The organism is Peribacillus sp. GL_122 (genome assembly GCF_057835005.1).
In genome coordinates this window covers 2,540,931-2,656,273 of record NZ_CM174415.1, presented here as the reverse complement: position 1 = coordinate 2,656,273, position 115,343 = coordinate 2,540,931, and the positions used below count along the sequence as shown (strand labels likewise).

Sequence of the window (115,343 nt, the reverse complement as noted above, 5' to 3'; positions counted from 1 at the left end):
TTACTGCCAATTGATTGACTCCGTACAATATAAGATGAATATGAGAATCAATAAACCCGGGAAGTAATGACTTCCCCTGCAAATCGATTACATTTGTTTCTTCTCCGATAAATACCTTGATTTCATGATTCGTACCGACTGCCGAAATACGATTACCTTTAATTGCCAGGGCTTCTGCGACTTCATTTTTTTGATTTACGGTTATTACCTCGCCGTTTATGAACACGATATCAGCTTTCAAACAACACACCCCTTCCTTATTTTTTCACCCCTATTAGCTCTTCCTTTTCCGTCTCCCTTTTTCACTTATCGGAATATTCTGTTTTCAACAGATTCATTATATCCACACCAGATTGTGAAATCATTAGACAAATAGTCAAAAATTTCATCGTTTTTTTATACCTTTTATATAATTATGTCTTATTCCCTATGATTTGCTGATCTCCCTTTTATCACGCAAAAGTGATCAATAATATTCCTAAGGGGTCTATAACCAATAAAAAAGGGATAGGTAAAGCTGCTGATATGCTTACCTATCCCGCTTTTCATTTTTTTACAATCCATTCAATCTTCCGATAATGCCAATGGTCAAATACTGTTTGTTAGCATTAAAATCCCATGTCCAGTAGCGAAGGCTTAATTCGCTTTTATCCACATTTTCAATAAACGTTTTTACCCCAATCAATGCTGCCCCATATCCTACGTTCGAGGCCAATGCAAAGATGGCATTCATCCCTTCATTAATTGTATCCATATAATCAGGTTCGATTTTTAAGATATCAGTCCATGTAATACAGAATCCATTTTGCTTGGTACATTTAGAAATAGAGTGATTCATTTTACGTACGATTTCATCCCTTAAATCTAAAATTCCATTCTTAATCTCTTCTGCGTCTTTTTTCTGATATTGGTGTTCATAATCAGAAAGCAGTTCCTTGGCCCAATTATAAAATAGTTGGGTATAAATGGCGGATGTTGCCACGATTTCAAAATCATTATAATAATTAGCAAAAACACTTTCAGAAAGCTGACCTAACCGATTCTCGGTTTCCTTTAAATATTGAATAATTCCCTTTGCCGTTTCACCACGATCCAGCATGGAAGATAGGTGGTGATTAAAATCCACTTTATCGAGGCCTGTTACATCGATTTCAACAAGTTGAATTTTCTTCCGGGTCCGTTCAGGCAAATTCGCCGTACCCTTTTCCATACTTTCCATATCAATATCAAATAAATATATGGAGTTGCATCTAGTCGCCAAATACTCTAAATCCAAATCATCGCAATTGCCTGCACCAACGATAGCCACTTTATCTGCGAACGAATTTTTCGAAAAAACGGCATCGAATAGCCCTGTAACTTGTATACGATGCGGTTGCCACCGCAACTTTCTGTATTCATCCCGATTATGATTCATTTTTCTTTGATAGATTTCCAAGTCAATCTCTCCCTTTAGGGTACTAACGATTTATTTATTGTAACAAAGTATCCCGATATTTTGGAGGACGGGCAATTTAGATTTCGCACCGGGAAAAGATCTGCTCAATTTCCATAGTAAATTGAGCGATAATAATGTTAGAGTAATATGGTAATTATTGATATATAGCAGAGTATACAGGAGGGTGTTCCTTGAGCAAAACAAAAAAGATTTTACTTACTTTACTAGGTATTTTTTCAATCATCGTTGCCGGAGTAGTGATTCTTGTGTTTTCATTCACACAGAGTATGAAAGCAGATCCCGCTGAAGAAAAGAAGATCCGGGATCAAGCTGAACGATATTTAGAGAAAACTTTTCTTGACGGAACCGAAATATATGATGTCCTATACGACAATATGGGAAACCGGGGCTATTTTAAATACGCAGCTAAAGTGAAACATGAAAAATATGATACTCAATTTCTAGTTTTCTATAATGATGAAACAGGGGAAATGGAGGATACATTCATATCTGATAAATGGCAAGATGATGCAGAAAAAGAAATCATGCCTTATGTTGAAAAAGAACTTGGTGACGTATTGATTTCCAAGGAAATGGGAGATATTGCAGAGAGTGATGAGTGGAAGGAGATTCAGGAAGAAATAGGCGATCATAATCAATTACTCTTGGTCTTTGATGAGGAGATAGGGAAAAAATTGAAGATTGATCCGAATAAACCAGCCAGCTATAAAGATTACGAAGTTTCCCCAACCATTCGGATTACCCTTTCACGTAAGAAACAGGACGCCGATGAAGACCGCTTTACCGAAATTATCAATGCCCTAAAAAAAGATGGCGTTCTAAAACATGGAAATATGATAGTAGAATATATTAGTACCAATGGTGTGCCTTTAGAAGATGAGGAATGGAGCAAATCTTTTTAAAGGGCTGAGATTTTTTTAAATAAAATACACAGCAAAAATTTTTATCAATTTTTTCTAGACCAGCGGTTCGATAAATACTGAATACTTTCAATCCTTTGACTCCAAGCCTTTTTCCCATTGTTTTCATCCATACTTTTTGTAAAAAGTACATTATATTTCAGATAATATATATATTTCGGGAAAATATATTATGCTAACAAATTGAAATGAAGTGTAAAATCATCTATTTTTAGTCTTCCTTATTATTCATTATGAAAATTATTAATCCTTTCATCTGAGTTACAGCCCTGTTTTATGAATAAATGTACCTAGTAAAATATATTCACCAGCTCTTTTATACCGTTAACGATAAACGTTAAATGGAAGAATCCTCCCACTCCCTATTGAAGTTTCAAATTCAACAGGAGTGGGAATTTTATTGTATTTAACGCACTTTTCAATCATCCAATATACCCTATCCGTGAAAATTTCGGCATTTTCACAAAATTAAAAATAGGGATATTAACCCAAGACTTTTACCCTTTTCTTAATCGTATAAATATTCAAAAAAATGTCGAGTTGAGTCATCTATCCTTTTACGCTTATACTAGGGAAGAAAAATTGAAGGAGGAATTACATATGAACAAGGAAATTTCAATTATTGGTGTGCCTATGGATCTTGGTCAAACTAGAAGAGGAGTGGATATGGGGCCTAGTGCCATTAGATATGCAGGGTTGAGTGAAAGACTTGAAAACATTGGCTATACTGTCCGTGATGAAGGTGATATTAAAGTAGAAATACAGGAAAGAGCACAAAGTGATAGTGACACAAATTTAAAGAATCTGCAGGACGTAGCAGAAGGTAATGAAAAATTGAGTCAAAAAGTGGATGAAGTCATCCAAGCAAATCGTTTTCCTTTAGTATTAGGGGGAGATCACAGCATTGCTATCGGGACATTAGCCGGTTTAGCGAAGCACTCTGAAAACTTAGGGGTAATATGGTATGATGCACATGGCGATTTAAACACTTCCGAGACTTCCCCATCAGGAAACATACACGGTATGTCCCTAGCTGTAAGTTTGGGTCTTGGCCACCCTGCACTGACTAACATCGGCGGATATTCTCCAAAAGTCAAACCAGAGAATATTGTCATCATTGGTGCCCGTTCTTTAGACCAAGGTGAGAAAGAGTTAATCAGGGAAAAAGGAATTAAAGTCTACACTATGCATGAGATTGATAGAATGGGTATGACAAAAGTGATGGAAGAATCGATTGCCTACCTGAAAGAACGTACGGATCTTGTACATTTATCACTTGATCTTGATGGTCTTGATCCAGATGATGCTCCAGGGGTCGGAACGCCTGTAATGGGAGGTATTAGTTACCGTGAAAGCCATCTTGCCATGGAAATGCTAGCTGAAGCTAATATCATTACATCAGCAGAATTTGTTGAGATAAACCCAATATTGGACGAGCATAATAAAACGGCTGAAGTTGCTGTCGCTTTAATGGGCTCATTGCTTGGGGAAAAATTACTTTATGGAACGGAAGCACATATCACTCCAGATTTATTGGCTCATGTTGTTAAATAATCAGACGCTATGTTTTTGATAGAAATATAGAGAGTTCGTTAAAATTGATATTCCATAGGAAAAAGCCTATACTTCATTATGTGCTTTTTCCCCCATTGGCGGATGATCGACATGAATCAATTTACATTCCTAGTTTCCTGACGCTTGGCTTCCTTTTCTTTATAAAGCGGCGCTTTCGAAATTAATTCTGCATAGGTACCTATGTACATTGACTCATGCTTCTTTAATGCAGAAGTAATCTCTTTTCGAAGGGGATTCGACATCATCTAAGAATCAGAATCAAAGCTATTAGACCTGTGAAAACACAAATTCCCTAATAACGTCCCAACATAAATGAAACCGTTTGCACCCATCAGGTAAAGGAGTTTTTCAATGAAAACAGCAGAAAATCAACCAAATGAATTAAAACGGAGCATGAAAGCAAGACATTTATTTATGATTTCAATAGGGGGATGTATTGGTACGGGCTTTTTCATTGGTTCAGGCTATACCATTCATGAAGCAGGAGCTTTCGGTGCTATCCTCTCTTACATAGTCGGCGGCTTCATCATGTATTTAACGATGCTTTGTCTAGGTGAACTATCCGTTGCCATGCCTGTTTCCGGTTCGTTTCAGACATATGCGACAAAGTTCATCGGTCCGGGAACCGGGTTTGCCATCGGATGGCTTTACTGGTTAGGTTGGGCCGTTACAGTTGCCTTAGAGTTTCTGGCAGCAGGCCAGCTTATGCAAAGATGGTTTCCTGAATCACCCGTTTGGATGTGGTGTGCAATCTTTGCTTTTCTCATCTTTTCACTAAACGCCTTATCAGCAAAGGCATTTGGCGAATCGGAGTTTGTTTTTTCTAGCATAAAAGTATTGGCCATCATACTGTTCATCATCGTTGGCGGTGCTGCTATGTTTGGTATGATTGATATGAAAGGTGGACAAGAAGCTCCATTTTTCTCAAACTTTTTCGCTGAGGGTCTTTTCCCCAATGGAATATCGGCCCTGCTAATCACAATGATTACAGTGAACTTTTCCTTCCAGGGCACAGAATTAATCGGAATTGCCGCGGGAGAAAGTGAAAACCCTGAAAAGGTTATACCAAAATCCATCAAACAAACGGTTTGGAGAACCCTTTTCTTCTTTGTTCTTTCGGTCACTGTACTTTCGGCGATGATTCCAAGGGAAAAAGCCGGTATCTCAGAAAGTCCATTCGTTGTTGTACTAGATAGTATCGGAGTTCCGTATGCAGCTGACATAATGAACTTCATCATTCTTACAGCTCTATTGTCAGTGGCGAACTCCGGTCTTTATGCTGCGACACGTATGCTCTACTCGCTTTCAAGGGAAGGGATGGCAAGTCCGAAGCTCGGTTTGGTGAATAAGAGAGGGATTCCGCTTAATGCCCTGCTCATCACCCTGGCGATTGCCGGTTTGTCTTTACTTTCAAGTGTAGTAGCTGCAGACACAATATTTGTCTTTCTTCTCTCCCTTGCAGGGTTAGGTGCACAAATTGGCTGGATTGCCATATCGGCTAGTCTTCTTGCTTTTAGAAAATCCTATACCCGCCAAGGCGGAAAGATAGAAGATTTGAAGTTTAAAGTTCCGCTATACCCATTCATCCCCATACTTGCTTTACTAACAAACTGCATCGTCATGATCAGTTTAGCATTTGTTCCTGAGCAGCGAATGGCCCTTTATTGCGGGGGAGCATTCTTCCTTGGATGTTATGCGGTTTATCACTTTAGAGTGAAGAAAATTAAGAAAATAGAATCTCCCAAGCAGGAAGTTGAATTAAATGCCGGTAAAAAAATGGTCATTTGATCCAGAATTCCGCGGGGTAGAGTAAGTGGTGAAAAGCGATCTTTACAATCATTTAGATTGCTTTTCAAAGAAGAAATACCCTGGATGTTTTCACACCCAGGGTATTTCTTTTATTTAATCACCATTTCCTGCATAGCTACCCAATTGTAAACCGCTGTAAGAATTCTTCCTTTTCCCTTCCAGCTTTTTTAGTTCCCCTAACTATACCCTGTCTATAATAATATGCATATAATAGGAAGTTAAATTTCCAGCTCCATCTAGGCAATAAAAACAAGCATCAAAACAAAAAAATCATCTTAATCGATGATATTATATTGTGCAAATTCCTTTAATCTAGGCAGGATTGGCTCTAAAATTTCCTTGGCTATGTAATCGGTATCCAATCCAATGAAGCGTTCACTTTCCATTTCGACCGATCTCGCATTTCCCGGATCATTACAAAAAATAAACGATATGGTCCCGTTATCTTCCGTCATATCTACATATTTAAATGAAATGTCATGTTTCGTAAGACAACTTTCAAACGCAATGCACAATTCATCTATATTTGATTGACTAATAGATGTGAATTTCATATTGATCATCCCCTCTGCTAAAGGATAGCAAAATAAAGCATGAATTTCAAAGCGAAATTCAAGTCCCATTCTTATGTTCATGATTCATCTGACTCTTTCGACAAAAGGGAACATGGCAACAAAACTTGCCCTTGTTTGGAATATCACCGTATGAAAGCCTTTTGATGAAGATGGCATGGGTAATGATTTCCCCATTAGAAATGAATGTAATCAATCGATTTTATTCAATTTCCCACCCTTACCCTGATTTAATTTTTTATCTTTCAACAGCGATTAATAAGGATTGCCCTGGGCATACCCGCATTTTGTATCGCCGGGATATGCAGTTCCTCATGAATATTCCATGGCATGTCTCATATCTTTATACAAACACCTTGTTAGGAGTGGACCAACATGAAATCTTTTTATAAAGGAACGCTCATTTTGATTGTCGCAGCGTTTTTTGGTGAATGTATCGAATTTTTAGTGAACATGCTCCTAGCCAGGGAATTACACGAAGAAGGCATGGGGCTTTATATGTCCATATTGCCAATTTTCTTTTTGATATATGTGATCGCCAGCCTTGAATTACATATTTCCATTTCAAAATTCGTTGCGGAAAATAAACAGGCAATGCATTATAATCTTATCATTCATGCACTTAAAATGGCTGCAGTCGTCGTATTGGTAATGTGTGTAGTCTTGCCTTTCATACTTTCCTTCTCATCCATAATGGACAATTACCATCCCTATATTAAATGGCTGCTCATTACATTGATCCCAATAGTTGCCTTTTCGTCGATTGCAAGAGGCTATTTCATGGGTGTCCAGCAAATGGGGAAGATCGCCTTTTCCAACTTTTTAAAAGATATCATTCAATTCGGCTTGCTTTTCCTCATCTTTAACTTATTTCATTTTAACCAGGAAAAGTCATTATTGATGGCCTTTTTTGTTTTGATTGGCAGTGAGTTCCTCGTTTTTCTATACTTGATCAACCTTTTGATTCTTCAAATGCGAATCATGAGGCGCGGTACGAACTCGCGGACAACTGGTAAACATGCACGGCAAAAGTTATTGGCGGTTTCGCTGCCTACCATGGGGTTAAGGATCTTTCATGCGATAACAAATGCCATCCAACCTTTTTTGATCCATACTGCTCTTCTCTCGGCAGGATTCGGTGCGGTAGTTGCTACAGAGCATTTTGGGATGCTCACTGGAGTTGCGATGACGATCGGCTTCTTCCCTGCCTTTATCGCACATTCCTTAATGATCATGCTCATTCCGAATGTTTCTAGTGCTTACAAGAGGCAGGATAAGGAAAAATTGAGGGTTTTATTGCAAAAATCGATGTCTTTCACCGTCTTGTATGGAGTTCCGGCTGTGATTTTCATTTATTTCTTTGCGGAACCTTTGACCTCCCTCTTTTTTTCTTCAACATCTGCCGCATACTATTTAAAATTATTATGTCCTTACTTCCTTTTTCATTTTTTTGTCATTCCCATGCAAGCCTATCTCATTGGCCTTGGTTTAGTGAAAGATGCTTTCATCCATACCGTATGGTCCCATATTGTTGCCTTTTTAATGATGTATATCCTAGGGTCTCAGGCTTCTCTTAATATGGGAGGAATCATTTTAGGAATGAATACTGGCGCTGTATTATTAACTTTCATGCACTACTTGACCATTTGCAAAAAAATCGGAATAAGCATCTTACTGACGAAATCAAGATCGATATCGATAAAGTGAGGCAAAAACCCTTGCTGTTATTGGTTTATAACGATTAAGATTAAAAATATTGAGCCTTTCCCTGTACATATCACCTTCGTTACTGTATATTTCAACATACTTGGGTAATAATCAAGTAAAATGGTTTAAACTAACCATACAATTGTAATGGAGTGATTTCATGAGTAAAGCTAAGGCAAAGAGTGGAACTGGTAAAGGTACGGGCACTGGAACGGGCAAGAAGGGCTGGAATCGTTGGAAAACAAGTGCCAACAAGAAAAAAAGCGCCAAACCATATGTAAGTAAAGGCATCAAACATTCCAATGACTCAAAAACATCCGGTCATGCTGCAGGTGACAAGACAGAAAAATAATTGCTTGTCCTATAATCCATACAATATTTATGTTTGTTCCATATTCTCATACAGAGTTTTAAGAGATCTGTATGAGAGAAATGGGTCTTATAGATATAAACCACGGGCGATATCCATATGAAGCATAAGACTACAGCTATTATACATACCATCAAAAAAGACACTCCAAATCCCGGTAGTGTCTTTCATTTTTTAATATTTTCTTTTTATCTAAATTGGTTTTTGGGTTTGATAGCATTGTTTTTTTTCGGGGTAAACTCTGTACGGAAACCGTTAGTGGCTTTTTTAACAGAGTCTGTAACTGAATGTATCGCTTCACCAACATCCTGAGCAGAATCCAATAATGGTTCAACCGTTTTCATTTTAGTTTTTACATCGTCGGTGATTTCATTTGCAGTTTGCAATAGTTGTTTCGATTCGCCGGACAAATCGTTGATGGCATTTCTCACCTCAACCAATGTTTGATTTGCTTCACCTATCGTGACCATTCCTTTTTGAAGAGTACTGATTAAAAATACGACCAACCAAATGAAGGCTAAAGCGATCGCAGCCACACTATATTGAATTATCAAGATAAAGCTCCCCCTCTAAATTAAATAGTAGAAACGATTACTTTAAATATGTTAGTGAATCCCGGGGTGCCTGCTTTTTAATGATAAATGATGATACTATTTAATTATTATTTGAACCCCCTCAGCTTCAGTTCGAGTTGAAGGAACTGTCGGAGTGGATAAATCCTTAGGGCGGCCTTCCAAACTGGCTTCTTTCATGGAATTGGTTACATTATGAATCATTTCCCCAACATCTTGAGCTGATTCCAGCAATGGATCGACATTTTCCATCTTCCCTTTTACATCCGCTGTAATTTGATTGGCAGAGTGGATCAATTTTTTGGACTCTTGCGTCAATCCATGTACCGCATTTCTTACCTCTTCCAGTGTCTTATTTGTTTCTTCGAGCGTTTCCATTCCTTTACGCAGCGTCTGGTTGACATTATATATCAAATACACGACGGCTCCGGAGACACTGGCCACACTTAATTTAATAAACATTTTCATATATCCACTCCTTTCATTTAAATTTATGCCCTGCCCCTTCCATTAATTCCCTAAAGTCCTTCACTTGTCCAGTCAGTTTTATAGAAGGACCATTCACCTTAACCTAAAAGAAGTTTAAAGGGTAGTTTAAAGGATAATAGTAAGGGAGAGACCATATTTAGGAGGAGATTTGTTCATGTCACATGAGAATTATTCATCTGTTATCCAAACTTTAAATGAATGTATGACCGCGTGTAATCATTGTTACGACGCATGCTTAAAAGAAGATCATGTAAACATGATGGTGGAGTGCATTCGCGTGGATCGGGAATGTGCGGATATTTGCTCTTATTTAGTACAGGCGATAGGAAGAGGTACACCGTTTATATCAGAGTTGGCTGAAGTTTGTGCCAAGATTTGTGAAAGCTGCGGAAACGAATGTAAAAAACACGATCATGAACATTGTCAAAAATGTGCTGAGGCATGCTTGAGATACGCAGAAGAATGCAGAAAATTAGCCGCTTAATGTAAGGAATAGCACTAAGCTATTCTTTACATATATTTCCCCCTTAACTACCCATTTCTTTGTTAAACCTATTTAAGGATGATGATATAATCTATATATTCTAGCGAGGTATATGTTGAAATTTTTTAATATAAATAAATATTTTAAAGATGATATTTGTAAAAATACAAAAACATATATTGAAAACTGCCATTTTTAGGCACACTAGCATTAAAAACAGGAGGATATTATGACACCTCGTAATGTTCCGGCTAAAGATGATTTAGAAGTGAAAGATACCCCCGCTTCACCTGATAAGGAAAGTGAAGTAGCCAAACTCAATCGATTATTAGGTGCGGTCATGCGATATTTATCAGATGATGAGCAAGAAGAAATTGATATAGAGTATCTTCTCGAAAACACCGAAGGGCTGCGAGATTGGTGGAGCGAATATAGGGAGCTTGATCGAAAACGGGTCGAAGAAGAAATAAAAAATTCCCTGACAGCTCTAACCCTTGAAGAACTTGAAAACATCCGTGAACAAATCCGCATAAAGGAATAATAAAAAAATCCCTGCACTGGGATTTAACCAGATCATGCAGGGATTTTTTTATTTTCTTCTATATACAAAGACATTATTTTGAAATTAAAAATCATGCCGTTCATGCGGCATCAGAAATCCTTTGATTCAAAGACCACTCAATGAACTTAGTTCTAATTGATTGATCATGGAATCAACTAATGCATCCAATGGGTTTAAAATTGTCTTTCCTGTCTGAAGTTCATATCTCTTTGCTGCTTCGACCATTGATAGTTGAGCCACCGACATAGGTCTATTTTCGTTATTAAACTGGTATAGGAAGTTCAAGATTTCCTGGTTATACCTCTCTCCCAATCCCTGCATAATGAATTCAAAGGCATTGTCGATGATGGTAACTTCAAAATCCACAGCCCCATATTTTTCAGCTTGGGCATTTAAACGTTTAACTGTTCCTTCAACAGTGGCAGGGTTCGTGAATAATATCATCTGCGGTTGCTGTAATTGGCAAATTTGCTCAAAATATGGTTCATCGATTTTAATGATAGGCATGGGTAAGGATAGCTGTTCTTCGTTTAAAAAGGCGATGTAGTTTGTACAGGTTATCAAAATGGCATCCACTCTACATTCGGCAATCCATTCGACTTGTTGTTTAACCCTTTTTTGAGCATCCGAATCCTTAAAATTTTCATCCGTTGACACCCGTTGCATCAATCCCGGATCTACAAAATGAAGCCATTCAATATCGAATTTTGAGAATGCGGTTTCTATGTATTCTATATTTGTATAGTGTGCATGCAAACAGCCTATCCTTTTTTTCATATAACTCCCGCTTTCAACAGTTAGTATTCTGATTATTCTAACACATAAAGCGACGTTACACTGGCCGTATCGGCAAAAACGACAATTATCCATAGCCCTCCTGACATCATCGGGAGTCAAAAGACTGCTTCTTAGTGCCAGAAGCTCAGTTGGTATGAATTCGGCTCTTGAGCATATATTTATCAAGGCGATAGCAAGAGATATCATCAGGAAAATTGAACTTCAGTAACCGAATTACTTTTCGATTCAAGTAAAGCATTTGTTTTAGAATAAAAAATTAGCAAAAAGAGAAAAACAAACCTTAATAGTCAGATAAAAATCATTATATTGGAGAGTGTTCACCATTCTTTATTTAATTGCGATTCTTTTCCCTCCATTAGCCGTATTATTAGCCGGTAAACCCATCCAGGCTGTGTTTAATCTGGTCCTCACACTATTTTTTTATGTCCCTGGTTTAATTCATGCAATCTTAGTGGTGCATGATAAGAAAGCTGATAAACGAATGAAGCTGCAAGCAGCACTTATTGCTAAATCGAAACAAACGACAAAGTGATTTATACAACCGCTAATAACCCGAATGCCGACACCATGGTGCACTTTATTCGGGTTATTACTATTAAAACAATTTGGTTAATTGAATCTGTGCGTCTTTTTAATCCCTCTATGATAACAAGCATCACATATATGAAAACGCGAGTCATCCGGAAGCCTTTTTCCACAGCGCTTGCATTTTTTTTGATAATTCAACATTTCGTCTTTTAACTGATCATGAACGCCATCACTGATTTCTTCACGGATACGCTCCCAATAAACAGCTTCCGTCCGCTTACCCATCCGATATAAAAATAGTAGATGAAGACCTATCGCTTTATAAGATAGCTCCAATTCCTCCAGATTTCTAGTCTTGATGATCGGTTCAGGAAGGTCACTGTTCTCGGCAATCGCTTCGACCGTTTCCAGCCACTGCCTGATCAAACTTGGTTCCTTTGCCGAAAAAGGAATATGCAGGAAACCATATAAATCCATTAAAGAAAATCGCGCTTCGATTTCAGTATCCCGTATCAGTTCGTAAAGCTCCCTTTCTTCCGATAGAGAAGCCTTTTTCGTGCCTTTAGGAGGCTCAAATCTCTCCCACATTTCGAAAAATGTCCCTAGGTTCCGGTAATATTTTTGAAAACGTTCAAACACAGCAGAGGTTGGGGCGATAGTGAAGGTTTGAACTGGTTCATCTACCTGTTCCAGCAACTTATTCATGATTTTGATCTCTGCTGTAAATGCTACCTTTCCAGTGTCATAAATTCCTTTTCTACCCGCTCGACCTGCGATTTGTTTGACTTCTTGAGAAGTCAATCTTCTTCTCCGTGTCCCGTCGAATTTTTCATTTTCAAGAAAGACGATGCGGCGTATTGGCAAGTTCAATCCCATACCAATCGCATCTGTGGCAACGACAACTGATGTTTCACCACGATTGAATAACTCTATTTGCCGTTTTCTATTTTCAGGAGGCATACTGCCGTATATCATGCTGACATTATGTCCACTCTCTTTTAACCGGGAAGCGGTTTCCAGTACCTGCCTTCTCGAAAAACAAATGAGGGCATCCCCTTTTTTTGTATACTTCAGTCCATACTCCCTTTGTTCTACCTCTAGCGGTATTTCCCGTCTGTATTCGTGGAGTTCTAAATCAGCTTCATTAAGAAGGTTCAGAAGCATCATTTTGATATTATTGCTTCCGATTATGTGTACTTCTTTCGCATTTGCTTGCGTGATTGCCCTGAACCATGAAAAGCCTCGATCTTTATCGGCAATCATTTGGGCTTCATCTATGACAATTACTTCATGGTAGTCTTTCTCATGAAACATTTCAACGGTGCTGGAGACATGTTTAGCCCCCTCAACAGCCTTTTCTTCTTCACCGGTTTTTAATGAACAAGGTACACCGTCAGCATTTAATTTATCAAATACCTCAAGGGCCAACAGTCTAAGGGGAGCTAGATACAAACCGCTTTCCGCTTCTTTCATTTTCTCCAAGGCCTTATGCGTCTTCCCGGTATTAGTTTCTCCGATATGCAAAACATATCTTACTTTTTTTCCTAATGATGGAGTATAGGCCTTACCGATGATGTCATCGATCATCCTTTGTTCTTCTGCGCGCTTCTTAGCTTGCTCTGCCAATACTTCAGCTTTTCTTCTCTCTCTGTTCTCAACGTCTTTTTCGTATATTTCTTCGTGCAATGTTTCATTAAAAGGAATTCCTTCAAGCTTCAGTAAATCAGAAAGGTATTCTTCCTGAAGTTCATCAAAACAGGACTGAGACAAATCAGCCAATTCATCGCTTAGTATACCTTGAAGGGCATCAACCGTCAGCCTTTCCCCATATGACTCAAAAAAATCATGATGCAGTGCAGCAGATAGATGTTGCATGTATTTGTCAGGGGCTAATTTCATTATGAAATCCGCAACTAATCTTTCATACCTGTAGAAGTAATTTTCATATTCATAACGGTTCCTTCCCCAACCGATTAATGAGTGAATATCGCCTGTCAGCTCTTCAAAAAAATCAGTGACCATTAGGTATTCGGCAGCTTGAAAGCCCCCCTCTTCAACCAATTGTTCTTCAAGCAAGTATGGATCGACATATTGGAATTTAGGCTTATTCTTAAGATCCTTTGTCAAAATTCCAGCAATATAATACCTGACATGTAAATATAAAAGAAGTGAGTTACTTTCGAAAAAGCTATTGGCCTCTTCTTGCAGTCTTGCGCGTATCTTCCATCGCTGCTTGGCAAGCCGCTGTTCTTCTTGTCGCCTAAAGAATTTTTCCCTTGCATTTTTATATCTCTTCTCCCAATCTTCTTGATTATCAGCAAAGGTTTTTTTAATCCACGTTAAGCCATCAAACGGGCGATACTTCTTTAATTCGTTCCGGAACATGCTATTGATCAGCTTATGATCTGATCCTTCCGTTACAAATCCCCTTTCGCTTAAAAATGCTTTTTTTTCCTTTCTGGGCACATCGTTTGATGCTTTATTTAACCAAACATTTATCCAAATTTGCTCAATAAAAGTCGTCCTGTCTGATATATAAGATGAATAAGAAGGCATCGTCTCTTGATTCTCTAGATAAAAATCCATATCCTGGATTATTTTTTCCTTTGTATTCTCTATAGCAATAGGATATATACTTTCTAATTTTCCCATAATGATCCCCTTTTGAATTATCCAATATGTACTTTATTGCTTCTTTTTATCCTCCCCAAATTTTTTTTATAAATGAGCGCGATACATTCGTTTTATCTATTTAAATTCATGCGCACCGTTATCATGAGATGGTGCAGGAATGCCAAGTTGCTTTACATTTGTACGCTCCAGGGTAAATAAGAAAAATATACCAAGTATGCACATCAAAAGTACTCTTCCCATTTCAATTACAGTATAATGCATGATGAATAGACTGATCATTGACTTAGATTTTATGGATCATGAAGTGATACCCATCCCTGAAATCCAGAAACGGATACAGAAATTTAGATAAATGATAATCCGGCGAATGAAAATTTAATGATATTAAAAAATTGCCGGAAATAAAGTAAAGGTCAATTTTTCAACTTTCTCGTTTACACTATTCATCGATAAAACGAATTCAACCCCTTAATTGAGTTTAGTGGAAATCCGGACAACTGTCACGGTATTCAGATTCCGCTTTTGTGTCTTTGTCGTTCAATATGAGAAATAACATCCGGAAATCTAAAAAGACTATAGATAAAAGAGGAGCCTGAGAATGATTCAGCAAGATTTCAACTATTACAAAAGTTTCGATTCCATCGCTAAAGAAGTATTAGCACTATTAGCTCAAACCATTGAGGTCAATACATTCTTTCTTTCTTTCTTGAATCCCATCCAGAGTTTTATCATCAAATCCTTCAATAGAAATGCAAAGTTAATTTGTGAAGGTGACATCCTTCCTTATAATATGGTTTATTGCAAATTAGTTGTTGAGAATGGCTTGCAACCACTCGTTATCCCGAATTTGAGGGAACATGAATTGACTAGTGGCCACCCCGCAACGAAGTTTATAGGGAATGGGTGTTTTATGGGGGCTCCCCTAATAATTGAGGGTGAAATCATTGGGACATTATGTGCATTCGACATTAAACCTCATGTTTTTAAAGAATATGATCTGATACTCATTAAGTCTTTGGCAGCTTTGATTAGTCATACCATACTACTTGAAAAAGGGATTATCAGGGATCCTTTGTCAGGTTTATATAATCGGCACTTCATTGATAATTATTTCGATTATCATAAAGATAAAACAAACGATGAAATGGCCCTTCTTTACATCGATCTTGATCATTTTAAATTTTTTAATGATTCTTTTGGTCATGATGCTGGTGACGACGTTATTAAAAAGGCAGCGGAATGTTTTTTGCAAACCGTACCCGAAGGCAGTCACGTGGCTCGAATCGGTGGTGATGAATTCATTGTATTATTACATCCATCGCATTGTGAAGATTTAATGAAAAACACTCAGCAAAACGCTGAATTATTACTGAACCATTTATCCACCATGCCCATTCACATTAATGGAAAGGATCATTTTGTATCAGCTAGCATAGGGATAAGTTTTTATCCTCATAATGGTACGGAAATGGAGTCACTTTTGAAAAAAGCGGACCGTTCCATGTATATGGCTAAAGAGTCTGGACGTAAGAAAATTCAATACTTCCGCCAGCAGTGATCATCTGAAAAATAAAAAAACCAGTTCTCCTTGGAGACTGGCTTTCTTTTACCTTAAAAAAATCCAACGTTTAGCTTTCAGCCTTTGTAAAAGCTTTAGCAGATCTGCATTTCCCTTATGTATCCGTTTCTCGGATGGTGAAGCGGAGGGGACCGGGATGTTAACTCTCTCGGGTTTTTTGTTCATATTCTGAAAGACCCTTCCTATTCTTTGATTTTGAATAGTATATGCGGGTTCTCCATTAAATATCATAAGGAAAGGAAAACCCCTTCCCTTCTTATAAAACATTTTTTAATCGGCTGAAGCGTGCAGCTTTTTCTTTTTGCTTCAGGATAATGCGTTCGTTCTGTTTCATCACTTTTTTAGTATGGGGACTTAAACCTACATCGGGTATTTTCACCTGTGGTTTGATTACGGCAACTGACACGTCATTGCCGGCTTTATCATAAATGCTCATTTATCCTTCACCACCTGGTTTTTGTTTTATGACCATATCGAACATCATGATTAATAATGCTATTAATAAACAATCGACTTCTGAAACGAAGCTCTCTGATTTAACGTCGAGGATATAAGGTTCCATCAAAATGCTTACAGGCTGCAAAGCCATTTTTTCTTCATCATTATAATACGTATCTTCTCTTTCCAATGTAGCACGAATGGTACTGCCATTCAAGTTCGGATGCCCATTAATCACCAATTGCTTGTCCTGTTCCGTCTTGAAAGGAAGTATTTTCACGTTCATCCCTTCCTTTGCTGCATACGCTTGCAGGAGAATGCTCAAATAAGCCAAATATTCCTTATTCGTTTGATAATACTCAGGTATTCCTTCTTTTTTTAGGAGATGAAACATATTCTTGACCTTTTCCCTATTATCCGTTAAAAGTTTGTCACTTTCCGCAACGGCTTTTGTTGCATAGGATAGCTCGTTATCGCCAATCTTGGATATATACATGCTCAAGAACACAAACATATCAATCAGGATGAATACGATAGCCATAATCAAGAAATTTTTCCACTCATTAAAAATGCTCATCGGATAGAAATTCCAATAAATCAATGCACCCAGTATAAAAATGATATACCAGGTTTTTCGAATCGCTTCAATCCTTTTACTTACCTTGTCTTTATATTTCCAAGAAAGAATGACATAGGCTAATAAAGCAATAAATACTACCCATACAAATACTCTGAAAAACATTAACAATCGATTTATCACCCTACCCTTCGGCTGCTACAATCCTTATACCGCTCTCTATATTATTCATTATATATACCTCTATTCCCTGCCTAAGCCGGGTGAAACTTAAACACTTGTCAGAAGTTTTTCACTTGAGAAAAAACACTCCTCCCAATGTGGGTTTACAGTTAATGAATCATATGTTTCACCATCCATTACCCTTTTTTAAAAGGGTTCATCTTTATCATTTTTCTAGTGGGACATCATAGTAAATAACCTTATTAATTCTGTGATATGATATGTTTTAATAAAAGGTCTGATTATTATGGGAGGAAGCTATCATGATGAAAATTATTAAGATCCTCATTTCTTCTTTTATAATATTGTTACTTTTCCTAAACCTCTATCCTCCGCTTGGAAGACGGACAAACAAAGAAAAAGTGAGAAGTTTCACTACAAAAGAGAATTTCGCCAAGGGAAAATTCCAAAATCAGATTCCTGCCAGTCAAGCGATGAGTCTTAAACATACTGGTTCCATTTTACGTGATTTCATAAAACCTAATCCAAAAAGGAGGCCCGACCGTCCCATCTTAATTGGAACAAAAGACCCTGCATCTTTGAATTCCAATAAAATCACCTGGTTTGGTCATTCTGCATTCATGTTGGAGTTAGATGGGAAAACCATTTTAGTCGATCCCATGTTTGGCAAAGCACCCACTCCCTTTCCTTGGTTTGGGAACAAGCGCTTTAGCGGGAAATTGCCTTTTGATTTGGATATGCTGCCTCCTATCGATGCCGTCCTGCTCTCACATGATCACTACGATCATTTGGATTATTTCTCAATAAAGAAATTAAAAGATAAGGTCAGTCAGTTCATTGTCCCACTCGGTGTCGGTGGACATCTAGAAAGATGGGGCGTTAAACATGAACTGATTCAGGAACATAATTGGTGGGATGAAGTTTCATTCAAGGACTTGCAATTTGTTTGCACGCCTGCAAGGCATTTTTCTGGTAGAAGTTTAGGCGATGGCAATACGACACTATGGTGTTCTTGGATAATTAAAGGAAATCAAGAAAAGGTATATTTCAGCGGCGACAGTGGATATGGTAGCCATTTTAAAGAAATCGGAGAAAAATACGGACCTTTTGATATAACTTTAATGGAATGCGGCCAATATGATGAACGTTGGTCAACCATCCATATGATTCCGGAAGAAACTGTTCAAGCACACATCGATGTACAAGGAAAACGGATGATCCCCATTCATTGGGCTGGTTTCACATTGTCTTTTCATGACTGGACAGATCCGATAGAACGGGTAACAAAAGCGGCCAATGACCTAGGCGTCCAGGTCTGCACACCTCAAATAGGCGAACCAGTAATGATTAATTCAACAGATTTCCCTCAAACAAGATGGTGGAAATGAAAATGGTCCATTCAGTTGTAGAAAAAAGGGTTTCGGAAAACATATCTTTCATCAAATGATATTCCCAAAGCAATACCTTCAAAACCTACTGTATCGTTTCTATTTAACTGTTAGACCTAAGTTGATCGGAGCGGGTGTGCGAGACTCCTGCTTAGAAAAGCGCGTCCAAGTGAGACCCCTGCAGGCGCAAGCCGAGGGCGGGCAGCCCGCGTAAGCGAGTGCCTGGAGCGGAAATCAACGACCGAAAATACCGTAGACAAACTGAATGGTCCATCCCTAATGGGACGGACCATTTTCATTCACATTTTCCCTTCATTATATTCCAGATTCACTTTTATTGAATGCTCTTTCTTCACACCAAAATAATTCGTGCCTATTACACCTAAAATGATTAATATCGACCCCAAAATATCGTAGATGGTAATCGTTTCATTTAGAATGAGAGCTCCTGCTGTTATCGTTACAACTGTGGAAAGATTAGCAAACACACTCATTTGGGACGCTTTGATTTTTGATAAAATCGTATTGGATAATAACGAAGTGACCAATGAAGCCAATATTCCCAAGTACAAAATGGAACTGATGAATTCCGTGCTCGACCATGGTGTAAAGAATTCCGCCATCGATCCTTGTTTTAAGTGGGTGAAGAGCGCAGCCACGTTAAATATGACAAAGCCTGTTCCCATCATGAAAAAGGACATTTCGCCTGGTGTATAGTCCTTGGCAAGTGAACGGGTCATCGTTGTGTAACAGGCAGTTGCAATACAGGATAGCAAGATCAACAGCATCCCAAGCATGTCGGAAAAATCGATGGTGCTCCCTTTCATCACAAAAATAAAAATGACCCCCACTACCGACAAAACAATCGAAAGCTTTTGATATAAAGATGTTTTCTCCTTCAGGAAATATCCAGCTATCATCAATGTTAGAATTGGGGTGACAGCAGACAGAATTCCAGCATCGGTGGATTGCGAATACTTAAGTCCGAAAGTTTGAAAGGCAAAGAAAAGAGTTGGGAACAACAAGGATAGCGGGATCAGATTTTTAACCGACTCCCAGGAATAGCTCACCTTAATGACTTTAACGGCGACCAGGAATAAAATGATGACGAAAGAAACCGTGAATCGGAACGCCAAAGTATCAAGCGGATTCGATTCTGCAATCGCCATTTTCGTAAATAAGAAAGATAGACCGACAATACTTGAATGAAATAGCGCTAACATGTATGCAAATGTTCGGGATTTCATGGCTGCAACTCCTCAACTAGATTACTATATTCCTATTTAGGTATAGTACCCTTTGCATCTGTTTTGCAATCCAAGTTAGAGTTAAAAAATCCTGGTCTTTTTTTGGATATTTTACGTATTTGAAATTTTAAAAAGACAACAATGTGGTGTTGACATGTTAATTTATTAGCCTTTTTTGTTGTTTTAATTTGTAAGAACATAGGAGAAAAATGGATGCCAGCTTATCATGAGGAACGATACTCCCATTTTTCATATAGCTTGAAATTATATTGAGGATTATGAATGCAGTTTGTGCTATGCAAATTAAAGCCTATTACAATAATGTATGGTTGAATTAAATCTGAATGCATCATATCGTAAGAAAGTAATAATTATTAATCGACAATGACAGTGTTTTTTTGATAGGTTTCTTCTACTTCAATGCTATTGTAGGCAATCGGTTCTTTAAAAGTGGTCTGAGCTTTCTGTTTTCTTTTCAAATACATACTAATTGTATAAGTAACACAACCTCATAACTATGTCTCTTTAATGAAGAATCAAGATGTTGCACTAGTAACTTTCAATTAGTTAGAACTTTGTTGAAGTATGATCATTTACAATTCATATATGATAAAATTTCAACGAGGAAGCGAGGTATATATATGTTAGTTACTACTTTAATTTTCATTATAGCTGGCCTAGCGGAAATTGGCGGCGGTTACCTTATTTGGCTCTGGTTAAGAGAAGGAAAATCCATTTACCTAGGTTTAGCCGGAGGTTTCGGATTGGTGCTATACGGGATCATTGCAACTTTCCAAACGTTCCCTACCTTTGGACGTGTCTATGCTGCATATGGCGGGGTTTTTATTGTTTTATCGGTTTTATGGGGATGGGGCATCGATAAGAAAACCCCTGATTTATATGATTGGATTGGTGCTGTAATCTGTTTGGTCGGGGTTTCAGTCATTATATGGGGTCCTAGACACTAAAAAAATTAAAGGGCATAAGGCCCTTTAATTTCTTTTACCAAATTCTCCATTATTGTTTGGCCGATCTTCATCTGATTTTAATACAGTGATTCAGCCTTGGTATACGTTATATCAATTTCTTTTCCTGCCTGATTGCAGTCAAGTTGCTGAAATTATCCTGAATCAACCAAATCGCCGCTGCTGCAATGATGCATGGTATGGCAAAAGCTAAAAAATTGACTTGTAATGACAACTTCATATCAAGCAGGATTCCTCAGAAAGTAGGGGCGAGTATTCCGCCAATTCTGCCGATGCCCAATGCCCAGCCGACACCTGTAGAACGGATTTCATTCGGATAATACTGGGATACATATGCATTCGTTACGATTTGTGTACCAGTTGTCGTACCTCCTGCAATGGCAATCAGTATATAAAGCATGATCATGCTTGGCTTGAAACTCAGCATTGTAAGGGTAATGAATCCAATGACCAAAAAAGTTACCAGAATCCTCTTGGAACCATATCTGTCTGCAAGCTTCCCTCCAACTATTGCCCCAAAAACTGCTCCAAGGTTCAATACGACTAAGAATGTCAGGCTTGAACCTAATTCATATCCTGCCCCTCCCATGATCTTTGGAAGCCATGTACTCAAGCCATACATTACGAACAAGCACATGAAAAATGCAATCCAGAACATGAGAGTGCTTAGAGTCCTCCCTTTTTTGAATAACTCTTTAACTGGAAACCCTTTCATTTCACTTTTAAGTTGCTCCCGAAGGACATAATTATCATTCATGGTGTATTGCCCGTCTACATTCACTTGATTCAGAACGTCCACCAATTTGCTTTTTTTGTTTTTTGTCATTAAATAATTAATCGACTCTGGCAACAATTTATATAATATGGGCATGAAGATTAATGGAAGTGCACCGAGCCAAACCACTGCCCGCCAATCAAAGTTCGGAATCAGATACATCGCTCCCATTGATGCGACAACTCCCCCTAAAGCGTGCCCGCTGAACATGATCGCGACCAAGGTACTTCTAAGTTTTTTAGGAGCATATTCAGTAATGATTGCAATTAGGTTCGGCATGACTCCTCCCAGTCCAAGTCCTGCAACAAAACGTTGTATTCCAAAAGAAGTTGGTTCATCAGCAAATCCTGATGTAAATGTAAATACGGAAAAAATGACCGTACAAATCATAATGACTTTCTTTCTGCCGAATTTATCAGCCAGTGGTCCAAAGACCAACGCTCCTATCATCATTCCAAACAATGCATAGCTGCTGAATAACCCTGCCTCTACAGCAGTTATCCTCCACTCCGCCATCAAAGATGTCAGGATCGTCCCAAGCATGAACATATCATACCCGTCACAGATGATGATAAAGATACAACATAATAAAATCTGTAAATGAAAGCGGTTAAATTTTTGTTCATCAATCATTTCAGGCACTTGGATCGTGCGCATTTCCTTCCCCTCTTTCTGCTTTTCCTTGTGTCATAGTATTAAGGATGTCCCTATTTTTTAGGTCGAACTAAAATTTAATCACAACTGATTATGTAGTTACAAAGACGAATTACACACATATAGAACTAAGTTCACTATATATTAACTTAGTTTTTAGAATATTGTCAATAATCAAAGTCGATTATCCATATATTAATCAACAAAAAAAAGCCCTCTTATCAAAGAGGGCTTTTAACGGAATATAAGGATTAAGCTTCCGAGGCTTCTTTACGCTTTCTTTTCCTTGATTCTGTTATAAGATCATAACCAAGATAAAGGATGATGGCTCCGCCTAACAATTTAATATATAACGGAATGTCCGCTACAAAGAAATAAATCATTGAGAATAATGTCCCTATAATGCTTAACCAAAAAATTATATGTTTTAAAATTTTCAAAGTAAGACTCCTCACAAAAGATGAGATTATTTTCTAGTTCGCTCCATTTTAAGGAGGAATTAATTATCCGTACCATCATTCTAACATTTATTCTTTATATTAAGAGTGACTCGTATTGCGAAATTATGAACATTTAAGCAACTTTTCTCAAGAATAGGTCAAGCCAAACAATTCCCGGAAAATCTTTCCGCGAATTCTTTTCAATTTCCCTTTTCATATAGATCCATTACTACATCAAAAAATGCAAATAAAAAACAAATATGCATGAAATGACTACGGAGGTATCCCTGCATTGCATTCCATGCATTTAATTTTACAAGACGTTCATTTTATTGGACTCTACCACCATTTCTTCAGTTGGTTCCGAATGATCATGTTTATAATAAGCCATTTTCGCTGGAACGAATGATAAAGCAACCGCGGCAATGAGACCCGGAATAGCGAAGGCGATGAAATTCAATTGGATGGGTAGCGAGATGGATAAAAGGAATCCGCCGAGTATGGGTCCTAACATACCACCGATCCTTCCGATTCCAGATGCGACCCCTAATGCCGTAGATCTAATATTTGGTGGATAGTACTGGGAAACATAGGCTTGTACAAGATTTTGGGCACCAATGGTACAGGCTCCTGCAACCGCTACCAAAGTGTAAATCACAAAAGAGCTTCCGCCCATTCCCAATAGGGTCAAACTGACTGCCCCAAGCGCATACATCGGCACAAGCATTTTCTTGGATCCATAACGATCACAAAGTTTAGCGATGATAAGTGTCCCTACGATAGCGCCCCCTTGAAGAACGATCAAGAAACCTAAGCTTGAATTCAGCGCATACCCTGCCTCGATCATTAACTTTGGTAGCCATGTATTCAATCCATATACCATCAATAGACACATGAAAAAGGCGATCCAGAACATCAGTGTGCTTAGTGCACGGGAATCCTTGAATAATCCAACGATCGGCATATTCGTATCTGTTTTTTTCACTTCCACAATTTCGTCATTGATGTCGAATTTACTCTCCGGACTGACCTTGGATAATATCCTGATCAATTCTTCTTTTCTGCCAATTCTGATCAGATGCGTCGAAGCCTCTGGTAAACGCTTCATCATGTAGGGTAAAAATAACAATGGTATTCCTGCAAACCAAAATATTGATTCCCAGCCTAGTGAAGGCATAAGCAAGATACCCAATATCGGGGCAAGCATCCCACCGAATGAGTAACCGCACAAAACGATGGAAACGACCATGCTCCGCATCGTTTTCGGTGCATAATCCGTCAATAAGGCTATGACGTTCGGCATGATTCCCCCTAGCCCTAATCCGGCTAGAAATCGGAAAGTCGAAAACATCGTAGGCGTGTTCGCAAATCCACATAATAGTGTAAATAAACTAAATAAAATCAATGAAATAGCGATTACATTTTTTCTGCCAATCCGATCTGCTAATGTACCAAAGAAAATGGCCCCGAACATCATTCCAAATAGTCCATAGCTCCCCATTGCCCCCGCTTCCACGGAAGTAAGGTTCCACTCCTCCGTCAATACCGGGACAACCGTACCGTAAACGACGAGGTCATAGCCATCAAAAAGGATAATGATAAAACACCATGCCAGCAATCCAAAATGAAAGCGATTGAACTTACTGTTGCTAATTACCTCGGTCGTATTAATTTTAGCCATAAAATTTTCTCCTCTCTAGGTGACTGCAGTACTTCCTTCCAAATGATAGCGCTTACGTAATCCTTTTAAAAAATAACGACTCACCATCATATTATACAAATAGTGAACCGAGTTATCTAATTGTTATTATAAATGCTAATTATCTGATATTTCAATAAAAATTTTCATATATTTTTCATAAATTTCTTAAAAGGTTTTCTGATGCTATCGATATATACAAAGTTCCGACCATGCGTAAAAACAACAAAAAACCAGTCCCTTATCGGAACTGGTTTCTAGTTATAAAAATAGTAAGCCGCAATTGCCGTATTCAAGTAAGAAAGTTTTAAACCACCACTCCTCAAAGTGGGTGTTTGCAGAAACAATCCTGTTGTCCAAGTCAGTGACGAGGCATAACATTCCTGTCTCGATATAAAACTCCCTATTACAGCTTAAAGGTTAAAACTTAATTATCATTACGAACAACGCAGCTTGTATAGTTATAATACCGAAATATCTTCTATCTTGCAAGTTTAATCATTCCCAGACAACAAAAAAATTACATGTTACACATTAAGCTGGTGGAGCCAATTTGTCATGCCGAACCGTTAAAATTAATGGCTGCACTCTGATTTCTCATACTGTCCCCCGACTTTCATTGATATCTTTTTAAGGAATAGTATTCTTAGCATTCTTGGGTAAGTAATATTTTCAGATAGAATGTGCAAGATAAAATTGGGACGGAATTGAAGGTGTTTGTCTTGCGAAGATCATCGGATGCTGAACTGTATAGTATATCCTAAATAACATTTGCAAATACACGGAAGGAGTCTATAATATTAACTAACAGACTTGATTGGAGTGACTAGTTATGCTTTCAAACATTGGTTTTCCCGGTTTGATTTTAATCCTTCTTTTAGCTTTAATTGTTTTTGGACCGAACAAGCTACCTCAAATCGGTCGGGCAGTCGGCACCTCACTAAGGGAGTTTAAGGATGCAACCAAAGGAATAACAGAAGAAATACAAGAGGAATTCAAGGATGACGTACAAGCTGCAAAAAAAGAATCGATAAAATGAAAAAGACGCCTGCACGCAGCAGGCGTCTTTGATGCGTTTGTGGCGCAGAACCGTCAGGCCACATCCCGACGTTTAGCTAAAAGCTTGTTCTTCGACTTACACAAATTAGCTCATCGCTTTATTAATATAACATTAAACTTGTTTTATATCAAGTGATTTATTGAGCAGCCTGTTAACTGCATCTTGGATTTGATTTTATTTCCTTCATGTTGTTGCTATTCTATAAACCGCTTTAGGGCTTTTTAGAAATATTCTATCGAGTTGTTTATTAAAATATGAAAGAGCCCCGATAAAGTATTCTATCAAGCAAACTCGTTAAACTTCATTACAAGTTTATCGTTAATTGAGTCAATTGATCTGAGGAAACGGCCACTTGATTGAACGCTTCATTAATATCATCGAATATATCATTCAGCTCTGTCATTTCCTTTGTGATTTTAATATTCTGCTCTTTAACAGAAAGCATGGAGTTTGCTATTTCAGTAAAAAATATGCCAGTTTCTTTCCCTTGTTTCGTGCCTTTAGTAATTTCACCGCTAACCATGGAAATTGATGTGTTCATGACATCGGTAAAATGAGCAATTCCATTAACCAGTTTCACTACTTCCGAAACTGATTCCTTGGTATTTTCTGAAAGCTTCCTTACCTCACCTGCCACAACTGCAAATCCTTTACCATTTTCACCAGCTCTTGCCGCTTCAATCGCTGCGTTCAACGCCAACAAATTCGTTTGCTCTGCAATTGAAGTGATGAATGTGACAATTCGTTCAATTTCCTTTGACGTATTGGATAGCTGTTCCATATCTTTGGAGATGATCGTCATTTGCTCTTGCGTTTTTACCAATCTTCTCTCTAATCCTTGTAACAGTTCGACTCCTTCATTTGATTTTCCCTCTGCATGTATTGCAACCTCTGACCCTTTTTGAGTGAAATCATGAATTTCGCCTACCTTATTTGCCATTAATTGAGTTGCTGAACTAGTCTCTTGACTGATTGCTGCCAATTCCTCTGCATTATGATTGACCTGTAGTTTAATCGTTTCTTTTTCTGCTAAGTTTTTTTGGCGGATTTTCTCATTTTCAAGTTCATATGCCTCTAAAACTATTTGCTGCTCTAAATTAAAAATTTTTGTGACAGCCAGAATGTTTTCTTGATATTGCTCAATATTTTTTATATCGGAAATCACATGAATGATTAATGATTGCAATAAATCCTGAAAAGCACTCATATACCATTTTGGCTGCAGTCCAATTCGCACATGTACTTGTGCGATAATATAACGCTGTTTAACATACGCATCATCAATGGTACCGCTAAACATTTCGAACATATGGCGCTGCAGAGTCTTTTTCAATCTTTCAACAGAACTATTGTCCGAAATGATTTTCATTAATGAGGGTTCATTTTCTAGATTTTTATAAAAATTCCCTACAATTTGGGTCAAGTGTTCTTTCACTTTTTCCTGTAAAGAACGAATTATGCACAAATCCCCGATCGTCAAATGAATCATGTCCACTTGATTCAATACGCTTGGACATTCCCTGATATTAATACCAACTTGTTCTTTATATTGCATATAGTCTATTGAATCTATCTTTTGCTTACTTCTCCAGATACTTTTCATGATTGAATTGCCTCCAATTTTTTCTGCCCATATATACTATTTCGACATAAGGTCTGTAAATCTTAATTCACTTTGATAAATTTCCCTCTTTCACACAAGACTTATGAACTATTTATGTCCAAACAAAAAAACACTCCATGGAGTGTCTAAAAAGAAGTGCCTGTTGATTTAAGAAATCTGCTCCCTTTCCACCGACTGTCTGCCAAGCGTCTATGGGGGTTGTACAATTTGAACGTAGATTTCCACTCCAGGCAACTCGCTTTCCGCGGGCGGTCCGGGGCCTCCTCGGCGCTATTTGCGCCTGTGGGGTCTCCCTTGGACGCGCTTTTCCCACAGGAGTCACGTACCTTTCGTTCCAATCAACTGGAATATTTTTTTAAGAAAAAACTTTAGTCCGGTCTCATCTCGAATAAGACTAGTTATTAATTTTGGTTATTTACATTTCTATGAAACCTTCACTAGATTGAAGAAATTTGCGACACTCCTGCCGAATAACTGGCAGGCCAATAAAAAGTAAAAAACATGCGGGATAATCAAGTTTTCTTTTAAAATCATAGTTCGGAGTGAGAGCATTCCGAAACCCTTATGTCTTCAAGCTGAAACACTCCAGAGAGTGTCTTTTTAAATGATTATTTTTCCTGCTGGTTAAGATTGGAATGCTTACGAGAATAAGTGAAGTAAATGACGACTCCGATAGCCATCCAGATCAAGAACCTTATCCATGTATGACTTCCTAGCTGAACCATCAAGAATACGGAAAATACGATTGCCAGGCCTGGAACGAGCGGCACAGCCGGACAATAAAAAGCACGTTTCATATCCGGTCTTGTTTTCCGTAAAACGATGACCGCGACGGAAATCATCGTAAACGCAGTCAATGTTCCAATGTTGACCAACTCAGCCAAATCACCAAGAGGTATGAATGCCCCCAATAAGGCCGCTATCAAACCAAATATCCACGAGGCTGCATAAGGTGTTTTATATTTTTTATGAAGTTTTGATAAGGATTTTGGCATCAGCCCATCACGTGACATCGCAAACATGATTCGGGTTTGTCCATACAACATAACCAAGATCACCGTTGTCATTCCGAGGAAGGCACCTAAATCGATGATCCCTGCAACCCAATTTTGTCCTGCGCTTTGCAAGACCAAAGAAATCGGGTGGTCAAGAGCCTTGCTGAATTGTGCATACGGTACCACACCTGTCATGATTAGACTTACGATCATATAAAGCACAACACAAATGACTAAGGAACCGAGGATTCCGCGTGGTAAATTCTTTCCTGGATTTCTTGTTTCTTCAGCGGCAGATGCAACTGCATCAAAGCCGAGAAAGGCAAAGAACATTAATGCGGCAGTTGAAAATACCCCATCTATTCCAAATGGCATGAATGGCTGCCAGTTTTCCGGTTTCACATAATAAATAGAAGAAACGATGAACAATAAGACCACCAACACTTTTATAACGACCATTATATTATTGATTCTAGTCGTTTGTTTCGTACCTATGGAAATCAAAAAGGTAATCGCCATGACTATCAAAAAGGCTGGCAAGTTCATATAAGTCGTGACACCTTCAACCGAACCCGGTGCTGCCGTCAATTTCTCCGGAAAGTTAATCCCGAGTCCACTTAAAAATGATTGGAAATATCCCGACCATCCGGCCGATACGGCACTAACAGCCAATAAGTATTCAAGGATTAAATCCCAGCCGATTATCCAAGCGGCGAATTCACCTAAAGTTGCATAAGCATACGTATAAGTCGAACCGGAGACCGGCACGGAAGCTGCAAATTCTGCATAAGAAAGTGCAGCGAATAAACAAGCAAGACCAGCAATAACGAACGATAATGAAAGTGCAGGACCAGCATTCACTGCACCAGTACCTGTTAATACAAAAATGCCAGTCCCAATAATCGCTCCAATTCCTAGCATCGTTAAATCCCAAGCACCTAGTTCCCGTTTCAATCCCTTATCGCCGGAACCTGCGTTTTTCAACAAGTCCTCAATGGACTTCTTTCTAAAAATACTCATATCCTCTCCTCCATAAATTTTATAAACTATTCTGAAAACTACTGACAAATAATTTCGCTTAATATTTATATCGGAGAAATTTCGACAAATTTCCGCAATTCCTGAATTATCTGACTTTCAAATTATACGTATTACCCTTTCCTTCGTCAATAATTTATTATTTTAAAATTCTGTTTTTTGGATTTTCTTTGGAATGTATGCTTTATTATTCAACAGAATTATCCATCATTAACAATGAATGATTAAAAAATCATTATTTTAATATTTATAAAAGTAAGATGTTGGAGTATTCCCTGTATTCCTATAAACTGTTCTTGTAAAAGTTCTTATATATTTAATTTTATAGAGAATCATTATTTATTTTTCCCTATGTATTATTATGAAATAATTCATCAATATTATTCTGATCTTTCGTGCACCAATCGTTTGACGGAATCAAAGTACATCACTATACTTATTAAGTCTTAAAAAAAGTACGGGAATTATGCTTAATAATTGAAGAAGGTGACATTCATGGATTTTACGATTACCTATCTGTCTTTTTATTTAATCCAAGTCGAAGGAAAAGGCGATCAGGCAGATAAGCGTTTTAAACATTTCCAAACTCTTGATACCCAAGAATACGAGGAAAGTCCTCTAAAGGATTTTTTGGATGGGGAATTGATGAAGATTTCCAAGCGAAAAGTGGACCGTCATCCAAAAACTGAACAAATACCGACGAAAATCGGTTCTTTCATTGTAGAAGAAGGCCATGCACTTGATTCCAACCCTAATTACAATGTATTTAACCGTGTTCGATATGCCAAAACGAAAGAAGAATTCCAAGAAGAAAATGAACAATTCACGCGGTCCTATATTGATACAAGTGCAGTCCGTGGCGGTGTCTTCATAATTGCATCGGCTAAATTATCGAAATATCTTGATGAACCATTCGTTTTCTTATTAAAATGTGATTTCGAGCCGAAAGTCGCTTCCATTTCGGATGAACGGACCTTGATTAGGCACGTTGAAATGGCAATCACCACTAAAAATATGAAATCCATTCAATACCCATACATGCCCGAAGAAGGTATGGTCGAAGAAGGCGAACTGAAAATCCACCAGGCTTCACATGCTCGCTACTTTGAGGACTTCCTGAAATTCGTTGAATATGGTGAATCGATGCCAGAAATCATGAAAAACCAGGTCATCCATATGGTCCATGAACATGTATCCGCTCAATTCGAAGAAAACAGTGACGAACTGCACAAATTCGAACAGGACCTGGAAATCTGGGAAACGAGTGAAAAGCGGGAAATCCAGGAACGTCTTGAAACCCATCAGGTCGTCGAAGCAACAGCCCAGATTGTCGAGCATACACCTGAAGCCGAACTTCGCATGAAACTAGGCAGTACATCAATCAAAGGACTTCTAGCCGATTTCGGCGACAGCATCCATTTAGGAAAGATTAATGGGAAGTATGTATTAATGATTGAATCCGATACAATAGAGTTCGATAAAGGTGTTTCGCCGATTGAATTTCATAGGCCGGATGATTTGATGGAGATTGTGGAGCGGATTAATAGGAAAAGTATTGGGGAGTAAACAGGGTTTTGGAGAGTTTTGAAGTGTTTTATATTGGCTTTTGTATGTTTTCTCCAATGCTATTGATATATCTACGATTGCAAGTGTTTATGTGACCACGAAATGAGCGTTAAAAAGAGTGTTTGTGACCAAAAATGTGACCACGGTTGTGACCATAAAAAATAAAAAATCAAGGTCTTAGTAGTTTTGTTTTAAGGCTTCCATTTAATGAAATTATTATTCTTGCCACTCAGCTTGCAAAAAAGCAGAGTGGTTTTTCCTATTAAAATTTATCTGTACAATAAAAAGACATCCATACTTCATCGGATGTTTTTCACCCTATTTCACCTGTGCTTGCTCCGCTTCCTTCTTAGTATTGAAACCCCTTTTCTTTTTTTGTGTTCGTTTCCCTGTTAAGGGGTCTGTACCCATATCTATTACATAGAAATACTTACCTGTTTGTCTGTCTTTCTTGATACTGCCTTTCACTGTTAAAAAACCTCCTTGATTTCCTAACAGCCAATAGAGTTTACCCTTAGTTCTATTTTACCTAATCTTATAAGAATTTAATAGAACTACAATCCATGCTTACAACCATTCTTATTAACATCCACCTTTCGATACCCCTTATGCCCGAAGAAGGAATAACCGAAAAAGGTGAACTGAAAACCCACCAGGCATCTCACGCCCGCTACTTCTAGGATTTCCTGAAATTCGTGGAATATGGTCGAAGAGAACCGTGACGAATTGCATCAATTCGAAAAGGACTTGGAAATCTGGGAAACGAGTGAAAAGCGGGAAATCCAGGAGCGTCTAGAAACCCACCAAGTTGTCGAGCATACACCTAAATCAGAACTGCGCATGAGGCTTGGGAATAAATCTATAAAAGGACCGCTTGCAGATTTTAGGGATATCATCCATGTAGGCAAGGTTAACGGGAAGTATGTTTTAAAAGCAAAAAATAGTAGGGATTAATTATTGATGAACCAGTCCTACATCATTTTAACGCTTGATAATATAAAGTAAACAAACCAACCTAGCTAGGTTGGTTTGTTTACTTTATGGCAGTAATTAACTGAACTATACCAATTAATATTGATACAAGTAATGCAAAAGTTGCAATGAATGCCCCATTTGCCTCAATAGTATCTCTAATATTTTTTAGTTTACCTTCATTTTGTCGTCCTTCAATACGTTTAGATTGTTTGTCATAAGGCCGTGATCCCGGGAGTATTTCATGAATAACTAAACTACAAAATTTTTGACCTCTCTTTAAATGAATTGTCCTCTGGCCCAAGTTAAATATTGTTATGTTTAAGTTTCCGTGGTAACCCGGATCTACTTTTGAGGTAGTGTTTGATATACCATCTTGTAAAAGTCCCACTTTAGGAAGTATCTGACCAAATCTATTTTTAGGAAAATGAACATGTTCCTCGGTTTGAATTACGACCGCTGAACGTGGGAGAAGTTTTATAGTGCCTCCCTCTCCTAACTCTGTCTTGTGAAGATCTCTGTGATCACGGTATTCAGCACCTACTCTAAGATCGTATGACGAGTTAGCTTCCTTCTCATTGCTTAATTGTGTATTATCAAGTTGATTAATATATATTACATCTCCATCGATTCCATTCTTTGACTGAAAGTCACTCTGGGATGTTACTATCGTCTGATCATCTCCGGATAAAATTAAAGGCACAACAGACATTTATTTTCCCCCTAGCGATTATTTTGATTGAAAGTCTTTATATAATAAACTAGCTTGAATACCCGAATTATCCTGATACTTCTCACTTGAATACTTTTCATACTCTCCTACAATACTATGGTAGTAAATTTGGCATATATTAATTCCTGTGTATATTCTTATTGGTTGGATACAATAAATCTCCAATGTCCAATATCCTTTGAAACCTACGTTCCCATAGGGGGAAGAGACATGTATAGATACACCTAGTCTTCCAATTGAAGATCTTCCCTCTAGAGTCGGAACATAGTTTAGGGTTTCTGTATATTCCATAGTCCTACCCAAGTATAGTTTTCCAGGTTGTATAATTAAGCCTTCTGGCGGGATATTGATCTTCTTAGTTTTATTCTCCTTCTTCATATCTAATTCATCTTCTATATATACAAGAAGTTCGTTATGTAATCTTAAATTATAACTATTTGGGTTCAGCTGATTCTCCTGAAAAGGATTAATAATAATATCTTTACCGATGTTCTTTTTTATTTCTTCCCCAGATAATATCAATAGTTAATATTCTCCTTTTCTACAATAATCGAGAATTTCATCAAGTTTTTCCTTTCTATTATATGTCACTTTTTTAGTAGATACTACACTTATATGAATATTTTGTATGTTTTGTAGATCCTTATACACAAAAATTAATCCTGCAAGTCCTATAAAACGGGCTATGCATGCAGAACATCTTGGGATCGATATACGCTGCTAAGACGTTTGACAGAGATCCATATATATCAGAGTATGTAAACGGCGGGAAGGTTATGCAATCTTGGAGGGAAGCCTGCACGGTTTGTTGATAAGAAAGAAACGCCATTTCCTGAAGTCAACAAGTTTATGGCTAGGTAAAGATGGAGAAGATACAATCTATACAATCTAAAATACTCTACCCTTAGATTCATCTTGTTCTTTTAGGTATTATTTCTATATCCACTAATACTCTTTTAATCTCAGTGATAAAAGTCTGAATCGAGTTAAGCTACGCTATACATACTGAAGTATCAGACTAGTCTCATCTTCAAAAACTTTGAAATTTTGTACGCTATGTCTCCCCCCTACCCCTGTGTTTGTCAAGTGTTTGTCTTGTTTCCATAGTTGCTTGTCGCCTGGTCTAATGACTTGTCTTCGGTCATGACATCATTGCTTTGAAATACAATTTGTAATCTTACTGGTCATTTAAGGTAATCTATGTAGTATTGCTAGCATTGTTCTATAATAGCCATATAAATTAGATAAGCCAAACAAAAAAACCACTCTATTAAGTGGTTTTAAACTAATTATCTAACTATGTATATCGACGTTTCTTTGTAATATTGCATATGGTAGTCCTCTTCATAACCTACCACTTCATTCTTACTAGTATAAGGGTTATTTTCATAAACCGGACGTTTTTTCCTTTGGTGCAATGAACATTTATTATATTCAGTTTCTACTGTGTATGTATGATTCTCAATTATCTTCCCTCCCCTTTCTAAAATAACAATTTCATCGGTATTGTTTAGAAAATTAATTAATTCTTTTCCAGTGTATTTATTACCAACAACTAATGGCATAATATCCCTCCTAATCCATTTTTACTAAGCTTACCATATTCATATACCTTTAACTATTATTATGTGCATACTTCATGTCGTATTCTCCGAATGTTTCAATACTGTCTAACATATAAGTTTTGTAACGGAAGCATCCAGTCTGCAGAACAAGTAAATACTCATCAAACTTATATAGATTTTTTATCGTAAACATACTGCTCGCTATATGTCTTTGTATATTATTGACAAGCGGTATATTTACCTTTCGTCTGAGGCAATCTTTCTGGACAAGTTGTTATAATGGTTAACGGAATTTAATACTGCTACTATCATCATATTTACAACGAAAGAATGACTTGCCACATACTACTTGTACATTTACATCTTCTATAACTGTTGCTAAACTTTTTCTTCATTTCTTTTGTGAAAGATTTTGAATTCATAAGTTTAGCTGTATCCGATTTGAGTTTTCTCTTCTTTTGCTTGAGGTGGTGAATCTTTACGCTCATCTCTAAACATTTAACAACAAGTCCATTCTTTAAGACTCCATTATTTTGTAAAAATTCACCCTTTAATACTACTATTTAGTATAATACTAGATAGTAAAAACCCCTAGGATTTTCCTGGTAGTATTAGGAGTTTAGTTAACTAGAAATCGAATCAAGAACAATGGGAGGAAGACTTATGGAAGTTCAGAATGAACAGAATACCAATCGACAGCAAACAAATAATATGCGAGGAATCATGAAACTCATAAAAAAAGTTCCAAATTGGTTTTGGATTGGAGTTTTAATTTTCGTTGGCTTTCCACTAATTTTAAACCTTGTTATCACCAACCTTTCAGTTCCTTGGAGTTATGTAGGAGATGGAAAAGATTGGATAGGTTTTTTTAGTAATTTTTCTGGAGGAATTATTGGTGCTTTTGTTGCTTTGTTTGTCGCCAAAACTCAAGGAAAAGAACAAAAGGAGTTATTTGACAGACAACTAGCAACAGCCGCCGAAAAGGAAGCTAAAAATAGAAAGCTTGCTCAACTTCAGCCACTGTTAATTATTCAATACGAGCTGACTGAATCAATAGAATCTTTAAAAAAAGTAAACATTCTAAGGAGAAAAACAATTGAGAACATTAAGGAACGCGAGAGCAATGTAAACCCAAAAGAAGAAGAACAATTAGAAATGAGAAAAGAAGCTGAACATAGAGTTTACAACCTACGCCCTATAAATGAAACTTTGTTCTCTTATATACACTTAATCGAAGATTTTGAACTTCAACGTAAATTATATTTGCGATTTAGCCAATATAAAGATTTTGCTGAAGCTCTTCCAATAGACTTATTCAGTGAAGAATGGAAGTATACACCTGAAAACGGGATGTCACTTCAAACTGCCACTTATGAAGCTAAAATGTTAAAAGAAAGAAGAAACTTATTTGTTGTTAATAAGAAAGAGCAATTCTGGCATTTTATTGATACTAACTTCATTCAATCATTAAATGATTTAATAAATGCAGTTAATACAGAAATTGAAACCATAAACCAAATTAGAATATCATCTTAAACTTTGAAACCAAAGGGGATTTCTCATTTGAATCCCCCTGAAAATACTCCTTTTTTTCAACTTAACCTTTTATCAAAACTAATAAAATCGATATATTATTAATTGCATTAGCAGGGACATCAATATATAAAGTATTAGCACTTGGATAGATGTTTGTTCGAGGCTTATCGAAGAAAATAAAATGTCTTGTACGTGGATCAACCCACTTGCGGCATTAAGCCAATAAAAGTGGGAGCATCTTGTCGAAAATAGCCCCCCCCCACCTCTTTAATAAACCTATTAAATCAAAGCATTTTCTTAAACTTCAAAATCGCATTTAATTTATCGAGCATTAGATATTTCTTTATTCACTACTACCCTTTATAACCTACTTTGAATTTTATTCCAATGCCTTTTCACCTGATTTTTAATTAACACTTGTACAGGTAACTCTTTCATTTTCTCATGTGTCTCTAGAAGCATTAAAGCATGTTGTACTTGTTGCTTGGAATTTTCCTTGGTCTGCCTTCTCTAAAATCATTTCGCTGCTTTGCAATTACTTTTCCTTCTTGAGTACGTTCTACGATTAAGTTACGTTCCATTTCAGCCACTGTAAGCAGTGTAGTCAAGAAGCAACGTCCCATTGTTGTATTCTCCAATAGATCAACATTCAGCACATGAAGCTTTATACTTGTGTCGAACAGATTCTCAATGACCTTTAATACCTTCTATAAAAGGACACTTTCATTTTACCGTGCAATAACTCTAGTAGATTGGTACAATATTTTACAGACATAATAAATAAGTTTAACAAGGGGGAGTTAAATATGAAAGGATACATTGGCGTTACAACAAGAGAGTGGTTTACATATTTATCAAATAACAAAGGTATAAATGAAGTGAATTTTTGGCGTAAAAACACCAATCAATTTAATGTATTAACAGCCGGAGAGCCATTCTTTTTCTTAGTTAAAAATGAAAAGGGTATTAAAGGCGAAAGAGCTGTATTAGGTAAGGCTACATATGAAAGATTTGAAGTTTTAACTGTTAATGAAGCATGGGATAGGTACGGGCAAGGTAATGGTGATGCAGATAAAGAAAGTTTTATGACGAGAATTAATAGTATGTTTGAAACAGATACAGATAACGGTGAAATAGGGTGTATTATTTTATCCGATTTTCAACCATTTGTTAACCCTGTTTATTTAAGTGAAACTGACATCGAATTTCAAAATAGTGTGGTGTCTGGAAAGGGAATAACAGAAACGGAAGTAAATATTATCAATGAATATGGATTTAGTACGATGGGATCGATTATTCGTAAACTTAATGAAGTTAATAGTGTTGGGTTTACGGAAGATGACGAAGGGTTTCCAGAAGGTAAGCGTATGTTAAAACAGCACTTAGTAAGAGAACGTAATACCGAAGTTATAAAACTTGCAAAGGAGCGGTTTATGCAACGGCATGGCAAGTTATTTTGTGAGGTATGCGGATTTGATTTTAAAGCACATTACGGTGATATAGGCGAGGGATATATAGAAGGTCATCATACTAAACCCGTATCGGAAATGGCTGAAAACGAGCAAACAAAGGTAGAAGATATAACCTTAGTTTGTGCTAACTGTCACCGCATGTTACACCGTAAAAGACCATGGTTATCTACAAATAAACTTAAAGGTTTGTTAAGTACCAACTTAGTTAAATAAACGTAAAAAATACGGGTTTGCGTAACGCTTGCCCGTATTATGCATTTAATATTTTTATGGATATCCATCATCTACTCTTTGATATTAAAATATTCTAGGAATCTTTCATGATCTTGTGCCAATTTAGCAAGTTCCTCGAATGATTTTTTATCACTTTCGTTTAATGCCTTATCTATAAACTGCAATATCTCAAATTCACTATACAATGTTTTAACAGTATATAATTTCCATCCTTCTTCAACTTCCTCTCCTCCATTCCATGGTTAAATCAAGCTCCTTCTCAACGCTGCCCTTCCTTAACCGCTCTATATAAAGTAGCCCTGCTTATCTTAGTTATGTCAGATATCTCATTAACTGTCAGTTTATTAGTGTCCCTATTGTTGAATAGCTCCAAAGCATGATGTAATCCTTTGTGCTTATCAGTGTACTTCTGAGGTCTTCCTTTATATACTCCTCTTTGCTTTGCTAACTCTATACCTTCCAATTGCCTTTCCTTAATCATGTCAGCTTCAAATTCAGCAATACCACTTAATACAGTTATCATTAGCTTACCGATAGCAGTAGAGGTATCAACCTTATCGCCACCCATATTTAACACAACAAGACTAACATTCTTTTGGTTAAGTAACTCAATTGTACTTAAGGCGTCCTTTGTACTTCTAGCAAACCGATCTAACTTCGTTACAACTATAGTATCACCATCTTGGACTGTCTCAATTAGTTTATTAAACTCCTCTCTATTATCTTTCTTTCTGCCACTAACCTTTTCCTTATATATAACTTCACAACCATTGTCTTTTAATTGGTTAATCTGTGCAGCCAGATTCTGACCCAATGAAGAAACCCTTCCATATCCATATCTCATATTCCATCACCTTTTCCTGTACATTTATAATACATGTATATGATACATCATAAAGTTGCATTCTTACTGGGTCAAGATAATGTTCCAAATGGGTGTACTTATATGAGACAACTCTTTCCTTTTACAGATTGAATGCTATAACAAAAAGACATCCTAATCTTCGGATGTCTTATCAAAATCATTTATTTTTGTTCTAGAAGAACCTTTGTGACTAATTCAATCTCACTTTCATCACTTAGTTTATATTACGATGCTTTCTTAACATACCAAACTTTTCAGTGGTCAATTTATCCATTATGACTTCATTTTCAATAGGATTAATATCGTTCTAAATAGACTTGAGTACTTCTAATAATGACTTAATATTTCTTTATTATCCCATTTTTAACGTATCCCAAGTTCTCTAAAGAAGTTCTAAAAAGTTCTAACATAAAGAGATTTTTAAAATTAACTCCTTAATTATCCAAATAATTCATTTGACTATTAAAATACCAAGGAAAATCCCATACATCAACTTGTGGCATTTGCATACTTTCATCGACAAGATCCATATTCACCAATTTGCCCCAAAAGGATACTAATTCTCGATTAAATTCTTTATAAACCTCTGGAACTCTAATAAATACTCCTTTTACTATCTCTGCATGGGTACCTCTCTGCAGTATTTTCAACCACTCTAAATCAAAATTGTCCATTTTATATACTGAATTTGACATTATGGAATCGAAGTTATCACAAAGTTCTTGCAAAAGGTCATCAGCTTCTTCATTCTTATACTCATCATTATTAAATAGTGGACTGATCAAGGGATGAGACTTATTAAATCTATGATAATACTGTCCTCTTTCAGAAGGAACACACAATATCTCTTTCTCTCCATTATTTAAACTGCTTGTAATACGATTTGTTATGTCATAATCGTCAATAATTTTATGAATTCTCTCCTTATCATATACCTTGATATGTATACCAGAAACAGGAGAAACAAGAGTTATATCTGTAAGGAGAAAACGTTCTCTATTGCCATATAATTGACCAATAAAATTCGCTATATCAGATGCAATTTTATTTGAAAATTCACTAAGCACGATAATATGTAAATTTTCCTTGAATGCATAGTCTGCCATTTTAGGTAAGTAATCTTTTGACCAATTTCTATCTATTACACCTAAGTAACGATATTCATTCAAATCTTTACCTTTCCTTCGTACAATTTCCCCATTAAAGGAAATAGTAGGGAAATAAATAATATCAAAGAAGAATTCTTTAGCTTCTTCAGAAATTGTCCGAGTTTTTGTGGGCGCTCCTATAAACCCAATATCAATCAGGGAATCTACGTAGCCACAATATTCATCAAAAGAATGAGAATCCATATAAGAATTCAGATGCTTCCTAAACTCAGAAATGATTAACCTCTCAATTTTTTGCTTTAATTGCTGATACTTATCATCCAAAAGTACATCTGTACGATCTGGAGTGATAGTTAGACACCCCTGCTCAACTAGATTAATATTGGAGTAAACGTTTGTCCATTTTGGAAAAAGGTCTTGAATATTTTTAGTTGGAAGTATTTCAAAACTTTCTTTACTATGATTTGGAGATCCAATTTGAAAGTTACGCTGAGATAAACTTCCAAATAATCTCCCCTCAAAATTATATAATTCCGAACCATTTACTATATATAGCTGACCTTCAATTCCTAGTTTTAACAGTTCATTGGAATCTATTTCAAATACGTAATGACTGAAATTATTATTGCGCCGAAACTTCTTTTCATAAAAAAAGCCAGTGTCTACATGATCTTCAAATCGTACTAGTTTATTTTCCTTTGTATCTTGATTATAAGTTACACTTCCATCATCAGTTGTAATTTCAATTGGGAATGGTGGATGTGGAATAATTTTTTCAACTACTTCTATTATTGACTGATTGGTAAACGGATGGTTTTCCTTTAAAATTAACTCAATTCTAGTACCCACAGTTTTTCGATTAGAAGGCTTCTTTACACAATAACCATGAGCCGTAGGAATTTTATAATATATTGGTAAAGGAGGGCTAAAACGGTCTTCTGGCTCATTCAAACTTTCAATTACCATTGAATCTGCAATCATGAATGCTGATAATATACCTATACCGAATTCGCTAGTAATCCCTAGATCAGTTTCTCTAAACCTTGCTGTTGAATAATAGCTCTTTCCAACTTGTAAAAAGTAATCGGCAAAAATATTATCACTCATACCAATTCCGTTATCTTCAATAATTAGTTTATTACCGCTATATTTAATAGAAACAGTTGGTATGAAATTCTCAAATCGGTTAAGATACAAGTATTGTCTTGCCTTTATCGCATCTATGGCATTCTGGAGTAGCTCTCTTAATGCTGTTATTGGATGACGATAAAGACGCTCACCCATCAATAAATTTATCACTTTTTTATAATCTAATTCAAACTTAACTTCACTGTAAATATATGATCCATCAGAAGTAACTCTATCCGCTGTAATAGGTTCGGTTAGATGTAGAGTATATTTTTGCGAGATAGAATCTGTATATCCCCTTAACAACTCAATACTTTCTCTTCTCTCTAGTTCAATCCATTGAAGAAACAACCTTAGAGTTCGCTCCACTTCTGGAAAGTTACACTCTGCCTCAACTACTACATGATTGGGCTTTATGTCCCATCCGATAAATGATCTATGTTTCTGCCATTCTTGAATACTCACAGTGTTCTTCGGGCTAACAAATTCAAAGATTACCTTTGGTGTTCTCTCTGGGTCTAAGTCTAGAATATCTGCTAACCTTAAAATAATTGTGAGGTATTGAATGTTTACATACTCACCTTTAATTAGTTTATCCCGTGGCCATATCTTAGTATTATACAATGATTTTACAGGTTCACCGTGTCCATTACAAATAGCGACAACATATTTGTAGAGAGGAATATCTTCAATTGAAAGTTCAAACTTCCCATCAATTAATAGTCTCTCAATAAATTCTGCGCTTCTTTTAACATGATTCTTCCTTAGATATTCTGTGAATATACTGTCTTCAATAAAAGTTGCCTCACGGTGGTCAGTTTTCTTGTAATTTAGATATTCTTCGTATCTAGAGTCTAATTTTATAATCTGTTCGAATTCTTTAGATTCTATTATCTTTTCACGTTCTTCTGTTGAACAAGTCATACCAATGTCATGTAGATAGCCTGATATTATAAGCAAAGTTAATTCTATACTATTTAATTTATCTAGCGTTTCCTCTGGAATTATCTTACCCATTATTCTAATTACCTTAATACTGTGGGTAGCATCGTGCAGAGTATATTCTGGCATCTTCTCAGGGATTCGTGCTAAGAGTGGAGCAATATGACGGACTATTAATTTTACTTTTTCCGATAACTTTTCCTCTCGATCTTCTCTATCTACTAGTAGTTGATAAAGCCTAGTCTCCTCTAAATCATTAATAGGTCCATTCACTTCCTATTTCCCCTTTCCATATTAAGGACTATCTTTCAAAAAAAATAATTTCATTATGATTTAAATTTTCTGGAATTATATATTCATAATACAACATTTTTACAGTAATTCCATTAATGCTAAAATTATAAAAATATTCCGATGATTGTCAACCTATAATTCAAATACTTTAAATCCACCTTAAAATTGGCAAAGGGTTAAACATTATATCAACCAGCTACAAAAATAAGGCGTTATGTATGAATAATTTTAGATGGAACATGCTGTAGTAATTAAACCCAATAAAATCAAAATTTTATTAGATAGATTATTAAATGTATAGAGTTATATATAAGGTTATTAAGATATAATCCAATTAATAATAAACAGCGGCTGCTTTCAATTTGGTATTATGTATTTTAAATTAAAATAGCCTTTATCCTTCTGAACATCCCTTCATTTACTGCCAATCCTATTCAGTTCAGATATAAAAAGGTATGCCTTAGCAGGAATGTTAAACAAATTAACAATAATATTTAAGTTATATCTTTCACTATATATTTCTGCAATACGTTCTGTATGCGAATTATGGCTGCCTGAAACCATTAATGATGGTGCTAGATGTTTTGGACTTTTAAAAGGATTTTCACCTTTCATTGACTGTGGCATAATTTCATTTGCTAGGCCTGTAAAGTTAACTAACAACTCAGGCGAAGGGGTATAATTTTTCACCTCAAAAAAAGTTTGTAAATCCATATTGGGTATGTAACTGTAATACTTATAACCTTTCAGCTTGTACTTATGCGTAGAATCACATGTAATTACCCCAGGTTTTATAACTGCTATATCTGCTGCAATATAAATATCCGAAGGATTTTCATATGAAGCTATAGGGATATTGTGCCTTATTTCAAATATTATAGGTGTAGTTTTGCTCGTCTTTTTTATCTCTATATAAGAAAAATTTTCTGGATAACCTGTGGGTTTTACTTTGTATCTAAACTTGCCTCGTTGTAACCCTTTTACCTTAACTTCAAATCCCTCGTTCTCATAAAATTTAACCACGTAGTTATAACATGCTATCTCAAAGAAATCACTAACCTTTGTTGCATGTTTATTAATTTTAGTACTATAACTCGATAAAAAATTATCTATTTCGTTAACAAACCGTTTTATATTTTTAAATGGTTTAGTACTCATAACTATATCCCCCTAATCATCTCGATAACTTGCTGAAGAGAGCCTTTGTATAACAAATCTTGAGGGAAATCTAAATCCTTTAATATTTTAAAAAACGCATCTTGTATTTCCATTACTTCCTCAAACTGTTTATTTTCAAAGAAGTAGTTGTTAATTTGAATACTTATTTTTTCGCCTGTCTTCATCCCGTTATTTATAGAATTACTATTATTCAATGCTTCATAAAAGTTACTAACACCAAACAAGGGGAATAATATTTCCTCATAAAGAACTTTCAATTCAAGAGTGATTTCTAATATTTCTTTTTGTTCTTTTGAAATTACTAGATTCCCCTCCTTTTCTAATTCTTTTAATTCTTTTATATAGTAATTATAGCCTCTATTAAATCTACCCTTGAAATCAGGTAAGTTCTTATTAATATTTAAAATCATATTTTCGTTTCCCTTCTATGAAATATATCAATCCTTTAATCTGTTCTCTCTATGCCACTTTATATACTCCCTTTGATTCTCATTCATTCTAATACTCATAGATTTATTGATATTAAGAAAAACCCTCGTTGCTTCATCCAAACTATCTGGAATCATGATCATTCCATCATTGTCAAAACTAATATATCCCTTATCAAACAAAGAATCATGGTTTGGACAAAGAAGTAACCCATTATTAACATCTAGCCGCTCTTTATGATTAGATTGACTCCATGGCTTAATATGGCTAGCAACTAAGAATCGTTCATCTGAGACACCACACAGTCTACATTTTTTTTCAACAGCTAATAGAGCCTTTTTAAAAATTGACTGTCCTATACGTGCCTTAACAACCGATTCTTTTTCCGTTTTATCCAAAACAATCGGTGATTCTAAATCTTTTTGAAGTTTTAGAAAACTCTCATTATGCAGTGGATTCACTTTCTCGAGTAATAGGTTTACTTGCGAATTATTTAATCGCTTCCATCTTAACTTTAACGTAAGAGCTTGCAGTTCTGTATGATTCGGCGATGGATGAAAATCAATGGATAATTCCTGTAGTAATGCCCTGTTAACTACCAGAGGGGTATCTAATTTCATTGATTTTTCTGGATTTCCAAAAACAATTACCTCATTCTCCTGAACTTTATTTCTAAATAAGTGAGGATTTTGGTATTTCATCTTGATTGCATTATCCATTCTTGCCTCTTGAATAGGCAAAACTCTTTCTACTTCGTAAAATGCAGTGATACAGGGGCTATTACCTATGCTTTTATAAAAAAAAACGAAGTCCCCCTTTGAAACTTTGGTTTTTAAGATTGCCCCTCTTTGTCCTTCATCTCCATAAGTATATTCTGAGAAATGTGGGTCTTCTTCTCTATTATGTTTCTTTGGGTCTAAATATGGAATTAGATAACTGGTCAAATACGTTCCCCCTTAAAAAACTTAAAGATTGTCACTATAATCACCATTGTTTTATCAAGATAACTGATCGAATTATCACCCTATTTTTGTTGGGATATAAGAAACCTTAATTCCTCAACGGTTAACACTTTATCTTTCTGTCTATGTATCATCCTATGACAGTTCGAACAAATAGGAACAAGGTCTTCCTCAGGATCAATAGCAACCTCTTCACCTATAGAACTTAATGGTTTAACATGATGCACCTCGATGAAGTCCTTCCCCCGCTCACCATAAACCTTTTCAAAGTTAAACCCACAAACTACACAGCTTAAGCCATGAATTTCAATTGCCTTTTTTCTGTTTTCAGGATTCCTTTCATATCGCTTACCATAATACTCTTTAACTGCACCATCCTTGTAATAACTATCTTCCTCAGCCTTTTCTGAATCAATATCATTCACAATAACCTCGCTTAGCCTATAAAGACACTGAATAACTAAACTAAAATCAGAATCCTGCTGTTCTAGTAAATTTATTGCTTGATCAATGTTAATGTCCATGAATATACCTTTGTGTTTATCTTTTAATCCGATGAAATGTAATATTCCCATTGATTGATATCCACGACTTTCGTGGGAATTTAATCTTATGACATGCTTATCAAGCCAGCGGTGAGTTCTTGAATGGAAAAGGTATTCATACACAATTTTATCTCTTATGTAATTATCATAAAGTTGATATTCTCTAGACCTTTGTTTTGGTTCTAATCCGTTTATAACGGGCATTTCACTAGACTTATCAAGTACAATATTCTTCACATTAACCTTTGTAAATAACTTTTGAACACTATGATAATTTATAACTAATGGGTTACTTTTTGAATTCCCTTTTCTGAAACATGAATAGGAGCAAACAGCTAGCTTTTTATTGGATTTCAAGAACTCCTCTCCATATTTTTCAAGAAAATATTTTAAGGCAATTTCTCTAGTTGAACCCTCACCTTCCATTTTCTCTATAGGGGAATGTGAGTGTAAGTTTACTTCCTTATCCCGAATAGACAGAAGATACTGTTTAGAATCCACTTTAAACTCCCATATTTGATATTCCGCTTCAATATTTTCTTTAAGGAATAGCCTTTTAAATTCTTCATAACCCCTATTTACATTTGCATCATCATTAAATAAAACGACCTTAGGAAAATGAGCAGAAAAATCGTGAATATTAGACACTCTTTATCATTCCTTATATAAATAATATAGTTAGATACATAGCTTTTAAAACAAGATAGAAAAGAAGATAGAGCTTTCTTATTATCCTTTTCTCTGTTCAATAAATTTGACAGCTTTCTTAAAAAAGTTGACTCTTGATACATCTCCCTAGCCGTACAAGGATAAATAGCTTTTAATTTAGTACAACTTACTAAATCAATCTTCAATTGGCAATAAATCTCCATACTTTATTGTTTAGGAATATTATACCATGTAAAATTAAAGCAAAAAGAGCAGCAAATTAATGCTACCCTAAACAAAAGCATTGCGTTTTCCATTATTTATTATTGATTCAAAGACAGTTTGTTTTCCTTTAATAATTTTAATACTCTTTTTCTATCTTTATATGTTTCTCTCAATTCTTCTATTGTTTTATCTTTCAATACTCTTTTACCCATCTTAAAGATATCCTTCCATAGATAATCTTTCCCTTGAGGATGTCCATCTAAATAATCTGAAACACTCAATTTAAAAGCATTTTGAGCAACTTTATCATCAATGCGAAGTTTGTCATTAAAACCATATTTTCTTGTTGACTTTTCGTTATTATCTAAGTCAATACCAGCAAATACAGGTGGTTGTCCTTCCACGTAGTGTGGAAACATAATAGCTATATCATAGACTAGTTCATCAATTTCTACCCATGAATGACTGAAACTTGTAGGAAATGAATCATCTTTTACTTCTCCAATCATAAGTTTACAAATTATATCTTGTTCTTGTAGCAAAATATACATTGCGGCAGAAAAGAAATGACATCCTCCCTGCATCGGCTTGTTGGCGAAAAAATCTAATATTGTATTATATGTATTCTTTATTTCTTTATCTTTCTTATTAGCTAATTTAATTCCATTAACTTCCATTTTAACTTTTGTAACAACATGACCAAATGATTTTGTACGTAAACGATCTTTCATTGTAATAACCATACTAAGAGACACTCCTTATTGCAAAATTTGTTTTAATATACGTTCTATTTTAAAAGTTTTTCTGATTAGACCTCTAAAATACCATTTGCACTGCATGGATGATTAGATTTTAATTTTGTGCAGCTTACTAATTAAATCTTAATTTGTTATAAATCTCCACCTTTATTGCACAGGAATATTATACCATGTAAAAACAAAGAATAAGAGCAGCAATATATAAATTCTACTCTAATGAGAAATCATTCTAGTACTATTAGAAGACAATTATTCAAAGTTATGATCAATAAAGTAAAGTATATAAAAGACGGGTTTTATTAGTTTTTAAACTAAATGGTATAAGTACTGCCCCCTTTTTCAACCACCTGATTCAATATACAAAAAAGGAAGCCTCAATTAAGAGACTCCTTTAAGCGTTTTAATTGCTACAGACTTTTTATCTTATAAAAATCGAATAGTTGCACCATTCGCTCATATAACACATCTGCAAGTGCAACCTCTTAACACCTAGGTCATATCCTGCAATGATATCCTCAAGTTCTTGCTGTGAGTAAAATTATCTAATAGCTTTTCATCTTCTGCTGTGGTAAACGAACCTTCATCTCCTTACTCTTTAACTTCTCTTGTGGCGTTTCTCTGCCTTGCCTTATTTACGAAATTAGCTTTATGGGATTAACCAAGTAATGCTTTTATATCTTGTTCCATACCAGCTGTTTCTTTCTCTCTCCCCTCTTGTTCTTTCTTTTTCCTCCAAAACTCACGATAATCAACGCTTATAACATTCTTACTTGCATCTTCCCTATCCATCCGCTCTGATAGCTCCTTAGACCGTTTAATTTGATATCCAGCGTCTTTAAGAACACCATCTGCTAACCGTTTCAACATAAATCCAGTTGGGTTTTTCAATCCGATTTTTCCAGCCATTGCAATATGAAGAGCTTTAATTAAAACTTCCGCCCCATGTTGTTCTTGAAATATTTTAAGCTTAGATAATGCTTGTTCATTTAACTCACCTTCATACCCTTGGAAGGTATCTATTATTTTTTTGTCTAAACCAAGAAGCAGTTCAGGCTTTTTCATTGTAGCTTTAAATTCTTTAACATCTTGAACAGTATTCGTCTTAACACTTTGAGTATTACCCTTTTTAGTATTTATCATTTTCGTGTTGTTAGCTATGCACTCGGCAATAGCATTATTAACATCCTGCGAATACTGTGGTCTACTATAGATTTTCTTCACTTTCTCATTTTCCATAATTAAAATGTTACTGTACAGGAAACCATTTTCCTCCAAAATCTTTGTGTAATTCTTTACAGATCGGTCCGATACCCCCGTGTCTTCAGAAATTGTTGCTATGTTTGGAAAGCTTATCTTTCTATACCCGTTACCTTGATTAACAAATTTCATAATATATAGGAACTGTTTGAAGATAGCAGCTTTTGTACCCTTCATCTTTATACTCATAAACCTCAATATTTCATCCGTGAAAACTTGGATAAATTGTTCTTTAACTGATTCGGTTTCATTCACCCTAATGTAAAGCATATCAGAAGATTTGACGTTATTAATCTCAACATTGTTTTTAAAATCAATTGCATCATAAACTTTAATAAGTTGTTGTTCTATTAAGTTAGTTAATGATTGTTCAATCTTACATACTAGTGTCCTTCCTAAGTCGGAATATTCCATCAGTTGCTTTACTGATATTGAAGTAAACCCTGCTTTATTCTCAAAAGTTTTAATAACTCCATAAAGATATAAATCCATCGCATCTCTTTTATATGCTTCTTTGTCAAATTTCACAAACGTTCCTTGGTTATCTTGTTCAAACATAAAATATTATTCCTCTTTTCGTAATTTTTAAATAGTAGCGTTTCTCTAAATCGTTAATCATAAAAAATCCAAGCAACCAGAACAGCCAGAAAGCGAAGCAACCAAAAAAGCGAAGCGCCTCTTCTTATTATTTGTTTCTGTCTTATTTATTGTTTCTCTGTTATTAGTAGGCAAGTAGTGAGCGAATTTTTCACCTTTCATTCCTCAGCCTTAGGAATATTTAGTTCCATTTTTGCTGATCTTTTCCCTACAGTCAGGAACAAATTTGCTAATTTCTCAACTCATCTTTCATACCTATATACATTGAATAATTTCGATTATTAATAGGAATCAGCTCTAATTTCATTATACAAATCGAGAAATCGAGAAATTATGTCTTGAACCGTCATAAAAAAGCTGACGTTTCTCATCATCAAATCTGAAATGCCATGTCAAGAACTTTTTTTCAAAAAGGAGGACTTTTTTTACTTACAGGAATTGACTTCGATGAATCGCAATATTTCATTGTGGAATGTAGATAGACTTCATTTCATGGAGAACTTCCGTGAATTGGGTTGAACTTGATAAATGTTGGGAGTGGTAAACTATGTTCATGGGGTAGAAGAAGAGTAAATACGTTTCGTGTCGGGGATTTATAGTAGTGTTGTGTAGACTGAGGGGCTACACTGCTATTCCATAACAAGGGAGGATTCGTATATTGAAATAACATCTTCTCCATTCTTAATCTAAAACTTGTACATGATACACTATCGCTCTGCTCTTCTTGCAGATGAATGAAGGACAGCCGCAGCTGCCCTTAGAGGTATACAATTGTTCGATATCTACTTTGATTCCTAATGTAAAAATTTTGGAGTTAAAGTTATAATTTCGACTTGTTCTCTTTCCGAACTAACTAACTCCAAATATGTGCATTTCATCTTCTATTTCTTGGCACGAAACCACAACTGTAAGTTGTTTCATTACATGGTACTGTCTTAAAGATGCACTAAAGCCTGCTCCTTTAATTTCTGTCTGACCTAAAGCTACAAACCAATCCATTTTTTCTACAAATTAATTCTAGATAAACAGAGTCATCCCGTTCGTCCACTAAAATGTGGACACCATCTAAAGCAGCGTATTGTTTATATTTAGGATTCGTGGGTATATTGGAAAATTCCGCAAGTTCGGCTACTATTTATCTGTCTAACCATCTGATTGTGAATGATTTCTTTAAATACTCGTGGTTGCCTTAGCCAGTTCAACCGTTATACCTCAGTTTCACTCTGAAGAAGATCCATTAAATATTCTTTCAATTCACCTTCATCAATTCCAACTGCAGCAAAATCAAAAAATACGTCACCTAGTTTAAAATTCAATAATTCGTCGATTAACTCACCTAGTAGATTTCCTTCAAAAATATCAAATGAAACACCTTTTTCACTCCAAAAAGTGTAAGTTTCCCACCTCATACGTTCTATCTTTATCAATTCAATAATAGTATTCACAGTATCTTCCTTACTCATTTCTTCATTAAGGTTTGGTTGTTTCTGTAAGCAAATTCGAACAAAATTGTTTAAACGTTCTTCCTCGATAAACATATCATCCACGTTATAAGATAAGTCATCTTCGAATACCTTGTAATCTAACAACACATGTACAACACCTTCAAATTTAAGATCAAAAATCCCATAAATGTCTTGCAATCCATCATCAAAGATAGGGTCTAATAAGTTCTTAAACTCGAATTCAACTTCAAAAATCTTAACCAATGCATCAATTCTCTTCATACAGCATTCCCCCAGTTAATCTAATATGAAAAATTCTTCATAACTATTTCCTTTAATCCACTCTTTGAATATAGCTTTCCAAAGGACCTTTGCACATTCAAGAGAACATGCTCTCCTGAAACCAAACCAATCATCCTCAATTTCTTCACCATAATGATCAATATACTTACTAAAATCAAGCAAGAAATAACCGTCGTCTTTATCACTGGATATCTTTTTTCCACACAAAGCGCATTTACAAGACCATTTTCTTTTTAAGTTTGGTCTGAAACCCTTAAATTTCACTATTGCTTCAGGTAACTCAAAAGCCTTACCTAACTCTAATTTTGGGAAACTATGAATCACATTTCTATCATTATTAAAACTAATATAAGAGTTGAATTTATCCATTTTACCTTGATCATCTTTATGGCTATCATAAAACAAAGTTGCCTTCTCAATCATCTCGTGAAACTTCTTTTCGTTTATTATTTGCCCATCAAGGTTACAAGGGATAATTCCTGCCTTCCCATTCACAACGACATTCTTGAAAAACCACTCAGTAGGGAAAAAACTTTCAGAAGACTTTCTTGAAACCATGCCAAATACCTCCAATTCATGGTTTATTTCCATTTTAATTCACCTTATGTATTAGCTATTCTTAGGTTAGCTATTATTGAGGAAATCTCATTAATAAGATTAGGAGTATTGCTCTCCACTGGTCAGAAATTCTTCTAAAGAAAGATTACCTTTTTTCTTATTACATTTTTCACACGCACAAACACAATTACTCATGGTTGTTCTGCCCCCTCTGGATCGAGGAATAACATGATCAATTGTATTACCTAGTCCCCCACAATATTTACATATATATCCTTCTCTCTCCAGTACGATTTCTCTAATATCAAATTGATGAATAAGTGAACTGTTAACAATTCCTGCCGTTCTATCAATTACCATTCTTATAGCATCTTCATAAGGAACACTATAAAAAACTCTTTTTTTCGACTTGGTTTTTACTGCCACCGCAATACTAGATTTTTCTAATATTTGAACATTAAAGATATCTTTCGAACCCTTTCTCTTAAAATATTTGCATTCATGGCAATATGATTTCCTCCTACTCTTACCACGTCCATTAGATGCAAACTTTGTGAAGTGTTTTAATCTTCCACAAATTGAACAAGTTTTATACAATTTACAAAAATCCCCTAACATTTCACCCCTCCTTTATAGTCTAGTATAATATCAACCTTAACATATGGCAAATTATGTAATTAACCAAATGTATTGCAAATGCAGTATTAATAACAATTAAAGGTCAATATACAGCCATATTCAGAATAGCAAACGCCTTAAATAAATGTATTGCAATATAACTTATTATTTTAAGTCACAAAAAGTTTTGTCATCGAAAAAAGAGTAGCCACAATGACCGCTCGAAAATGTTTCGCTCCCTTTAGTTAAATGCTTCCGCAATAGATGTACTTATTTTGTTTCTTATTGATAAATCAGTCCCCATTTACAAATACCTATAGGTTGTTTACAGAATGAAAAAGATTCATCCAAATGTTAAAAATATCAAGCAAGCTTCAGATTAACTGCTGAAATTATTCACGGCTTCTATTACCGCTCACCATCATTTGTTTTGTAATTACGTCAAGTGCATTTGAAATCAGATAGAGCCGATTGATATCTCAGATTGTTCAATCCTTGGTTTTGAAGAGGTAGAACTGGAAACAGGTATTTCCTCTAAAAGTCTTCTTACATCCACTTCAACATTTAGAAATCCTTTTCTTTTGGTCATACGAAAAAACCTCCTATATCGTTAGTAATGTAGGTCAATATACGGTGTAATCTCTTACATGACCGTTATACTGACCGTTTCACTAAATGATATAGAAGACTGTTTCGGCGGTGTTCTCCGCCTAAAAGGTAGCGTCCCAGGAGAAACTGAACTCCCGACCGACTGCTTAGAGATCGTTGCTCTATCCAGCTAAGCTACTAAGACTTGTGTTCGCCCTATTGGGGTTCAAGGTTATTTTTGATGAATTAAGGATTCGTTCATTTTACGTTTTTGGAGAGAAATGTTATCACTAAAAACCGAGCTGTTGGAAGCTTAATTTTTTTATTCTGGTGTACAATGATATGTACATTTTGCTGAGGAAACGAACCAGCGTCCAGAAACTCCAACACTTAAGGCTTCTACACTGTAAATGTTGCTATATCAATGTTCTCTCCGCATGGGAGTATTATATATTTACGAGCTTGGTTCAAAGACATTCTCATTATTATTAAATACCCAAATTTAATGTATAACAAGAAAGGAACTACAGAATATCTCTAGTTCCTTATATTAATCAATCATCTTGTTCTTCTAAAAGAGCTGATAACAACTCACTATATGTCGATGTCCAAGTAACAGTATTTTTACCTAAAGCATTGGGGTCTTTACCTACCGCATTAGTTGTTGCCCTAGTAGTTTAGATAAACAAATTGCGAACACAGATAAAGCTTTCGTCCTGATATGCTTCAACCTCCCTCTAAACATCTTATGTAAATACATCTATGTAGAGATTTTCAAAACTTCACCTCGAATTTATGGTAAAATAGAGATTATAAATGGAAACCTTTAACAAGCCCTATGACTTAAGTGGAGGTCTTGGAGCTATGAAAGGAAGCATTACTAAAAATAAAAAGACAGGTAAATGGGAGTTTGTTTTTGATAGTGGAACAGACCCTTTAACTGGTAAGCGTAAGCAAATTAAAAGAAGAGGCTTTGAATCTAAAAGCCTTGCAATGGACGAGATGACTAAGTTAAAAGCAGAAATATTAGGAAATGAGTTTCTCGATTTGACACAAATGTCATACGCTCGATACATGGAAGAGTGGTTTCAAGAAAGAAAAAACCATCTACAGAATTCGACCTTTGAGATTCATTCAATCTTTTACCGAAATGTCATAAAGCCAAAACTCGGTCATTTTAAGTTACAGCAAATTGCACCTATACAAATACAAAAATTTGTTAACGGCCTAGTGAATGATATGTCTTATTCAGAACACACAGTCCATCTCATCTTTCGGATTGTAAGTGCATCCCTCAAGAAAGCTAAAACCCTTAAGCTCATAAAGGATAATCCCTCTATTGGTATTACGCTTCCAAAGGTCAAGCGAAAAGAGATAAATGTTTGGTCCGTGGAACAGGTCAATTTTCTCATTAGGGAAGCTAAGAAGATAAAGCGGCTAACCCGCTGCCATATTGGATTTCTTATATCAATATATACTGGTATGCGTCAAGGAGAGGTTCTTGGGTTGAGGTGGAAAGACGTTGACTTCGAAGCACAAATCATTTACGTGAGGCAAACACTGACACAGAACGCAGTGATTAAAACAGGAGCAAAAAACAAGGCAAGCCTCCGCTCAATCCACATCCCAAACAAGCTAGTTGATGAGTTTAGAGCCTATAGGAAACAGGTCTTACAGGAAAAACTGCTTTACGGACAAAGTTACCATGACAACGACCTAGTTGTCTGTACAAAAAGCGGCAAGCCTATGATACCTAGAAACTTCCGAAAAGAGTTCTATAATCTAATAGAACAACTTGGGCTGCCCAAAATACGCTTTCACGACCTTAGACATACTCATGCTACTATCTTGATTCAACAAAATGTAAATGTGAAGCTAATCTCGGAGAGGCTAGGTCATTCAGATATTGAAACAACTCTAAATACTTATAGTCATGTCCTACCAGATATGCAGAAATCCGTCTCGGATAAATTGGACAAAATCATCGGAATGTGACCAAATATGTGACCGATACAAATCCACAGTACCCTAAATGTTGTCATATCAATGTTTCAGCTACCTTTACCCATACATGCCCGAAGAAGGAATGGTTGAAGAAGGTGAACTGAAAATCCACCAGGCCTCACATGCCCGCTACTTCGAGGACTTCTTGAAATTCGTCGAATATGGCGAATCGATGCCAGAAATCATGAAAAACCAGGTCATCCATATGGTCCATGAACATGTATCCGCACAATTCGAAGAAAACAGTGACGAACTGCACAAATTCGAACAAGACCTGGAAATCTGGGAAACAAGCGAAAAGCGGGAAATCCAAGAACGTCTTGAAACCCACCAGGTCGTAGAGGCCACTGCCCAGATTGTCGAGCATACACCTGAAGCCGAACTGCGCATGAAACTAGGCAGTACATCCATCAAAGGACTTCTAGCCGATTTCGGCGACAGCATCCATTTAGGGAAAATTAATGGGAAGTATGTATTGATGATCGAATCCAATACAATAGAATTCGATAAAGGCGTTTCGCCGATTGAGTTTCATAGGCCGGATGATTTGATGGAGATTGTGGAGCGGATTAATAAGAAAAGTGTTGGGGAGTAAACAAGGAATGGTGATGATTTGTGCTCATTGTTGTGATCATTAAAACTGTGCCATATAAGGGTATGTGATCGTTTGTGTGATCAAAATTATGATCAATTTATGCTCTAAAACATGTTAATAATGGTTTCCTTTAATTAAGTACAACCAAATATTAATTCAAAAAGACAGTGAGCTTATCTTTGCTTACTGCCTTTTTGTTTATAACTAAACAATTAGTTATTCAGTTGTTCCTTCTTCCGTTGTTCCCATTGCTAATTCTCCTTTGGAGAATTCTAAAAAAGACAATAAGAAACCCCTTTAATGCATTTTAAAAAAACTTACAATTATTCCTGTATCCATCATTCTTAGCTACCATTTGGAATTTTCTAATTTTAATCTGGAATAATTCATTCATCTACTTCTTACTTCCTTTGCGAAAGATTCGATCGAGAAATGTTTTCTTTTTCTCAGGAGGCACAGGAAGAAAGAAACGATTCTTACTTGTTACATCAAGATAAGGCGTTAATATGTCAGTCTTCTCCTCTACAGAAGTGGCGATATTAAGCTGTTCTTCAATTTTTGCGAAATGTTTTGCTGTTGAGCCTTTTGACGTATAGACAAAACGCCCATCTGGGAAATTTTGTGATTCTGCTGTTTCATTTTCAGTATATGCATGGACAGACGGACGTGCCCAAAAAACATTTTTCCGCACCACTCGTGCAGGACTTCCTGCAGCTGCTACATTTGATGGGAGCGATTTTGCCACGAGTGACTTTGCACCTAAAATTGAACCTGTACCAACTTCTACTCCTTTTAGTATCATGACGTCCTGCCCAATCCAAATGTGGTCACCTAAGTACACACTCTTTGTTGGGTTAATCCGTTTTCGAGTTGTTCCATCGTAGATCAAATGTGGATCAGCCAAACGAACGACTACACCACTTGAAAACATATTATCATCACCGATGAATAGATTCTTTTGCTCAGAGAGAATAAATCTCGCTGCTCCATTAAATGAATAGTTGCGACCTAGGAAAAATGTATTGTCATTCCAAACATTGACTCTCATCGTTGCATTACGTTTGGATTTCCCAATGATTATGAGCGAGTTGTTGCCATTAAAACTTAGCGTCGCATCTTTAAATTCCGCTCCACGTTCAATAATTAACCGATTTCCTTCACCAAACAATTTGATTTTACTATTCACAAACGAAATCTCATCTTCGGTATTTCCTATAAAGATTATTTCATTATCCGTTTCAGGTTTCTGCAATATATTAGAAATGATTTCCATACTATTCGTACCCTCTTTTTCAAAGTGTTGAAAACGTGTTCATTATACATCATTTTTTACTAAACACAAAGACCGCCTAAGAAAACCTGAAGTGATGTAAAGCTGAAGCCTTTGGATTTACTATTGATTAGCGCCATTATGCGGAATAGATATAAAATCTAAAATCATTCAAAAATTAAACCGCGTTTTACATTGACTAAACGTTCATTCAATAATAAAATAATACTGAAAATTCAGTAAAAAAACGGAGGGGTTGCATTGGATTTACATTTTGAGATTACTGGCAGTGGTCATCCTGTTGTTCTTATTCATGGTGGTGGTGCTGATTTGAGGCAATGGACATTTTTGGCTTCTCTTTTATCTAAGGATTACAAAGTTATTGCTTTTGATGGCCGTGGTGCTGGTAAATCGCCATCCCCTATAAAACATGCAAACTATGTTGACGATGTATTGGCATTAATGGATTACCTGGAACTTAATCAGGCAACACTTATAGGCCATTCCATGGGCGGACAGATTGCAACTGATTTCGCTCTTAATTACCCTGAAAGAGTATCGAAACTTATATTAATTGCTCCTTCTTTAACAGGTTTTTCCTATTCAAAGGAGTTTGAACAATATCATCACAAGATATTGGAAAGTGCCCCCAATATAGATAAGATGTTGGATCTTGCCGTTCATTCACCAACTTATCAAGTTGTTATCGATAGTCCGCACAAAGATCTCACTGTTCAAATGCTCAGGCATCATTTTGGGCGCATGCTTAAGTGGCCCGCGGATTTCTGCATGAAATGGCCTCAGCCGCCTGCAATGGAAAGATTAGAAGGATTGAACCCCGAAACTTTATTTTTTATTGGCAAAAAGGACTTGGCAGACAATTTTCGAGTTGCCGATTGTTTCCGTAAGGTTCCAAACATCCGTTTCATCGAATTAGAGGATGCCGATCATATGCTGCCCCTCACCCATTCTGAAGTTTTATATCAAGAATTCACTGCCTTTATGGAGGATTGAAGTTAAAATGCCACGTACACCCGAAGAGAATGACCGTATTCGCCAAGCATCCAAAGAAAAAATTCGTGCTGCAGCCATGGAGTTATTTATGAAACAAGGATATTACGCTACTTCTATAAGCGATATAGCCAAGAAGGCGGGTATTTCTAAAGGGTTACTCTATAACTATTACAAAGGAAAAGAAGAACTGCTTTCTGAAATGGTCGAGGCCAGAATCAGGGAAGTGGTTGAAGTCATGGAAGAAGCGTTCACCTTAAATACACCTCGTGATCAGCTTGAACATATAGTCAATGGTGCCATTGAAAATATCCACAAAAAACCGGAAGTCCATCGCTTCTATCTCCACCTGCAAACACAGCCAGAGGCTGATGAAGAGTTGATAAAATACAGTCATCTCATAACTGAAGCAAATGCTAGACAATTTGAGTTTCAATGTAAAATATTTGAAAGCATAGGAGAAAAGGAACCAAGGAAACGATCATTATATTTTTCATCTGTGCTACAGGGTATTATGCTTATGATTTCCACCTATCAACAAGGGTTTCCAGTAGAAGAAATAAAAAACCAGATTATAAGGGAGTTTTGTAACTAGTATACCGTTTGAAAGATCATATCTTGAATAGTAAAAATAATGAACTTTCACAATCGGGGGCTAAAATGGAGTAAAAGATTTCGTCAATTGAAAACAATCCCATGATTAACCTTTTATTATGCCACAAGTTCAAACAATAAATAGCTTAATTCTTTGTGATCTTGGTCGGATGATCCCATTATTATTAAAAAATCTCTTCAGAAAAAAATCTGAAGAGTTTTTTTAGTTTATTCGTGACGGCCGGTTTGAACTAAAACTAATATCACTACTTAAAGGTATCTTCTAAATATATGGAAGAAGTTACTCTTTATCTCCTTTACATGTTCATCTATTATTTTACTATCAATATTCCGTCGGCAATCGGGCGTTCACCTGTTGCGTCAGACGGTCTTGTGACTCGGTCAGCCCCAACTGTCATGGTCGTCGATCCGCCGCCGTCAAGATTGATGGCATCTACGGCTCCTAATGACTTCATGACTTTTGCACTTTCTTCAAAATTTGCCCCCACACTCCATCCGGGTGCGCGTCCATCGATGGTGACAAATAATAGATTGCCATTCTCTTTTATTCCTGCAAGCGTTCTAGGATTACGACGTTCCCCAAAACGATAATAAAACCCAGGATCTTCTTCCCAGTGAAAGCCTTCCTCTACGGCATTAATGGAAATTTTTCCGTTTTCCAATAATCGAGGACCTCCGTTAATCATGCTAGTGGTTTGGTCTAATTTTAATAGCTTTCCATCCCCGATGATTTCACTCTTCACCTGAATCTTCATCCCTTGTTGGGCATGGCCACGAAGCCATTCTGCCGCTTCCCCCGTTCCCGCAAGAACAGAACCGCTGCTTGGAATTATTCCCCCGCGATGGTTACGAATTTCCATCACTTCCCCAGCATGATTTACTACCACTTCCACACCATCGCCCGATTCTGTCTTTTCTCCAAATACGGATGTATATTGGATAAGCTCACTTTCATCTATACAAGTATAATCATGTTTTGCCCGTTCTGTTGTCGTATCTCCTCCAACACCGCCACAATTGCGGATTAATCCCGGCTTACGATTTAATCCATCCACTTCCCTAACCGCACCATCAGATGAAGTAGCCTGAATTGACGTGGAAACAGATGCAATGTTTGCCTTCTCTTCAACAGAAGATAAAATCAGAGCTGAACGGCCATTTATCGCTTCACTGACAAGTTGACCTTTGCTGGCGAATATACCGGCAAGATCGCCTGGTGTACCATCCTTGGCTCCAACAACAAAGTATCCCGCATTAACTCCTGCAATGGCATCATTTCTGTCAGTCATTTGGGTCAATGTTTCTTTTCCTATCACTGCATCATTTGCTAATTCAGGCACCACATGCCCTTGAAATCGATCCTGATCCACTTCAATTACGTTAACTACCCATGGTCCTGTTGTTTTCTCTCCGTCTTCACCCGTAAACACAGTCCGTAGACCCGAATATCCCTTTTCCGATAACTTGTTTCTCATTTCGGCTGCATCCGCTTCCTGCTGATATTGGCCGATGCGAACAATGTATCCAAGTGAACCTTTTTCCCGGTCATCCAAGGCCCGATCCGGTTCCCTTATAATGCGAGCATTTTTGAAACCGTCTCTCTTTAAATTTCCCAACAATATCTTTGCCTGCTTCTGTGTTTCTAGAAATGCCACATCCACTGTGAAATAGTCTTTAGAAGATGTTTCACCACGATTGATTTTTGTATACGTCACTCCTGGTGCTGGATTCATAGAAGTTCTTCGCTCATGCAAAGTAGACGTTCCCAGCGGAAGCACATGATTTTTCATTTGCACTTGTGAGTGAACATTCAATTCTGCTTGAACTGGAGTTTCTGGAATCGCATTTACAATCATCAATGACGCTAGACTAATAGAGGCGATAGGCAAAATTGGCTTTTTCCATATTTTTTTCATATTTTTCCTCCAATAAAGTTATGTCCTCCTTTAACTTTATTGTCTAAATGTGATGGAAAATTAAAAAGACTATTATATTTCAGTCAATTTTAAGTGAACAAAAATGAGTATAAATGCTCGATAAATATTACAATTCATAATTGTGAAAGGACAACTTTTAAATATGTTTCCTTAGTATTCAGTAGATCAACCTTTACTTTTAACAAAGCCTTAACCTTGCCTTGCTACCTAATCAGTGGATATTATAAGATATCGAGTGGGATTATCACTTTGGAGGTAAATAAATGGAGAAAGTAAAAAAGAATTTGTTATTAATACCAACCATTTTGTCGGTTATCAATGTTATCTGCCTTGCTTCATTCATCATAGGACTTAGTATTATGAACTACTCAATTTCAAGGATCTTAACAGATCTTGGCTTGCTATGCCCAATTATCGCAACCTTATCATTCTTCTATTTAGTGATTAAAGTGAAGGGTATAAATCATTCCGCATTAAAGTACTTCCATATCGTAAATGCGGTTACATTTCTTGTCCCAGTATGTATTCTTACTTTTCTTATACTACGTTTCTTGAACGATTGGGATATTTACTTTTAAAAAAACTGCTAATATAAAAATCATTTTTTATTCATACAAAAAAAGCCCTCATTTTTAGGTTTTTTTTTCTAAGCCAATTGAATTTAAGCATTATAGTTTTATTCAATTTCATATATTATCCAAATAGTTTTGCAAAGGTATTTTCACCTGCAATACCGTCTGAAGGTATTCCCTTGGGCCTTTGAAATGCCCTTAACCGCTATTTCCGTTCCGCTTCCCAAGATACCATCTATGCCATGTGGATTTTGCACTTCCAAGTAAAGTGCATCTTGAAGGATATAGGTGATATTCCCTTTCGCCCCTTCCCTAACATTAGGTGATGCCGCTTTTGTTTGGTGTCCCCATATCCCATCAACATCTATTTTTGCATTATAGCGGCTATTTAATGTCTTTTGGATGGACTTGATAGTCTGATTGCCGCTGTCCTTTGAAGGCGTATCTTTTACAATGAATTCCGATTCGACTTATGTTGCTGGTGGAGTGGTACCATTCACTTTTGATATCAGTCTAGGCTTTGTTCCCGCTTTTAACTGAGAATAAGTTAGTCCGCCGTCATATCCAAGTGCGGATTATTTTTAAGGCTTGACCAATCCCCGCCCCATGCAAGGCCCAAGGATTTACCAATAGCCGCTACTCGTTTCCATTTTGCATCAACAGTCCATATGGCATTCTTTCCATCATCGCTGACTATGAAGTAATCAATGGCTAGTCCATAGTTATGGTAAGATTGACCTCGCATCGCGTTGGTCACTCTCGGTTTCGATAAATCACTATAGTTTTTTCCATCGTAGATATAACCTAGGCGACCTTGACGATATAGCTTTGCTTGCTCCTCCATAGACCGATAACCTGCGCTGATTTAGACAAAAATGCCTTCTTCGTATGCCCGTTTAACCATTTCCAATGCTGATTCTTTTACGACTGGGTGAATTCCGCTACCCATATTCTTTTCCGAACGATCCAATAAAGCTTCTAATTTAACTGTCAATTTTATCACCTCCTAATATGTTATGGTACTTATTAGGAAATGCTTGTACACCTACCTTGACGTTATAAAAAAAACGCCCTTTTATGTGGACCTAGTATAGGTTCATCATCCATACAATTCTTGTAAAATAACAAAAGCACAACCCTTAATGGGAGTGTGCTTTTATTTTATAATGGCTTATTTTGATTTTCTTTATCTTTATCTTTGCTAATAACTTTTATCAATTCATCCAGCTTTTCATTTCTTTCTTGATCTAATCTTGTCTTTGCATTGATGAATTTTATTATTTTAATTATGAAATAAACACTTAAAACAATAAGTCCCAGATAAAACAAAATCGGTATGATTGCAAAAAGCCCTATTAAACTGCTGGCGTAGTCCATAAATAATTCCCTCCTGAATGTAAAATATAGTATTATTATACAGGAAAAACAGGCTAAGAAGACCCCGTTCTAAATTTAGGACGGGGTTAAAATATAGTCGTTTAATTTTCGATATAAGATACTTCACTGTACTTAAAATTATGACAATAAAGTCGTTTAAAAATCTAAGTTTAGCACCCTATTCTGGAATAACTAAAATATAGACTAAGTAATTTTCAAGTTCTAAATCACAAAATAATACATCAATGCTACGACTGCTGAATCATCCTCAGGTGGAATATTAATATCAAATATCCAGGGATTATTATTCAGCATCTCATAGTCTAAGTAATCTTGCTCATTATGTATTTTCACCAAGACGAATGTCTACAATTTCCACCACTATGGTAAATATAATATTTGAATGAATAACGAAAACAGATAATCAATAATATTAAATAATAAATTAATATTATTGATTTTTTTGATTAAAAAATTAAATTTTATTATTTATCTTTTTAATACCTTGTTATATAATCGAATCAAATAAAAGAAAGGAATTTCATTATGGCATATAAAGTAATCACAAATTGTCCTGTCTGCAGTGAAACATTGAAAATTACAAAGTTGCAGTGCTCTCATTGTCACACTACGATTGAAAATGAGTTTGAATTATCTAAGCTGGCATCCTTATCAAAGGATCAGCTTCATTTTGTGGAAGTATTTTTAACATGCAGAGGAAATATCAAAGAAGTTGAAAAGGAACTGGGGATTTCGTATCCAACGGTTCGAGGCAAGCTAACAGACATCATTTCATCCCTTGGATATGTGCAGAAGAAGAAAAATGAAATAGACGAGAAAAAAGTTGTCACCATGTTGGAGAATGGCGAAATCACACCAGAAGAAGCTATTAAGCTCTTAAAAGAGGAATAAGGAGGAATTTATCATGAAAGAGGAAATTACAAGAGTGTTAACAATGGTTCAAGAAGGGAAGTTTGATGCAGATAAGGGATCAGAACTGATTCAAGTATTAAAAGAGAAAGAAGAATCAGGTAATAAGCTCTTTGAAAAACCGACTAAATATTTAGATAAAACATTAAAAATTCGTGTTGTATCAGCCGAAAATGATAACGTCACGGTCAATTTGCCTATAAAACTCGTCAAGGTCGTATTAATGGCTGGACACAGCATCGCAGCTAGTATTCCTCAATCGGAAAAATACGTTAAAGATATAAACATAAACCTTATTATTGAAGCAATCGAAAACGAATTAGATGGCCAAATTGTTGATATTAAATCGGCAAACGGGGATACCGTTTCGGTCATCATTGATTAGTGATTTGCTTATGATGCATGTAAAAGTGAAAGCAAAAGACGTTCGGTTTTCCATCCCAATTCCATATGCTATTTTAAACATTGTTATTTCAATTTTGTCTTCAAAATTTATTCAGCAAAATGCAAACAAATGGACAAAAGAGCACTTTGAAAGAAAAAAACTGGACTTTACCTTTCCACTAATAGACAAAAAAACGCTAAAGCCTATCGTCAAGGAACTGAAAAATTATAAAGGGATCGTGCTAGTAGATGTCAAAGCTAAGGACGGCACTGAGGTTAAGGTTAGACTATAATTTAATATAGAATACACCTTGATTTAAATACCCTTCCATTTAAAGAGGATTGATGTGAATAATGCACTTAAACAAACGTGTGCTTTAGTGGAATAAGGACATAAATCAAACTTATAAAAATCTCATACTTAGCTAAAAAGAGTAACTCCATTTTGAAATAACCCTTTTTCAAAATGGGGTTTTACATTTGCTATTAAATAAAGCTTAAAACACATTTTTTAATCAATCTTTATTTTAAAGCTACAAAATTGGGCATATTTAATTTATAGTGCAAAATATCTCCTAAAGTGACAGCTTCAGTTCCAAAAATCATCCAGCCTCCAGCACACTTCGCCAATCCTCAGCTTTCGATTAATTTTCATTCGTTTTGTTCCATATTTTAAACCTCCAATGATTAAGCAGGCATATCCTTAAAAAAGACTGGCTTATAAACATTCAGCCATCACGGTTGAGTGTTTTTCATCTTTATATTTGCACTAATACATCTTAATCTTCAACGCATGTCCAAATAAAAAAGGCAGCCACAAGGACTGCCTCTGTTGAACAACTTTTTACAGTTGCTTCATTCTTTTAATGATTACGGCGCTTGTTTTTTTTGCATTTGCACTTACATTTACAACGCTTTCCAGGAAACCATACTGTACTGAGATCATTGTCCTCAAAACATTTTTCCTCAAAACAACAATTTATCTCCATCCTAACACCCTCCTTACTATTGTATATGCTTGGACTGGTGGAAGGTGTGGACAAGTTGCTAAAAGTTTAGAAGTGAATGCAAATACTGACACCGGTTATTACCGTTTGTTTTTATTTTGGTCTCATGAGTTGAAACCGATGACGTGATGTTTAGTATTAATAGTAAAAAACTTGCAAACACGATTAAAAGTCCTTTTTTTAACTTTTTAAATGCATTTCTTCCTTTCTATACTTCCAGAAGGTCATCTATATATGCCCCCTTATTTAATAGTCCATAATATAATTATGTAAACAACTATAAGTGATAAATAGAATTTTACACAAATTCCATCAAAAAAAAAAGTTTTAACTCCGTACAAGTAACCCTCATTTTGGCTAATAAGGGTTACTTTATCCGAAAGTGGAAATACAGGAAACTGTAATGCAAGGACTACATAGATTAAACATTAGAAGTTTTATCCGAAAAATCATATAAATTTCATTTTAAAAATTGAGATATATTTTAATTAGAATCACTGTTCAGTTTCATTTAATTTTCTCCATAAAGTACTTCTGCTTATACCCAATAATTTCGCTGCATCTTTTTTATTTCCATTTGTCTTTTGCAAGGCTCCTTTAATAGTATTAATCTCAACTTATCTAATTATGATACGCTCCAATCAAATGATCTTATACACATATTTCTTTATGTTTTATTCAATGTAATTTTCTACAATAATTGAGATGCCTTGTCCTCCTCCAATACAAAGAGTGACCAATCCGTACTTTTCTCCTCTTCTTTCCATTTCATGAAGTAGTTTAGTCATCAGAATCGCACCAGTTGCTCCTAGAGGATGACCAAGAGCAATCGCTCCTCCATTGACATTGACCCTTTCCAGATCCATGTTGAGTTCTTTGATCACAGCTAAAGCTTGCGCTGCTAAGGCCTAATTCAATTCGATTAACCCTACTTGTTCCTGGGATATACCCGCTCTCGATAAAGCCTTTTTCGTCGCTTCAACTGGGCCAATTCCCATAACCTCAAGCGAGACACCTGAAACAGCTTGCGAGATAATCCTTGCTTTCGGCTTATAACCATATTTTAAGGCTGTATCTTCGGACATGACCAATACAGCAGATGCTCCATCATTTCGACCACTACTATTACCCGCAGTAACGGTTCCACCCTCTTTAAATACCGGTTTTAGAGCACTAACTTTTCTTTGTTAGTTGATCGTGGTTGCTCATCTTGATCAAAAATCCGTACTCCGTTACGAAACTTGATTTCATGGTTGAAATTTTGAAACGCGGGATTCGAAGTAGTGATTCTACGAAAACTAATTAGAGGGTATGTCCTTGATGAACAGCAAGATAGTCATAGTGATGATCTCTATCAAATAGCAGTTCGTTTTTGAGAAAGTTAGATTTTGCTAAATAGGCTCACGGTTTAGCAAAAATTCAACAAATCCGGCCTTATTGAAATTTTCCCCCTCGACTTAGTGGATAAGTACAAGTAAGGCAGTGCCTTTATAAACAGCACCTCGGTATTGCATATTGATAGCCCCAAGCGAACCCGTATATCGAGATTTGGAGGGCAGCGACGTTACTTTAAAGACATTTTTTATGGCTGAACACTTAAAACTCTCAACGACTTCTTTTAAAAATCCTATAAATTGATCCACTTCCTCACTAGTGCCTTATTGAAAATGGTTCTGATCTATCTAAAAATCCCTGACCTTACCTTGGCTCTCCTCCTTCGCCACATTTAGAGCAACTACCGATTCATAGTTTTTTTCCTTCTTTACTTATTTACCAGTACCCCTTGTCCTCCATGTAGTGCCAGCCTCAAACATGTTTCTACAAGTAAGGGTGACAGTTTAGTTCACAGAGTTTAGCAATCTGGCGAAAGTTATTGACAATGATTATCATTACTATTAACATGTTGATGTAGTCATTGAAAATGAATATCATTATTAATTAGATACTTTTTTGATATGTTTTTAATCTACACTATTATTAGTAAGGAGAAAATCAGAATGAAAAAGCTATTCATACCCTTCCTGCTCTTGTTTGTACTTATTCTTAGTGCTTGCGGGAACAAAGAGACAGCGAACGAAAATAATGCATCCAAGGCTAAAAAAGAAACAGTTACATATCAATCAGAAACAGGTCCTGTTGAGATTCCTAAAAACCCAAAAAGAATAATTGCTCTCTCTAATGGACCTAATGTATTGGCTTTAGAAGGTAATGTCGTTGGGATAGATCAATGGACTAATATGAATCCCCTTTTTAAAGATAGACTAAAGGGAGTGGAAGTCGTATCAGAAGATAACCTGGAGAAAATCATTGAACTGGAACCGGACCTTATCATAGCAGGATCCGAGATGAAAAATATTGCAAAGCTAAATGAAATTGCTCCAACTGTAGTATTCACTTGGGGGAAATTAGATTATTTATCACAGCAAATAGAAATCGGAAAACTCTTAAATAAAGAAAAGGAAGCAAAAGAATGGGTTAATGATTTCAAAACGCGTGCAGCATCCGCAGGAAAAGCGATACGTGCAAAAATTGGTGAAGATGCAACCGTTTCTGTGATTGAAAATGATGCTAAAGAGTTTTATGTATTTGGAAATAATTATGCACGCGGGACAGAAATCTTGTATCAAGCAATGGATTTGAAAATGCCTGAAAAAGTAAAAGAAAAAGCACTTAAATCCGGCATTTATGTCCTTTCATCAGAAGTGCTTCCTGAATATACTGGAGATTATATAATCTTTAGTAAAAACCCGGATGTGGTTAATTCATTTGTGGAAACCGATACGTGGAAAAATATACCTGCAGTTAAGAACGATCGTATATTTGAAATAAATAGTAAAGCATCCACATACAGTGACCCAATCACTCTAGAGCATCTTCTGGAATTTTTCGAAAAATCATTTCTTAACAAATAGTAGGTCAAAGAAGGAATTCTTTAATTAAGAATTCCTTCTTTCTTTTCTTTTTTTAAAAAAGAGGATAACGTCCTTTCCATGGCTTGCAGCTTTATTTTTTAACATTCCTATACGTCCATTCGTTCCTTCTCAACAAAGGATTCTTGATAGACCGTACTTGACCGCTAGTCTCTTTCTTTTCGATAAAGCGTTACCGTTTTATAAACATTTGATTATGAGTTCTTACGATGAATTCACCCATTTAATAATCTATCGGAAATTTTAGCCATAAAAAGAATGAAGTAAACCATTACTCGTGTTTTGTCCAAGTTCAAATTTCCCCTCTGATAGTTGCTTAAGAAAAGAGCATCAATAATGAAAACTTTGAAAATAAGTCACCAAAAACCTTTCGGCATCCAGGAAACACTTGATCTAAAATAGTGTGAAACTGAAGTTTAGCTTCCACTTACATATTCGATACGATTACCTTGACAACTTCCGAAGTTCTAAAAGCTAAATCACTCTAATTTTATGGCCGTTAATCTGTATCTTAGTATTGGCTGTTTTCGTAAATATTGTTGCTTTCCTTTAATTCTCTTTCTTCGGTGGATAAAACAAAAATAACGGACCCTTTTTCAAAAGGGTCTGTTATTTACTTATTTCATCGGATTAATAATGCCATAAAAAACAAGATAAAGAGTCATTTTTATAAAAATGATCTTTTAGAGTACCTTCGTATACCATTCCACACTTTTTCATTATCTTTCCAGATGAGGGATTCGATTTAAAATAACGTGCATAAACTCTATGAAAATTCTTCTCTTTAAAAACAAAGTCTATCATTGCTTTTGCTGCTTCGGTTCCATATCCATTTCCCCAGTATTCTTCTCCTACCCAGTAAGCCATTTCACCATTTTTATGTTGTTTATGATTTAAAATAGCGATAGCACCATATAACTGTCCGCTATTCTTGTCTGTTATAGAGAATTCATACATTCTGTCTAATTCAAAGTTTTGCTCGTGAGTTACAATCCACGAAAGAGCACATTCTAAAGGATAGGGATATGGTAAATTCAATGTGCTTTTGTAAATATTATAATTATTACACATTCTGCTAACATTTTTTGCATCAGATTCTTTAAAAATACGCAGAAGTAATCGTTCAGTTTCAATTGTTTTTTCTGCTTTATTATAAATCATTATTTTACCCCTATCCAAAATAAAAGTTTAATACATTCACAATAATTTTAACATAAATTTCCTTATCCATATTAGATAGTTCGATTTTATTCCGGTCTTTATTTATCAAGATGAGCACACCAAAGAAACCATTCATTCTATACCAAAACAGCTTAGTATTTTGATCTGTGGTAAAGCACTAAGTTATATAAGTTAGCTTGATGGGTATAAGGCTGTACAGCATAAAGTGAAAAAGTCTCAATCCTTCTTGAACAAAGTGTTGAGACTTCTTTTAATTGTTTTAATAAGAAAATGTTACATCCGTTATAACAGGAAAATGATCACTTGGGAATTGTCCATTTTTATAATAATCTAAAATTTCAATGGTATTCGCTTTGACGTTTCCTTTTGCAAGAATCCAATCTATTCGATTTTTCGGTCCTCCGCCAGTTGGGTCATGGAAGCCATTAAAGGTACCAAGGTGTTCATTGATTCTTTCCTCAGCAGTTACCCATAAATCATCAAATGCTTCTTCACTTGTTAGCTTTTGGTAAGGAACACTATCCGGATTTGCATTAAAATCCCCTGTAAATACAATAGGGAGCTTCGGATCAAATGCTTTAATTTTTTGTAAAACTAATTCTGCACTCTTCTCTCTAGCATTTGCAGATTTGTGGTCAAAATGAGTATTCACAACATAAAATTGTTGTTTACTTTTTTCATCAAAAAATTTCGCCCATGTTACCATACGTGGAATTGTGTTTCCCCAAGAAGTGGAACCAATTACATTTGGTGTATCTGATAGCCAAAAGTGATCATACTCTAGAGGAGTATAGCGTTCTTTTTCATAGAAAATTGCCGAGTATTCTCCTTTACTTCCTCCTTCGCGCCCTAAACCAATCCATTCGTATTCAGGTAATTTTGCATTTATGTCCTTTAGTTGTTGATATAAAACTTCCTGAGTTCCAATAATACCTGGTTGTTCCATTCGTATAAGTTTTTTTATTGCAGGAATCCTTTCTGCCCAAGTATGTGGTGATTGATCACTAGTATTCAAATACCTTAAATTATACGTCATTACCTTTACATCTACCTCAGATGATTGTCCTGATTTCCCTGAAGCTGACACATTTGATGTTCCTGAAAAGATGTTACTTACTAGCAATAGTACTAATGCCAATAAAAAAACTGGTTTTAACACTTTTCTCATCTATAATTCCTCCTAAATTATGTATTACAAAAAAATCATAACAATTATATGTGTAATCATTATTAGAAAGAGATTAATTATTCATAAAGTTATATTAATTAGGGAATAGTTGTGTAGTATTAAGGGTTTTAGAGAAAAAAACAGATGAAATATACGAAGTATGTTGTAATTTAGGCTTGAAGAAAGACTCAAAAAAACACCTGGTGCCCTAAGGCAATCAAGTGCTTTATAGCTAGTTATATAAATTAATTCATTACTAATCCTATCTTTAAACCAACGAGCATCTTAAATTCCTTAGCAGAACATGGTTATATAACTCCATGATGGCTCAACATTCATGAGTCATTAATTCAAATTAGAGCATATCTTTAACTGTAAACAATTTAAAGATTATTATTTTTTACCTCCTCAAACCACTCATCAGCAATATATAAGTATCATTTTTCTTTTTGTCTAACTCAATATTTTATTTATCTTTAGTTCACTTGCCTTATGTGTTACTGATATATGACAACCTTTTGTATATCTAGCTTCGGCACTGGAGAGTGCTCTAAACCCGTTATCTTTCCTCTTTGCACAAATGAATGTACTGACCAAAATCAGGAAATACGTCCCAGTTTCTTTCAAGGGTATCGCTAATTTCGCGTTCCTCGACTGAACCGGTTGTAAAGTCTCTCTTTTCCATTGCTATATAGCCATCTTCTCGGAAGCCCAAAATCAAGCTACTTACTTCCTTATCAGTTTCATCATCATATTCCCAATACATTGCTGTTCTTAAAAAAATCTTTCCATAATTCATAACTTCAAAGTCATAATTTAGATACTTACGAGTGAAATCATCATAAAAACTTACCGAAACCCATTCATTTGTTACATTTACAATATATTGAGGTTTTTCATCTTCAGTTAATACCGCCGTATATGGTTCATGTTTTTGATGGCATGTGTATGCAGTACGTTCATCAAGAATGTTCCAAGGCTTTTTTTTGATATCTGACCACTCGTCACAATAATAAACTTTCATAGTCAATTATACACCTTCCCATTAATATCCTTAATAATAATTCTGTTTTTTGTTGCTTCATCAAGAATTGTTTGCGGAATTAGTTTATTTTGAACTGTCACTTCTAATATTAATTCACCTTTAAGTCGCCCTCCTTTGAGAGCGTTTGGATTAAAAGAGCCATTTGATATTTTAGAGCCTGAAGGATATTTTTTTGTAATTTCATTTAAGTAACTCTTAGCTGTCTTTTCTTGCACTTCACTAAGTTGAGTGAATTTTCTCGATACTATTTCCTTATTGGGTGCATATGAGTCAACTACGTACTTTTTGCCGCCTACTTCTTTCGCTTCCAACTCTACCTCATTATAAGGGTAACGAGGACGATTTTCCTTATTAAAATTATTACCTGCTTCCCATCGCTCTTTAAGCTAATCCGGTACAGTTTTCTTTTTAGGTGTAACTTCATCCGTACCTTTAGGAATACTCTCCCTTGAAACACCCTCTACTTTTCTATCCTTCACCGTAAATTTCTGATAGGCTTCCTTAATTGTCTGCTTTTCCATCACAACTTGGCGAAGAGTTGGTCCTCCTGCAAGGGAAACTTGTTCCATACTTATCCGTTTAGGGATTTCTTTTTTACCTAGTTCTTCACCTATATTTTTTAACGTGGTTTTCCCTGATCTCGCTATATCTGTTATTGTAGCTTGAACTTTCTGTACCTGCTTTTGCGCAAATTCCTTACTGTATGGGACGAACTTTGTACCACTTGCTACTTTTTTCTAAGCCACCATGTCTGATGTAAATCTAAATGATTTTAAGTCCTCACGGCCTGTTATCTGAGGTGCCAGATATGGCATAAGATGATACATATTCATATCAACAATGAAAAGACCTTAACTTTACCGTTAAGGTCATACTAAAGAACGAGCTTTTCTTGCCCTACATCATTCTTTCTTAAGGTATTCTTCTAAAATACTCTTATCATATTCAGATTCAGGTAAAAGACCTAAACGAGTATTCCTAAATTCCTCTTTCGTGATCATCTGCATTGGATATATCCTCATATTCATAGTTAACCCATCTGCTAACAATTTACATAACCTACTTTGTTGTTTTATTAGCGCGTGTAAGACAAGAACTTAAAGGCAAAAAGCTGAACAGCCCTTTGTATAATTACTTATTCAATGCTAGATAAAATTTGTTTTCTTATATTTGCATCAATTTTATTATTTGAATAATTATCTTGTAAGCTATCAATTAAACGATAGATCATTTCATCCGTTCCTTGGTTAATTTCTAAGAAATTATTTAAGAAATGATGGAATAGATCTTCATCCACTGATTCTATTGGAGCAGGTAAATATTTTTCCCCTTGCTCAATGTAAGCTTTCCAATCAGCAAAAGCAATTGCATCAATAATGCAGTTCCAAGCCTTCATCTTTAATTCGTTCTCCTCAAATTGCATTAGAATGAATAGACCTGTTTCATCAGCATTATCTAAAAATTGATAGATAGTATCTCCAGAAATGTTTTTGTTTTCAACCCAACTCCAGCATAAGTCAATTGCTTCTACTGCATCTTTATACCCAGAAGAGTTCGAAAGCATGCCAATAACTTTTTCAGACAAAGTTAAAAGAAATGCTACCTGTAAATCAGTGTTCATTTCATTAATTTTTTCTATCACAAACTTTTCCTCCTTATTCAATCAAAACTCCATTTTTCAAAATAAAGGATAATTTCCCAGCAGGTTTAACCCCCTCTACTGTCTCAGAAGATAACTTTATGGTTAACTCAGGGTACCTTTTACTTAGTTGCATGAATATTCCTGGTTTAACATTTGGATTAACAATTCCTTGTATACAAGTTGTACAGGCACCTTTTGGATTAGATTGATGTAAATTTAATGTACCGGTAACCTCCTCTGCCTTCAATCCTACTCTTTCAACCTCCAAAATGAATTCATTAATTACACCTTCCTCAGCATGTCTAGTAGATAAAGGATGGGAAGAAGGTGACTTAATTGGCCTATTGGGCATTACTGTGTCTAAATCAGGTAAACCTGCTTCTTTTCTAACTTTAGGTGAGCCACCCTCAAATATTTTACCTTCTAAACCTTTTACATCTGTTTTTCCAATAGCAATTGTTTGAGTTTCAGGAACACCTAGTTTTATTCTAAGAGTTTCCAAATCCTCTTTCCCTATGTTAATACCCGGTTTACTCCCAGTTCCATTTAAACCCTTACCACCATCACTCTTCACCGCAAACTTCTGTACTATATCCTTAATAGTCGTTTTATCAAAAGTGACATGCTTGTAGTTGTTTCCATACGCCGTGGCTAACTCTTCGACCCTGATACGAAGAGGTACTTCCACATTACCGATTTGCCGGCCGAATGCTTTTGCGTACTGAACCTGCTTTTGCGCAAATTCCTTGCTGTAAGGGACGAACTTTGTACCACTTACTTTTTTCTACGCCACCATTCCTTAATTAAATCTATATGATTTTAAGTCCTCACGGCCTATTATCTGAGGAGCCAAATATGGCGTAAGATGATACATATTCATATCAACAATGAAAATTGGGTTAAGGTCATATAAAAGAAAAACAGGTTGCACCTTATTCGGTAAGCTCTCATTTAGCCGATTAAACTGCACATCCAGCCATGTAAAATGTCATCTCGCCCAATTCTCGTTCTTTTTCGTTATCATTGCATTTTAAAAATAGAGACTCCATGATGGTTTTACCTTCATGGAGTCTCTATTTTTAAGCGTATCATTTTTCTTTTTGTCTAACTCAATATTTTAATTATCTTTAGTTCACTTGCCTTATGTGTTACTGATATATGACAATCTTTCATATATCTAGCTTCGGCACTGGAGAGTGCTCTAAACCTGTTATCTTTCCTCTCTGCACAAATGAATGTACTGACCAAAATCAGGAAATACGTCCCAATTTCTTTCAAGGGTATCGCTAATTTCGCGTTCCTCGACTGAACCGGTTGTAAAGTCTCTCTTTTCCATTGCTATATAGCCATCTTCTTGGAAGCCCAAAATCAAATGAGGGATCCTATCTATTAAAATGTTATCCCGCCCTATTCTCGTTCTTATTGCCTAATATTAAAATTACATTGACACACCTTGAAGGTACAACCTTTATGAGTCATGTATTCAAATTAGAGCGTATCTTCGATTGTAAACAATTTAAAGGTTATTATTTTTTATCTCATCAAACCACTCATTAAAAATATGAGTGGCCGTTTTAATCTCATCATGCGTATAAACTAAATCATACTTGTATTCAGCTTTGAAGTTCCCACTCTTAACATCATATATTAATTTCATCTCAGTGGGCATTTCTCTTTTATATTCTTTGCACAATGCTTTGATTTTTCCGATATCTTCATTTAAGATATCTAATACCATAAAATTTCGTTCTGCAGATACATCATATCTTTCTTCCTCATTCTCCAATGCATCATTCAATTTATGAGGCTCTACATACTTATCGTTAATCATATAAAAAAAATCGCTCGCAGTAACTCCTTCTTCACGTGAAGCATAAACATACACTTTATCAGCTCTATCTTCAACATATTCCATACATATGGAAATCATATCTGCTTGCAATTCACTAAACTTATCTTCAAATTCTTTCATACTATTTTTTCACTCCTTAGATTAATTTTCAAGAACTCTAGAGCTCCTTTTACCATCAATAGTATATATTACTTTAAATTTTTCAGGACGCATATCACTCTCAGAGTAGATTATATCAACATTAACTGTTACTTTTTTGGGAGGTGTTTCTTTTAAAGCTGCAGCCCATTCTTCTTCAATTTTCTTATATTGCTTCAAATTAACATCAGATAATTGCGAAACCAAATTGTCAATTTTAGGTGAGCCTCCAAACCTATCACCTGCCAAATGCCCTGCATGGTCTTGACCTTTTACTTTACCAGGTGTGTTTTTGCTGTGTGACAATCTATCTGTTCTCGTTGTTAATTGTAAATTTTCTGTTTCAAATTTTACAATCCTACCTACATTATCTGTTTCATAAAAGTAATCATACTCTCCTGTTTTATATCTAATATCAGGCTTTAACCTATTTTTTCTTCCGTTTGTAAACTGTAGTCTGTTGTCCACAAATGTTTTAACTTCACTTACTTCAGCACTACCTTTACCCGTACCCTTAGGAATACTCTCCCCTGAAACACCCTCTACTTTTCTATCCTTTACCGTAAATTTCTGATAGGCTTCCTTAATTGTCTGCTTTTCCATCACAACTTGGCGAAGAGTTGGTCCTCCTGCAAGGGAAACTTGTTCCATACTTATCCGTTTAGGGATTTCTTTTTTACCTAGTTCTTCACCTATATTTTTTAACGTGGTTTTCCCTGATCTCGCTATGTCTGTTATTGTAGCTTGAACTTTCTGAACCTGCTTTTGCGCAAATTCCTTGCTGTAAGGGACGAACTTTGTACCACTTGCTACTTTATCAGCGATCTTCGCCGCACCTGCCACACCGCCGATTCCGAGTGCCATCAACAGGCCGTTCTGGCGCTGTTCCTCGGTCAGCTGGTTGCCGAACATGTCTTTGCCTGTGACTGCTTCGCCGAGGCCGTTGGCGGCGAGGAGTCCGTATATTCCGTATTCGGTTTTCTGGAGGAGGCTAAAGCCTTTTGTCGTTTTATAGGCATCGAGCGCATGGTTCGCTGCGTTGAGTCCTTTGGCGGTTTTGTAGATGGCGCTGCCGCCTTTGATGGCCCTGCCGGCCCAGCCGACGACGGGGATGAATCCAGCGGCTGCCATGGCGCCAGCGGCGATTCGTTCGGCTTCGGACAGCTTGCGGCCCGTTACTGGATCGACTCCGGTTGATGCCCTGATTGAATCATAATATCCCGTGAATTCCCCTGTAAAGGTTTTTGTCGTATCCCAGGCTTTTTCGTACCATGGGCGGTTTTCGAGTTCTTCCATTTCTTGTTCGATTTTCCGGGCTTCGGCTTGTTGCTTTTTGAAGGTCTGATAGTCTTTCATCTGACCGGCGACTTCATCCTTCACTTGATAGACGTCACTATTCTTGAAGGCCGATTGGTTGAACGTCATCGGAGAAACGGTGCCGTCCTGTTTGGTGGCGTCAAGTAAGGCGCGGAAGAGGCCAACGGCCACGTTTTCTTGCCCGACGGACACATCATATTCCTCGACCAATTGCCGGTCGACATTCTCGACCTTTGTCACGGTGTCATCCAGCCTCTGTCCGGCTAGCGTGATTTTTTCATTAAAGTCCTTTTGGTCGAACCTATCAAGAGGCAGGATATCGTCAATGCTGTCGAGGATCCTTTGGAGATCGTTCGCTTGTTCATCGACAAGCGACTTCGCTTGGTTAATGCCGTTCGACACTTCGCCATCTAAAAAGGGAACCTCGACCACCGTATTTCCGGAGAGGTCCGCCTCTTCCAGGCTGGCTGGAATGCCTTCCAAAAAACTGATTTGGGTCGTGAAAAGTTCCATCCAGGCGTCGGCCACCTCGATTTGCGCTTCATAGAAGCTTTTGATGGCGGCGGCACCGGCCCCTTGAAACTCGTTATCCAGGCCGACGATGCCCTGAAATTCCTTTTTCAGGGCTGTGACTTCCTTCTTTAGTTCTTCATATTGCTTGGCGCGCGACTTGGTTGCGGCCGTCAATGTCTTGGCTTCATATATTTTCATCGCGTAGGATACCCATGTGAAGACGCATGGGCGATGGCTTCATCCTGTTCTTTTAATAAGTCAATGTTGGCACGGGTATCTTCCACGTTTTTCTGGACGATTTTGATATATTGCTCGAAGACCTTCTCTAGGTTCGTTTCCCGGTCGATCCATTTCGAGGTGAATTCCAATTTATTGTTGCCAAGCTCGCCTGCCGGCAAATTTCCAAGCGTGACTGTACCAAGTGCCGTCTTCACCTGATCGACTTGCTTCGTTACGGCAGGATGATTCAGTTTGATTGTCGTCATTAAAACAACCGCCTTTTTAAATCTGATATTTTACTTTCCAGCTGCTCAAATGCCTCTTCGCCTTTGCTCAAAAGGGAGTCGGCTTCTTGGGCTATATTCCCTGCTATGCTCAGTAGAGTATTTTCGGCATTCAGCTTTGTAATCATTGCCTCGATTTTCCATTGGTAATCGTCATAATCGTCATGAATGATACTAAACATCACATTATAGGCATCATGACGGGCTTCCTGAAATTGATCCGAGCGATTCCCTGTCCAGCTGCCACCTAGCTCAGGGTCTTTTATTTTCCTAATCTCGTTCAGACACATGCTCTGCTCTTTTATAATATCGTTTTTCGCATTTTCTAAACGTTCAATTTTCACATTCAAATCAGCTTTTTTACTGGAGATAGCAGAGTGTATATTACTCAAAATATCTGCATAAACCATGAAACTCACCTCAGAAACAGTATAATCCTACACTAAATGTCATATTTTCCTATTTAACATTATAAGGATTAAAGTCCGAGAGTTAAATAGGGAGAAATATGCTATTTTGTCAGTTAAAAGAGAAGATTGGCATAAAAAAGTTCCTACATACCATATTCTTTATACCCTGCATTTTACCAATTTTAAACAAGTGGGCAGAATGTCATCTCATTGGATTCTCTATAAAAATTGCCCCCACTTCATTCAAACTGCCCTAAATTGTATCTGTGCAACAAATCATCCCGAACAAACTCCCTGCAAGTGGAAGATAGATATGACCGCTCAGGATGTATCAAATCCCCAAAAGGCAAATCACCGACAAACTTAACTTCGCCTTCAAAATCCTGCCCGGATTCACCATCAAAACCGATGACTTTCACAAAGCAAGTTTTGTGACCGGTTTTCATAAAATCAATTACCGTTAACACATGATTATGTACATCATTCATTCTTTTTTCCTCCAACCATGAAAGCATTAAGTAAAGATATTTTTTACTAGCATTATAATAAAGAAACCGATCAAAACAACCATGGCTAAGATCGCTAAAGGCATTAAAACATTGGAAATAGACACACCTAATTTCCATGAATCGCTTATACTTTAATTTTTTATGTAATTTGGTTGATCTATTAAGTATAACCTTAGCTAAACTGACGTTGAATGTCCTGACTTCACAATTCATTCACTTATGCTTTTTTTACGTTACCCGGAATATACTTCCCTTAGCATGTCTATGATTTCATAATACTTCCATCGAAGGTCAGTCTGGCAACCCCCTCTTCTATATAGATTTATAACCTGCTATAATCTAAGGATTGGAGGTGTGAAAAATGAAAGAAATAATCCAGATATTAGCTGAAATCGTCAATAATCTTCACGATTTCATCCTATTCTTTGTGAGTGACACATTAAATTCAAATGCAACGGACAAAGATTTGCATTTTTGGATAATGGGAATCATCGGTATCATCATATTTTTGTTCGTGTTATTTTTATCTAATTTAATTTCCCGGATGCGTTTTGGGATAACGATACTCTCTTTCCTTTATACCTTTACAGTCATGGTTGTTTTAGTATTCGCCATTGAAATACAGCAAGCCCTTACCAGCAGGGGGAATATGGAGTTTCAAGATGCGGCGGTAGGCCTTTGGGGGTTCATCGTATTTTTCATGATTTTTGCAGTACTATCATCCATATTCCTTTTGGTGAAGAATTTTTTCAAGCAATCAAAATAAAGGTAACGATAGGTCACCTTGCTTAAAACATTCCTAATGGCCTTTCAATAACTTTAAATTCGGATTTTGTATTGGCGGGAATGATAAACTCTCTGTAGCATCATCTTAAATCGCAAGGAAGGTTACAGAGAAGAAAATTTGATTCGGGGTAAATAAGCATATACTATCAATTACTTCGGATCACTTTCATTGAATAAATCAATGCTAAACAGATTGAAAGAATCGTCGTCATTAATACGTTCCTGGTCATTTCCAGATATATCAGGACTATTTTCCCTGCGACGGCGATTTACTTCCCTTAATTCCGCTTCCAGGAATTCCGCTTGATCGTGGGAAAGCTTGATCGTGATTTCATTATTTTGATCATCTGCAGCTTTCAAGAGGACATAACTATCCGCCGCATTACGCAAAGTCACATTGCTTACTGTTAAGTTCATGTTCGCGAGTTCATATCTTGCCTTCATAAATTAAAAAGAACCTCCATCGGAAAATACCGGTTAAAATAATGTTATATTAAATATACTCTACTTCAAGATATCTAAATATACAAATTCTTTGTTTGAAAAAGCCTTGATACCTAAAGCAATCTACCTCCTTAAAGTTCTTCCCAATACAAGAAATGCGCCGCATCTTGAATAAAGATACAGGTGAATTATCTTTACTTGAAAATCCAGAAGTTCTGGAAACAATGGAGCAATTGGATGCAATTCCGTCCCTTTTTAAATCTAAAACAGGATATCAATGATTGAATTCACATTGACTATAAACAAAGGGAACCCTTTACTCGTTGAAAGGTTCTATTTGTTTTTATAATTCTTTCTCAATCGCGCAAGTAATATGGTATGGACCCGTGCTTTCATTTGAAGTAATGACGGTTTTCAATCGATTTGCCGGATATACCGCTGAATTGAAACTTACACCCGGGTCATACCCCATAAGATGATATTTGAAAATCGCTTCATTTTTTTTACTTATCCATATGCCGTATCCATAGTAATCCCCTTTATCTTCCGTAGCAATATGGGGCTTCAATAAAAGATTGGTATATGCTTGATTCAGTAATTGATTGGAAAATAACCCCTCCCAAAACCTGAACATATCTGATGTTGTAATATACGCACCTCCATCCGCACCGCCTTTGATCGGAAGGGAATAAACATTTGTTCTCCATGCTCCATTTTCTTCGTCAATGTACCCTAATGCAGTATTTTTAGGAAGCTGGTCCATGGAAAAATAACCGGAATTTTTCATTTCACAAGGCAGAAAGATGTTCTTGTCTATATATTCGGAAAATTCAAGTCCAGTAAGTTCCTCAACAATCAATCCTAGTAAAATATAGCCTGCATTATTGTAATGAAATCTTTCCCCGGGTTCGAACATCATCACCTCATCTTTAAACATTGGCAGGAAATCTTTTAATCTTTTTATATGGTACATCGGATTTTTCTGCCAAAGCTCTTCAAAATCCTCCATCACTTCTTCATCAAAGTAATCAGGAATGCCCGAAGTGTGTGTTAAGAGGTGATGTATGGTTACATTTTGGTTAAAATCAGGAAACACGATTGGAAGACAGTCTTTAAGCTTAGAATCGAACCTAAGTTTCCCTTTTTGTATTAACTGGCAAATGGCTATCGCCGTAAACAGTTTACACCCAGAAGCAATTCCGAACTTTGTTTCGGTCGTATTCATGATTTCATCCGCTCGATTGGAATAGCCATGTGCTGAGCTATGAATCAGGTCCTCTCCCGCTTTCACACCGATTACACCCGAGAATCCAATTCCCTTGCTCGTTTCTTCAATAATCCTGGATAAATCCATATGTTGAGTCGACATTTAGTTTTCCCCTTTGCCGGTAAAATTTCAATACTGATGTGCTGGCCAAGGTGCTCGTTATGTTCTTGCAAAAAAACCCGCATCTTTTGTGATGCGGGAAAACTTATCAGCTTCTTTTATTTCCACCAAGTATCATAAACGTTAATGGCTTCATTGCGTTTATGTTCGGTTTTAGTATACCAACCTTCGATGATTTCAGCAGCTTCCGTTCTGATTTCCTTGCCTTCAAGGTAATCATCGATTTCATCGTAGCTAACGCCTAAAGCCGCTTCATCAGGAAGTAAGGGTTTGTCATCTTCCAAATCGGCCGTTGGTATTTTCGTATAAAGACGCTCAGGCGCACCGACGAATTTCAGGATTTCTTTTCCTTGCCTTTTATTTAATCGGTATAATGGAAGGATATCCGCTGCGCCGTCACCATGTTTCGTAAAGAAACCTGTGATCGCTTCTGCTGCATGGTCCGTACCAAGCACGACGCCTTTATAAAGTCCAGCTAAATCATATTGTACCTTCATTCGCTCACGTGCTTTAACATTTCCCCTTAAGAAATTCGATAGCTTTTCAGAAACTGCTTCTTCCACAGCTTTTACTGATGCATCCACCGCTTCCTTGATGTTGACTGTAACCGTTTGGCTTGGCTTGATGAATTTTAACGCAAGCTGCCTGTCATCTTCATCAGCCTGTACTCCATATGGCAAGCTTACAGCAACAAACTTATAGTCGCTGCTATTCGTTTCTTCATTCAATTCATTGACAGCGGTTTGGGCAATATACCCCGCCAGTGTTGAATCTTGCCCTCCAGATATTCCAAGTACAAAGCTTTTCAGAAACGTATTTTTATTCATATACCCTTTTAATAGATCAACACTTTTCCTGAATTCGACTTCAGGATCGATCGTTGGTTGGACAAGTAATTTTTTTACGATTTCTTTTTGTAATGGACGCATTGGCAAAGCCCCGCTTTCTAATAAAATAGGATTGTCATTTCGTTAGCATTCTTTCTACATTGGCTTTAACTTCATCTATATTCCTCATTTTATTATCCCAACAATCCTGGCTTAGATCTACCGGGTATTCTTCAGGATTAAGTGCACGCAGGTACTCCGGCCATAATACTTGGAGATTTTTTTGCGTGAATGCCTTGATTTCATCTATGGTTGGCAATTCATAAATCAAACTTCCATCTTTGAAAATATCCACATGCAGATCAACCGCATCGAAATCCGTGACGAATTTACTTAGGAAGGTATGGACAGGATGAAACATTTTTAATTTTTCCTGTTCCTGCGGCTTCTCATATTCCATCGCCAAATAATCACCTTCAGCATGATGGTTCACTTTATTGATGATTCGATATACTCGTTTTAAGCCAGGTGTCGTAACCTTTTCAGGGTTAGAAGAAATTTTGATGGTATCTCTCATATTCCCATCTTCACCCTCTATTGAAACCATTTTATAAACGGCACCGAGCGCTGGCTGGTCATAAGCCGTAATCAATTTGGTTCCGATGCCCCAAATGTCAATTCTTGCTCCTTGTTGTTTCAGGTTGATGATCGTATATTCATCCAAGTCATTTGATGCGACAATCTTCGCATCATGGAACCCTGCAGCATCAAGCATACGTCGTGCTTCTTTTGATAAGTAAGCTAAATCACCGCTGTCAAGACGGACGCCAATGAAATTGATTTTATCGCCCAGTTCCTTGGCAACACGGATTGCATTCGGGATGCCAGAACGCAATGTATCGTAAGTATCAACCAAGAATACACAGTCTTTATGGGAAACAGCATATTTATGAAAAGCGGTATATTCATCTTTATAAGCTTGGATCATGGAATGTGCATGAGTCCCTGAAACCGGAATGCCGAACAGCTTTCCAGCACGTACATTACTAGTGGAATCAAAACCAGCAATATAGGCCGCTCTCGCTCCCCAAATTGCAGCATCCATTTCTTGCGCCCGCCTTGAACCGAATTCAAGGGCAGATTCTTCACCGATGACCTGTTTGATGCGCGAAGCTTTTGTTGCCACGAGTGTGTGATAGTTCACAATGTTAAGCAGCGCAGTTTCAATGAGTTGAGCCTCACCGAGCGGTGCCTCCACCCGTAAAATCGGTTCATTGCCGAAGACAAGCTCTCCCTCTTTCATGCAGCGGATCGCTCCCGTGAAACGGATGTTTCGCAAATAATCCAAAAATTCTTCATCATAGTGCAGATCATTTTTTAAATAGTCGATATCACTTTCCGAGAAGGAAAAGTTTTGAAGGTAATGGACAATTTTTTCAAGTCCCGCAAAAATCGCATATCCGCTGTTAAATGGAAGCTTTCTGAAAAATATTTCGAAAACTGCCTTTCGGTTATGTGTTTTGTCCTGCCAATAAGTTTGGGCCATATTGATTTGGTAAAGATCAGTGTGTAATGCGTAACTGTCGTCGTTGTACTTTTTTTCCATGGATAGTTCCTCCCAAAAGAGAAGCATTCGCTTCCCTTCTATTCTGTTACGTTAATGAATATTATAGAATGGTTGCTCCAAGAGATCCTTTAAAATGGCCAAGCGCCCAATGGTGACCGGCATCATTGAACGAGGCTACTGCATTTTCATATACAAAGATTTTATAGCCTAGATTATAAGCGTCCATTGCCGTATGCAAAATACAGATATCTGTACAAACCCCGACTAAATATACATCGGTAATGTGACGTTCCCGCAGGCGGATATCAAGGTCCGTTCCTGCAAAGGCCGAATAACGTGTTTTATCTATATAATGAACATTCTTTTGATTTTTATTTGTTTCGTATTCCTCTTTTAACGCCCCGTATAGGTCTCTACCCATTGTACCGCTAATATTATGCGGTGGAAACAAATTCGATTCGGGATGTAAGCGGTCTCCTTCTTCATGTAAATCAATCGCGAAGACCGTGTATTCACCTTGTTCTATAAAATCCTTGGTTATACTGACAAGAGCCTTCTCGATATCCTGGCCTGGCTTCCCGCAGGTCAATGAGCCCCCGTCTGCCACGAAGTCATACGTATAATCTATATTGATCAATGCCTTTTTTCCCATTGCACGATTCCCCCTCAATAGTAAATAGAGTCCATGACAACCTCTGCATTAAATCGGTAAAGCTGTGAAGGCCGATACGAATTACGTTTCGTTTTCTTCTGCATTCCCTTTTCATCCAAGACTTTCTCCAAAAACGGGAGTTTCGGGGCTTTTGCATAAAAAAGTGAGTCAGCGCTGATTTTTGCATCATCTCTGGCTGTCAGCAAAACCCGTTGCAGTTCAGAAAGTGTAAATTCATCCGGCAGGAATTTTTGGGCTATCGTCGTTTGCACCATTTCTTTTTTCATTAAATTCATCGCATCGTTTATAATTGTATAATGATCGAATGCGAGATCTAATTGTAAGGCTTCCTGAATCGTGAACAATTCAACTTCGGCTGCATCGTCATTCGCTTTTCTTTGATGAAGAAACTCTTCCTGGACAATTGCATAAAAAGCATTGGATATGATCCATCCCCTGGGATCGCGTCCCGGCCGGTCATAAACCCCGAAATGCTTGACATGGAATCCAGCTACACCCGTTTCTTCTTTCAATTCTCGTTTAGCTGCTTCATAGGCAGTCTCGCCAGCATTGACGAAACCTCCGGGTAAGGCCCATTTATCTCCTTCTACATTGGGGCTTCCTTCCTTATCTTTTGTGGCACGTTTGATTAATAATAGCTTCAAAAACATTTCAGGCGGGGCTTTCTCTGCCGTTTTCTTCGTAGTAATCGTAAAGATCGCAATATCTGCCGTATATCCATCTGGAGTAATATATTTCTTTTTTTCCTGCTGAGCCATGGCAACTCTCACTTTCTTTCACTAAGTATGGAATTAAGTAATTAGTAAATCATTAATTACTAATTATAGTACTCTTCCTTGTGTAATTTAGCAACTCAAAATCAGAAAAATTTTCTAATTATTTAAAAAATCATTTATTTTCATACATGATAAATAGCCCGGTCATGATGACCGGGCTTGTTTATTGAATTCTTTAAACGGGATAGACTCCATGTTTACGATCGGTAAATGTCAATTGCTTACTGCTATACGCTTCAAACCGGGTGCTCAATTCATCACGCAGGTCATTTGGCTGGATGATGCCATCAACAATCATTTCGGAGGCTAAGCGGTAGATATCGATATCTTCATTATACTCATTGCGCTTCTGTTCGATGAATGCCGGGCGCTCTTCTGGTTCCATCGCATTTATTTTATTGGCATAGACTGCATTGACCGCAGCTTCTGCCCCCATGACCGCAATCAATGCCGTCGGTAAGGCAAGTACACAGTCCGGTTCAAAAGCGGGACCAGCCATCGCGTATAGTCCAGCACCATAAGCCTTACGGACAATGACAGAAATCTTGGGAACCGTGGCTTCACTCATGGCCGAAATCATTTTCGCACCATGGCGAATGATCCCAGCCTGTTCGACCTTCGTCCCAATCATGAATCCTGGAATATCCACCAGGAACAACAGCGGTATATGGAAAGCATCACATAAATTGATGAACTTGGCTGCCTTATCAGCTGAATCATGGAACAGGACGCCGCCCTTGACACGCGGCTGATTGGCTATGATCCCTATCGTTTGTCCATTTAGCCTTGCAAGCCCAGTAATTAATTCGGGTGCAAATAGTTTCTTGATTTCACAAAACGATTGCCTGTCTATAACCCTATCGATCAGGTCATACATATTGAAGGGTGCATTCTGATTTTTGGGAATCAGGTCTTCCAATGTTTTTTCGAAATCTGCAGGCAGCTCAGGTTTTACGCTTTTAGGTCTTTCTTGATAATTTCCTGGAAAATAGCTTAAGTATCTGCGCGCAAACGCGATGGATTCTTCTTCCGACTTGACAAGCACATCGCCGCATCCTGAAACAGAACAATGCATTTTCGCCCCGCCCATTTCCTCTTCGCTTACCTTTTCGCCAATGACCATTTCTGCCATTCTCGGTGAACCTAAATACATGGATGCATTGCCATCAACCATTACGACAATATCACAAAAAGCTGGGATATATGCCCCGCCTGCGGCAGACGGACCGAACAATAGACAAATTTGCGGGACTTTTCCTGATAACTTCACTTGGTTGTAAAAGATGCGTCCTGCTCCACGGCGTCCCGGAAACATTTCTACTTGATCCGTAATTCGTGCCCCGGCAGAATCGACTAAATAAAGAAGCGGCAACTGTAGCTTTTCAGCTGTTTCCTGAATGCGAATGATTTTCTCGACGGTCCTTGCTCCCCAAGAACCAGCTTTTACAGTCGAATCATTGGCCATGACACAGACCCTCTGACCATTGATTTTCCCGATGCCTGTAACTACACCATCAGCAGGTAATCCATCACTGGCACAATTAGCAAAGAATGCGTCCTCTATTTCAACCCCTTCATCGAAAAGCAGCTCTAGCCGTTCACGTACGAAAAGCTTTCCTTTTTCAGCGTTTTTTTGATGATATTTTTCTAAACCGCCTTTTTTAATCGTTTCAACCGTTTCGGTTAGTTTATCCGTCGTTACCATCCCTGTTCCTCCTTCAATTGAAATCATTGGCCCTTAAAAACCGGTTTGCGCTTTTCCTTGAATGCTGACAGACCCTCCAGTCGGTCACGGGTTTTTAAAGTTGTCTGATAGCAGTCTTTTTCAATTTGCAATCCTGTTTTCAAATTAGTCTCAGCCCCTTGATTGATCGCCGCTTTTGCAGCCCTGAGTGCTAATGGGGCATTGACTGCAATTTCCCCAGCCAATTTTTTCGCTTCCTCTAGTAAATGTTGGGGTGAGTATACATGACTGATGATTTTCAAGGCATGTGCGGTTTTTGCATCCAACCTCCTTGCCGTATAAATCAGTTCTTTCGCTGTCGGCATTCCTACTATCCGCGGCAGTCGCTGAGTACCGCCGGCGCCTGGGATGATGCCCAATGACGTTTCTGTCAGTCCAACCTTAGCCGTTTCCGATGCGATGCGTATGTCACAAGCGAGTGCCAATTCCAGCCCTCCGCCAAAAGCCGAACCGTTAATCGCGGCGATGACAGGAACTGGAAGGTTTTCTACAGCCGTAATCGTGTCACCAATCAACTTGACTGTCTCCCTGACTTTATCATCATTCATACCTGCTCGTTCCTTAAGATCCGCACCTGCACAAAACGCCTTTTTACCTGCTCCCGTTAAAATGACCGTTCGTAAATTGGAATCTCTTCTCAATTCATACAGCCCTTCAACTAAGCAATGAAGCAGTTCTGTGGATAGAGCATTAGCAGCATCAGGCCGGTTTAAAGTCACGAGGGCAATTCCATTATCTTCATGACTGATCTCCACTAATGAAGTCATAAATTCACCTCAATTTCTCTTATTGTGCGTTATAAACAGCCATCTGATGGCTAGGCAATGGTTTTTCCAAAAAGCTTTGCATCATGGCCGCAGCCTTCATTAATTTTTCTGGATTGATTCCCGTTTGAATTCCCATTTTATGTAGCATATGGATCAGGTCATCTGTTGCCACATTTCCGCTCGCACCTGGTGCATACGGACATCCCCCTAATCCTCCGAGCGAAGAGTCGAAAGTGTCAACACCATAATTCAGTGATTCAAGGACATTTGCGAGTGCCATACCCCTTGTATCATGAAAATGGAGGGCAATTCGGCTTATATCATATCTTTTTACTGCCTGTTCTAGGAACAAGGCGACCTGTCTTGGAGATGCGACCCCAATGGTATCACCCAATGAGACCTCATGGATTCCATATTCAAACAGTTGATCACAAACACGGAAAACCTGTTCGGTCGAAACCTCCCCTTCATAAGGACAGCCGAAAACAGTTGAAATATAGCCCCTAACCGTTTTCCCGCTGTTTGCTGCTGTCCCGATGACATCCTTCATTATTGGAAAGGTATCAGAGATCGATTTATTAATATTTTTAAGATTATGCGTTTCACTGGATGACATGAACACGGAAATTTCATCGATATTAGCTTCAAGAGCCGACTCCAGTCCCCTTTGATTGGGTACAAGGGCCGCATAAGTGATACCGGGATTGCGCTTTATTCCCTTAGCAACAAGGGCGGCATCCCTCAATTGGGGAATCCACTTTGGATGGACAAAAGAAGTCACTTCTATATAAGATAATCCCGTATCAGAGAGCTGATCGATCCATTCTATTTTGCTTTGTGCAGGTATCATGACCTTTTCATTTTGCAGCCCGTCACGCGGACCCACTTCCTTAATTGTCACTTTTTCAGGCCAATTCATCTTATCCCTCCGTCCTTTTATTCAATGACGGCCAAAATGTCGCCCTCATTTACGAAATCCCCCTCATTCACTTTAAGTTCTTTGATGGTGCCAGCTTCTTCGGCTGCAATGGGGATTTCCATTTTCATCGATTCCAAGATAATGATGTCCTGTCCGTCTGTTACACTTTGCCCCTCATTCGCTACGATTTTCCAAACGCTTCCTGCCATGCTTGCCTTTAATTCTGCCATCTTACATTCCTCCTGATCATTTTGTTTTAAAATATGCGTTATACAGTCAATTTTTTAATATATTTCGCAATGAAATCCGTAGTCGTATCTCCTTGGGAAAAAGCTTCATGAGAAATTATTTCCATAAGCAAAGGAAGGTTTGTTTTTATTCCTTCTATTTTATAGTTTGCCAGCGCTTCTCTTAATCTCTTGATCGCTTTATCCCTTGAATCGCCGCTCACTACCAATTTGGCGATCATCGGATCATAAAAGTGGGACACGACGGAAGTTCCATGAACCGCCAATTCATGACGGATTCCTTCCCCTTCCGGAAGTTCCATGCTGGTGATTCTCCCCGGTGCTGGATAAAACGTTTTCGGGTCTTCAGCGTATATGCGCACTTCAATGGAGTGTCCATCCTGTTTAATCTCACTTTGAGTGAATTCCAATTTGTTGCCCGATGCAATTTTAATTTGCTGCTCGACTAAATCCAGCCCCGTAATTTCTTCGGTGACAGGATGCTCAACCTGAAGACGTGTATTCATTTCCAGGAAATAAAAATTTTTATCACCATCAACTAAAAATTCGAGGGTGCCCGCATTGCTATAACCAATTGATTTTACCGCTGTCACTGCAGCCATTCCCATCCTGTTTCTTGTTTCTTCGTCAAGGAAAGAAGAGGGAGCCTCTTCTACGACCTTTTGGTGGCGCCTTTGAACGGAGCATTCCCTTTCCCATAAGTAAACAGCATTCCCAAAGGAATCCGCCAATACCTGAATTTCGATATGACGAGGCTTCTCAATCAGTTTTTCTATGAACATATCTCCATTGCCAAAAAACAATTGGGCACGTTTTTGATTCCCTTCGAAGGCCTTGGTCAATTCATCTTCATTAGCAACGGCCTGCATGCCGATTCCCCCGCCGCCTGCTGCTGCTTTTAACATGACTGGATAGCCAATTTTTTCGGCAACGGCTGCCGCTTCTGCACTATCAATTAACGGACGTGAAAATCCAGGCACCAATGGAAGTCCCGCTTGTTCCATCTTTTTCCGTGCCTCGACTTTATTGCCCATCTGCTGGATGATTTCTGGTTTTGGACCAATGAATATCAAGCCTGCTTCTTCGCATGAACGTGCGAAATCTGCGTTTTCACTAAGAAATCCGTATCCAGGATGAATGGCTTCCACTCCCGTTTTCTTAGCTATTTCCAAAATCTTATTGACGTTTAAATAGCTTTCCTGTACTCTCGGGCCACCCAATAAATATGCCTCATCCGCCAATCCCACAAATGGCGAATCCGCATCTGCTTCCGAATGGACGGCGACAGTAAGTATTCCCAACTTCCTGCATGTACGAATAATGCGTGATGCTATTTCTCCCCTGTTTGCGATAAGAATTTTTCGAATCATTCGATACCCTCCTTATTTAGTGCGTTCCGATAGTAGATCAAGAGTTTGTTGCCGAAGCTTATACTTTTGAATTTTCCCGGATGCAGTCATGGGATAAGCATCGGTAAATTGAATGTAACGGGGAATTTTATGAAAAGATATTTTCCCTTTGCAATACTCTATCAATTCTTTCTCCGTCAGTGTTTCTCCTGCTTTCAAAATGATCCATGCCGCTACCTCTTCCCCATACTTCTGATCTGGAACGCCGAGTACCTGGACATCGACAATTGCAGGATGTTGATAGAGGAATTCTTCAATCTCACGGGGATAGATATTTTCCCCTCCGCGAATGATCATGTCTTTCAGCCTGCCTGTAATCTTGCAATAACCCCTTTCATCCATCACTGCTAAATCACCCGTATGAAGCCAGCCTTCCCGGTCAATCGCCTGCTCAGTGGCCTCCGGATTATTATAATATCCCTTCATTACATGGTATCCCCTCGAACAGAGTTCCCCTTGTTTGCCCCGCTGGACTTCTTCCCCGGTAACTGGATCGACAATTTTCACTTCCACTTTCGGCAAAGCCCTTCCCACTGAGGAAACACGAAGTTCGATCGGATCGTCCGTTCTTGTCATCGTAATTCCTGGAGACGATTCCGTTTGACCATAAGTAATCGTGATTTCCGAGATTCCCATCTTATTCACCACGCTTTTCATGACTTCAATCGGACATGTGGAGCCTGCCATGATTCCAGTCCGCAACGAACGTAAATCATACTGGTCAAAGTCATCGAGATTAAGTTGAGCGATGAACATCGTCGGAACACCATGAAGTCCCGTACATTTTTCGGCTTCAACGGTCTGAAGGACGACGCGTGGATTAAATTCCACAATCGGCACCATTGTTGCCCCTACAGAAACCGAGGCCATCGTACCAAGGGAACAGCCGAAACAATGAAAAAACGGAACCGGGATGCAAAGCCGGTCAACTTCGGTAAGCCTCATGCATTCCGCGACATTCAATCCGTTGTTGACCAAGTTTGAATGCGTCAACATCACTCCTTTTGGAAATCCTGTCGTCCCTGATGTATATTGCATATTAATCACATCATCGGGAGCCAATTCCTCCATCCTCATGTCCAGTGACTCCTCCGAAATGGATTCGCTTCCGCTAATGACATCATTCCACGAAAACGTTCCGGGATATCGCGCTTCACCTAAAACGATGATATTTTTCAATTTTGGCAGTTTCTCAGATTGTAATTTTCCTGGTTCTGCATTTTTCAATTCAGGTACGATTTCGTACAGCGTATCTATATATGAATGATCCTTATATTGTTCCATCAGGATGATCGTGGTCGCATCCGATTGCTTAAGCAAGTATTCCAGTTCACTTGTACGGTAATTAGTGTTGACCGTAACCAGCACCCCGCCCATTTTCGCGGTGGAAAATTGGGATATAAGCCATTCCGGTTTATTGGACGCCCAAATGGCGATATGTTCCCCTTTTTTTATATCGAGTGACATGAACCCCCTGGCCGCCTTTCGGCAAATCTTTTCAAATTCGCGATAGGAATGGCGGAGGCCCAGTTCATGGTACACCACAGCTTCATTATCACCATATTGTTCAGCTGTCCTTTCAAGCAATTTCCCGATAGTAATATCTAGCAAATCAGACATCAAACTCCTCCTAATCAAATAAAAGTAAGAATGAACGCGTTTTGCTGAATAGATAACATCTGCTTTTCACCAAAATGAACCAAAGCATCATTGTTCATTTTACGTTCCATAAAGATTAACAGCCTAATTGTCTGGCGATAACGATTCTTTGAATTTCGGATGTGCCTTCACCAATTTCCAATAACTTAGCATCTCTTAAATAGCGCTCCACTTCATATTCGCGCATGTAACCAGAACCGCCATGTATTTGAATCGCTTGATTGCTGGCCCGGAAAGCGGTTTCACTTGCAAAAAGCTTGGCGTATGCCGCTTCCTTTGCAAAAGGCTTTTTATTGTCTTTTAACCACGCCGCCTTATATACCATATTCCTCGCCAGTTCAATTTCCATCGCCATGTCTGCCAGCTTGAATTGAATGGCCTGGAAATTTGATATCGATTTACCGAATTGTATGCGCTCTTTTGAAAAAGCTAAAGCTTTATCAAAGGCAGCCTGAGCGATACCGACGGCCAAAGCTGCAATGGAAATCCTTCCTCCATCCAGAGTGAATAAGAATTGTTTGAACCCTTTGTCTGGATCTCCCAATAAATTTTTCTTTGGTACCCGGACGTTATCCAGAATGATTTCACAAGTATTGGAAGCCCGAACTCCCATTTTTTCATAATTGCTATTGATCGTAAGCCCTTGGGTATCGGTTGGCACGATGAATGCCGAGATGATATTCTTGCCCTTGGAATCTTTGCCCGATACAGCAGTGACGGTAACGGTTCTTGAATAGCTGGCATTTGTAATCCATGTTTTCTCACCATTGATCACATATTCATCACCTTCCAACACAGCAGTGGTTCTCGTACCGCCAGCATCGGAACCCGCATTAGGCTCTGTCAACCCGAAAGCTGCCAGAGTTTCACCGGTCGTGATTGGAACCAGATATTTTTGCTTCTGTTCTTCGGTTCCAAAATAGTAAATTGGACTTGCTCCGAGCGAAACTGCTGCAGCATAACTTAAGCCGGTTCCCCCGCACGCCTTGCCAACCTCTTCAACTGCAATGGCATATGAAATCGTATCTCCGCCTGAACCGCCATATTCTTCAGGAAATGGAATTCCAAGTAACCCGAGTTTCCCCATTTTTTTGAATACATCCTCCGCAAACATGGACTTTGCATCCAGCTCAATCGCAATGGGTTTAATTTCCTTTTCGGCAAATTCCTTAACCATTTCCTTAATCATCTGCTGTTCTTTTGTAAGTGAAAAATCCATATGTTCATTCCCCTTTCAATTGAGACCGACTAGTTGGTCTGTACAAATCAAGTTAATTGTTTAATCGACAACAACATTGTTCTTCAGTAGAAATGGTTGGGTGATTTCCGCATCCTTTTCTTCATCTGTCAATAGGGCATTCAGAATTAGATCTACGTAAATATCACCGATTTCATCAATCGTTTTTCCACCGTCCCTTTTGTACCATTTGTAGGACCAGTTCACCATGCCCAGAATTGACATTCCGGTAATTTCCACTGGCAATTCGCTGCGGAACACTCCTTTGTCAATGCCTTCTTTAATGACGGTAAAAATGATTTCTTTATACATTTGACGCTTTTTTTTAATTGCTTCAACATAAGGTGGTTTTAAGTAAATGCTTTCTTGATAGAAAACTGAGATGTGTGGTTTATAGAGGTCAAAAACTTTAACGAATGATTGAATGATCTTTTGCATTTTTTCTGTTGGATGGGTACTTTCTGAAATGGCTTCCTGTGCTTTTATTAAAACATATGAAATAAAGTAATCATGAATGACAAATAGGAGTTCATCTTTGGAAGAGAAATGGTGATAAAACCCCCCCTTGCTAGTTCCGCATGCCTTAACGATTTCGTTAACGGAGACACCATGAAAACCATGCTGATCGAAGAGAGTCAGCGACGTTTCAATTATTTTTTCTTTTAACTCCGTAAGACTGCACCCCCCTTTGTATCCGCTTACATTTAACAACATAATGAGTGTGGATATGTAGTTAACTGGATTTATTTAGATTTTACCAAATATTTAAAAATTGTCAATTTTTAATTTAAACAAAAAACAGCCCTCAATACCAAGAGCTGTCATCTTCTTTATTTAACTAAAGTATGCCTGAACTATGTCACATGCAAGCCTATCCCATGATAACATTCACTATTTATTTCTTCCCTTGACCGGTTTAACTTGGGCTTTTACAAGCTGCCATCCATTGTTATACTTCCATACTGATTTGATTTCCAGTATCGAATCACGTTCATCGGACCCTTTTACATTTTGGACTCCCACAAGCGCTTTCCCTTTCCCAAAAACGTTCTTTAAGTCCAGTGAAGAATATGGATCAACCATAAGCTCTGTCGGTTCATTTAATTTTCCATTTAGATAAATGCCCATTTCATCATAAGCTTGTTTTCTGGAACTGACATCTATCACCACAGGCTTTTGACCTTCAATGATGATTTTCGCTTTGTATCCGTCAAGAAATTGGGCCATTACGGGAACGGATGGAGGGATTTCCAGTTTCCTCACTTTTCCATTCTTGAACGTATAGGCGTAACTGGTTATCAACCGCTCTCTACCTTCCATCAAAACCGTGACCAATACATCCTGGACCCCATCATTATTCATGTCGGCAACCTTGAGATCTGGATTATACCCAGCTTCAAGCGGGACGCTGATTGTACGTCGATTGCTTTCCACACTTAACTCAATTTTCTTCAGAAACTTGCTTCCTTCCTCATATGGCAAACCCTGAACCTGGATGATGTCTATTTTCTGGTCACCTGTTACATCTCTTTTTGTTGAAATATAAGTGCCATCGACCTGAAAATTTTTATCATGCGCTTCAACCGCTTGATAGCTCAAAAAGAGTGAGATGACTAAAACCGCATATTTTAGCAGATCTAACTTTTTCATAGTGATAACCTCTCTTTTCCAAGATGAACTAATTTGACATTTGCCGCCGTTTGAACTTTCTACGCTGATCTTTCATGAAGATGGACCAGAAATAATAGAACCCTGGCACTAATATCGCAAAGCCCACGATATATGTGGCAAAAACGGCCCGGAAAGATGTTGGATCGGTAAATCCTGAAAGAATCGTGACATTTGGATATATGATATAAGGTAAATGTGCGATACCATAAACATAACTGCCGATTAAATACTGAATGATAATCGCTATTACAGCTACGCGTGGCATCCCTTTAACCTCCTGCTTAGAAAAATAGGGTAAGTACAGTGCTATACCGCTAATGATAAAAAAAACGAGCGAGACGAATAACAATGCCGAGTTTTTCATCATTCCTTGGTAGATCCAATTCGCTTCGTTTTTTAACGTGAGCATAACCAACAGAGCCATGACTAACATAAGCGGTCCCGTTATCATCGCATCCCTGCGATATATTTTGAATGCTTTCATTTCGTCAGCCTGCTTTGAGTAATCAGACAGAAGCAAAGATGATAAAAAAAGCGTGCTCATGATTCCAAACCCCACAAATGCATACTCATTCGGACTCGTGAAAAGTTTAGTTAGATTCAATTCTTCATTTCCTCTCACGCCTTCGACAAATCCAAGATGGGTGATGGGCAATACACTGATTAATAGCCCGGGTATGATCAATCCCGTCAATCCTGAGATATATGTTAACGCTTTTTCATATTTGTCTACGCTATGCGCGAAAACCAAGAAAGCGCTCCTAATACATAGCAGAACCAATATCAGGCTCGCAGGAACGATCAAGGCTACCCCAATCGGGAAAACCGCACCTGGAAATAAACTGTAAATCGCAATTACAAGACCAACCACAAAAGTATTAGTCACTTCCCAAGTCGGTGATAAATAGCTATTTGCAATCTTCGTAGCATTCGTTTCTTCCTTTTTAATGTAAGTCATTGCCCAGAAGCCGGCGCCAAAATCCATAGAGGCCATGATGGCATAAAGAAAAATAAAGCCCCAGACCAATGTTATTGCAAGAAGAGCATCACTCAACCGCCTTCCCCCCTTTTATGAATTCGAATCGAAAAGCCTTACATCTTTCTGTTCTGCTTTATAAATATCATCCATAACGGAATGACGTTTGAAATAATACAAAAGTGTAAATACGACAGAAACGCATAAAATGATATATACAATAATGAACATCGTGAATAAAAATCCAAGGTTTTCGTACGAAGTGACTGAATCCTCAGTAGTCAGCATCCTGTATATCGTCCATGGCTGTCTGCCTGTACAAGCAAAAATCCAACCGCATTCAATCGAAATCACCGAAAGCGGACCTGCAGCAACAAACAGCCAGAGAACCCATTTCGGATAAGTTTCCCTTTTCAGCCATTTATTCCATACCAATGCAAACAGTGCTAAGGCGATTAAGCTGGAACCGATGATGACCATGGCGTTGAATAAGATATGGACATAAAGCGGTGGCCAATACTCTTCTGGAAAATCGTTCAAGCCGGTCACGACCGTATCGAAGCTATTACCGGATAGAAAGCTTAATAACCATGGGAATTCAATCCCATACTTCACTTCCTGGGCATCCCTATCGGTATAACCGAACAAGGTAAGTCCGGCATGGTCCTTTGTTTCAAACAACCCTTCAGCCGCCGCCAGTTTCTCCGGCTGTTCCCTATATAAATGCTGTGTAGTCGCATGACCGTTCAATGCCGTCAAAAAAGAAAAAACCAAACCCAATACAATACTGAGCCTCAGTGCTTTTTGGTGAAAATTATATTCAGCAGTGCCATATTTATTTTTCAGCATCTTATAGGCTGCAACGGCCGCTACAACAAAAGCACCTGTAGTATAAGCAGTCAGGGCCGTATGACCTGCCGTCACCAAGAAACTTGGGTTGAAAAATGCCGCCCAAGGATCGACATCGACGATTTCCCCATTTTCAAACCGGAACCCAGCCGGTGTCCCTTCAAAAGCATGGACATTAGAAATCAAAACCGCCGAAGCCATTGCGCCGAATGCAACAAAGAATAAACTTACGATACGGGCCCATGGCTTTATTTTTTCAGCAGCATACACGTAGATTGACATGAATAGCGCTTCAACCATGAATGCATAAATCTCGATCTGGAATGGAAGCGCCATGACACGTCCAATCACTTCCATAAACCCAGGCCATAATAGTGACAGTTGCACACCCGCAATCGTACCAGTCGGAATCCCGACCCCAAGCAAAACCCCTAATGTTTTGGTCCAGCGTTTAGCCATGACAACATACTGTAAATCCTTTGTCCTTTGATACATTAATTCCGCTGCCAACATCATCATCGGTAACCCGACGCCGATCGTTGCAAATATGATATGTACAGCCATATTCGTCCCGAACATCGCACGGGCCATTTGTATATGATCCATACTGTCTTCCTTTCTTACCTTTGTCTCTTGGTAGTATCTCCTCTGTAAAGGAAAATATTTAATAATATTCCACAAACTAAGTTTTCTTGGTTTTGCAGAAAGACAGTATTGTCCTTGATGATGTTTTTGGTTGATTGTTTTATTTAAATATTCTATCGAGGTTATTATTGGGATATATTTACTCTGGTTGATCGCTTCTTAACCTTGCTTAGGTGCCGTCAAGTCGATGATATTTACTCCGCTTCCATCAATACACCTGTCCGGCCCGAATACGATGTACTGCACGTTCCTTCTATATTTCCCCGCCTGGTACATAGGCTGCCAATCAATACGGTCTGTCGTTTACAATCTTAATTGTTCATCGACACCGTCAAAAACAAACATTACAAGACCCGTCGAAAGATATCATTTGTTATATCGTCATTTCGTTCGTCACATCAATTGAATAATATTAAGAGCGTATTTTGATTAAACTTTTTTCAAAGCACGCTCTTTCTTTTTGTTCATTTACCAAGTTATTAGTATGAGAGCGGGTGTCAGACACCGATTGATAGTTGGAATTTAAAGACTAATGACTCATTTACAAACTATTCAGTAAAATACATAATTAGGAAGATTATGAAGAAGGAGGGATTATATGTATAGAAAATCACTAACAATACTATTAGCTGCGGGTATGGTTCTATCAACTGGTACAGTATTTGCACAAACAAACGGGGCAACAAATGCCCAGTCTGACACAGCTTTTGATAACAAAGTTATCAAAAAAATTAGTGCGGACAATATGTATAATACGATTGCCTATCTATCAGAGCAACCGAGGGCTGCTGGTACAGAAGGGGAGCTCCGTGCAGTCAAATACATAGAAAGTCAGTTTAAGAGTCTTGGTTTTGAAACAAAGGTTCAGCCTTTTCCCATCTATGATACGGTGCAAAATGTAAAAGTGATAATTGGTGACAGTGATTTAGGAGGAACACCGCGTGCCCTTAGCGGCAGTATCAGCGGGAAGGTAACAGCCGAACTTGTTAATGTTGGAAAAGCAAAGCCAGAGGAAGTTGGAGAAAATGTATCTGGGAAAATTGCACTAGTTGAACGTGGGGACATTACCTTTGTTGAAAAGGTTCAGAATGTCCTAAATAAAGGAGCGGTTGGCGTTTTAATGTACAACAACTCACCATCAGGAAATAATTTCGGACAAGTATCAGCGGGGCAAAATATACCTGCTGTAGCCATTACCCAAGCCCAAGGGTTAGAGTTGGTCGAACAGCTTAAAACTAAACAAATCACGTCCACTCTGGAAGTGGGAAAAGCTGAAAGAATCGAAAAGACATCCTACAATGTCATCGCTTCCCTAAAACCAAAAGCCAATAAGGATAATGGTCAAATCGTGACTGTTGGAGCCCATCATGATTCTGTCCCGGGCGGCCCTGGTGCAAACGATGATGCTTCGGGTGTATCAGCTGTGCTGGAACTGGCAAGGATCCTGGCCAAAACGCCAATTGACACTGAAATTCGCTTCCTCACGTTCGGATCTGAGGAAAGAGGGCTCGTTGGATCATCCTTCTATGCAGATTCCCTTCCCAAAGAGGATGTAGACCGCATGGTGGCTCACTTCCAAATGGATATGATAGGCGGACGTGATGCTGGAGAGGATAATCCTGCAGGTGGTTTGATTATGTATACCATTGATGGAATGAAAAACCTTGTGACGGACCTGGGTTCCTCAGCAGGGGCCAGAACGATGGATGTTGCGATTCCTTATGGACAGCTGGGCAGGAGTGACCACCAACCATTCCATGAGCTTGGCATTCCATCCGCCTTGTTTATCCATTCCCCTGTAGAGCCTTGGTATCACCAGCCTACAGATACACTGGATAAGATATCGAAAGAAAAATTGCAGCAAGCAGCTGAAATTGTCGGTGCCAGTGTGTATCAAATTGCCCGTCCGGAAACTCCGGCATTAACAAATGCACGTGTAGCTCCTGGCACGGTAGACTATGATTTTGATGACCGTCCGGTAGATTAAATACTTCATTGTACAGAATTACGAGATTAATAATGGATCTTGGAGAAAATCAGGAGGGCAGCTGTGTAGTTTACAGATGCTCTCTTCTTTTTATCGGCCAGCGCCTCGTGCTTAATTTTTTCGCCTTTTCTAAGCTCTAAGTCTAGTGAAAATCCTATATGAAATATGTAATAAAACATACATGCTTATCCAACTCCAATACCATTCCCACTGTAAATGTAGGGTTAAAATAAAGTTTGATCAAAAGTGTGCTGCAAAAGCTGAATTTATAATAGAAGAAACCCACACATTTTGCACGAAGATTGATCAAAATGTATGGATTTGATTTTTAGGTTATAGAGATTTTTATAAAAAAGATTGATTATAAATACACGGATTCTTTTAAATGAATTAACTTCCAATAAGCACGTATGATTACAAGTAGTACCATTCTTGTTATTTTAAATGGTTTACGTATCTTGAATAATCGAATTTAATCAACTGTACCTCATTAAAAAGCCCGACCATTTTGAACGAATGGTCGGGCTTTACTATAGAACTTTTTGTCAATTGTTGTTTCTTTGAATAAACGTTAAAAAAGGCAATAAAATTTATTTTAAAAAAATCTAATTTTCTGTTGATGATCAGATAAAATATCTTGAACATCACTTCGGATGAACGTTAAAAAAGGTGTTGGAGGTGTTGGAAATGAATCGTAGTTACGTCCTTTTCTCCATGCTTCGATTGATTCTATAACAAGTTCTATAAATATTTTATAATTTTCATAATCATATTTAATATTAAGTCAAAATCTTTGATAAACATGATAAATTGATACGTTTTCGTTTAATCCTCATCACTTGTAATCGGAACTTTATTGTACGGATAATCAGAAAAATTCGAAACGAAGTCAAAACCTATTCCGTCATGGCCTACCCAAAGATAATATCTATCTTTTGATGTCGTTTTTGTATAATCCAAAATAAATCTCGCTAAACCAATGTCACTCGTAAAATCCATTTCTATTGTTTTCTCAGTAGAAAACAAAATACTATCATTGTTAAAAGCGTCCAAATAGGCTTTAGGATAATAATTGACTAGCTCTTCAATATTATTTATTTCTACTAAATGATGATAATTTCTAGGCGCAACTTTCGATGTTTTTGCTCCTTTCGATATATTAATTTCCTTCGAACCACTAATTCCATGCAAATAAATCGGATACTTATTTAATTTTTTTAAAAATTCTTTTAAGCTTTGGCTATAACTCGTAGTTAAATCCTCTTCAACTGAATCAATAAAAAAATAAAAATTAATCATCCCTCTCTTCCCAGATTTAAAAATATATGAAAAACCGTCTCCAACTAAAAAATCATTTAATGATATTTCCATTTCCATACCACCTTATAATTTGCTGATGTTTTTATATAGACATTAGTTGGTATAAATTCAGCTATAATGTAATGCACCCCTGATTTATAATGATAATGCCAAATTCCTTTTCGATATTGCTTACTGGTTTTATTTCCCATTTTTTCAAATAAGCTACCTTTGGTAGTGTATGATAGTCTATAGAAAAAACTCGTCCTTTCCCTTTCTCAATAACTTTAAGTAATACTCCTCCATCAGACTTAATGCTATATTTAGAACCCCATTTTTTAAAATATTTAGAAGCTTTTTGAACCATATACTTTCTTGCTTTTGTTAAAGCTGCTCCTCCATATCTCTTTATTAAAGGTTTTGCCAAAAAAAGTAATGCTTGAGCAATATATTTTGCAATTTCCCCATCTGGATCTGTATACATTACGGGATTATTATTCGCATAAGTATACCCATTCTGCGAAAGTGGTTCATCATCGTCACCTGGGTGTGGATCTAATGCTAGGAATGATCCATTCTCTGAATTGTAATAACGGGCTTGTAAATAATAATTTTTCGTTTCTTCATCATAGTAATAACCCGCATAACGTACTGGGTTTTCTTTCGCCACTGTGCCTTTTACGGCTAAAATATTGCCATACGCATCGTATTGATATGAACCGACTTCTTTATCTTCGCTGTCACGAATGCTTAAGACATCGCCACGTTGGTTCGTGATAAATTGATATGCTTTGGTGTCAAACTTACCTGCATCATCTTTTGCTTTGACAATCATACCAAGTGGTATTCTATGTATTGTTATTAATCAGCTGTCCAACAGCTGACCCCATAAGAAAGTGAACGTCAAGTAGCCCCCAAATACTACATGGGTGGTGTATTTCGGGACTATGTTTTGTTTGCTTCACTTTTTATCGGTACTCTGCATGCCGAGGGTAAACTAGATGACCACGGCAAGACTTTATCTATTTCTATTTTATTCGTTAGATCCATATTTGGCAGCGTCTCAAACAAATAGCGAAGATAATGATAGGGACTCAAATCGTTCTCTTTTGCCGTTTCAACCACACTATACATGATGGCACTCCCTCTAGCACCTCGCGGTGTATTAGAAAACATCCAATTTTTTCTCCCAATCACAAACGGCTTAATGGAACGTTCACTTCTGTTGTTGTCGATTTCTAAATGCCCGTCCAATAAAAAAGCTTCAAGATGCTTCCATTGATTCAAACAATAAGTGATAGCTTTTCCTAGCGCACTTTTTGGTAGAACGAGATCTTTTTGTTCATAAAGCCATGCTGAAAAAAGGTCCAGAATGGGCCTGCTTTTTTCCAGTCGCTGCTCATGTCGTTCTGTAGGGTCGACATGTTTTAGCTTTCTTTCGATAGAATAGAGTTGATTACAGAAATACAACCCTTCGCTCGCCTTCACCTTTTTCCTTTCTGTGAATCAGGTAAAGCCTTTAAGGCTTCATCAAACTTACGTCTGGCATGCGCCCAGCATCCCACAAGGGTGACATCCGGTACTTGATTGTAACCACTATAACTATATCCATCCACTTGTAAATAACCTTGATAACCCGTTAAAAAACGTTTCGGGTGTTCGCCTGCTCTTGTTGGTTGATAGTCATAGAGAACAATGGGGATATCATCTCGCCCTGTGCGATATAACCACAGATAGGACTTGGAAGTCAAGAAGCCATCTCAGTTGCCTTCTTGATATGGTAAGTGGCACATTTGGATGTTGAGTTGGCCAGTCAAACTTTCCTTTTTCCAATCTGCGATAATGCAACCAAAAACCATTATGTTCCCACACGAGAATCTTTAGTTTATCGCGTGAGCGATTGCAAAAGACAAATAAACAAGAAGAAAAGGGATCTAAATCAAACTCTTCCTTCACAATGGTTGCCAGTAATCATAGCTGTTTTACCGTCTGCATCACTTGTAAAAGCACTTGTGGAGTAAAAGGTGCATCTATTTCAATTGTAGCTTCTTTAAATGACTGCGGATGGTGGTATGTATTTTTTCTTCTATAAGGCGTTTTTTCATAAAAAAACCTCCACATGTATGATGTAAGGAGATTATCTCATGAGCTATTTACAAGTAGTAGGTGGGGAATATTTGACGCTTACTTTCACCTTAAAAACCTCTCTTTCTAAAGAAATAAATTAGAGATTCCAAATTTCATACTTACACCGAGCCATGTTAGCAGCTAGACGCATATCTATTTGATAATTTTGTGCTATGGAAGAAACCTTTTGAAAAGAATGACTATTATTTCGTAATTTTTCTGTCCAATAATGGCCTGATTGTTTTGCATCCATTCAAAGTATGAAGCCGTTAATCCACCAGAACTATAATATCTTTTTTTTTGTTCCAACAATTTGACTTATCGCAGCCAAATTCCCTCGACTTAACTGATCTAATTAAGAAGAGGTAATGTTATGGGGAATCACAAACAATAAGCCTTTTCCTCTATCAACAGGAAGATCAATAATCCCAAATTTTAAATTTCATCGACATGGATAAACCAGTTATTTCTGGATGAAAACGAACTCGTCCCTTTGTAGGCCCAATTAATCATTATGTTGAGAACGATAGCCGGAAAAAAGCTTCACTTTGCTTATTGTCCGGCTTTTCAACTTGATCGATATTGATAAGGATTGCCTCTTACCTTCTTTGCACCTCGTAGGTTATAGGTTACTATTTGAAAGTTAAGGATAATCTACATTTAAAAACGTTGCCACATCTTTGCTTTTTTGTTTTCTCTGTTGCCGCATACTTGCTCTATCTAATGCCGTTTCATGTAATTTTTTTTCTTCTTCTGTCTCCGGAATAACTTTTGGAACACGTGTTGGACGTTTATGTTCATCTAGTGCAACAAATGTTAATAGAGCAGTCGCTGCAATTCTACGAACACTGCTTTTTAAATCTTCAGCAATAATTTTCACAAAAACCTCCATTGAAGATGTGCCGGTCCATGCCACATAAGATATAAAACACACTGAATCTGTTGTACGAATGGGATGTAAAAAGTCAACTGAATCTGTTGAAGCAGTTACACATTCACTTCGACTATGACGTGCTGCAGAAATCGATGCTACTTGATCGACATCACTCATTAATTTGCCGCCAAATAATGTATTATGATTGTTCACATCATTTGGAAATATACGACTTGTTCTTATGACCCTTGATTCTCTGCAATATTTCGCTTCTATAAACCCGTCCTCCTAAAACATGGGACCTGAAATCATCACCTATGTAAACTTTTAGTATATGTTTATATTATGATACAATTTTGCGCTTTTTAACCTTAAAACACGATCGGCGTATGTAGCCTAGTGTTCCGAGAATACGAAGCTTGCTTTAAAATATCATTCACCATCTGCTGTTGCTCAAGCTCTTTACGTAGCATTAAAAGCTCCTCCTGCTCGAGTGAACTGTTGTCATTCTCTTGGAAGGAACCAGCCTTTTCATACTAGTGAATCCACCGGTCAAGGGAGGACGGGGTCGTATTATTTCTTCACTGAGCACTTATTATGCGCACTCGCTAAATTTATGAAACTATACTAACTCCAATTGTTATGCTAATTAGCGTTTTTTCAAAAGACAAAGAACGATAATTGCCTCAGTTATCCGCTTTTTTATTGCTTAATCAACTTTTATTCCTATTTATAGATTGGTGAGTTTTTTCTGAAATAAGGTTGCGAATAGCATTCTTCGTTATTTCATCCCATTGTTCAAAAAAGCTGAACACTGCTTCTCTAACTTTCTAAATTAAATTCGGCTCCATTATAAATTGTAGTCTTTAGATAGTTAGCTTCCGAAAAAAATGGCATCATCTTTTAACAATAAGCAACTTATTCATCTTCTGCACCTTAAATATCTAATAGTTGAGTATTCACATAAAGGATAAACCTAGAGGAATATGATAGTTATAATCAATCATGACAAATTATTGAAGATCCTTCATAAATGGTGACCCAATAGGAATAAGATAGCTTAAATCCCATATAGAAAGTGTAACAAGAGAGGAGAAAAACCCTTTGTCCTTTTTCAAAGATCCGCTTTCACCCGATCAAATGCTTGCTGTTATCAGAAATGGCCTGGGGCATTCCCAGATCCCAAAAAAAATCATTATCATTGGTGCCGGCATGTCTGGGTTGGTTGCAGCATCCCTTTTAAAACAAGCGGGGCACGAGGTTACGATATTGGAAGCAACCGGGAGGGTCGGAGGGCGTGTTTTGACCATACGTGAGCCATTTTCAGAAGGTTCCTACCTTGAAGCCGGTGCCATGCGCATTCCGAATTATCATTACTTAGTTGCTGAATACATCAAGAAGTATGGTTTACGAGTCAACACTTTTGTTAATGCGACTCCTAATGATCCCATTTATGCCAACGGAATCAAGACAACCGCTGCCATATATCAACGGAACCCGGATATACTGAGGTACCCTGTAGCTCCCCATGAAAGAGGTAAAACAGCTGAAGAATTACTCAACATGGCAATTAAGCCTGTGACTGACTTCATCATTCAAAACCCAAGTAGAAATTGGGAAATAGTCATCAAAGAGTTTGATAAATACTCCATGAGCTTCTTTTTACAGTACAATCCAGTAGGAATGAGTCTTTCAACAGGGGCAATTGAAAGCATCAAAGTCCTACTGGGATTAGAAGGATTCCCGGAACTTTCTTTTCCTGCCATACTTCGGGAGCTTATGCCACTCTTAAATCCAGACATGGAATTTTTTGCAATCGAAGGAGGAAACGACCGGCTTCCTTATGCTTTTCTACCGGAATTGAAGGATAATCTAAACTTCAGATATGAAGTGACAAAGCTCATCCAACATGATAATCAAGTCACCATCCACTCTAAACATACTCAAAGCCAAAACCCCTTAACGGTTACCGGTGACCTTGCCATCGTGACTATCCCACTTCAATTGTTGCAATTTATGGATATTGAACCCCGGAATTCATTTTCCCATAATAAGTGGAAGGCAATAAGGGAACTCCATTATGCTGCGTCCACGAAAATTGGACTTCAATTTACACATAGGTTTTGGGAAAAGGAAGGAATCTTCGGCGGTAAATTGACGACCGATTTACCCATTAGATTTTCTTATTACCCCAGCCAAACGAGCAACCAGAGTGAATCCGGTCTCATCTTAGCAAGTTATACATGGGAAGATGACGCCACTTTGTGGGATATACTTCCTGAAAAAGACCGTATACAACACGCATTGAAAAATTTGGCTCAGGTCCATGGAAAACAAGTATACGATCATTTTTTATCAGGCGCTTCATATAGTTGGACACTGAATCAGTATTCATATGGAGCTTTCTCCATGTTTAAACCTGGTCAGGAAACGGACTTGTTTCCATACATTCCAACTCCTGAAGGAAGGGTCCACTTTGCTGGTGAGCATACATCAACCGTACCAGCATGGATTGAAGGAGCCATTCAATCCGGCATCAGGGTTGCACATGAAGTGACGAATCTGCCTAAAACATCCAGTGAGCCTTGAATGGACATTTTCTTTGGCATTAAGTAATCAATCGACTAAAGAGGACATACGAATAAAAATCTTCCCATTTGGAAGGTCTTTATTCGTATGTCCATTCACTTTACCCCTCCTTTTGAACCGAAGTCTATGATCCTTATGTCCACTTCATAATTAATATCGGCTTTACTGAAAACTTCGTCCCATTTCTGCTTATTTTTCTCCCAAAACTTTGGATGCTGATTTTCTACATAACGATAAAATCCTGCTACCCCTGTTTTATATTCATGCTGTAATTTGTATACGATTTTCTTGACGTCCTTCTTCACTTCATCCTCGGCAATACGCTCAATCTCTTTTAGATAGGCTTCTTCAAATGAATTTTCCTTACCATACCAATCTTCCGAAAGTCTTCCTGTGTAAGCGCCCTTAACATTGATCGTCAAATGATCCCCGTTCAATTCCGTCGTGACTTTCCTCCTTGTCCTTTTGATCACTTCAACACTTATAGGCTTACCGTGTTGGACCGCTTCGATTATTCCGCCCTTCACATTTCCGTTCAACCAATTTAAAGCAGCTATATCTTCATCATCCATGACCCCGACCAACTTTGAATTGTTGATTACCCCTGCACCCTCCAAAATTAATTTCCCTCTTCTAATATCAACGGCCTGAATGGCAAAGCTTCCATCTGATTGCAAACTTGATGAAACTTTGCCCATCGTTAAAGGCGGAAGGATTTTATTCGTTCGATTCACATTATCTTTCAATTCATAAATTACATTCGAAGGGATCTCCCCATCGTCGGCTAGTCCCAAAATTTCTTTTGTCGGTCTCTTTGTTAAATAAACAAGACAACTTCTCCTTGTGTTATTATCGCGAATTGCCTGATTAATGATCGCTTCCATCGGGATTTTCTTTAATACATCTTCATTAATGAGCATGATACGCTGATGATTGGTTAAAACCGTATTGGTTATGAGCAAAGAATCCCTTATTGCTTCATGCAACGTTTTGGCACTGACTGTAACATTCTTATATTTTAGTTGAGCTTGATTCTCCTGAACACTACTTCCTGGAGGTACCAGAATTTGCTGGGTTAACATAATTTCGTCTTTCTTTTTACTATTATCGATTCCCATTCCGACCACAAGGGATAACTCTTCTATATTTTGACTGTCCCAACAGCCTGTAAGCAAAGGGATAAGCAAGATCAACCATAATCTTTTCATCCGCTTCTTCTACTCCTTTTCACTTGAACGATCGTGAATGTAATAATTGGCAACCCAATCAATATAAAGGGAAATACCTTTCCCAGTAAATCGCTCATTTTAAAAATCTCGATTGTATTTTTAGGGATTTTGGCCAGAAAAAAAACGATTGGAACCAAAACAATAAGGTTCGTTGAATATGAATTGTTGAAAATTTTCGTCAGTCCTTCTGCTGCGAAGTAATAGTAAATTGCATGTGTACAAAAGAACTGAAGAATCCAGGTGATTAATAGAAACAGCTCTAACCGCTCTATAAATATCCCTTTTACTTCATACGATTGAATAAAAGAAATGGTTGGCCATGTAACAGCTTTGACTTCAGGAACAGTCAGTGTAGCGACTACCAGAACATATGTAATTACATATAATATCATCGGTATGAAAAAACCGATTAAAACGCCACTTTTTATCTTGCTTTGATTTTTAACGACGCCAAACAAAAAGATGAAAAGTTCAATTCCAAAAAAAGACAAAGTCCCGGAGCCCATTCCTTTCATGACAGGGAGAAATCCTTTTCCAAGTACAGGCTGCAGGTTTTTTATATCGACTACTTTAATACTGAACATATAAATTAACAAAACGATGACAATTGTCAGAGGTAAAAAGAAGACGCACACCTTTGCAATGGCTTTAATTTTGCCTGTCAATAGATGGACACTCGCTAAAATCAATGTGAGTATCAATATTTCAACCGGCGTATTCTCCAACAAATAAAATCGGACCATTTCACTCATCGCAAGAACTTCAAAGCTGGCCACACCTATAAAGTACACCACCACGATCAACCCAAAAATTTTGGAGAGCCACTTTCCATAAGCCTCCTCCATGTATGTGTAATAGTTAGCCACCTTATGTTTTTTTAACAGTACAACCAATAAGCATATGAAAAGGGCAATAGCGATCCCATTAAAAATCAAGACGATCCATCCATCGGATGTATTAACTTTTTCTGTTATCGTCCTTGGAAGCGTTAGCATCCCAACTCCTAACATGGCGCATGAAATGATCGAGGCCAATTCCCCACTAAGAATTTTGCCGTCAGCTTTGCTCAAGAAAATTCTCCCCCTTTTTTCCGCTTCGGTAACCGTAAGAACGCATCCTTCCAGGTTTTTTTACCGATAAAATCCATTGGTTGAAAATAAGGTTCTTGAAAGCTGGTCAATTTCGACAAATGACTGATAACAATGATAAAGTATAAAGTGGTTCCAAATAGGCCTAGAACGGCGGAAAAAATCATCGCCCCGAACCTTAATGCCCTGAATGCCAGTCCAAAGCTATATTGTGGTACCGTAAAAGATGTAATCGTCGTGATCGCAACGATTATGACCATCAGGGAACTCACAATATTCGCTTGAACGGCTGCTTGTCCAATAATGACGCCACCAACCAATCCAACCGTTTGCCCAATGGGCGCCGGGAGCCGAATGCCTGCTTCACGAAGCAGTTCAATCGTCAATTCCATTATTATCGCTTCAACAAAAGGCGGAAATGGCACGTTCTCCCTTGTACCAGCTATGGTCATCGCTAGTTCCGTCGGCAGCAATCCAGGGTTGAACGAAACCAAGGAGATATAAATCCCTGAAAGAAAAACGGTAATAAATAAAGAAAAGTAACGAAGAACACGTAGAAAAGAACCCGCAACCCACCTTTCATAATAATCATCAGGTGACTGCAGCAGCATCGTCATCGTCGTAGGTGCCATCAATGCAAATGGCGAGCCGTCAACCATGATGACCACCCTTCCTTCCTGCAGTGCCGCCAATACTTTATCCGGGCGCTCCGTATTCTGGATCTGTGGGAAAGGGCTAAACGATGTATCTTCAATTAATTCTTCAAGCATCCCCGAGTCTTGAAGATCGGTAGTTTTTACTCCATTTATCCGATTATTCACTTCTTTTAACAAAGGATCGCTTGCTTTTCCTTCATAATAGATCAATGCAACTTCCCGCTTTTCAAGCGTCCCTAACTTCTGTTGTTTGACGATTAGGTTGGGATGGTTGGAATATTGCCTTATCAAGCCGATATTTTCCTGGAGACTTTCGATAAACCCAAGCTTCGGTCCACGCACAACCCTCTCAGTCGAAGGTTCACTTAGTGTACGAATTTTCTCCTTTTTCAGATTCAAGACATAACCGTTTACCATTCCATCTATAAATAAAAGTGTTTTCCCGTCAAAAATATGCTCTTTGGCTTTTTCATATGTTTCCACATCCTGTTCCCTGACTGAACAGACTTTGGAAATGACCAGCATCTCGATGGAAACCGTGTGCCTTGATTCGACCTGCGCAGCCGATAAATCGAGGACTATTTCATTGAATGCTGGATAATCCATCGTTCCATTGACAAATACGAATAATCCCGAAACCTCATAACCGGGAATAAAAACCTGTTTAAAAACTACATCATCCTGCATATCCAATTCAGATTTCAATTTTTCCTGCTTTTGATCCAATTTAATATGCAAGGGTGCACTTTTCATGTTGAACTCCTTTGGTTGAATGGGCTTTACTTTAGTTTCCACTTTCTTCAATTATTTTATTCGAAAAGGAAATGGTGACAGTTTTTATAACCAATGATTTTTCAATGTATTCCCATTTCCTTTAACGAGGATCAATAACATTGTAAATGGTTAATTTGTAATTAAATTGCAAATGCTAGGATAACTAGTTTTAGATTAGAGGTGACAACATTTGTTTAACCGCGGAAAGTTCAAAAAAAAACCCAATCAACCAAACGATAAAAATGATGAATTAAATAAAGTTTCGGAAGTAAGGGACCTATTCAATATCCTTTCTTCATCCACTGATTTCGTAAACCATCAAGGAACATATAATGGCATAGGTTATTGGGTATCCTTTTATCGCTCTTTAATTGATGCAAAGGAGCTTCACGAAAGTGTTCTTTCTGTCATACCAACTCTGGAAACGATAAATTTGGAGCAAATTAAAGAGAACGTTCCTATTGAAAATACACTGATTACCAGTACCAAGGTTGTAATCGAAGAAAGGATCATGAGAGGCCAAATTGCCATTCGTTTAGATGGAAATCTTGATGAATGCCTATTAATCAATGTTGCGGCCCAACGAGACAGGCAAGTTAATAAACCTGAACTTGAATTTGGAATCATAAGTGCTCAAGAAGCTTTTGTCGAGGATATTGATATTAATCTGAATCTAGTTAGAAAAAGGCTGCCTACCCCTGGATTGCAAGTAAGTGAAATGACTGTAGGATCCTTGTCCAAAACGAAAGTGGCAGTGTTATCAATAGAAGGGATCGTTAATCAGGAAAATGTTGATAATGTTATACAAAGGATCAATGACGTAGAGTTTGATGAAATATTGGACGGGTCACATCTTGCGCAAATGCTATATGATAATTCAAATACCTTATTTCCTCTTTTCCTAAATACGGAAAGGCCTGATCGCATCGCAAGTGCATTGGCTGAAGGTAAAGTAGCCTTGTTAATCGATAGGTCGTCCTCTGTACTTATTACTCCAACCATATTGTTGGAATACTTTATCACCATGGAAGATTATAATATGCCTTGGGTTCCGGCATCTGCTTTCCGTTTATTAAGGATATTCGCGGTCGTTTTTTCCATATTTGCAACTCCCATTTATGTAGCCGTGCTGACCTATCATTATGAACTGATTCCTAAAGATTTGTTGGAAACGATCGTCACTTCAAGGAACTTAATCCCTTTTCAGCCTTTGATCGAAGCGTTATTCTTAGAGATTTCCATTGAGTTATTACGTGAAGCGGCATCCAGGCTGCCAACTAAGGTAGGTCAGACATTAGGTATCGTCGGCGGTATCGTTATCGGTCAGGCGGCAGTTGTAGCTGGTCTGACCAGTAATATCTTATTGATCATCGTTGCCCTCTCCGCATTGGCTTCGTTTGTTACTCCTATTTATAAAATGGGGAATGCCATTCGGTTACTGCGATTCCCCTTTTTAGTGGGGGCCCAAATTTGGGGGGGACTTGGCATTATCATAACGGCATTGTTTTTGATGACCCACCTTATCAAATTAACGTCAATGGGACACCCGTACCTTGAACCCATATATCCATTTCGCATCCAAGATTGGAAAGATAGCTTTGTTCGGCTTCCTTATAATCTTTTTAAATCCAGACCTGAAAATTTACATCCTGATGATATGTCCAGACAGCCAAAGCCAAAAAAAGCAAGAATCAAAAAAAATGATTTTAATGAATGATTTAAATGAGGGGCCTATATGAACCAAGCTGATGTTAATGAAAAATACAAGGTATCACCGTTCTATGTGTTTTTTTTGGTGCATTCCGTGCAAACGGGAGTAGGTGTTTTAAGTTTTCAAAGAGTTTTAGCGAAGACAACGGGAACGGATGGCTGGATTTCGATACTACTTGCCGGACTGATCGTTCATATATTGATCTGGATCATATATAAAATACTAAGTATCGTCCCAGGTGATATCATTTCTGCCAATAATCATGCATTCGGAAAATGGATTGGGAATTTTTTCAGTCTATTATTTATTCTTTACTTTTTGATCTCTGGGATGGATATAATTATCAGCTATATAAATGTCATACAAGTATGGATGTTTGAAGAAGTAGCTTCTTGGGCGTTTACAGTGGTTTTATTGCTTCTGATTTATTATATAAATACGGGAGGCTTTCGTACAATTACGGGAATTGCCTTTTTAAGCGTCATTTTGTCTTACTGGATTTTCTTTGTCCTATTCTATGCCATGAAATACTCTGATTTCACCAATTTGCTCCCTATATTCGACCACAATCTATTGGAAATACTGAAGGGAACCAGAAGTACTTCCTTAACTTTGCTTGGTTTTGAATTGATCCTGATGTTTTATCCGTTCATCAAAGATGCTAAAACTTCACAAAAATATGCTCATGGAGGGGCCTTAACAACAACCTTATTAACCGTTTTCATTTATTTAGTGACACTGATTTTTTATTCACAAAAACAGTTGGAAATGACTATCTGGCCGACACTTACAATGACCAGCATTGTCGAATTGCCCTTTATTCAGCGCTTTGAATATATAGAAGTTTCTTGGTGGGCTATTTTTGTCATACCCAACATGACCATCTGCTTGTGGGCTGCCAGCAGGGGTATCAAGCGCATATTCAATGTTCAGCAAAAGTATCCATTATGGGCGATGTCCATTATTATCCTGCTCACTAATATATTTGTTTTTGATCAAGATTCCCTGTATATATTGAATAAAATAATCAATCCATACGCCGTGCTCTTCCTTGCATTATATTTGCCTCTTCTTTTAGCCATCATTTATATAAAGAAAAGGAGGAAACGTTTATGAGAAAATTCTTTCTTGTCATCTTGGCTTTTTCCCTCCTTTGCAGCTGTGCCCAGCCAAGAGTGGTTGATGAAGTCAATATGTCCCAAGCCATTGGCTACGATATACGAAAGGATAAAATAATCGAAGGAATGTTCGTCATCCCTATCTTCCAACAGGACAAGATGGGTATGTATCAAACCTTAACTGGAACATCGACGACAACGAGTGATGTTCAGGCTATCGTATCCAAAAAAGCGGATAAGCCGGTGATGCTTGGACAGACACGCATCTTTTTATTTAGCGAGAAAATCGTACATGAAGTAGGAATAACAGAACTGACCGATTATCTCTACCGTGAGCCTCAACTTGGAAACAGGGTCTTTTTGGCCATCGTTGAAGGAAAGGTCAAGGATTTCATAAATACGAAACCACCAAATACGAATGTAAATATTGGAATATTTTTATCGGACTTAATCAATCAACAAATTGAAACAGGGAATGGACCGGATACAAACCTCCATCTTTTTTTAAGAAACTCCATGGCAGATGGCGGAGATTCGTTTCTTCCTTTATTTAAAATAATTAATAAAGAAGTTGCAGTTTCAGGAGTGGCCTTGTTTCATGAAAATAAAATGGTCAGTAAAGTTCGAACGGATGATATGTTCATTTTCAAGACATTAGTTCAATTTCATAAACGCGGAATTTACAAGTTCAAATTAAAAGACAAGCAGAAAAGTGATATCGTTGTGGAAAGTATCCGAAGTGGTTCAAATTATGAGGTATCCAACTCTGAGCGAAATCCGTCTATTACGATTAAGCTCAAAATTAAAGGACAAATCAAGGAATCCATGCGAAGTGACAACCTTACCAATAGAAAGATGATAAAAATAATTGAAAAAGAAATGGAAGATGACATAACCAAGCAAGCAAACCGTCTTATTAAAGATTTTCAAAAAAAAAACATTGACCCGATTGGCTTGAAGGCAAAATATCATGCCAAAAATAAAAAAATGACATATGAACAATGGAGAAAGATCTATCCCATGATGGACATTAAAATAGAAACCAAAGTTGACATTCTCCAAACAGGGGTCTCTGAATAATAAATTTTTAGGAATACTTTTCGATAAGGAGCTGACTTTATGAAAAAAAACATGAAATCAGTCATTACTACTTCAGTATTAGGTATAAGTTTAATCACAGGAAACTCTTTTGCTTCCGCAGGTAACGATAAAAATGAATTGAACTCAGATAAAGTGACCTTCTTTGGCTCCACATCTTCTGCGATTTCCAGTTCAGTTGCTGTACCTCAAAGTTATAACCGGTTATTGTTTAGCGGAACAGTCCCTCCTCTTTTAAACAAGGATGGAAAAACCACTTATGAGAGATATGGCAATACAGAAGAGCAGGCAATCGGAATCTTAGAAAATTTAAAAGCAGATTTGAAAACTAAAGGACTATCCCTCGCTGATGTAACCTATTTGCGTGTGTATGTCGCACCAGATCCAAACAAAGGAGATAAACCAGATTATCAAGGTTGGTTTGATGCCTATGCTCTGTTCTTTAATACAAAGGAAAATCCAGTAAAAACAGCTCGTTCTACAGTAGGGGTGCAAAGTCTGGTTTCGCCGGATTATCTTATTGAGATTGAAGCAGAGGTAGCCTATAAAAATAACAGCAAGTCAAAAAAATAAACGATAAGAGTGAATGGTCCTGTTTCTATACCGGTGTTCCAGGCTTAGTTATCATTCTTATCATTGCACTCCGGAAAAATTTTGAATACAAAAAGAGACAGGAAATTATACCTGTCTCTCGTTGCATTTAATCAATCATGGAAATTCATTCCATCCGTCACTTCTTTAACAATGCCCGCATTGATGACAAAGTCTCCGAAATGCTCTCCTTGCTGACGTTCTTTTGCATATCGGGAAAGAAGTACACGCAATTCTTTTAATATCTCTTCTTCACCGATGTTTTCACGGTACATTTTGCTTAATCGGCTTCCGTCGAAGGCAGCACCGAGATACATATTATATTTGCCAGGTGCCTTACCGATAAAACCAATTTCCCCGAGTGCATGCCGGGCACAGCCATTCGGGCAACCGGTCATGCGAATCGTGATTTCTTCGTTCCTTAGGCCGTTTTCATCAACGATCTCCTCGACTTTATCAAGCAGAACCGGCAAATAACGCTCTGCTTCGGCCATTGCCAACCCGCATGTTGGAAGCGCCACGCATGCAATCGAGCTGCGTCGGAGTGCTGAATGATGTGCACCATCCGTCAAACCGTATGTTTCAAGCAATTCTATGATCTTTTTCTTTTGCTGACTTGACACATCTGCAATGATTAGGTTTTGATTGGCCGTCAAACGGAAATCACCCGAATGGATCTTTGCGATTTCACGCAAACCGGTCATCAGCTTGTAATCATTGATATCGGCAATTCGGCCACCCTCGACAAATAGTGTAAAATGCCATTTTCCTTGCATGCCTTTTACCCATCCATAGCGGTCACCATTATTATCAAAATGATAAGTTCTCGCTTCCTCCAGCTTCCATTCTAGACGATTTTCCAATTCAGCCTTTACCGCTTCAAGCCCAAGTCTGTCTACCGTATACTTAAACCGAGCATTTTTCCGTACGGAGCGGTTTCCATAATCACGCTGAATCGTAATGACTTTTTCAGCCACATCCAGTATTTGATCAGGGCTGCAAAAGCCGATTATTTTGGCTAGTTGGGGATATGTCGCCTTGTCACCATGGGTCATTCCCATACCGCCGCCGATCGCCACATTAAAACCAACGAGTTTTCCATTTTCAACAATTGCTATGAAGCCAAGATCCTGGGAGTAAACATCAATGTCATTGGATGGAGGGACCGCAATGCCTATTTTAAACTTCCTTGGCAAATAAAGCTTACCATACATTGGTTCGACTTCCTCCACTTCAGGAGTACCAACCACTTTTTCTTCATCCAGCCAGATTTCATGGTACGCCCTTGTACGTGGCAAAAGATAATCACTCAATTTTTTCGACCATTCATATACTTCGGAATGAATTTCGGATTGAAATGGAATCGAATTGCACATTACGTTCCGGTTTACATCACCGCATGCAGCGATGGTATCCAGCATTGAAGCATGGATTTCCTGAATGGTTTTTTTCATATTCCATTTTAAAATGCCATGCATTTGAAACGTCTGTCTTGTTGTCAATTTCAAGGTTCCGTTTCCATATTTCTGAGCAAGGTCATCCATAACAAGCCATTGAGAAGGCTGTGCCACCCCGCCGGGCATGCGGACACGCAACATAAACTGATAGGCAGGCTCCAGTTTTTGTTTCTGACGCTCATTGCGTAGATCCCGGTCATCCTGCAAATAACTGCCGTGATGTTTCATTAGTCGATTGTCATCATCCGGAATACCGGCACTAATCCGATCCTGCATCACTTTTCCAAGTGTACCTCGCAAATAATCGCTTTTGTCTTTAATTTGCTCAACATCACTAGGCGGTCCTTCTGGTGCTTTCAATAGTGCTTTCAATAGTGGGTTCACCATGTTGTTATCTCCTTTTCCTCCAAATTTTCAGTACACATCACGTTGATAGCGTTTATTTTGTTGCAATTCTTCAAGATAAGCTTGCGCATCAGCATGGCTCATATTGCCTTCTTTTTCAATGATCTCAATAAGCGTATTATGGACGTCATGTGCCATGTTTTTCTCGTCACCGCAAATGTATACAGCTGCCCCTTCTTGAAGCCATTCGTATAATTCCCCGCTGTGCTCGCGCATCCGGTTTTGAACATACACTTTTTCATCAGTATCACGTGAAAAGGCAACATCCATTTTCGTAAGTACGCCTGTTTCCAACCACTTTTGCCATTCAGTCTGATAAAGGAAGTCCGTCACGAAATGCTGATCGCCGAAAAAGAGCCACGTTTTCCCTTCCGCTTCCGATTCTTCGCGATCCTGGATAAAGGATCTGAACGGAGCTATGCCCGTTCCCGGTCCAACCATGATTATTGGAGTGTCTGGGTTCTTCGGCTGCTTGAAATTCTGGTTATGCTGAATGTAAATAGGCAGCATGTCCCCAGGCTGTAATTGGTCTGCACATAAAATGGAGCAGACACCTTTTCTTTCTCGTCCGTGACTTTCATACCGGACAGCTCCGATTGTCAAATGCACTTCATCCGGATATGCGGATAAGCTACTCGCAATCGAATATAAGCGGGCTGGAATTTTCCGGAGAATTGATACGAATTCTTGCGCCGATTCGCCCCATGAGCCAAAATCACGGACAAAATCAAGCAAATCACGGCCTTCACGATATTCTTTTAATCTATCTTCATTACCAGGCACTAAAAGCTCCTTTAAATCCTCGTTATCTGAAAGCTGGGCCGCTTGTTCAATGAGGGATTTTGTCAAAACCGTAATTTCAAAATCGGAGATGAGCGATTCCCTAAGCTGACGAACTTCTCCCTGCTTATTGATCTTCACGGTTTCTTCTGGGTCCCAATTGAGTTCCTTAAGAAGCATATCCACTAAATCCGAATCATTTTTCGGATATATACCAAGGCTGTCTCCAGGTTCGAATGTAAGACCAGAGCCCTCAAGAGATAACTCGAGATGATGTGTCTCTTTATTGGAGCCACGACCGTTTAAGTTTATATTTTCAAGCACTTCCGCTTTAAACGGATTTTTTCTCGAATACGTTTGTTCACCTACTGAAGC

The 115,343-nt window shown here is 37.6% G+C and carries 105 protein-coding genes, 1 other RNA gene and 7 pseudogenes (2 of these 113 cut by a window edge); 31 read left to right on the top strand and 82 right to left on the bottom strand.

From position 1 onward, the window contains the following. Together AC3ISB_RS12825 and AC3ISB_RS12820 are read right to left on the bottom strand one after the other, a co-directional pair. A protein-coding gene (locus AC3ISB_RS12825) for an amidohydrolase (protein WP_489276638.1) crosses the window boundary here: on the bottom strand, positions 1-241 show its 5' end (the start). It extends 1,379 nt beyond the left edge of the window; the window shows 241 of its 1,620 coding nt (coding positions 1-241); the start codon lies at positions 239-241; its stop codon lies off the left edge, out of view. A 312-nt stretch (positions 242-553) separates the two neighbouring features. Continuing rightward, positions 554-1,438: a hypothetical protein gene (locus tag AC3ISB_RS12820; RefSeq protein ID WP_489276637.1), complete on the bottom strand. Its 885-nt coding sequence runs from the start codon at positions 1,436-1,438 to the stop codon at positions 554-556. A 191-nt stretch (positions 1,439-1,629) separates the two neighbouring features. Between AC3ISB_RS12820 and AC3ISB_RS12815 the strand changes: the two genes are divergently transcribed. The 3 genes from AC3ISB_RS12815 to AC3ISB_RS12805 all read left to right on the top strand — a co-directional run bounded on the left by AC3ISB_RS12815 (position 1,630) and on the right by AC3ISB_RS12805 (position 5,742). After that, entirely contained in the window at positions 1,630-2,361 is a 732-nt protein-coding gene (locus tag AC3ISB_RS12815) for a hypothetical protein (protein ID WP_489276635.1), read from the top strand. Positions 2,362-2,979: 618 nt separating this feature from the next. Then, on the top strand, positions 2,980-3,933 hold the full coding sequence (gene rocF / locus AC3ISB_RS12810; protein WP_141994921.1) for an arginase: 954 nt from the start codon (positions 2,980-2,982) through the stop codon (positions 3,931-3,933). Positions 3,934-4,305: 372 nt separating this feature from the next. After that, a complete protein-coding gene (locus tag AC3ISB_RS12805) occupies positions 4,306-5,742 on the top strand; it encodes an amino acid permease (RefSeq protein WP_489276633.1) in 1,437 nt (478 codons plus the stop codon). A gap of 296 nt (positions 5,743-6,038) precedes the next feature. On the opposite strand, the gene AC3ISB_RS12800 is transcribed toward AC3ISB_RS12805, so the two are convergent. Next, on the bottom strand, positions 6,039-6,317 hold the full coding sequence (locus tag AC3ISB_RS12800) for a hypothetical protein (protein WP_141994923.1): 279 nt from the start codon (positions 6,315-6,317) through the stop codon (positions 6,039-6,041). 393 nt (positions 6,318-6,710) lie between these two features. On the opposite strand from AC3ISB_RS12800, the gene AC3ISB_RS12795 reads away from it, so the two are divergent. Further along, positions 6,711-8,042: an oligosaccharide flippase family protein gene (locus AC3ISB_RS12795; protein ID WP_489276631.1), complete on the top strand. Its 1,332-nt coding sequence runs from the start codon at positions 6,711-6,713 to the stop codon at positions 8,040-8,042. A gap of 160 nt (positions 8,043-8,202) precedes the next feature. Further along, positions 8,203-8,394: a DUF3934 family protein gene (locus tag AC3ISB_RS12790; RefSeq protein ID WP_098372221.1), complete on the top strand. Its 192-nt coding sequence runs from the start codon at positions 8,203-8,205 to the stop codon at positions 8,392-8,394. Positions 8,395-8,600: 206 nt separating this feature from the next. On the opposite strand, the gene AC3ISB_RS12785 is transcribed toward AC3ISB_RS12790, so the two are convergent. Both AC3ISB_RS12785 and AC3ISB_RS12780 read right to left on the bottom strand, forming a co-directional pair. Beyond that, positions 8,601-8,966 carry a DUF948 domain-containing protein gene (locus tag AC3ISB_RS12785; protein WP_480339023.1) on the bottom strand — a complete coding sequence of 122 codons (366 nt, stop codon included), beginning with the start codon at positions 8,964-8,966 and terminating at the stop codon, positions 8,601-8,603. A gap of 96 nt (positions 8,967-9,062) precedes the next feature. Further along, a complete protein-coding gene (locus AC3ISB_RS12780) occupies positions 9,063-9,452 on the bottom strand; it encodes a DUF948 domain-containing protein (RefSeq protein ID WP_489276629.1) in 390 nt (129 codons plus the stop codon). Positions 9,453-9,627: 175 nt separating this feature from the next. On the opposite strand from AC3ISB_RS12780, the gene AC3ISB_RS12775 reads away from it, so the two are divergent. Then, positions 9,628-9,957, top strand: a complete 330-nt coding sequence (locus tag AC3ISB_RS12775; protein ID WP_489276627.1) for a four-helix bundle copper-binding protein — start codon at positions 9,628-9,630, stop codon at positions 9,955-9,957. A 229-nt stretch (positions 9,958-10,186) separates the two neighbouring features. Further along, a complete protein-coding gene (locus AC3ISB_RS12770) occupies positions 10,187-10,498 on the top strand; it encodes a hypothetical protein (RefSeq protein WP_141994927.1) in 312 nt (103 codons plus the stop codon). 126 nt (positions 10,499-10,624) lie between these two features. On the opposite strand, the gene AC3ISB_RS12765 is transcribed toward AC3ISB_RS12770, so the two are convergent. After that, on the bottom strand, positions 10,625-11,296 hold the full coding sequence (locus AC3ISB_RS12765) for a hypothetical protein (RefSeq protein WP_141994928.1): 672 nt from the start codon (positions 11,294-11,296) through the stop codon (positions 10,625-10,627). Positions 11,297-11,639: 343 nt separating this feature from the next. Here AC3ISB_RS12765 and AC3ISB_RS12760 point away from each other — a divergent pair, with 343 nt between their 5' ends. Beyond that, positions 11,640-11,849 (top strand): YqaE/Pmp3 family membrane protein, encoded by a 210-nt coding sequence (locus tag AC3ISB_RS12760; RefSeq protein WP_098372280.1) that lies wholly within the window; start codon positions 11,640-11,642, stop codon positions 11,847-11,849. A gap of 77 nt (positions 11,850-11,926) precedes the next feature. Here AC3ISB_RS12760 and AC3ISB_RS12755 read toward each other — a convergent pair whose 3' ends face one another. Beyond that, a complete protein-coding gene (locus AC3ISB_RS12755) occupies positions 11,927-14,497 on the bottom strand; it encodes a helicase-related protein (protein WP_141994929.1) in 2,571 nt (856 codons plus the stop codon). Positions 14,498-15,077: 580 nt separating this feature from the next. On the opposite strand from AC3ISB_RS12755, the gene AC3ISB_RS12750 reads away from it, so the two are divergent. Then, entirely contained in the window at positions 15,078-16,037 is a 960-nt protein-coding gene (locus AC3ISB_RS12750) for a sensor domain-containing diguanylate cyclase (protein ID WP_339202097.1), read from the top strand. A 277-nt stretch (positions 16,038-16,314) separates the two neighbouring features. Here the strand turns inward: AC3ISB_RS12750 and AC3ISB_RS12745 are convergent, their stop codons facing one another. Beyond that, entirely contained in the window at positions 16,315-16,494 is a 180-nt protein-coding gene (locus AC3ISB_RS12745) for a hypothetical protein (RefSeq protein WP_076369116.1), read from the bottom strand. Further along, entirely contained in the window at positions 16,495-17,238 is a 744-nt protein-coding gene (locus AC3ISB_RS12740; RefSeq protein WP_230302870.1) for a type II toxin-antitoxin system SpoIISA family toxin, read from the bottom strand. 320 nt (positions 17,239-17,558) lie between these two features. Between AC3ISB_RS12740 and AC3ISB_RS12735 the strand changes: the two genes are divergently transcribed. Then, positions 17,559-18,644 carry an MBL fold metallo-hydrolase gene (locus tag AC3ISB_RS12735; RefSeq protein WP_489276626.1) on the top strand — a complete coding sequence of 362 codons (1,086 nt, stop codon included), beginning with the start codon at positions 17,559-17,561 and terminating at the stop codon, positions 18,642-18,644. Positions 18,645-18,943: 299 nt separating this feature from the next. On the opposite strand, the gene AC3ISB_RS12730 is transcribed toward AC3ISB_RS12735, so the two are convergent. Continuing rightward, complete coding sequence (locus AC3ISB_RS12730) at positions 18,944-19,891, bottom strand: DMT family transporter (protein ID WP_098372212.1); 948 nt, start codon at positions 19,889-19,891, stop codon at positions 18,944-18,946. 641 nt (positions 19,892-20,532) lie between these two features. On the opposite strand from AC3ISB_RS12730, the gene AC3ISB_RS12725 reads away from it, so the two are divergent. Further along, positions 20,533-20,859, top strand: coding sequence for a YnfA family protein (locus AC3ISB_RS12725; RefSeq protein ID WP_489276623.1), 327 nt, complete (start codon positions 20,533-20,535; stop codon positions 20,857-20,859). Positions 20,860-20,965: 106 nt separating this feature from the next. On the opposite strand, the gene AC3ISB_RS12720 is transcribed toward AC3ISB_RS12725, so the two are convergent. From AC3ISB_RS12720 to ssrS, 5 genes are all read right to left on the bottom strand, one after another. Beyond that, positions 20,966-21,097 carry a hypothetical protein gene (locus AC3ISB_RS12720; protein ID WP_489276622.1) on the bottom strand — a complete coding sequence of 44 codons (132 nt, stop codon included), beginning with the start codon at positions 21,095-21,097 and terminating at the stop codon, positions 20,966-20,968. Positions 21,098-21,112: 15 nt separating this feature from the next. Continuing rightward, a complete protein-coding gene (locus AC3ISB_RS12715; RefSeq protein ID WP_489276620.1) occupies positions 21,113-22,309 on the bottom strand; it encodes an MFS transporter in 1,197 nt (398 codons plus the stop codon). A gap of 248 nt (positions 22,310-22,557) precedes the next feature. Beyond that, positions 22,558-22,746, bottom strand: coding sequence for a hypothetical protein (locus AC3ISB_RS12710; protein WP_098372209.1), 189 nt, complete (start codon positions 22,744-22,746; stop codon positions 22,558-22,560). A gap of 313 nt (positions 22,747-23,059) precedes the next feature. After that, on the bottom strand, positions 23,060-24,427 hold the full coding sequence (locus AC3ISB_RS12705; protein ID WP_098372208.1) for an MFS transporter: 1,368 nt from the start codon (positions 24,425-24,427) through the stop codon (positions 23,060-23,062). A gap of 288 nt (positions 24,428-24,715) precedes the next feature. Next, positions 24,716-24,903, bottom strand: a non-coding RNA gene (ssrS, locus tag AC3ISB_RS12700) — 6S RNA. Between the two features lie 374 nt (positions 24,904-25,277). Between ssrS and tatA the strand changes: the two genes are divergently transcribed. Continuing rightward, positions 25,278-25,484 carry a twin-arginine translocase TatA/TatE family subunit gene (gene tatA / locus AC3ISB_RS12695; RefSeq protein WP_048686086.1) on the top strand — a complete coding sequence of 69 codons (207 nt, stop codon included), beginning with the start codon at positions 25,278-25,280 and terminating at the stop codon, positions 25,482-25,484. Between the two features lie 325 nt (positions 25,485-25,809). Here the strand turns inward: tatA and AC3ISB_RS12690 are convergent, their stop codons facing one another. Both AC3ISB_RS12690 and bcaP read right to left on the bottom strand, forming a co-directional pair. Further along, positions 25,810-27,108, bottom strand: a complete 1,299-nt coding sequence (locus tag AC3ISB_RS12690) for a protoglobin domain-containing protein (RefSeq protein ID WP_489276617.1) — start codon at positions 27,106-27,108, stop codon at positions 25,810-25,812. Between the two features lie 629 nt (positions 27,109-27,737). Next, entirely contained in the window at positions 27,738-29,144 is a 1,407-nt protein-coding gene (gene bcaP / locus AC3ISB_RS12685; protein WP_141994206.1) for a branched-chain amino acid transporter BcaP, read from the bottom strand. 513 nt (positions 29,145-29,657) lie between these two features. Between bcaP and AC3ISB_RS12680 the strand changes: the two genes are divergently transcribed. After that, the gene (locus tag AC3ISB_RS12680; protein ID WP_489276614.1) at positions 29,658-30,728 is read left to right on the top strand and encodes a DUF3900 domain-containing protein; all 1,071 of its coding nucleotides are present in this window, start codon (positions 29,658-29,660) and stop codon (positions 30,726-30,728) included. Between the two features lie 321 nt (positions 30,729-31,049). On the opposite strand, the pseudogene AC3ISB_RS12675 reads toward AC3ISB_RS12680, so the two are convergent. Beyond that, positions 31,050-31,196 (bottom strand): annotated as a pseudogene (locus AC3ISB_RS12675) (Arm DNA-binding domain-containing protein); the annotation flags it as partial. A 74-nt stretch (positions 31,197-31,270) separates the two neighbouring features. Here AC3ISB_RS12675 and AC3ISB_RS12670 point away from each other — a divergent pair. Further along, positions 31,271-31,655: pseudogene (locus AC3ISB_RS12670) on the top strand (DUF3900 domain-containing protein); the annotation flags it as partial. A gap of 106 nt (positions 31,656-31,761) precedes the next feature. Here AC3ISB_RS12670 and AC3ISB_RS12665 read toward each other — a convergent pair. The 3 genes from AC3ISB_RS12665 to AC3ISB_RS12655 all read right to left on the bottom strand — a co-directional run bounded on the left by AC3ISB_RS12665 (position 31,762) and on the right by AC3ISB_RS12655 (position 33,998). After that, complete coding sequence (locus tag AC3ISB_RS12665; RefSeq protein WP_489276612.1) at positions 31,762-32,412, bottom strand: dCTP deaminase domain-containing protein; 651 nt, start codon at positions 32,410-32,412, stop codon at positions 31,762-31,764. An 18-nt stretch (positions 32,413-32,430) separates the two neighbouring features. Continuing rightward, the gene (dcd, locus tag AC3ISB_RS12660) at positions 32,431-32,955 is read right to left on the bottom strand and encodes a dCTP deaminase (RefSeq protein WP_489276610.1); all 525 of its coding nucleotides are present in this window, start codon (positions 32,953-32,955) and stop codon (positions 32,431-32,433) included. Positions 32,956-33,722: 767 nt separating this feature from the next. Then, complete coding sequence (locus AC3ISB_RS12655; protein WP_489276608.1) at positions 33,723-33,998, bottom strand: hypothetical protein; 276 nt, start codon at positions 33,996-33,998, stop codon at positions 33,723-33,725. 663 nt (positions 33,999-34,661) lie between these two features. Between AC3ISB_RS12655 and AC3ISB_RS12650 the strand changes: the two genes are divergently transcribed. Beyond that, positions 34,662-35,534, top strand: coding sequence for a hypothetical protein (locus AC3ISB_RS12650; protein WP_489276606.1), 873 nt, complete (start codon positions 34,662-34,664; stop codon positions 35,532-35,534). Between the two features lie 461 nt (positions 35,535-35,995). On the opposite strand, the gene AC3ISB_RS12645 is transcribed toward AC3ISB_RS12650, so the two are convergent. Continuing rightward, positions 35,996-36,190: a recombinase family protein gene (locus AC3ISB_RS12645; RefSeq protein ID WP_489276605.1), complete on the bottom strand. Its 195-nt coding sequence runs from the start codon at positions 36,188-36,190 to the stop codon at positions 35,996-35,998. 150 nt (positions 36,191-36,340) lie between these two features. Between AC3ISB_RS12645 and AC3ISB_RS12640 the strand changes: the two genes are divergently transcribed. Further along, positions 36,341-37,219, top strand: coding sequence for an HNH endonuclease (locus AC3ISB_RS12640; protein WP_489276603.1), 879 nt, complete (start codon positions 36,341-36,343; stop codon positions 37,217-37,219). Between the two features lie 280 nt (positions 37,220-37,499). Here the strand turns inward: AC3ISB_RS12640 and AC3ISB_RS12635 are convergent, their stop codons facing one another. From AC3ISB_RS12635 to AC3ISB_RS12580, 12 genes are all read right to left on the bottom strand, one after another. Further along, on the bottom strand, positions 37,500-38,084 hold the full coding sequence (locus AC3ISB_RS12635; RefSeq protein ID WP_489276601.1) for a recombinase family protein: 585 nt from the start codon (positions 38,082-38,084) through the stop codon (positions 37,500-37,502). Between the two features lie 455 nt (positions 38,085-38,539). Beyond that, positions 38,540-41,557 carry an HD domain-containing protein gene (locus AC3ISB_RS12630; protein ID WP_489276599.1) on the bottom strand — a complete coding sequence of 1,006 codons (3,018 nt, stop codon included), beginning with the start codon at positions 41,555-41,557 and terminating at the stop codon, positions 38,540-38,542. Positions 41,558-41,992: 435 nt separating this feature from the next. Continuing rightward, complete coding sequence (locus AC3ISB_RS12625) at positions 41,993-42,736, bottom strand: hypothetical protein (RefSeq protein ID WP_489276597.1); 744 nt, start codon at positions 42,734-42,736, stop codon at positions 41,993-41,995. Positions 42,737-42,738: 2 nt separating this feature from the next. Continuing rightward, a complete protein-coding gene (locus AC3ISB_RS12620) occupies positions 42,739-43,167 on the bottom strand; it encodes a hypothetical protein (RefSeq protein WP_489276596.1) in 429 nt (142 codons plus the stop codon). Positions 43,168-43,194: 27 nt separating this feature from the next. Beyond that, the gene (locus tag AC3ISB_RS12615; protein ID WP_489276594.1) at positions 43,195-44,130 is read right to left on the bottom strand and encodes an HNH endonuclease; all 936 of its coding nucleotides are present in this window, start codon (positions 44,128-44,130) and stop codon (positions 43,195-43,197) included. A gap of 80 nt (positions 44,131-44,210) precedes the next feature. Further along, positions 44,211-45,341 carry an HNH endonuclease gene (locus AC3ISB_RS12610; RefSeq protein ID WP_489276592.1) on the bottom strand — a complete coding sequence of 377 codons (1,131 nt, stop codon included), beginning with the start codon at positions 45,339-45,341 and terminating at the stop codon, positions 44,211-44,213. A gap of 323 nt (positions 45,342-45,664) precedes the next feature. Then, positions 45,665-46,309, bottom strand: a complete 645-nt coding sequence (locus tag AC3ISB_RS12605) for a hypothetical protein (protein ID WP_489276591.1) — start codon at positions 46,307-46,309, stop codon at positions 45,665-45,667. Positions 46,310-46,978: 669 nt separating this feature from the next. After that, complete coding sequence (locus tag AC3ISB_RS12600; protein ID WP_489276589.1) at positions 46,979-48,139, bottom strand: helix-turn-helix domain-containing protein; 1,161 nt, start codon at positions 48,137-48,139, stop codon at positions 46,979-46,981. 1,244 nt (positions 48,140-49,383) lie between these two features. After that, the gene (locus tag AC3ISB_RS12595) at positions 49,384-49,905 is read right to left on the bottom strand and encodes a hypothetical protein (protein WP_489276588.1); all 522 of its coding nucleotides are present in this window, start codon (positions 49,903-49,905) and stop codon (positions 49,384-49,386) included. A gap of 15 nt (positions 49,906-49,920) precedes the next feature. Then, a complete protein-coding gene (locus AC3ISB_RS12590; protein ID WP_489276587.1) occupies positions 49,921-50,517 on the bottom strand; it encodes a hypothetical protein in 597 nt (198 codons plus the stop codon). A 66-nt stretch (positions 50,518-50,583) separates the two neighbouring features. Continuing rightward, positions 50,584-51,102 (bottom strand): HNH endonuclease, encoded by a 519-nt coding sequence (locus AC3ISB_RS12585; protein ID WP_489276585.1) that lies wholly within the window; start codon positions 51,100-51,102, stop codon positions 50,584-50,586. A 457-nt stretch (positions 51,103-51,559) separates the two neighbouring features. After that, positions 51,560-51,691 (bottom strand): hypothetical protein, encoded by a 132-nt coding sequence (locus AC3ISB_RS12580; RefSeq protein WP_489276583.1) that lies wholly within the window; start codon positions 51,689-51,691, stop codon positions 51,560-51,562. Between the two features lie 863 nt (positions 51,692-52,554). Between AC3ISB_RS12580 and AC3ISB_RS12575 the strand changes: the two genes are divergently transcribed. After that, positions 52,555-53,685 carry a site-specific integrase gene (locus AC3ISB_RS12575; protein ID WP_489276916.1) on the top strand — a complete coding sequence of 377 codons (1,131 nt, stop codon included), beginning with the start codon at positions 52,555-52,557 and terminating at the stop codon, positions 53,683-53,685. A 58-nt stretch (positions 53,686-53,743) separates the two neighbouring features. Then, positions 53,744-54,289, top strand: a pseudogene (locus AC3ISB_RS12570) (DUF3900 domain-containing protein); the annotation flags it as partial. Positions 54,290-54,683: 394 nt separating this feature from the next. On the opposite strand, the gene AC3ISB_RS12565 reads toward AC3ISB_RS12570, so the two are convergent. Then, positions 54,684-55,562, bottom strand: a complete 879-nt coding sequence (locus tag AC3ISB_RS12565; protein WP_489276582.1) for an acyltransferase — start codon at positions 55,560-55,562, stop codon at positions 54,684-54,686. A 258-nt stretch (positions 55,563-55,820) separates the two neighbouring features. Here AC3ISB_RS12565 and AC3ISB_RS12560 point away from each other — a divergent pair, with 258 nt between their 5' ends. Next, complete coding sequence (locus AC3ISB_RS12560) at positions 55,821-56,573, top strand: alpha/beta fold hydrolase (protein WP_489276580.1); 753 nt, start codon at positions 55,821-55,823, stop codon at positions 56,571-56,573. Positions 56,574-56,580: 7 nt separating this feature from the next. After that, entirely contained in the window at positions 56,581-57,165 is a 585-nt protein-coding gene (locus AC3ISB_RS12555; protein WP_098372198.1) for a TetR/AcrR family transcriptional regulator, read from the top strand. A 331-nt stretch (positions 57,166-57,496) separates the two neighbouring features. Here AC3ISB_RS12555 and AC3ISB_RS12550 read toward each other — a convergent pair whose 3' ends face one another. From AC3ISB_RS12550 to AC3ISB_RS12530, 5 genes and pseudogenes are all read right to left on the bottom strand, one after another. Next, positions 57,497-59,101, bottom strand: a complete 1,605-nt coding sequence (locus AC3ISB_RS12550) for a phosphodiester glycosidase family protein (RefSeq protein ID WP_489276578.1) — start codon at positions 59,099-59,101, stop codon at positions 57,497-57,499. Positions 59,102-59,815: 714 nt separating this feature from the next. Continuing rightward, a pseudogene (locus tag AC3ISB_RS12545) lies at positions 59,816-59,887 on the bottom strand (peptidoglycan-binding domain-containing protein); the annotation flags it as partial. A 354-nt stretch (positions 59,888-60,241) separates the two neighbouring features. Next, the gene (locus AC3ISB_RS12540; protein WP_260398085.1) at positions 60,242-60,538 is read right to left on the bottom strand and encodes a M15 family metallopeptidase; all 297 of its coding nucleotides are present in this window, start codon (positions 60,536-60,538) and stop codon (positions 60,242-60,244) included. Positions 60,539-60,559: 21 nt separating this feature from the next. After that, positions 60,560-60,688 carry a hypothetical protein gene (locus tag AC3ISB_RS12535; RefSeq protein ID WP_260398084.1) on the bottom strand — a complete coding sequence of 43 codons (129 nt, stop codon included), beginning with the start codon at positions 60,686-60,688 and terminating at the stop codon, positions 60,560-60,562. 167 nt (positions 60,689-60,855) lie between these two features. After that, positions 60,856-61,071 carry a hypothetical protein gene (locus tag AC3ISB_RS12530; protein WP_144551459.1) on the bottom strand — a complete coding sequence of 72 codons (216 nt, stop codon included), beginning with the start codon at positions 61,069-61,071 and terminating at the stop codon, positions 60,856-60,858. 546 nt (positions 61,072-61,617) lie between these two features. Between AC3ISB_RS12530 and AC3ISB_RS12525 the strand changes: the two genes are divergently transcribed. Genes AC3ISB_RS12525 through AC3ISB_RS12515 form a run of 3 tightly spaced genes read left to right on the top strand, consistent with a single transcriptional unit; the run spans position 61,618 to position 62,678 of the window. After that, positions 61,618-61,983: a DUF2089 domain-containing protein gene (locus AC3ISB_RS12525; RefSeq protein ID WP_144529134.1), complete on the top strand. Its 366-nt coding sequence runs from the start codon at positions 61,618-61,620 to the stop codon at positions 61,981-61,983. A gap of 13 nt (positions 61,984-61,996) precedes the next feature. Further along, entirely contained in the window at positions 61,997-62,386 is a 390-nt protein-coding gene (locus tag AC3ISB_RS12520) for an SHOCT-like domain-containing protein (RefSeq protein WP_489276575.1), read from the top strand. 10 nt (positions 62,387-62,396) lie between these two features. Further along, positions 62,397-62,678 (top strand): hypothetical protein, encoded by a 282-nt coding sequence (locus AC3ISB_RS12515; RefSeq protein WP_098372192.1) that lies wholly within the window; start codon positions 62,397-62,399, stop codon positions 62,676-62,678. A 1,208-nt stretch (positions 62,679-63,886) separates the two neighbouring features. Here AC3ISB_RS12515 and AC3ISB_RS12510 read toward each other — a convergent pair. After that, positions 63,887-63,994 (bottom strand): helix-turn-helix domain-containing protein, encoded by a 108-nt coding sequence (locus AC3ISB_RS12510; protein ID WP_480339084.1) that lies wholly within the window; start codon positions 63,992-63,994, stop codon positions 63,887-63,889. Between the two features lie 72 nt (positions 63,995-64,066). Beyond that, a pseudogene (locus AC3ISB_RS12505) lies at positions 64,067-64,641 on the bottom strand (thiolase family protein); the annotation flags it as partial. A 748-nt stretch (positions 64,642-65,389) separates the two neighbouring features. On the opposite strand from AC3ISB_RS12505, the gene AC3ISB_RS12500 reads away from it, so the two are divergent. After that, on the top strand, positions 65,390-66,304 hold the full coding sequence (locus AC3ISB_RS12500) for an iron-hydroxamate ABC transporter substrate-binding protein (RefSeq protein WP_489276573.1): 915 nt from the start codon (positions 65,390-65,392) through the stop codon (positions 66,302-66,304). 635 nt (positions 66,305-66,939) lie between these two features. Here AC3ISB_RS12500 and AC3ISB_RS12495 read toward each other — a convergent pair. From AC3ISB_RS12495 to AC3ISB_RS12435, 13 genes and pseudogenes are all read right to left on the bottom strand, one after another. After that, positions 66,940-67,483, bottom strand: a pseudogene (locus tag AC3ISB_RS12495) (GNAT family N-acetyltransferase). Between the two features lie 280 nt (positions 67,484-67,763). Next, on the bottom strand, positions 67,764-68,672 hold the full coding sequence (locus AC3ISB_RS12490) for an endonuclease/exonuclease/phosphatase family protein (protein ID WP_098372189.1): 909 nt from the start codon (positions 68,670-68,672) through the stop codon (positions 67,764-67,766). A gap of 559 nt (positions 68,673-69,231) precedes the next feature. After that, on the bottom strand, positions 69,232-69,696 hold the full coding sequence (locus tag AC3ISB_RS12485; RefSeq protein ID WP_489276913.1) for a hypothetical protein: 465 nt from the start codon (positions 69,694-69,696) through the stop codon (positions 69,232-69,234). Between the two features lie 2 nt (positions 69,697-69,698). After that, on the bottom strand, positions 69,699-70,028 hold the full coding sequence (locus AC3ISB_RS12480; RefSeq protein WP_489276572.1) for a hypothetical protein: 330 nt from the start codon (positions 70,026-70,028) through the stop codon (positions 69,699-69,701). 75 nt (positions 70,029-70,103) lie between these two features. Further along, entirely contained in the window at positions 70,104-70,286 is a 183-nt protein-coding gene (locus tag AC3ISB_RS12475; protein ID WP_489276570.1) for a hypothetical protein, read from the bottom strand. Between the two features lie 566 nt (positions 70,287-70,852). Continuing rightward, positions 70,853-71,359 carry an Imm6 family immunity protein gene (locus tag AC3ISB_RS12470; protein ID WP_480339007.1) on the bottom strand — a complete coding sequence of 169 codons (507 nt, stop codon included), beginning with the start codon at positions 71,357-71,359 and terminating at the stop codon, positions 70,853-70,855. 13 nt (positions 71,360-71,372) lie between these two features. Next, a complete protein-coding gene (locus AC3ISB_RS12465) occupies positions 71,373-71,933 on the bottom strand; it encodes a hypothetical protein (RefSeq protein ID WP_480339006.1) in 561 nt (186 codons plus the stop codon). Between the two features lie 636 nt (positions 71,934-72,569). Continuing rightward, positions 72,570-72,731: a hypothetical protein gene (locus AC3ISB_RS12460; RefSeq protein WP_480339005.1), complete on the bottom strand. Its 162-nt coding sequence runs from the start codon at positions 72,729-72,731 to the stop codon at positions 72,570-72,572. Between the two features lie 144 nt (positions 72,732-72,875). Continuing rightward, positions 72,876-73,331: a DUF600 domain-containing protein gene (locus AC3ISB_RS12455; protein WP_480339004.1), complete on the bottom strand. Its 456-nt coding sequence runs from the start codon at positions 73,329-73,331 to the stop codon at positions 72,876-72,878. A 21-nt stretch (positions 73,332-73,352) separates the two neighbouring features. Beyond that, the gene (locus tag AC3ISB_RS12450) at positions 73,353-75,377 is read right to left on the bottom strand and encodes a T7SS effector LXG polymorphic toxin (protein ID WP_489276567.1); all 2,025 of its coding nucleotides are present in this window, start codon (positions 75,375-75,377) and stop codon (positions 73,353-73,355) included. Further along, positions 75,374-75,664, bottom strand: a complete 291-nt coding sequence (locus tag AC3ISB_RS12445) for a YwqI/YxiC family protein (RefSeq protein WP_098373749.1) — start codon at positions 75,662-75,664, stop codon at positions 75,374-75,376. The genes AC3ISB_RS12450 and AC3ISB_RS12445 overlap by 4 nt, the downstream gene beginning before the upstream one ends. Beyond that, on the bottom strand, positions 75,664-76,092 hold the full coding sequence (locus AC3ISB_RS12440; protein ID WP_098373750.1) for a YwqH-like family protein: 429 nt from the start codon (positions 76,090-76,092) through the stop codon (positions 75,664-75,666). Before AC3ISB_RS12440 ends, AC3ISB_RS12445 begins: the two co-directional genes overlap by 1 nt. Before the next feature lie 239 nt (positions 76,093-76,331). Continuing rightward, on the bottom strand, positions 76,332-76,580 hold the full coding sequence (locus tag AC3ISB_RS12435; RefSeq protein WP_480339002.1) for a hypothetical protein: 249 nt from the start codon (positions 76,578-76,580) through the stop codon (positions 76,332-76,334). Between the two features lie 382 nt (positions 76,581-76,962). Here AC3ISB_RS12435 and AC3ISB_RS12430 point away from each other — a divergent pair, with 382 nt between their 5' ends. Further along, positions 76,963-77,367 carry a hypothetical protein gene (locus AC3ISB_RS12430; protein ID WP_098373752.1) on the top strand — a complete coding sequence of 135 codons (405 nt, stop codon included), beginning with the start codon at positions 76,963-76,965 and terminating at the stop codon, positions 77,365-77,367. Between the two features lie 170 nt (positions 77,368-77,537). Here AC3ISB_RS12430 and AC3ISB_RS12425 read toward each other — a convergent pair whose 3' ends face one another. The 17 genes from AC3ISB_RS12425 to AC3ISB_RS12345 form a co-directional block, all read right to left on the bottom strand. Beyond that, positions 77,538-77,831 (bottom strand): hypothetical protein, encoded by a 294-nt coding sequence (locus AC3ISB_RS12425; protein WP_098373753.1) that lies wholly within the window; start codon positions 77,829-77,831, stop codon positions 77,538-77,540. A gap of 343 nt (positions 77,832-78,174) precedes the next feature. Then, positions 78,175-79,200: a serine hydrolase domain-containing protein gene (locus AC3ISB_RS12420; RefSeq protein WP_489276565.1), complete on the bottom strand. Its 1,026-nt coding sequence runs from the start codon at positions 79,198-79,200 to the stop codon at positions 78,175-78,177. 116 nt (positions 79,201-79,316) lie between these two features. Further along, positions 79,317-80,147 (bottom strand): NAD(+) synthase, encoded by an 831-nt coding sequence (gene nadE / locus AC3ISB_RS12415; protein WP_141994224.1) that lies wholly within the window; start codon positions 80,145-80,147, stop codon positions 79,317-79,319. 34 nt (positions 80,148-80,181) lie between these two features. Next, on the bottom strand, positions 80,182-81,651 hold the full coding sequence (locus tag AC3ISB_RS12410; RefSeq protein ID WP_141994225.1) for a nicotinate phosphoribosyltransferase: 1,470 nt from the start codon (positions 81,649-81,651) through the stop codon (positions 80,182-80,184). A 61-nt stretch (positions 81,652-81,712) separates the two neighbouring features. Next, complete coding sequence (locus tag AC3ISB_RS12405; protein ID WP_141994226.1) at positions 81,713-82,264, bottom strand: cysteine hydrolase family protein; 552 nt, start codon at positions 82,262-82,264, stop codon at positions 81,713-81,715. A gap of 14 nt (positions 82,265-82,278) precedes the next feature. Then, entirely contained in the window at positions 82,279-83,043 is a 765-nt protein-coding gene (locus tag AC3ISB_RS12400; protein ID WP_141994227.1) for an NUDIX domain-containing protein, read from the bottom strand. 193 nt (positions 83,044-83,236) lie between these two features. Then, a complete protein-coding gene (locus tag AC3ISB_RS12395) occupies positions 83,237-84,766 on the bottom strand; it encodes a carboxyl transferase domain-containing protein (RefSeq protein ID WP_179891086.1) in 1,530 nt (509 codons plus the stop codon). A gap of 23 nt (positions 84,767-84,789) precedes the next feature. Beyond that, positions 84,790-85,572: an enoyl-CoA hydratase gene (locus tag AC3ISB_RS12390; protein WP_141994228.1), complete on the bottom strand. Its 783-nt coding sequence runs from the start codon at positions 85,570-85,572 to the stop codon at positions 84,790-84,792. 19 nt (positions 85,573-85,591) lie between these two features. Beyond that, complete coding sequence (locus tag AC3ISB_RS12385; protein WP_480338998.1) at positions 85,592-86,491, bottom strand: hydroxymethylglutaryl-CoA lyase; 900 nt, start codon at positions 86,489-86,491, stop codon at positions 85,592-85,594. Positions 86,492-86,508: 17 nt separating this feature from the next. Next, complete coding sequence (locus AC3ISB_RS12380) at positions 86,509-86,721, bottom strand: acetyl-CoA carboxylase biotin carboxyl carrier protein subunit (RefSeq protein WP_076371237.1); 213 nt, start codon at positions 86,719-86,721, stop codon at positions 86,509-86,511. A gap of 38 nt (positions 86,722-86,759) precedes the next feature. Then, complete coding sequence (locus tag AC3ISB_RS12375; RefSeq protein ID WP_339202009.1) at positions 86,760-88,109, bottom strand: acetyl-CoA carboxylase biotin carboxylase subunit; 1,350 nt, start codon at positions 88,107-88,109, stop codon at positions 86,760-86,762. Positions 88,110-88,121: 12 nt separating this feature from the next. Further along, a complete protein-coding gene (locus AC3ISB_RS12370) occupies positions 88,122-89,759 on the bottom strand; it encodes an AMP-binding protein (protein ID WP_430099150.1) in 1,638 nt (545 codons plus the stop codon). A 124-nt stretch (positions 89,760-89,883) separates the two neighbouring features. Continuing rightward, positions 89,884-91,026 (bottom strand): acyl-CoA dehydrogenase family protein, encoded by a 1,143-nt coding sequence (locus AC3ISB_RS12365; RefSeq protein WP_141994231.1) that lies wholly within the window; start codon positions 91,024-91,026, stop codon positions 89,884-89,886. Positions 91,027-91,086: 60 nt separating this feature from the next. Beyond that, the gene (locus AC3ISB_RS12360; RefSeq protein ID WP_141994232.1) at positions 91,087-91,758 is read right to left on the bottom strand and encodes a TetR/AcrR family transcriptional regulator; all 672 of its coding nucleotides are present in this window, start codon (positions 91,756-91,758) and stop codon (positions 91,087-91,089) included. Positions 91,759-91,935: 177 nt separating this feature from the next. Then, positions 91,936-92,694: a hypothetical protein gene (locus AC3ISB_RS12355; protein ID WP_489276562.1), complete on the bottom strand. Its 759-nt coding sequence runs from the start codon at positions 92,692-92,694 to the stop codon at positions 91,936-91,938. Between the two features lie 28 nt (positions 92,695-92,722). Then, entirely contained in the window at positions 92,723-93,769 is a 1,047-nt protein-coding gene (locus tag AC3ISB_RS12350; RefSeq protein ID WP_098371974.1) for a cytochrome d ubiquinol oxidase subunit II, read from the bottom strand. Positions 93,770-93,784: 15 nt separating this feature from the next. Then, positions 93,785-95,146 (bottom strand): cytochrome ubiquinol oxidase subunit I, encoded by a 1,362-nt coding sequence (locus tag AC3ISB_RS12345; protein ID WP_489276561.1) that lies wholly within the window; start codon positions 95,144-95,146, stop codon positions 93,785-93,787. A gap of 637 nt (positions 95,147-95,783) precedes the next feature. On the opposite strand from AC3ISB_RS12345, the gene AC3ISB_RS12340 reads away from it, so the two are divergent. Continuing rightward, positions 95,784-97,172: a M28 family peptidase gene (locus AC3ISB_RS12340; protein ID WP_480338995.1), complete on the top strand. Its 1,389-nt coding sequence runs from the start codon at positions 95,784-95,786 to the stop codon at positions 97,170-97,172. An 825-nt stretch (positions 97,173-97,997) separates the two neighbouring features. Here AC3ISB_RS12340 and AC3ISB_RS12335 read toward each other — a convergent pair. The 5 genes and pseudogenes from AC3ISB_RS12335 to AC3ISB_RS12315 all read right to left on the bottom strand — a co-directional run bounded on the left by AC3ISB_RS12335 (position 97,998) and on the right by AC3ISB_RS12315 (position 101,748). Beyond that, entirely contained in the window at positions 97,998-98,543 is a 546-nt protein-coding gene (locus AC3ISB_RS12335) for a hypothetical protein (RefSeq protein WP_480338994.1), read from the bottom strand. A 61-nt stretch (positions 98,544-98,604) separates the two neighbouring features. Next, the gene (locus tag AC3ISB_RS12330) at positions 98,605-99,306 is read right to left on the bottom strand and encodes an RHS repeat domain-containing protein (protein ID WP_480338993.1); all 702 of its coding nucleotides are present in this window, start codon (positions 99,304-99,306) and stop codon (positions 98,605-98,607) included. Between the two features lie 110 nt (positions 99,307-99,416). Beyond that, positions 99,417-100,216: pseudogene (gene tnpC / locus AC3ISB_RS12325) on the bottom strand (IS66 family transposase); the annotation flags it as partial. Continuing rightward, positions 100,176-100,427 carry an IS66 family insertion sequence element accessory protein TnpB gene (tnpB, locus tag AC3ISB_RS12320; RefSeq protein ID WP_480338992.1) on the bottom strand — a complete coding sequence of 84 codons (252 nt, stop codon included), beginning with the start codon at positions 100,425-100,427 and terminating at the stop codon, positions 100,176-100,178. The gene tnpB and the pseudogene tnpC, both read right to left, overlap by 41 nt. 814 nt (positions 100,428-101,241) lie before the next feature. Next, on the bottom strand, positions 101,242-101,748 hold the full coding sequence (locus tag AC3ISB_RS12315) for an acyl-CoA thioesterase (protein WP_098371969.1): 507 nt from the start codon (positions 101,746-101,748) through the stop codon (positions 101,242-101,244). A gap of 864 nt (positions 101,749-102,612) precedes the next feature. Between AC3ISB_RS12315 and AC3ISB_RS12310 the strand changes: the two genes are divergently transcribed. Next, positions 102,613-104,061 carry a flavin monoamine oxidase family protein gene (locus AC3ISB_RS12310; protein ID WP_179891091.1) on the top strand — a complete coding sequence of 483 codons (1,449 nt, stop codon included), beginning with the start codon at positions 102,613-102,615 and terminating at the stop codon, positions 104,059-104,061. A 95-nt stretch (positions 104,062-104,156) separates the two neighbouring features. Here AC3ISB_RS12310 and AC3ISB_RS12305 read toward each other — a convergent pair whose 3' ends face one another. From AC3ISB_RS12305 to AC3ISB_RS12295, 3 genes are read right to left on the bottom strand one after another with little or no spacing between them, the layout of a single operon-like run. Next, positions 104,157-105,269 (bottom strand): Ger(x)C family spore germination protein, encoded by a 1,113-nt coding sequence (locus AC3ISB_RS12305; protein ID WP_141994241.1) that lies wholly within the window; start codon positions 105,267-105,269, stop codon positions 104,157-104,159. Next, complete coding sequence (locus AC3ISB_RS12300) at positions 105,266-106,360, bottom strand: GerAB/ArcD/ProY family transporter (protein ID WP_098371966.1); 1,095 nt, start codon at positions 106,358-106,360, stop codon at positions 105,266-105,268. The genes AC3ISB_RS12305 and AC3ISB_RS12300 overlap by 4 nt, the downstream gene beginning before the upstream one ends. Beyond that, complete coding sequence (locus AC3ISB_RS12295; RefSeq protein WP_489276559.1) at positions 106,357-107,787, bottom strand: spore germination protein; 1,431 nt, start codon at positions 107,785-107,787, stop codon at positions 106,357-106,359. Before AC3ISB_RS12295 ends, AC3ISB_RS12300 begins: the two co-directional genes overlap by 4 nt. A gap of 211 nt (positions 107,788-107,998) precedes the next feature. On the opposite strand from AC3ISB_RS12295, the gene AC3ISB_RS12290 reads away from it, so the two are divergent. The 4 genes from AC3ISB_RS12290 to AC3ISB_RS12275 are packed head-to-tail and all read left to right on the top strand — an operon-like array spanning position 107,999 to position 112,308. Then, on the top strand, positions 107,999-109,525 hold the full coding sequence (locus AC3ISB_RS12290; RefSeq protein WP_489276557.1) for a spore germination protein: 1,527 nt from the start codon (positions 107,999-108,001) through the stop codon (positions 109,523-109,525). Positions 109,526-109,543: 18 nt separating this feature from the next. Then, a complete protein-coding gene (locus tag AC3ISB_RS12285; RefSeq protein ID WP_489276555.1) occupies positions 109,544-110,635 on the top strand; it encodes a GerAB/ArcD/ProY family transporter in 1,092 nt (363 codons plus the stop codon). Then, positions 110,632-111,717, top strand: a complete 1,086-nt coding sequence (locus AC3ISB_RS12280) for a Ger(x)C family spore germination protein (RefSeq protein WP_141994246.1) — start codon at positions 110,632-110,634, stop codon at positions 111,715-111,717. Before AC3ISB_RS12285 ends, AC3ISB_RS12280 begins: the two co-directional genes overlap by 4 nt. Positions 111,718-111,756: 39 nt before the next feature. Next, positions 111,757-112,308 carry a Rid family hydrolase gene (locus AC3ISB_RS12275; protein ID WP_480338988.1) on the top strand — a complete coding sequence of 184 codons (552 nt, stop codon included), beginning with the start codon at positions 111,757-111,759 and terminating at the stop codon, positions 112,306-112,308. 131 nt (positions 112,309-112,439) lie between these two features. Here AC3ISB_RS12275 and cysI read toward each other — a convergent pair whose 3' ends face one another. Continuing rightward, the gene (gene cysI, locus AC3ISB_RS12270; RefSeq protein WP_480338987.1) at positions 112,440-114,170 is read right to left on the bottom strand and encodes an assimilatory sulfite reductase (NADPH) hemoprotein subunit; all 1,731 of its coding nucleotides are present in this window, start codon (positions 114,168-114,170) and stop codon (positions 112,440-112,442) included. Between the two features lie 27 nt (positions 114,171-114,197). Further along, positions 114,198-115,343, bottom strand: partial view of an assimilatory sulfite reductase (NADPH) flavoprotein subunit gene (locus AC3ISB_RS12265; RefSeq protein WP_489276552.1) — the 3' portion only. The gene runs 669 nt beyond the window's last position; only the last 1,146 of its 1,815 coding nucleotides appear in the window; the start codon falls outside the window, past its right edge; it ends in the stop codon at positions 114,198-114,200.

Excerpts from the sequence above, each read along its gene's own strand:
- AC3ISB_RS12410 (WP_141994225.1), bottom strand. The coding sequence starts at position 81,651 with ATGGAAAAAAAGTACAACGACGACAGTTACGCATTACACACTGATCTT.
- cysI (WP_480338987.1), bottom strand. The coding sequence starts at position 114,170 with ATGGTGAACCCACTATTGAAAGCACTATTGAAAGCACCAGAAGGACCG.
- AC3ISB_RS12490 (WP_098372189.1), bottom strand. The coding sequence starts at position 68,672 with ATGAGAAAAGTGTTAAAACCAGTTTTTTTATTGGCATTAGTACTATTG.
- AC3ISB_RS12800 (WP_141994923.1), bottom strand. The coding sequence starts at position 6,317 with ATGAAATTCACATCTATTAGTCAATCAAATATAGATGAATTGTGCATT.
- AC3ISB_RS12575 (WP_489276916.1), top strand. The coding sequence starts at position 52,555 with ATGAAAGGAAGCATTACTAAAAATAAAAAGACAGGTAAATGGGAGTTT.
- AC3ISB_RS12640 (WP_489276603.1), top strand. The coding sequence starts at position 36,341 with ATGAAAGGATACATTGGCGTTACAACAAGAGAGTGGTTTACATATTTA.
- AC3ISB_RS12540 (WP_260398085.1), bottom strand. The coding sequence starts at position 60,538 with ATGGAGGAGCAAGCAAAGCTATATCGTCAAGGTCGCCTAGGTTATATC.
- AC3ISB_RS12590 (WP_489276587.1), bottom strand. The coding sequence starts at position 50,517 with ATGGAAATAAACCATGAATTGGAGGTATTTGGCATGGTTTCAAGAAAG.
- AC3ISB_RS12705 (WP_098372208.1), bottom strand. The coding sequence starts at position 24,427 with ATGGCTAAAATTAATACGACCGAGGTAATTAGCAACAGTAAGTTCAAT.
- AC3ISB_RS12650 (WP_489276606.1), top strand. The coding sequence starts at position 34,662 with ATGGAAGTTCAGAATGAACAGAATACCAATCGACAGCAAACAAATAAT.
- AC3ISB_RS12295 (WP_489276559.1), bottom strand. The coding sequence starts at position 107,787 with ATGAAAAGTGCACCCTTGCATATTAAATTGGATCAAAAGCAGGAAAAA.
- AC3ISB_RS12770 (WP_141994927.1), top strand. The coding sequence starts at position 10,187 with ATGACACCTCGTAATGTTCCGGCTAAAGATGATTTAGAAGTGAAAGAT.
- AC3ISB_RS12330 (WP_480338993.1), bottom strand. The coding sequence starts at position 99,306 with ATGATTGTCAAAGCAAAAGATGATGCAGGTAAGTTTGACACCAAAGCA.
- AC3ISB_RS12735 (WP_489276626.1), top strand. The coding sequence starts at position 17,559 with ATGATGAAAATTATTAAGATCCTCATTTCTTCTTTTATAATATTGTTA.
- AC3ISB_RS12740 (WP_230302870.1), bottom strand. The coding sequence starts at position 17,238 with ATGTTTTTCAGAGTATTTGTATGGGTAGTATTTATTGCTTTATTAGCC.
- tatA (WP_048686086.1), top strand. The coding sequence starts at position 25,278 with ATGCTTTCAAACATTGGTTTTCCCGGTTTGATTTTAATCCTTCTTTTA.
- AC3ISB_RS12500 (WP_489276573.1), top strand. The coding sequence starts at position 65,390 with ATGAAAAAGCTATTCATACCCTTCCTGCTCTTGTTTGTACTTATTCTT.
- bcaP (WP_141994206.1), bottom strand. The coding sequence starts at position 29,144 with ATGAGTATTTTTAGAAAGAAGTCCATTGAGGACTTGTTGAAAAACGCA.
- AC3ISB_RS12620 (WP_489276596.1), bottom strand. The coding sequence starts at position 43,167 with ATGATTTTAAATATTAATAAGAACTTACCTGATTTCAAGGGTAGATTT.
- AC3ISB_RS12485 (WP_489276913.1), bottom strand. The coding sequence starts at position 69,696 with ATGAAAGTTTATTATTGTGACGAGTGGTCAGATATCAAAAAAAAGCCT.
- AC3ISB_RS12425 (WP_098373753.1), bottom strand. The coding sequence starts at position 77,831 with ATGAAGGCAAGATATGAACTCGCGAACATGAACTTAACAGTAAGCAAT.
- AC3ISB_RS12435 (WP_480339002.1), bottom strand. The coding sequence starts at position 76,580 with ATGAATGATGTACATAATCATGTGTTAACGGTAATTGATTTTATGAAA.
- nadE (WP_141994224.1), bottom strand. The coding sequence starts at position 80,147 with ATGCGTCCATTACAAAAAGAAATCGTAAAAAAATTACTTGTCCAACCA.
- AC3ISB_RS12360 (WP_141994232.1), bottom strand. The coding sequence starts at position 91,758 with ATGTTGTTAAATGTAAGCGGATACAAAGGGGGGTGCAGTCTTACGGAG.
- AC3ISB_RS12805 (WP_489276633.1), top strand. The coding sequence starts at position 4,306 with ATGAAAACAGCAGAAAATCAACCAAATGAATTAAAACGGAGCATGAAA.
- AC3ISB_RS12680 (WP_489276614.1), top strand. The coding sequence starts at position 29,658 with ATGGATTTTACGATTACCTATCTGTCTTTTTATTTAATCCAAGTCGAA.
- AC3ISB_RS12395 (WP_179891086.1), bottom strand. The coding sequence starts at position 84,766 with ATGGTAACGACGGATAAACTAACCGAAACGGTTGAAACGATTAAAAAA.
- AC3ISB_RS12530 (WP_144551459.1), bottom strand. The coding sequence starts at position 61,071 with ATGGACTACGCCAGCAGTTTAATAGGGCTTTTTGCAATCATACCGATT.
- AC3ISB_RS12725 (WP_489276623.1), top strand. The coding sequence starts at position 20,533 with ATGTTAGTTACTACTTTAATTTTCATTATAGCTGGCCTAGCGGAAATT.
- AC3ISB_RS12720 (WP_489276622.1), bottom strand. The coding sequence starts at position 21,097 with ATGAAGTTGTCATTACAAGTCAATTTTTTAGCTTTTGCCATACCATGC.
- AC3ISB_RS12745 (WP_076369116.1), bottom strand. The coding sequence starts at position 16,494 with ATGAGCATTTATGATAAAGCCGGCAATGACGTGTCAGTTGCCGTAATC.
- AC3ISB_RS12580 (WP_489276583.1), bottom strand. The coding sequence starts at position 51,691 with ATGACCAAAAGAAAAGGATTTCTAAATGTTGAAGTGGATGTAAGAAGA.
- AC3ISB_RS12600 (WP_489276589.1), bottom strand. The coding sequence starts at position 48,139 with ATGTTTGAACAAGATAACCAAGGAACGTTTGTGAAATTTGACAAAGAA.
- AC3ISB_RS12730 (WP_098372212.1), bottom strand. The coding sequence starts at position 19,891 with ATGAAATCCCGAACATTTGCATACATGTTAGCGCTATTTCATTCAAGT.
- AC3ISB_RS12515 (WP_098372192.1), top strand. The coding sequence starts at position 62,397 with ATGATGCATGTAAAAGTGAAAGCAAAAGACGTTCGGTTTTCCATCCCA.
- AC3ISB_RS12595 (WP_489276588.1), bottom strand. The coding sequence starts at position 49,905 with ATGAAGAGAATTGATGCATTGGTTAAGATTTTTGAAGTTGAATTCGAG.
- AC3ISB_RS12380 (WP_076371237.1), bottom strand. The coding sequence starts at position 86,721 with ATGGCAGAATTAAAGGCAAGCATGGCAGGAAGCGTTTGGAAAATCGTA.
- AC3ISB_RS12780 (WP_489276629.1), bottom strand. The coding sequence starts at position 9,452 with ATGAAAATGTTTATTAAATTAAGTGTGGCCAGTGTCTCCGGAGCCGTC.
- rocF (WP_141994921.1), top strand. The coding sequence starts at position 2,980 with ATGAACAAGGAAATTTCAATTATTGGTGTGCCTATGGATCTTGGTCAA.
- AC3ISB_RS12755 (WP_141994929.1), bottom strand. The coding sequence starts at position 14,497 with ATGGGAAAATTAGAAAGTATATATCCTATTGCTATAGAGAATACAAAG.
- AC3ISB_RS12635 (WP_489276601.1), bottom strand. The coding sequence starts at position 38,084 with ATGAGATATGGATATGGAAGGGTTTCTTCATTGGGTCAGAATCTGGCT.
- AC3ISB_RS12795 (WP_489276631.1), top strand. The coding sequence starts at position 6,711 with ATGAAATCTTTTTATAAAGGAACGCTCATTTTGATTGTCGCAGCGTTT.
- AC3ISB_RS12565 (WP_489276582.1), bottom strand. The coding sequence starts at position 55,562 with ATGGAAATCATTTCTAATATATTGCAGAAACCTGAAACGGATAATGAA.
- AC3ISB_RS12355 (WP_489276562.1), bottom strand. The coding sequence starts at position 92,694 with ATGAAAAAGTTAGATCTGCTAAAATATGCGGTTTTAGTCATCTCACTC.
- AC3ISB_RS12475 (WP_489276570.1), bottom strand. The coding sequence starts at position 70,286 with ATGGAACAAGTTTCCCTTGCAGGAGGACCAACTCTTCGCCAAGTTGTG.
- AC3ISB_RS12690 (WP_489276617.1), bottom strand. The coding sequence starts at position 27,108 with ATGAAAAGTATCTGGAGAAGTAAGCAAAAGATAGATTCAATAGACTAT.
- AC3ISB_RS12400 (WP_141994227.1), bottom strand. The coding sequence starts at position 83,043 with ATGGCTCAGCAGGAAAAAAAGAAATATATTACTCCAGATGGATATACG.
- AC3ISB_RS12790 (WP_098372221.1), top strand. The coding sequence starts at position 8,203 with ATGAGTAAAGCTAAGGCAAAGAGTGGAACTGGTAAAGGTACGGGCACT.
- AC3ISB_RS12655 (WP_489276608.1), bottom strand. The coding sequence starts at position 33,998 with ATGCCATTAGTTGTTGGTAATAAATACACTGGAAAAGAATTAATTAAT.
- AC3ISB_RS12625 (WP_489276597.1), bottom strand. The coding sequence starts at position 42,736 with ATGAGTACTAAACCATTTAAAAATATAAAACGGTTTGTTAACGAAATA.
- AC3ISB_RS12385 (WP_480338998.1), bottom strand. The coding sequence starts at position 86,491 with ATGAATTGGCCTGAAAAAGTGACAATTAAGGAAGTGGGTCCGCGTGAC.
- AC3ISB_RS12665 (WP_489276612.1), bottom strand. The coding sequence starts at position 32,412 with ATGTCTGTTGTGCCTTTAATTTTATCCGGAGATGATCAGACGATAGTA.
- AC3ISB_RS12310 (WP_179891091.1), top strand. The coding sequence starts at position 102,613 with ATGCTTGCTGTTATCAGAAATGGCCTGGGGCATTCCCAGATCCCAAAA.
- AC3ISB_RS12335 (WP_480338994.1), bottom strand. The coding sequence starts at position 98,543 with ATGGAAATATCATTAAATGATTTTTTAGTTGGAGACGGTTTTTCATAT.
- AC3ISB_RS12365 (WP_141994231.1), bottom strand. The coding sequence starts at position 91,026 with ATGGATTTTTCACTTACAAAAGAACAGCAGATGATTAAGGAAATGGTT.
- AC3ISB_RS12550 (WP_489276578.1), bottom strand. The coding sequence starts at position 59,101 with ATGAAAAAAATATGGAAAAAGCCAATTTTGCCTATCGCCTCTATTAGT.
- AC3ISB_RS12450 (WP_489276567.1), bottom strand. The coding sequence starts at position 75,377 with ATGAAAATATATGAAGCCAAGACATTGACGGCCGCAACCAAGTCGCGC.
- AC3ISB_RS12750 (WP_339202097.1), top strand. The coding sequence starts at position 15,078 with ATGATTCAGCAAGATTTCAACTATTACAAAAGTTTCGATTCCATCGCT.
- AC3ISB_RS12520 (WP_489276575.1), top strand. The coding sequence starts at position 61,997 with ATGAAAGAGGAAATTACAAGAGTGTTAACAATGGTTCAAGAAGGGAAG.
- AC3ISB_RS12445 (WP_098373749.1), bottom strand. The coding sequence starts at position 75,664 with ATGACGACAATCAAACTGAATCATCCTGCCGTAACGAAGCAAGTCGAT.
- AC3ISB_RS12390 (WP_141994228.1), bottom strand. The coding sequence starts at position 85,572 with ATGACTTCATTAGTGGAGATCAGTCATGAAGATAATGGAATTGCCCTC.
- AC3ISB_RS12525 (WP_144529134.1), top strand. The coding sequence starts at position 61,618 with ATGGCATATAAAGTAATCACAAATTGTCCTGTCTGCAGTGAAACATTG.
- AC3ISB_RS12775 (WP_489276627.1), top strand. The coding sequence starts at position 9,628 with ATGTCACATGAGAATTATTCATCTGTTATCCAAACTTTAAATGAATGT.
- AC3ISB_RS12605 (WP_489276591.1), bottom strand. The coding sequence starts at position 46,309 with ATGGTTATTACAATGAAAGATCGTTTACGTACAAAATCATTTGGTCAT.
- AC3ISB_RS12345 (WP_489276561.1), bottom strand. The coding sequence starts at position 95,146 with ATGGATCATATACAAATGGCCCGTGCGATGTTCGGGACGAATATGGCT.
- AC3ISB_RS12430 (WP_098373752.1), top strand. The coding sequence starts at position 76,963 with ATGAAAGAAATAATCCAGATATTAGCTGAAATCGTCAATAATCTTCAC.
- AC3ISB_RS12280 (WP_141994246.1), top strand. The coding sequence starts at position 110,632 with ATGAGAAAATTCTTTCTTGTCATCTTGGCTTTTTCCCTCCTTTGCAGC.
- AC3ISB_RS12440 (WP_098373750.1), bottom strand. The coding sequence starts at position 76,092 with ATGGTTTATGCAGATATTTTGAGTAATATACACTCTGCTATCTCCAGT.
- AC3ISB_RS12555 (WP_098372198.1), top strand. The coding sequence starts at position 56,581 with ATGCCACGTACACCCGAAGAGAATGACCGTATTCGCCAAGCATCCAAA.
- AC3ISB_RS12275 (WP_480338988.1), top strand. The coding sequence starts at position 111,757 with ATGAAAAAAAACATGAAATCAGTCATTACTACTTCAGTATTAGGTATA.
- AC3ISB_RS12715 (WP_489276620.1), bottom strand. The coding sequence starts at position 22,309 with ATGCGCACGATCCAAGTGCCTGAAATGATTGATGAACAAAAATTTAAC.
- AC3ISB_RS12375 (WP_339202009.1), bottom strand. The coding sequence starts at position 88,109 with ATGATTCGAAAAATTCTTATCGCAAACAGGGGAGAAATAGCATCACGC.
- AC3ISB_RS12405 (WP_141994226.1), bottom strand. The coding sequence starts at position 82,264 with ATGGGAAAAAAGGCATTGATCAATATAGATTATACGTATGACTTCGTG.
- AC3ISB_RS12765 (WP_141994928.1), bottom strand. The coding sequence starts at position 11,296 with ATGAAAAAAAGGATAGGCTGTTTGCATGCACACTATACAAATATAGAA.
- AC3ISB_RS12285 (WP_489276555.1), top strand. The coding sequence starts at position 109,544 with ATGAACCAAGCTGATGTTAATGAAAAATACAAGGTATCACCGTTCTAT.
- AC3ISB_RS12305 (WP_141994241.1), bottom strand. The coding sequence starts at position 105,269 with ATGAAAAGATTATGGTTGATCTTGCTTATCCCTTTGCTTACAGGCTGT.
- AC3ISB_RS12585 (WP_489276585.1), bottom strand. The coding sequence starts at position 51,102 with ATGTTAGGGGATTTTTGTAAATTGTATAAAACTTGTTCAATTTGTGGA.
- AC3ISB_RS12420 (WP_489276565.1), bottom strand. The coding sequence starts at position 79,200 with ATGTCGACTCAACATATGGATTTATCCAGGATTATTGAAGAAACGAGC.
- AC3ISB_RS12455 (WP_480339004.1), bottom strand. The coding sequence starts at position 73,331 with ATGAAAGAATTTGAAGATAAGTTTAGTGAATTGCAAGCAGATATGATT.
- AC3ISB_RS12340 (WP_480338995.1), top strand. The coding sequence starts at position 95,784 with ATGTATAGAAAATCACTAACAATACTATTAGCTGCGGGTATGGTTCTA.